Origin of the sequence: Arsenicicoccus cauae (assembly GCF_009707125.1) — a bacterium.
Lineage (GTDB): Bacteria > Actinomycetota > Actinomycetes > Actinomycetales > Dermatophilaceae > Arsenicicoccus > Arsenicicoccus cauae.
The window spans coordinates 1-113,612 of record NZ_WLVL01000016.1 but is presented as its reverse complement, the minus strand read 5'-3'; the positions used below and the strand labels follow the sequence as shown (position 1 = coordinate 113,612).

102 protein-coding genes, 3 tRNA genes, 4 pseudogenes and 3 riboswitches (1 of these 112 running past the window's edge) are annotated in these 113,612 nt (G+C 71.6%); of the genes and pseudogenes, 60 read left to right on the top strand and 49 right to left on the bottom strand.

Annotated features, from left to right (window positions below; genetic code table 11):
- A protein-coding gene (locus GGG17_RS03275) for a phosphoglyceromutase (protein WP_154592347.1) crosses the window boundary here: on the top strand, positions 1–705 show its 3' portion. Its footprint begins 39 nt before the window's first position; only the last 705 of its 744 coding nucleotides appear in the window; the start codon falls outside the window, past its left edge; it ends in the stop codon at positions 703–705.
- An 89-nt stretch (positions 706–794) separates the two neighbouring features.
- Here GGG17_RS03275 and phoU read toward each other — a convergent pair whose 3' ends face one another.
- On the bottom strand, positions 795–1,481 hold the full coding sequence (gene phoU / locus GGG17_RS03270; RefSeq protein ID WP_154592346.1) for a phosphate signaling complex protein PhoU: 687 nt from the start codon (positions 1,479–1,481) through the stop codon (positions 795–797).
- A gap of 141 nt (positions 1,482–1,622) precedes the next feature.
- Between phoU and GGG17_RS03265 the strand changes: the two genes are divergently transcribed.
- The 3 genes from GGG17_RS03265 to GGG17_RS03255 are packed head-to-tail and all read left to right on the top strand — an operon-like array spanning position 1,623 to position 3,643.
- Positions 1,623–1,760, top strand: a complete 138-nt coding sequence (locus GGG17_RS03265; RefSeq protein WP_154592345.1) for a hypothetical protein — start codon at positions 1,623–1,625, stop codon at positions 1,758–1,760.
- Positions 1,745–2,917: a sensor histidine kinase gene (locus GGG17_RS03260; RefSeq protein ID WP_288798562.1), complete on the top strand. Its 1,173-nt coding sequence runs from the start codon at positions 1,745–1,747 to the stop codon at positions 2,915–2,917. Before GGG17_RS03265 ends, GGG17_RS03260 begins: the two co-directional genes overlap by 16 nt.
- A gap of 45 nt (positions 2,918–2,962) precedes the next feature.
- Complete coding sequence (locus GGG17_RS03255) at positions 2,963–3,643, top strand: response regulator (protein WP_154592344.1); 681 nt, start codon at positions 2,963–2,965, stop codon at positions 3,641–3,643.
- A 61-nt stretch (positions 3,644–3,704) separates the two neighbouring features.
- Here the strand turns inward: GGG17_RS03255 and GGG17_RS03250 are convergent, their stop codons facing one another.
- The gene (locus GGG17_RS03250; protein WP_154592343.1) at positions 3,705–4,334 is read right to left on the bottom strand and encodes a hypothetical protein; all 630 of its coding nucleotides are present in this window, start codon (positions 4,332–4,334) and stop codon (positions 3,705–3,707) included.
- A 241-nt stretch (positions 4,335–4,575) separates the two neighbouring features.
- On the opposite strand from GGG17_RS03250, the gene GGG17_RS03245 reads away from it, so the two are divergent.
- From GGG17_RS03245 to ispF, 3 genes are all read left to right on the top strand, one after another.
- On the top strand, positions 4,576–5,058 hold the full coding sequence (locus GGG17_RS03245; RefSeq protein ID WP_019286970.1) for a CarD family transcriptional regulator: 483 nt from the start codon (positions 4,576–4,578) through the stop codon (positions 5,056–5,058).
- Between the two features lie 77 nt (positions 5,059–5,135).
- Positions 5,136–5,939 carry an IspD/TarI family cytidylyltransferase gene (locus tag GGG17_RS03240; RefSeq protein WP_311966385.1) on the top strand — a complete coding sequence of 268 codons (804 nt, stop codon included), beginning with the start codon at positions 5,136–5,138 and terminating at the stop codon, positions 5,937–5,939.
- Positions 5,936–6,424, top strand: coding sequence for a 2-C-methyl-D-erythritol 2,4-cyclodiphosphate synthase (ispF, locus tag GGG17_RS03235; protein WP_154592342.1), 489 nt, complete (start codon positions 5,936–5,938; stop codon positions 6,422–6,424). The genes GGG17_RS03240 and ispF overlap by 4 nt, the downstream gene beginning before the upstream one ends.
- A 249-nt stretch (positions 6,425–6,673) precedes the next feature.
- Here the strand turns inward: ispF and GGG17_RS03230 are convergent, their stop codons facing one another.
- Both GGG17_RS03230 and GGG17_RS03225 read right to left on the bottom strand, forming a co-directional pair.
- Positions 6,674–7,159: a hypothetical protein gene (locus GGG17_RS03230; protein ID WP_195849098.1), complete on the bottom strand. Its 486-nt coding sequence runs from the start codon at positions 7,157–7,159 to the stop codon at positions 6,674–6,676.
- Positions 7,160–7,164: 5 nt separating this feature from the next.
- Positions 7,165–7,272, bottom strand: a pseudogene (locus tag GGG17_RS03225) (TRIC cation channel family protein); the annotation flags it as partial.
- 149 nt (positions 7,273–7,421) lie between these two features.
- Here GGG17_RS03225 and cysS point away from each other — a divergent pair.
- Entirely contained in the window at positions 7,422–8,894 is a 1,473-nt protein-coding gene (gene cysS / locus GGG17_RS03220; protein WP_311966384.1) for a cysteine--tRNA ligase, read from the top strand.
- Positions 8,895–8,898: 4 nt separating this feature from the next.
- Positions 8,899–9,912, top strand: coding sequence for a 23S rRNA (guanosine(2251)-2'-O)-methyltransferase RlmB (gene rlmB / locus GGG17_RS03215; protein WP_154592340.1), 1,014 nt, complete (start codon positions 8,899–8,901; stop codon positions 9,910–9,912).
- Between the two features lie 104 nt (positions 9,913–10,016).
- On the opposite strand, the gene GGG17_RS03210 is transcribed toward rlmB, so the two are convergent.
- From GGG17_RS03210 to GGG17_RS03200, 3 genes are all read right to left on the bottom strand, one after another.
- Positions 10,017–10,673: an RDD family protein gene (locus GGG17_RS03210; protein WP_195849094.1), complete on the bottom strand. Its 657-nt coding sequence runs from the start codon at positions 10,671–10,673 to the stop codon at positions 10,017–10,019.
- Between the two features lie 94 nt (positions 10,674–10,767).
- Entirely contained in the window at positions 10,768–12,015 is a 1,248-nt protein-coding gene (locus GGG17_RS03205) for a DUF4032 domain-containing protein (RefSeq protein ID WP_154592338.1), read from the bottom strand.
- 191 nt (positions 12,016–12,206) lie between these two features.
- A complete protein-coding gene (locus tag GGG17_RS03200; RefSeq protein ID WP_154592337.1) occupies positions 12,207–13,280 on the bottom strand; it encodes an ABC transporter ATP-binding protein in 1,074 nt (357 codons plus the stop codon).
- A 302-nt stretch (positions 13,281–13,582) separates the two neighbouring features.
- Here GGG17_RS03200 and GGG17_RS03195 point away from each other — a divergent pair, with 302 nt between their 5' ends.
- From GGG17_RS03195 to GGG17_RS03175, 5 genes are all read left to right on the top strand, one after another.
- Positions 13,583–14,923 carry a sugar ABC transporter substrate-binding protein gene (locus GGG17_RS03195; RefSeq protein WP_154592336.1) on the top strand — a complete coding sequence of 447 codons (1,341 nt, stop codon included), beginning with the start codon at positions 13,583–13,585 and terminating at the stop codon, positions 14,921–14,923.
- A 95-nt stretch (positions 14,924–15,018) separates the two neighbouring features.
- Positions 15,019–16,563, top strand: a complete 1,545-nt coding sequence (locus GGG17_RS03190) for an ABC transporter permease subunit (protein ID WP_154592335.1) — start codon at positions 15,019–15,021, stop codon at positions 16,561–16,563.
- On the top strand, positions 16,563–17,525 hold the full coding sequence (locus GGG17_RS03185) for a sugar ABC transporter permease (RefSeq protein WP_154592334.1): 963 nt from the start codon (positions 16,563–16,565) through the stop codon (positions 17,523–17,525). Before GGG17_RS03190 ends, GGG17_RS03185 begins: the two co-directional genes overlap by 1 nt.
- Positions 17,522–19,411, top strand: a complete 1,890-nt coding sequence (locus GGG17_RS03180) for a glycoside hydrolase family 13 protein (RefSeq protein WP_288798600.1) — start codon at positions 17,522–17,524, stop codon at positions 19,409–19,411. The genes GGG17_RS03185 and GGG17_RS03180 overlap by 4 nt, the downstream gene beginning before the upstream one ends.
- Before the next feature lie 52 nt (positions 19,412–19,463).
- The gene (locus tag GGG17_RS03175; RefSeq protein WP_154592333.1) at positions 19,464–20,531 is read left to right on the top strand and encodes a LacI family DNA-binding transcriptional regulator; all 1,068 of its coding nucleotides are present in this window, start codon (positions 19,464–19,466) and stop codon (positions 20,529–20,531) included.
- Positions 20,532–20,595: 64 nt separating this feature from the next.
- Here GGG17_RS03175 and otsB read toward each other — a convergent pair whose 3' ends face one another.
- A complete protein-coding gene (gene otsB, locus GGG17_RS03170; protein ID WP_154592332.1) occupies positions 20,596–21,378 on the bottom strand; it encodes a trehalose-phosphatase in 783 nt (260 codons plus the stop codon).
- Positions 21,378–22,853 carry an alpha,alpha-trehalose-phosphate synthase (UDP-forming) gene (locus GGG17_RS03165; protein WP_154592331.1) on the bottom strand — a complete coding sequence of 492 codons (1,476 nt, stop codon included), beginning with the start codon at positions 22,851–22,853 and terminating at the stop codon, positions 21,378–21,380. Before GGG17_RS03165 ends, otsB begins: the two co-directional genes overlap by 1 nt.
- A 180-nt stretch (positions 22,854–23,033) precedes the next feature.
- Here GGG17_RS03165 and GGG17_RS03160 point away from each other — a divergent pair, with 180 nt between their 5' ends.
- The 5 genes from GGG17_RS03160 (at position 23,034) to GGG17_RS03140 (ending at position 28,043) form a co-directional block, all read left to right on the top strand.
- The gene (locus GGG17_RS03160) at positions 23,034–23,462 is read left to right on the top strand and encodes a CBS domain-containing protein (RefSeq protein WP_154592330.1); all 429 of its coding nucleotides are present in this window, start codon (positions 23,034–23,036) and stop codon (positions 23,460–23,462) included.
- Positions 23,463–23,560: 98 nt separating this feature from the next.
- Positions 23,561–25,327, top strand: coding sequence for a serine/threonine-protein kinase (locus GGG17_RS03155; protein ID WP_154592329.1), 1,767 nt, complete (start codon positions 23,561–23,563; stop codon positions 25,325–25,327).
- A gap of 259 nt (positions 25,328–25,586) precedes the next feature.
- Positions 25,587–25,774, top strand: a riboswitch (cyclic di-AMP (ydaO/yuaA leader).
- Positions 25,775–25,778: 4 nt separating this feature from the next.
- Complete coding sequence (locus tag GGG17_RS16820; RefSeq protein ID WP_195849093.1) at positions 25,779–26,570, top strand: transglycosylase family protein; 792 nt, start codon at positions 25,779–25,781, stop codon at positions 26,568–26,570.
- Positions 26,571–27,003: 433 nt separating this feature from the next.
- A riboswitch (cyclic di-AMP (ydaO/yuaA leader) is annotated at positions 27,004–27,140 on the top strand.
- An 11-nt stretch (positions 27,141–27,151) separates the two neighbouring features.
- On the top strand, positions 27,152–27,706 hold the full coding sequence (locus GGG17_RS03145) for a transglycosylase family protein (RefSeq protein ID WP_154592328.1): 555 nt from the start codon (positions 27,152–27,154) through the stop codon (positions 27,704–27,706).
- 264 nt (positions 27,707–27,970) lie between these two features.
- Positions 27,971–28,043 (top strand) — tRNA-Thr (locus tag GGG17_RS03140).
- Positions 28,044–28,328: 285 nt separating this feature from the next.
- On the opposite strand, the gene GGG17_RS03135 is transcribed toward GGG17_RS03140, so the two are convergent.
- From GGG17_RS03135 to GGG17_RS03110, 6 genes are all read right to left on the bottom strand, one after another.
- The gene (locus tag GGG17_RS03135; RefSeq protein ID WP_154592327.1) at positions 28,329–28,799 is read right to left on the bottom strand and encodes an Hsp20/alpha crystallin family protein; all 471 of its coding nucleotides are present in this window, start codon (positions 28,797–28,799) and stop codon (positions 28,329–28,331) included.
- A gap of 91 nt (positions 28,800–28,890) precedes the next feature.
- Positions 28,891–30,675, bottom strand: coding sequence for an ABC transporter ATP-binding protein (locus tag GGG17_RS03130; RefSeq protein WP_311966392.1), 1,785 nt, complete (start codon positions 30,673–30,675; stop codon positions 28,891–28,893).
- Between the two features lie 173 nt (positions 30,676–30,848).
- A complete protein-coding gene (locus GGG17_RS03125) occupies positions 30,849–31,259 on the bottom strand; it encodes a hypothetical protein (RefSeq protein ID WP_154592325.1) in 411 nt (136 codons plus the stop codon).
- A gap of 121 nt (positions 31,260–31,380) precedes the next feature.
- Positions 31,381–31,887, bottom strand: a complete 507-nt coding sequence (locus tag GGG17_RS03120; protein WP_154592324.1) for a YbaK/EbsC family protein — start codon at positions 31,885–31,887, stop codon at positions 31,381–31,383.
- Positions 31,888–31,966: 79 nt separating this feature from the next.
- Positions 31,967–32,431, bottom strand: a complete 465-nt coding sequence (locus tag GGG17_RS03115; RefSeq protein WP_154592323.1) for a DoxX family protein — start codon at positions 32,429–32,431, stop codon at positions 31,967–31,969.
- Between the two features lie 30 nt (positions 32,432–32,461).
- On the bottom strand, positions 32,462–33,436 hold the full coding sequence (locus tag GGG17_RS03110) for a PLP-dependent cysteine synthase family protein (protein ID WP_154592322.1): 975 nt from the start codon (positions 33,434–33,436) through the stop codon (positions 32,462–32,464).
- 91 nt (positions 33,437–33,527) lie between these two features.
- Here GGG17_RS03110 and fgd point away from each other — a divergent pair, with 91 nt between their 5' ends.
- On the top strand, positions 33,528–34,589 hold the full coding sequence (gene fgd / locus GGG17_RS03105; protein ID WP_154592321.1) for a glucose-6-phosphate dehydrogenase (coenzyme-F420): 1,062 nt from the start codon (positions 33,528–33,530) through the stop codon (positions 34,587–34,589).
- A gap of 179 nt (positions 34,590–34,768) precedes the next feature.
- Here the strand turns inward: fgd and GGG17_RS03100 are convergent, their stop codons facing one another.
- The 9 genes from GGG17_RS03100 to GGG17_RS03060 form a co-directional block, all read right to left on the bottom strand.
- Entirely contained in the window at positions 34,769–35,386 is a 618-nt protein-coding gene (locus tag GGG17_RS03100) for a thiamine phosphate synthase (RefSeq protein WP_154592320.1), read from the bottom strand.
- A complete protein-coding gene (locus GGG17_RS03095; protein WP_154592319.1) occupies positions 35,386–36,195 on the bottom strand; it encodes a thiazole synthase in 810 nt (269 codons plus the stop codon). The genes GGG17_RS03100 and GGG17_RS03095 overlap by 1 nt, the downstream gene beginning before the upstream one ends.
- A 6-nt stretch (positions 36,196–36,201) precedes the next feature.
- Positions 36,202–36,402, bottom strand: coding sequence for a sulfur carrier protein ThiS (gene thiS / locus GGG17_RS03090; RefSeq protein ID WP_154592318.1), 201 nt, complete (start codon positions 36,400–36,402; stop codon positions 36,202–36,204).
- Positions 36,403–36,411: 9 nt separating this feature from the next.
- Positions 36,412–37,581, bottom strand: a complete 1,170-nt coding sequence (gene thiO, locus GGG17_RS03085; protein WP_154592317.1) for a glycine oxidase ThiO — start codon at positions 37,579–37,581, stop codon at positions 36,412–36,414.
- Between the two features lie 211 nt (positions 37,582–37,792).
- Positions 37,793–38,557 (bottom strand): SDR family NAD(P)-dependent oxidoreductase, encoded by a 765-nt coding sequence (locus tag GGG17_RS03080; RefSeq protein WP_154592316.1) that lies wholly within the window; start codon positions 38,555–38,557, stop codon positions 37,793–37,795.
- A 75-nt stretch (positions 38,558–38,632) separates the two neighbouring features.
- Positions 38,633–39,784, bottom strand: a complete 1,152-nt coding sequence (locus tag GGG17_RS03075; protein WP_154592315.1) for an acyl-CoA dehydrogenase family protein — start codon at positions 39,782–39,784, stop codon at positions 38,633–38,635.
- Positions 39,785–39,858: 74 nt separating this feature from the next.
- A complete protein-coding gene (locus tag GGG17_RS03070) occupies positions 39,859–40,875 on the bottom strand; it encodes an LLM class F420-dependent oxidoreductase (protein ID WP_154592314.1) in 1,017 nt (338 codons plus the stop codon).
- A 174-nt stretch (positions 40,876–41,049) separates the two neighbouring features.
- Positions 41,050–41,886, bottom strand: a complete 837-nt coding sequence (locus GGG17_RS03065; protein ID WP_288798862.1) for an SGNH/GDSL hydrolase family protein — start codon at positions 41,884–41,886, stop codon at positions 41,050–41,052.
- Positions 41,883–42,563 carry a uracil-DNA glycosylase gene (locus GGG17_RS03060; protein WP_288798861.1) on the bottom strand — a complete coding sequence of 227 codons (681 nt, stop codon included), beginning with the start codon at positions 42,561–42,563 and terminating at the stop codon, positions 41,883–41,885. The genes GGG17_RS03065 and GGG17_RS03060 overlap by 4 nt, the downstream gene beginning before the upstream one ends.
- Positions 42,564–42,741: 178 nt before the next feature.
- Between GGG17_RS03060 and GGG17_RS03055 the strand changes: the two genes are divergently transcribed.
- The 8 genes from GGG17_RS03055 (at position 42,742) to GGG17_RS03020 (ending at position 51,639) form a co-directional block, all read left to right on the top strand.
- Positions 42,742–43,674 carry an ABC transporter ATP-binding protein gene (locus tag GGG17_RS03055; protein WP_154592313.1) on the top strand — a complete coding sequence of 311 codons (933 nt, stop codon included), beginning with the start codon at positions 42,742–42,744 and terminating at the stop codon, positions 43,672–43,674.
- 3 nt (positions 43,675–43,677) lie between these two features.
- Entirely contained in the window at positions 43,678–46,227 is a 2,550-nt protein-coding gene (locus GGG17_RS03050; protein WP_154592312.1) for an ABC transporter permease, read from the top strand.
- A 73-nt stretch (positions 46,228–46,300) separates the two neighbouring features.
- Positions 46,301–46,594, top strand: a complete 294-nt coding sequence (locus tag GGG17_RS03045; RefSeq protein WP_154592311.1) for a DUF3263 domain-containing protein — start codon at positions 46,301–46,303, stop codon at positions 46,592–46,594.
- Between the two features lie 93 nt (positions 46,595–46,687).
- The gene (locus tag GGG17_RS03040) at positions 46,688–47,749 is read left to right on the top strand and encodes a P1 family peptidase (protein ID WP_154592310.1); all 1,062 of its coding nucleotides are present in this window, start codon (positions 46,688–46,690) and stop codon (positions 47,747–47,749) included.
- 51 nt (positions 47,750–47,800) lie between these two features.
- On the top strand, positions 47,801–48,238 hold the full coding sequence (locus GGG17_RS03035) for a hypothetical protein (RefSeq protein ID WP_154592309.1): 438 nt from the start codon (positions 47,801–47,803) through the stop codon (positions 48,236–48,238).
- Positions 48,239–48,347: 109 nt separating this feature from the next.
- On the top strand, positions 48,348–48,551 hold the full coding sequence (locus GGG17_RS03030; RefSeq protein ID WP_195849092.1) for a hypothetical protein: 204 nt from the start codon (positions 48,348–48,350) through the stop codon (positions 48,549–48,551).
- Positions 48,552–48,704: 153 nt separating this feature from the next.
- Entirely contained in the window at positions 48,705–50,330 is a 1,626-nt protein-coding gene (gene groL, locus GGG17_RS03025) for a chaperonin GroEL (protein WP_154592307.1), read from the top strand.
- Between the two features lie 385 nt (positions 50,331–50,715).
- The gene (locus tag GGG17_RS03020) at positions 50,716–51,639 is read left to right on the top strand and encodes an EamA family transporter (protein ID WP_230082626.1); all 924 of its coding nucleotides are present in this window, start codon (positions 50,716–50,718) and stop codon (positions 51,637–51,639) included.
- Positions 51,640–51,731: 92 nt separating this feature from the next.
- Here GGG17_RS03020 and GGG17_RS03015 read toward each other — a convergent pair whose 3' ends face one another.
- Positions 51,732–52,022: a WXG100 family type VII secretion target gene (locus GGG17_RS03015; RefSeq protein ID WP_019284352.1), complete on the bottom strand. Its 291-nt coding sequence runs from the start codon at positions 52,020–52,022 to the stop codon at positions 51,732–51,734.
- Positions 52,023–52,177: 155 nt separating this feature from the next.
- Between GGG17_RS03015 and GGG17_RS16225 the strand changes: the two genes are divergently transcribed.
- A complete protein-coding gene (locus tag GGG17_RS16225; RefSeq protein ID WP_154592306.1) occupies positions 52,178–52,951 on the top strand; it encodes a DUF4031 domain-containing protein in 774 nt (257 codons plus the stop codon).
- Between the two features lie 213 nt (positions 52,952–53,164).
- Here the strand turns inward: GGG17_RS16225 and GGG17_RS03005 are convergent, their stop codons facing one another.
- The 5 genes from GGG17_RS03005 to GGG17_RS02985 form a co-directional block, all read right to left on the bottom strand.
- On the bottom strand, positions 53,165–53,812 hold the full coding sequence (locus GGG17_RS03005; protein WP_230082625.1) for an HD domain-containing protein: 648 nt from the start codon (positions 53,810–53,812) through the stop codon (positions 53,165–53,167).
- A 4-nt stretch (positions 53,813–53,816) separates the two neighbouring features.
- Positions 53,817–55,889 (bottom strand): HelD family protein, encoded by a 2,073-nt coding sequence (locus tag GGG17_RS03000; protein ID WP_154592305.1) that lies wholly within the window; start codon positions 55,887–55,889, stop codon positions 53,817–53,819.
- A 68-nt stretch (positions 55,890–55,957) separates the two neighbouring features.
- Complete coding sequence (locus tag GGG17_RS02995; protein ID WP_154592304.1) at positions 55,958–57,397, bottom strand: S1C family serine protease; 1,440 nt, start codon at positions 57,395–57,397, stop codon at positions 55,958–55,960.
- Between the two features lie 45 nt (positions 57,398–57,442).
- Complete coding sequence (locus tag GGG17_RS02990) at positions 57,443–58,966, bottom strand: sensor histidine kinase (RefSeq protein ID WP_311966383.1); 1,524 nt, start codon at positions 58,964–58,966, stop codon at positions 57,443–57,445.
- A complete protein-coding gene (locus tag GGG17_RS02985) occupies positions 58,963–59,667 on the bottom strand; it encodes a response regulator transcription factor (protein ID WP_288799287.1) in 705 nt (234 codons plus the stop codon). Before GGG17_RS02985 ends, GGG17_RS02990 begins: the two co-directional genes overlap by 4 nt.
- Positions 59,668–60,048: 381 nt before the next feature.
- Between GGG17_RS02985 and GGG17_RS02980 the strand changes: the two genes are divergently transcribed.
- On the top strand, positions 60,049–60,975 hold the full coding sequence (locus GGG17_RS02980) for a hypothetical protein (protein ID WP_154592303.1): 927 nt from the start codon (positions 60,049–60,051) through the stop codon (positions 60,973–60,975).
- A gap of 206 nt (positions 60,976–61,181) precedes the next feature.
- Here the strand turns inward: GGG17_RS02980 and GGG17_RS02975 are convergent, their stop codons facing one another.
- Both GGG17_RS02975 and GGG17_RS02970 read right to left on the bottom strand, forming a co-directional pair.
- Complete coding sequence (locus tag GGG17_RS02975) at positions 61,182–62,819, bottom strand: DNA repair helicase XPB (RefSeq protein ID WP_154592302.1); 1,638 nt, start codon at positions 62,817–62,819, stop codon at positions 61,182–61,184.
- A complete protein-coding gene (locus GGG17_RS02970; protein WP_154592301.1) occupies positions 62,819–63,307 on the bottom strand; it encodes a hypothetical protein in 489 nt (162 codons plus the stop codon). The genes GGG17_RS02975 and GGG17_RS02970 overlap by 1 nt, the downstream gene beginning before the upstream one ends.
- A gap of 132 nt (positions 63,308–63,439) precedes the next feature.
- Here GGG17_RS02970 and GGG17_RS02965 point away from each other — a divergent pair, with 132 nt between their 5' ends.
- The gene (locus GGG17_RS02965; protein WP_154592300.1) at positions 63,440–64,372 is read left to right on the top strand and encodes a hydroxymethylglutaryl-CoA lyase; all 933 of its coding nucleotides are present in this window, start codon (positions 63,440–63,442) and stop codon (positions 64,370–64,372) included.
- An 89-nt stretch (positions 64,373–64,461) separates the two neighbouring features.
- Here GGG17_RS02965 and GGG17_RS02960 read toward each other — a convergent pair whose 3' ends face one another.
- Positions 64,462–65,907 (bottom strand): carboxyl transferase domain-containing protein, encoded by a 1,446-nt coding sequence (locus tag GGG17_RS02960; protein ID WP_154592299.1) that lies wholly within the window; start codon positions 65,905–65,907, stop codon positions 64,462–64,464.
- A gap of 49 nt (positions 65,908–65,956) precedes the next feature.
- A complete protein-coding gene (locus GGG17_RS02955; RefSeq protein WP_311966382.1) occupies positions 65,957–68,011 on the bottom strand; it encodes a helicase-associated domain-containing protein in 2,055 nt (684 codons plus the stop codon).
- Positions 68,012–68,186: 175 nt separating this feature from the next.
- On the opposite strand from GGG17_RS02955, the gene GGG17_RS02950 reads away from it, so the two are divergent.
- From GGG17_RS02950 to GGG17_RS02935, 4 genes are all read left to right on the top strand, one after another.
- A complete protein-coding gene (locus GGG17_RS02950) occupies positions 68,187–69,815 on the top strand; it encodes an AMP-binding protein (RefSeq protein ID WP_154592298.1) in 1,629 nt (542 codons plus the stop codon).
- A gap of 39 nt (positions 69,816–69,854) precedes the next feature.
- The gene (locus GGG17_RS02945) at positions 69,855–70,793 is read left to right on the top strand and encodes an aldose 1-epimerase family protein (protein ID WP_154592297.1); all 939 of its coding nucleotides are present in this window, start codon (positions 69,855–69,857) and stop codon (positions 70,791–70,793) included.
- A gap of 105 nt (positions 70,794–70,898) precedes the next feature.
- Positions 70,899–71,297 carry a cold-shock protein gene (locus GGG17_RS02940; protein ID WP_311966381.1) on the top strand — a complete coding sequence of 133 codons (399 nt, stop codon included), beginning with the start codon at positions 70,899–70,901 and terminating at the stop codon, positions 71,295–71,297.
- Between the two features lie 3 nt (positions 71,298–71,300).
- Positions 71,301–72,341: a DUF3027 domain-containing protein gene (locus GGG17_RS02935; protein WP_154592295.1), complete on the top strand. Its 1,041-nt coding sequence runs from the start codon at positions 71,301–71,303 to the stop codon at positions 72,339–72,341.
- Positions 72,342–72,498: 157 nt separating this feature from the next.
- On the opposite strand, the gene GGG17_RS02930 is transcribed toward GGG17_RS02935, so the two are convergent.
- A complete protein-coding gene (locus tag GGG17_RS02930; protein WP_288800186.1) occupies positions 72,499–72,741 on the bottom strand; it encodes a DUF2530 domain-containing protein in 243 nt (80 codons plus the stop codon).
- A 224-nt stretch (positions 72,742–72,965) separates the two neighbouring features.
- Between GGG17_RS02930 and GGG17_RS02925 the strand changes: the two genes are divergently transcribed.
- From GGG17_RS02925 to GGG17_RS02910, 4 genes are all read left to right on the top strand, one after another.
- Positions 72,966–74,462 (top strand): NCS2 family permease, encoded by a 1,497-nt coding sequence (locus GGG17_RS02925; protein ID WP_154592294.1) that lies wholly within the window; start codon positions 72,966–72,968, stop codon positions 74,460–74,462.
- Positions 74,463–74,542: 80 nt separating this feature from the next.
- Positions 74,543–75,196, top strand: a complete 654-nt coding sequence (deoC, locus tag GGG17_RS02920) for a deoxyribose-phosphate aldolase (RefSeq protein WP_154592293.1) — start codon at positions 74,543–74,545, stop codon at positions 75,194–75,196.
- Positions 75,197–75,295: 99 nt separating this feature from the next.
- The gene (locus GGG17_RS02915) at positions 75,296–75,754 is read left to right on the top strand and encodes a MarR family winged helix-turn-helix transcriptional regulator (RefSeq protein WP_154592292.1); all 459 of its coding nucleotides are present in this window, start codon (positions 75,296–75,298) and stop codon (positions 75,752–75,754) included.
- A complete protein-coding gene (locus tag GGG17_RS02910) occupies positions 75,751–77,049 on the top strand; it encodes an MFS transporter (protein WP_154592291.1) in 1,299 nt (432 codons plus the stop codon). The genes GGG17_RS02915 and GGG17_RS02910 overlap by 4 nt, the downstream gene beginning before the upstream one ends.
- A 102-nt stretch (positions 77,050–77,151) precedes the next feature.
- On the opposite strand, the gene serC is transcribed toward GGG17_RS02910, so the two are convergent.
- From serC to GGG17_RS02895, 3 genes are all read right to left on the bottom strand, one after another.
- The gene (gene serC, locus GGG17_RS02905; RefSeq protein WP_311966380.1) at positions 77,152–78,273 is read right to left on the bottom strand and encodes a phosphoserine transaminase; all 1,122 of its coding nucleotides are present in this window, start codon (positions 78,271–78,273) and stop codon (positions 77,152–77,154) included.
- Positions 78,274–78,420: 147 nt separating this feature from the next.
- The gene (locus tag GGG17_RS02900; protein ID WP_311966379.1) at positions 78,421–79,494 is read right to left on the bottom strand and encodes a citrate synthase 2; all 1,074 of its coding nucleotides are present in this window, start codon (positions 79,492–79,494) and stop codon (positions 78,421–78,423) included.
- Positions 79,495–79,501: 7 nt separating this feature from the next.
- The gene (locus GGG17_RS02895) at positions 79,502–79,876 is read right to left on the bottom strand and encodes a hypothetical protein (protein WP_154592290.1); all 375 of its coding nucleotides are present in this window, start codon (positions 79,874–79,876) and stop codon (positions 79,502–79,504) included.
- A 48-nt stretch (positions 79,877–79,924) separates the two neighbouring features.
- Between GGG17_RS02895 and GGG17_RS02890 the strand changes: the two genes are divergently transcribed.
- The 3 genes from GGG17_RS02890 (at position 79,925) to GGG17_RS02880 (ending at position 82,626) form a co-directional block, all read left to right on the top strand.
- Positions 79,925–80,644 carry a pyridoxine/pyridoxamine 5'-phosphate oxidase gene (locus GGG17_RS02890; RefSeq protein ID WP_154592289.1) on the top strand — a complete coding sequence of 240 codons (720 nt, stop codon included), beginning with the start codon at positions 79,925–79,927 and terminating at the stop codon, positions 80,642–80,644.
- Positions 80,645–80,742: 98 nt separating this feature from the next.
- Positions 80,743–81,465: an iron-dependent transcriptional repressor DtxR gene (locus GGG17_RS02885; protein ID WP_289032712.1), complete on the top strand. Its 723-nt coding sequence runs from the start codon at positions 80,743–80,745 to the stop codon at positions 81,463–81,465.
- A gap of 179 nt (positions 81,466–81,644) precedes the next feature.
- Positions 81,645–81,792, top strand: a riboswitch (cyclic di-AMP (ydaO/yuaA leader).
- Positions 81,793–82,626 carry a C40 family peptidase gene (locus GGG17_RS02880; RefSeq protein WP_311966378.1) on the top strand — a complete coding sequence of 278 codons (834 nt, stop codon included), beginning with the start codon at positions 81,793–81,795 and terminating at the stop codon, positions 82,624–82,626.
- Between the two features lie 314 nt (positions 82,627–82,940).
- On the opposite strand, the pseudogene GGG17_RS16220 reads toward GGG17_RS02880, so the two are convergent.
- Positions 82,941–83,052 (bottom strand): annotated as a pseudogene (locus tag GGG17_RS16220) (IS5/IS1182 family transposase); the annotation flags it as partial.
- Position 83,053: 1 nt separating this feature from the next.
- Between GGG17_RS16220 and GGG17_RS02875 the strand changes: the two are divergent.
- Positions 83,054–83,395 (top strand): annotated as a pseudogene (locus tag GGG17_RS02875) (tyrosine-type recombinase/integrase); the annotation flags it as partial.
- A gap of 953 nt (positions 83,396–84,348) precedes the next feature.
- On the top strand, positions 84,349–85,287 hold the full coding sequence (locus tag GGG17_RS02870; RefSeq protein WP_154592288.1) for a 5'-nucleotidase: 939 nt from the start codon (positions 84,349–84,351) through the stop codon (positions 85,285–85,287).
- Here GGG17_RS02870 and GGG17_RS02865 read toward each other — a convergent pair whose 3' ends face one another.
- On the bottom strand, positions 85,288–86,589 hold the full coding sequence (locus tag GGG17_RS02865; protein WP_154592287.1) for a hypothetical protein: 1,302 nt from the start codon (positions 86,587–86,589) through the stop codon (positions 85,288–85,290).
- A 105-nt stretch (positions 86,590–86,694) separates the two neighbouring features.
- Between GGG17_RS02865 and GGG17_RS02860 the strand changes: the two genes are divergently transcribed.
- Entirely contained in the window at positions 86,695–87,237 is a 543-nt protein-coding gene (locus tag GGG17_RS02860) for a tyrosine-type recombinase/integrase (protein WP_311966377.1), read from the top strand.
- A gap of 747 nt (positions 87,238–87,984) precedes the next feature.
- On the opposite strand, the gene GGG17_RS02855 is transcribed toward GGG17_RS02860, so the two are convergent.
- On the bottom strand, positions 87,985–88,194 hold the full coding sequence (locus tag GGG17_RS02855; protein WP_154592285.1) for a hypothetical protein: 210 nt from the start codon (positions 88,192–88,194) through the stop codon (positions 87,985–87,987).
- A gap of 1,117 nt (positions 88,195–89,311) precedes the next feature.
- Here GGG17_RS02855 and GGG17_RS02850 point away from each other — a divergent pair.
- From GGG17_RS02850 to GGG17_RS02835, 4 genes are all read left to right on the top strand, one after another.
- Positions 89,312–89,914, top strand: a complete 603-nt coding sequence (locus GGG17_RS02850) for a hypothetical protein (protein ID WP_154592284.1) — start codon at positions 89,312–89,314, stop codon at positions 89,912–89,914.
- A 160-nt stretch (positions 89,915–90,074) separates the two neighbouring features.
- Positions 90,075–90,935 carry a hypothetical protein gene (locus GGG17_RS02845; protein ID WP_154592283.1) on the top strand — a complete coding sequence of 287 codons (861 nt, stop codon included), beginning with the start codon at positions 90,075–90,077 and terminating at the stop codon, positions 90,933–90,935.
- Between the two features lie 793 nt (positions 90,936–91,728).
- Positions 91,729–92,541, top strand: a complete 813-nt coding sequence (locus tag GGG17_RS02840) for a hypothetical protein (RefSeq protein WP_154592282.1) — start codon at positions 91,729–91,731, stop codon at positions 92,539–92,541.
- A 587-nt stretch (positions 92,542–93,128) separates the two neighbouring features.
- On the top strand, positions 93,129–93,659 hold the full coding sequence (locus GGG17_RS02835) for a tyrosine-type recombinase/integrase (protein WP_154592281.1): 531 nt from the start codon (positions 93,129–93,131) through the stop codon (positions 93,657–93,659).
- 29 nt (positions 93,660–93,688) lie between these two features.
- Here the strand turns inward: GGG17_RS02835 and GGG17_RS02830 are convergent.
- A tRNA-Arg gene (locus GGG17_RS02830) sits at positions 93,689–93,761 on the bottom strand.
- Between the two features lie 331 nt (positions 93,762–94,092).
- Here GGG17_RS02830 and GGG17_RS02825 point away from each other — a divergent pair.
- Complete coding sequence (locus GGG17_RS02825; protein WP_154592280.1) at positions 94,093–97,716, top strand: PDDEXK-like endonuclease domain-containing protein; 3,624 nt, start codon at positions 94,093–94,095, stop codon at positions 97,714–97,716.
- Between the two features lie 301 nt (positions 97,717–98,017).
- On the opposite strand, the gene mscL is transcribed toward GGG17_RS02825, so the two are convergent.
- The 4 genes from mscL to GGG17_RS02805 form a co-directional block, all read right to left on the bottom strand.
- Positions 98,018–98,380, bottom strand: coding sequence for a large conductance mechanosensitive channel protein MscL (mscL, locus tag GGG17_RS02820; protein ID WP_154592279.1), 363 nt, complete (start codon positions 98,378–98,380; stop codon positions 98,018–98,020).
- 151 nt (positions 98,381–98,531) lie between these two features.
- A complete protein-coding gene (locus GGG17_RS02815; RefSeq protein WP_154592278.1) occupies positions 98,532–99,239 on the bottom strand; it encodes an SAF domain-containing protein in 708 nt (235 codons plus the stop codon).
- Between the two features lie 167 nt (positions 99,240–99,406).
- Positions 99,407–99,745: an FmdB family zinc ribbon protein gene (locus GGG17_RS02810; protein WP_286960311.1), complete on the bottom strand. Its 339-nt coding sequence runs from the start codon at positions 99,743–99,745 to the stop codon at positions 99,407–99,409.
- A gap of 68 nt (positions 99,746–99,813) precedes the next feature.
- Positions 99,814–101,391: a potassium/proton antiporter gene (locus tag GGG17_RS02805; RefSeq protein WP_311966376.1), complete on the bottom strand. Its 1,578-nt coding sequence runs from the start codon at positions 101,389–101,391 to the stop codon at positions 99,814–99,816.
- 85 nt (positions 101,392–101,476) lie between these two features.
- On the opposite strand from GGG17_RS02805, the gene GGG17_RS02800 reads away from it, so the two are divergent.
- Entirely contained in the window at positions 101,477–104,074 is a 2,598-nt protein-coding gene (locus GGG17_RS02800; RefSeq protein ID WP_311966375.1) for a penicillin acylase family protein, read from the top strand.
- Between the two features lie 14 nt (positions 104,075–104,088).
- On the opposite strand, the gene GGG17_RS02795 is transcribed toward GGG17_RS02800, so the two are convergent.
- A complete protein-coding gene (locus GGG17_RS02795) occupies positions 104,089–104,670 on the bottom strand; it encodes a 5-formyltetrahydrofolate cyclo-ligase (RefSeq protein WP_154592275.1) in 582 nt (193 codons plus the stop codon).
- 92 nt (positions 104,671–104,762) lie between these two features.
- Between GGG17_RS02795 and GGG17_RS02790 the strand changes: the two genes are divergently transcribed.
- The 8 genes from GGG17_RS02790 to GGG17_RS02755 all read left to right on the top strand — a co-directional run bounded on the left by GGG17_RS02790 (position 104,763) and on the right by GGG17_RS02755 (position 111,462).
- Positions 104,763–106,661: a GGDEF domain-containing protein gene (locus GGG17_RS02790; protein ID WP_154592274.1), complete on the top strand. Its 1,899-nt coding sequence runs from the start codon at positions 104,763–104,765 to the stop codon at positions 106,659–106,661.
- Positions 106,662–106,671: 10 nt separating this feature from the next.
- Positions 106,672–107,937, top strand: coding sequence for a molybdopterin molybdotransferase MoeA (locus GGG17_RS02785; protein WP_230082623.1), 1,266 nt, complete (start codon positions 106,672–106,674; stop codon positions 107,935–107,937).
- Positions 107,934–108,425: a cyclic pyranopterin monophosphate synthase MoaC gene (gene moaC, locus GGG17_RS02780; RefSeq protein WP_154592273.1), complete on the top strand. Its 492-nt coding sequence runs from the start codon at positions 107,934–107,936 to the stop codon at positions 108,423–108,425. The genes GGG17_RS02785 and moaC overlap by 4 nt, the downstream gene beginning before the upstream one ends.
- Positions 108,422–108,910 carry a MogA/MoaB family molybdenum cofactor biosynthesis protein gene (locus tag GGG17_RS02775; RefSeq protein ID WP_311966374.1) on the top strand — a complete coding sequence of 163 codons (489 nt, stop codon included), beginning with the start codon at positions 108,422–108,424 and terminating at the stop codon, positions 108,908–108,910. Before moaC ends, GGG17_RS02775 begins: the two co-directional genes overlap by 4 nt.
- Positions 108,910–109,512, top strand: coding sequence for a GNAT family N-acetyltransferase (locus tag GGG17_RS02770; RefSeq protein WP_154592272.1), 603 nt, complete (start codon positions 108,910–108,912; stop codon positions 109,510–109,512). The genes GGG17_RS02775 and GGG17_RS02770 overlap by 1 nt, the downstream gene beginning before the upstream one ends.
- 71 nt (positions 109,513–109,583) lie before the next feature.
- Positions 109,584–110,465, top strand: coding sequence for a SepX/GlpR family protein (locus GGG17_RS02765; RefSeq protein ID WP_154592271.1), 882 nt, complete (start codon positions 109,584–109,586; stop codon positions 110,463–110,465).
- A 46-nt stretch (positions 110,466–110,511) separates the two neighbouring features.
- A tRNA-Ala gene (locus GGG17_RS02760) sits at positions 110,512–110,584 on the top strand.
- Positions 110,585–110,688: 104 nt separating this feature from the next.
- Positions 110,689–111,462 (top strand): DinB family protein, encoded by a 774-nt coding sequence (locus GGG17_RS02755; protein ID WP_154592270.1) that lies wholly within the window; start codon positions 110,689–110,691, stop codon positions 111,460–111,462.
- 9 nt (positions 111,463–111,471) lie between these two features.
- Here the strand turns inward: GGG17_RS02755 and GGG17_RS16215 are convergent, their stop codons facing one another.
- Together GGG17_RS16215 and GGG17_RS16210 are read right to left on the bottom strand one after the other, a co-directional pair.
- The gene (locus GGG17_RS16215) at positions 111,472–111,831 is read right to left on the bottom strand and encodes a PIN domain-containing protein (protein WP_311966373.1); all 360 of its coding nucleotides are present in this window, start codon (positions 111,829–111,831) and stop codon (positions 111,472–111,474) included.
- An 8-nt stretch (positions 111,832–111,839) separates the two neighbouring features.
- Positions 111,840–112,118, bottom strand: coding sequence for a hypothetical protein (locus GGG17_RS16210; RefSeq protein ID WP_230082622.1), 279 nt, complete (start codon positions 112,116–112,118; stop codon positions 111,840–111,842).
- A gap of 498 nt (positions 112,119–112,616) precedes the next feature.
- Here GGG17_RS16210 and GGG17_RS02745 point away from each other — a divergent pair.
- Positions 112,617–113,486 (top strand): annotated as a pseudogene (locus GGG17_RS02745) (excinuclease ABC subunit A); the annotation flags it as partial.
- Positions 113,487–113,612: the final 126 nt, after the last annotated feature.

Sequence of the window (113,612 nt, the reverse complement as noted above, 5' to 3'; positions counted from 1 at the left end):
GAGTGGAACGCCAAGAACCTCTTCACCGGCTGGGTCGACGTGCAGCTGTCCGACAAGGGCCGGGCCGAGGCCGCGGCTGGCGGGCGCCAGCTCAAGGACGCGGACCTGCTGCCGGAGATCGTGCACACGTCGCTGCTGCGACGGGCGATCAGCACGGCCAACGCCGCCCTCGACGAGTGCGACCGGCACTGGATCCCGGTCAAGCGGTCCTGGCGCCTCAACGAGCGTCACTACGGCGACCTGCAGGGCAAGGACAAGAAGCAGACCAAGGAGCAGTACGGCGAGGAGCAGTTCATGCTGTGGCGCCGCTCCTACGACACCCCGCCGCCGGAGATCGCCGACGACAACGAGTTCAGCCAGGCCGGGGACCCGCGCTACGCCGACCTCGGCGACGCGATGCCCAAGACCGAGTGCCTCAAGGACGTCGTCGCCCGGATGATCCCCTACTGGGAGTCCGACATCGTCCCGGACCTCAAGGACGGCAAGACCGTGCTGGTCGCGGCCCACGGCAACTCGCTGCGCGCCCTGGTCAAGCACCTCGACGGGATCAGCGACGACGACATCGCCGGCCTCAACATCCCGACCGGCATGCCGCTCGTCTACCGCCTGGACGACTCGCTCGCGCCGACCGTGGCCGGTGGTGAGTACCTCGACCCGGAGGCCGCCAAGGCGGCCGCGGAGGCCGTGGCCAACCAGGGCAAGTGACCTGCTGACCGCTCAGGCCGTATGCCGCGAGAGGCCCGCCCCCGTCCGGGGTGCGGGCCTCTCGCCGTGCCGGCGGGTGCTCGGTCGGCTCAGTCGTCGTCGCCCGGGTCGATGCCGGGGATCTCGGCGCCGTCCTGCGCCCACTCGCCGGTGACGAGGTAGATGACGCGACGCGACACCGACACCGCGTGGTCGGCGAACCGCTCGTAGTAGCGCCCGACGAGGGTCACGTCCACGGCGGCCTGGATCCCGGCGTCCCAGTGGCCACCGAGCAGGTGCTCGAACACCTGGCGGTGCAGGGCGTCCATCTCGTCGTCCTGCGTCTCCAGCGCAACGGCGGCCGAGACGTCCTTGCCGGCGATGATCGAGCCGGCCTGGGCGACGATCTTCTCCGCGGCGTGGCCCATCTCCGTGATGGTGGCGCGCAGGGTGGGCGGGATGGTGGAGTCGGGGTAGCGCAGCCGGGCGACCTTGGCGATGTGTCGGGCGAGGTCGCCCATCCGCTCGAGGTCGGCGCTCATGCGCATGGCGGTGACGACCATGCGCAGGTCGGTGGCGACGGGCTGCTGACGGGCGAGCAGGTCGATCGCGGTGTCGTCGAGCTCGCGGCGCATCTGGTCGATGGCCTCGTCCGCCTCGATGACGGACTCGGCGAGGGTGAGGTCGGCGTCGAGGAGGGCGGTGGTGGCCCGGCTCACCGCCGAGCCGGTGAGGCGGGACATCTCGACGAGCTTGTCTGAGATCTGGTCGAGCTCCTCATGGAACGCGTCGCGCATGGATTCCTCTCACAGCGGTGCAGGACGTCGGCAGTCGAGGTCGGCTGCCCAACGAGATCGTAGGTGCAGGCGCGCAGGTGTGTCCCAGGTTCACGCCTCGGCGAGCGTCCCAGGGCTGCGTTAACGAGCCAAGGACCACGGATGAACACTTGGCGATCACGCGGCGTGATCATCGCGCCGGTGTGCGTGCCGGCCCGGGCGGCGGCCATGCTGACCTGCGAGGCGCGCATCCGGCCCCCGTGGAGGCTGCGTATCCTCGTCGCGTGGATCTCCCGGTGACCTTCGGCGCTGTCGCGGTGGTCGCTGCCCTCGCCGGGTCCACCATGACCGCCGGGTGGTCCGCCCGACTCCGCCGCCGCGACCGCAAGGGACAGGATCTCGTGACCATGAGCCTGGACGCGCCTGAGCTGCAGCCGGGTGTCGAGGACGTCCTCGCCGTCCTCCGCTCCATCGGCATCGTCCTCGACGACTCCGACGCGGTGGTCCGCTCGACGCAAGCCGCCGTGCAGCACGGGCTGGTCCGCGAGGGCGAGCTGGTGCACCGCGACCTCGTCGAACTGGCTCGCGAGGTGCGGCGCTCGGGCGAGATCCGCGAGACCGAGCTGGACCTGCCCAGGGGACCGCTGGGCCGCGGGCGGATGGTCGCCCACGTCCGGGCCGCACGGCTGTCCACGGGGCATGTCCTGCTGCTCGTCGACGACCGCACGCACGCCAACCGAGTGGACGAGGTCCGGCGGGACTTCGTCGCCAACGTCTCGCACGAGCTCAAGACACCGGTCGGGGGCCTGGTGCTGCTGGCGGAGGCGGTGCAGGATGCCGCCGACGACCCCGAGGCGGTGCACCGCTTCGCCGGCCGGATGAAGGTCGAGTCCGAGCGCCTCACCCGCCTCGTCAAGGAGATCGTCGACCTGTCCCGCCTGCAGGTCGCCGACACCCTGACCGAGCCGGTGCCCGTGGACGTGGCCGGGGCGGCGGCCGACGCGGCGGACCGGTGCCGGCTCGTGGCGGAGGGCAAGGGGGTCGAGATCACCGTCACGACGGGGGATCGGGCCGTCGTCTACGGCGACCGGGAGCTCTTGACCACGGCGATCCGCAACCTGGTCGACAACGCCGTGGCCTACTCCGACGACGGCGCGCCCGTGCGCGTCACCGTGGAGCGCGTGGACGACCTGGTCCAGGTGGTCGTCAGCGATCTCGGCGCGGGCATCCCGCAGGACGAGCAGGACCGGGTCTTCGAGCGCTTCTACCGCGTGGACCCGGCGCGGTCGCGGTCCACCGGTGGCACCGGCCTCGGCCTGTCCATCGTCAAGCACGTCGTGGCCAACCACGGCGGCGAGGTGCGGCTGTGGAGCCAGACGGGGCAGGGGTCGACGTTCACCCTGTCCTTCCCCGCCGCCGCGCTGACCGACCTGGGCGAGCATCAGCCGCGCCCCTAGCATCGAGCACGACCGGAGGTCTCCGGACGAGGAAAGGTAGTGAGCATGACGCGCATCCTGGTGGTCGAGGACGAGGAGTCCATCTCGGACCCGTTGTCCTACCTGCTGCGCAAGGAGGGCTATGACGTGGCGCTGGCCGCGACCGGTCCGGACGCGCTGGCGGAGTTCGACCGGTCGAGCACCGACCTCGTGCTGCTGGACCTCATGCTCCCCGGCCTGTCCGGGGTCGACGTGTGCCGCTCGATCCGGCAACGGTCGTCGGTGCCGATCATCATGCTCACCGCCAAGGACAGCGAGATCGACAAGGTGGTGGGCCTCGAGATCGGCGCGGACGACTACGTCACCAAGCCCTACTCCAGCCGAGAGCTGCTCGCCCGCATCAAGGCGGTGCTGCGGCGCATGAGCGAGCCGGACGACCTGGTGCCGGCGAGCCTCGAGGTCGGTCCGGTCCGCATGGACGTGGAGCGGCACACGGTCTCGGTCAACGGCGAGCCGACGGCCCTGCCCCTCAAGGAGTTCGAGCTGCTCGAGCTGCTGCTGCGCAACGCCGGGCGGGTGCTGACCCGCATGCAGCTCATCGACCGCGTCTGGGGCAGCGACTACGTGGGGGACACCAAGACGCTCGACGTCCACGTCAAGCGTCTGCGCGCCAAGATCGAGCCCGACCCCGGGGCGCCCGTGCACATCGTCACGGTCCGGGGGCTGGGCTACAAGTTCGAGGTCTGAGGGTCGTCCACGGGCTGGGTCGTCACCACGCGGCCCGTGGACGACTCGGTATGCCGGACCGTCAGCCCTGCGTCGTGGTGGCCGTCGGCGACGCGGTGGCGGCAGGCGTGCTCGGTGCGGGCGCCGTGGCGCTCTCGCTGCTCGTCGCGGTGGGCGTCGTGGTGGCGCTGCTCGCCGAGGCTGGCGCCGTGGGCGTCACGGTCGCGTAGTAGCCCGTCGGGGGCAGCACGGGGACGAGGGGGTTCTGCATGCCGGTGGTGGACGTGCCGACCTGCAGGTTGACCATGGCGCCGGGCTTGGCCGGGACGCTGGGGAGGGTGACCTGCTGCGACGCGAGGTTGAGCGCCTGGCCGGGGTCGACGGTCGCGGTGACCGGGGCACCGGACTCCCCGAGGGCGAAGGACACCTGGGCGGGCTGGGTGCCCTGGTTGACGAGCAGGCCGTTGACGGCTCCGGCCTTGCCCTCGCCGGAGCTGACGACCAGCAGGTCGCGGACCTTGACCTGGCCGAGGTCCACCTCGATGCCGTCGGCGGGCGCGTAGCCGACGTCCGTCTGCTGGGGGGACGTCTTGTTGCACGCGGTCAGGCTCGCAGCGACCAGGGCCACGGTGCCGAGGGTGAGGGTGGCGCGGCGGACCCGGGCGGCACGGGCCGTCGGGGTCGCGGGGCGGTGGGCGTCGTCACGGGTCACGGCGACACCATATCGCCTCATCAGACCCCCCGCCCGGCCCACGCGCGTCGGGTCCGTGATCGGTCCGCTCGTCCGCGCCCGCGTCGTCGGCGCATAGCGCGGCGCCGGCCATTCGTCAAGACCCTGTTGAACGATCCCGACTTGTGGCGCGTGGGCCCTGACCTGCACAAATGCCCGGCCCTGGGCTTTATCCGAGCGCTTTTGCGTGATATGGTGGCTGTCGCGAAAGGGGCTTGACTACATGGCGTTCAAGGTCGGAGAAACCGTCGTCTACCCGCATCACGGGGCGGCGCTCATCGAGGAGATCAACACCCGGACGATCAAGGGTGTCGACAAGATCTACCTGAAGCTCAAGGTGTCCCAGGGTGACCTGACGATCGAGGTCCCCGCCGAGAACTGCGACCTCGTCGGCGTGCGTGACGTCGTCGGGCAGGAGGGCCTGGACCACGTGTTCGAGGTCCTGCGGGCCACGTGCGCGGAGGAGCCGACCAACTGGTCCCGCCGCTACAAGGCCAACCTGGAGAAGCTCGCGTCGGGTGACGTCAACAAGGTCGCCGAGGTCGTGCGCGACCTGTGGCGTCGCGACAAGGACCGCGGCCTGTCCGCCGGTGAGAAGCGTATGCTGGCCAAGGCGCGTCAGATCCTGGTGTCCGAGCTCGCGCTCGCTGAAAAGACCGACGAGGAGAAGGCCGAGTCGATCCTCGACGAGGTCCTCGCCTCCTGAGGCGCTCCACCCCAACCATGTCCGGAGGCCCCCACCGCTGCCCGCGGTGGGGGCCTCGCCGCGTCTAGAGTGACCTCGTGAGCGTCGCCGTCATCATCGTCGCCGCCGGCTCGGGCAGCCGGCTGGGCGCCGGCCTGCCCAAGGCCCTGGTCGAGGTGGGCGGGGGCACCCTGCTGGAGCACAGCCTCCGCACCGCCCTCCAGGTGACGGGCCTCGAGCAGGTCGCCGTCGTGGCTCCCACGAGCCACCTCGAGACGGTCACCGAGCTCGTCCACGGGGTCCGCGCGGGCTGCGTCGTGCACGTGGTCGCGGGCGGCGCCGACCGCACCGCCTCGGTCGCGGCGGGCCTTGCTGCCCTCGTCGACGGGCTGGGCGACGACACCACCGAACCCAGAGACGACAGCGACACCAGCGACCCCAGCGAGTCGACCGACGCCGACCCCCAGGCAGACCTGGTCGAGCCGCAGGTGGTGCTGGTCCACGACGCGGCGCGCTGCTTCACCCCGCTCGAGGTGTACGAACGGGTGGCCGACGCGGTGCGTGAGGGCTGGGTGGCCGTGGTGCCAGGCCTGCCGGTCGTCGACACGGTCAAGGTGGTCGACGAGCGCGGGGTCGTGCACTCCACCCCGCCGCGGGCGCGGCTTCGTGCCGTGCAGACCCCTCAGGGCTTCGTGCGGTCCGAGCTCGAGGCGGCCCACGCCAGCGGCATCTCCGCCACCGACGACGCCGCCCTGCTCGAGCAGCTCGGTCACCAGGTGCTCGTCGTCGAGGGAGACCCCTCGGCGTTCAAGGTGACCACGCCTGCGGACCTCGTCCGCGCGCAGCGGCATACGGCCTCGCTGTCCACCACCCCCGACCTCGACCCGGAGGCCATCGCATGAACCCCGTCGTCCCTCGCGTGGGCATCGGCACCGACGTCCACGCCTTCGCGGCGCCGGGGTCGGGGCGCGAGCTGTGGCTGGCGGGACTGCTGTGGGAGGGCGAGGTCGGGCTCGAGGGGCACTCGGACGCCGACGTCGTGGCGCACGCGGCGTGCAACGCGGTGCTCTCTGCGGCGGGGCTCGGGGATCTCGGGCAGCACTTCGGGACCGGTCGGCCGCAGTGGGCAGGGGCGAGCGGGGTCACGCTGCTCACCGAGTCCTGCCGGATCGTGCGCGAGGCGGGGTTCGAGATCGGCAACGTCGCCGTGCAGGTTGTCGGCACCCGCCCCAAGGTCGGTTGGCGACGGTCCGAGGCCGAGGCGCTGCTGAGCGAGGTGGTGGGTGCACCGGTCTCGCTCGGCGGCGCCACGACCGACGGGCTCGGCTTCCCGGGGCGCGAGGAGGGCATCATCGGAATCGCCACCGCCCTCGTCTACCCGAGGTAGGCAGGCGCAGGTGGGTCAGTGGCGGCCGCGGCCTGGCCGGCCCTTGCCCTCCTCGATCGCGTTGCCCAGGTTGTTGACCATGCCGTCCCGGGTGCCGATTACCGGGAGGCCGAAGCTGTCCTCGATCGTCGCCATGATCGAGGTGGTGTCGTAGACGGTGGGCGCTCGCGGACAACCTGCGACGCACGCGGACGCCAAGACGACCGATCGACCGACGGTGGTCGACCGGTCGCCCGAGCGCCAGAACATTCAGCTCTTGGTAAACGCTTGGTAGGCAGCGGTTTCGAAGTCGATGTACCCGGTGAACGAGGGACCGTCGCCAAACGGGAGGATCTGTGTCGCCCAGAAGCCTCCGAACCCGTTGTCGCGGTCGATCCAGTAGAAGAGGTTGGCCAAGCCGGCCCAGCCGATGGCGCCGGCGGGTCGTCCCGTCGGGAACGGCTCCTCGGTGTACTGGAAGCTGTACGACCACGTCTTCTTCAGGCCGGGGAAGAACTCGCCGTCGTTCGAGAGCCACTTGATGACGCCCGGCAGCATCTTGACCTGGAGGTTGTCGGGAAGCTGGTTGGTGAAGCCGAGGTCGACAGACGCCGGCGACAGCACCTGCTCGCCGGAGGCGCTGCGTCCCTCGTTGAGCCACGACTCGCCGGGAAGCGTCCAGCCTCTCGCCTTGGCGATGAGCACCGTCGGCGCACCCACGGCGGTAGCGGCGAGCACGCCCACCTCGGCGGTCACCACGTATCGGTGAGCGCGACCGGCGGGCCGCCCTGCAACAGCGTGTCTCGGATCATTCCGCCGCCGAGCCCGGAAAGGATTGCCAGCACAGCGAATCCGACCGGGTCGAGACGTTCATGGAAAGAACTGCGGCACCGGCGTCCCCTCAGCGGCTCGCCACGGGCGTCGGGTAACGGTGGGCGACTCCATGGTGAACGTCTGTTCACGTCCCTGTGGCCCGGAAGTCGGGGGGCCCTCCCGCCCCGCCGGTAGCATGGTGCGGGTGAGTCTCCACATCTACGACACCGCCACCCGCGAGCTGCGCGAGTTCCACCCCCTGCACCAGGGCAAGGTCGGCATCTACATCTGTGGGCTCACGACCCAGGGCGCCCCGCACATCGGGCACGTGCGGTTCGCGGTGGCCTTCGACGTCTTGCGGCGGTGGCTGACCGCAGGTCACGGCTACGACGTCACCCTGGTGCGCAACGTCACCGACATCGACGACAAGATCCTGCGCAAGTCTGCCGAGAACGACGCCGAGTGGTGGGCCTGGTCCTATGACCACGAGCGCCAGACCTCGGCGGCGCTGGACCTGCTCGGCGTGCTGCCCGCGACCTACGAACCGCGCGCGACCGGTCACATCCCCGAGATGGTCACGCTCATGGACACGCTCGTCGACAGGGGGCACGCCTACGCCGCGCCCGACGGCAGCGGTGACGTCTACTTCGACGTGCGGTCCTTCCCGGCCTACGGCGCCCTCACCCGCCAGTCCATCGACGACATGGAGGCCGCCGAGGACGCCGACCCGCGGGGCAAGCGCGACCCGCGCGACTTCGCCCTGTGGAAGGGGTGGAAGGCCGGCGAGCCCGCCACCGCGAGCTGGCCGACCCCCTACGGCGTCGGCCGTCCCGGCTGGCACCTCGAGTGCTCCGCCATGGCGCGCAAGTACCTCGGCGACGAGTTCGACATCCATGGCGGGGGCGTCGACCTGCGCTTCCCGCACCATGAGAACGAGCAGGCCCAGTCGCACGCGGCCGGGCTCGGGTTCGCGCGCTACTGGATGCACAACGCCTGGGTGACCGTCCAGGGCGAAAAGATGAGCAAGTCGCTCGGCAACTCCCTGATCGTCACCGAGATCGCCCGCCGGACGAGGCCGATCGCGCTGCGCTACTACCTCGGAGCGGCGCACTACCGCTCCACCATCGAGTTCCACGAGGGCTCGCTGGCGGAGGCCGAGGCGGCGGTCGAGCGCATCGAGGGCTTCCTGCGTCGTGCGGTCGAGCACGGTATGCCGGACGCGCCGGCCGAGCCGTTCCCGGCCGAGTTCCGGGCGGCGATGGACGACGACCTCGGGGTGTCCGGGGCCCTGGCCGTTGTCCACGACACCGTCAGGGCGGGCAACACGGCGCTCGACGACGGGGACCGCGAGCAGGCCCGGGCGCTCGCGGCACAGGTCATCGCGATGACCGACGTGCTCGGCGTCAACCCCCTCGACCCGCGCTGGGACGCCGGCGGCGGCGAGGGGGACGTGGCGCGCTCCGCCCTGGACGTGCTCGTCCAGGCGCAGCTCGACCGTCGCGCCACGGCCCGCAAGGAGCGGGACTTCGCCACGGCGGACGCCATCCGCGACGACCTGGCGGCCGCCGGGATCCTCGTAGAGGACTCGCCCTCCGGGGCGCGCTGGAGCCTCGCCCGCCCCACCTCCGAGCGCACGCCCGATGCGGGCGACGCGCGCACCACCGACACCGAGGACTGATCCCATGCCCGGCAACTCCCAGCGTCGCGGCGCGATGCGCAAGGGCGCCTCCCGCAAAGGCGCCACCGTGGGCAGCGGCGGCCAGCGTCGGCGCTCGCTCGAGGGCAAGGGCCCGACGCCCAAGGCCGAGGAGCGCCCCAACCACAAGGCCTACAGGCAGGCCCAGCGCGCCGCCAAGGCAGGCACGTCTGGGGCGCGCCCCGGCGGGGCCGACGGGGCCGGCCGTGGCGCCGGCGGCCGAGGCTCAGGCGGCCACGGCGGGCGCCGCACCCGTACCAGCACCGAGATCGTCGCGGGCCGCAACTCGGTCCTCGAGGCACTGCGGGCCGAGATCCCGGCCAGCACGATCTACGTCGCCAGCCGGATCGACTCCGACGACCGGGTGCGCGAGGCGCTCAAGATCGCGGCCGAGCGCAGCATCCCCATGCTCGAGACGCCGCGTGGGGAGCTGGACCGCCTCACCGACGGCGCCGTGCACCAGGGGCTGGCCTTGCAGATCCCTCCCTATGACTACCGCCACCCCGGCGAGCTCGTCGACCCGCAGTCGCCCGGCATCCCGCTCGTGGTGGCGCTGGACGGCATCACCGACCCCCGCAACCTCGGGGCCATCATCCGCTCGGTCGGAGCCTTCGGCGGCCACGGCGTCGTCGTCCCCGAGCGGCGCAGCGTCGGCATGACCGCCTCCGCGTGGAAGACCTCGGCGGGGGCTGCCTCCCGCGTCCCCGTCGCCCAGGCGACCAACCTCACCCGCACCCTGCAGGACTATCGCAAGCAGGGTTACTTCGTCATCGGGCTGGACATGGACGGGGACGTCGAGCTGCCCCAGCTGGACCTCGCGGACCAGCCGCTCGTCGTGGTCGTCGGGTCCGAGGGCAAAGGGTTGTCCCGCCTCGTCGGGGAGACCTGCGACCAGATCGTGTCGATCCCCATGGCGTCCGGCAACGAGTCGCTCAACGCCGGGATCGCCTGCGGCGTCACGCTCTATGAGATCGCTCGCCAGCGCGCCGCCACTAGCTGACCTGCCCCCGGCCGTCACATCAGCCGGCCTTCGTCCCCCAGGCGGATGTGACGGAGGCCGGCTGATCCGCGTGTGCTCCGCTCCTGGCTGCGGCCGTGGACCGGCTACTGCTGCTGTCGCGGCTCGACCGTGGTGACGACGGTCCCGCACAGCTTGTCGGCGAAGGTCTGGCGGCGATCGTCCCACAGGGGCCACAGGTAGCCGAGGTGGAGCGGCAGGCTGTCGAGGTAGTGCGCCAGGTCGCGCACGAAGGCCATGCCCGTGCCGATCGGTCGGCCGGTGCGCTCGGACACGAGCCACAGACCCATGACCTTCTTGCCCCAGGACTGACCGCGCCCGCCCCGCACCCAGCGGTTCCAGATCTGGATCGCCAGGGCCACCACCCAGCCCGCGCCCATGAGCAGCAGGCCCGTCGTGAGCCTGCCCTGGTCGCCGCCGGTCGTGACGACCACCCCCGTCGTGGGGTCCACGGTCGAGGTGCCCGTCCCGCTGCCCACCACCCCGAGCCCGATCATCACCAGGGCGAGGCCGGGCAGCGAGAGCAGGTTGTCGAGCAGGGAGGCGAGCACGCGCGAGCCCCAGGTCGCCGGCTCGAGCCTCTCGACGGTCCCAACGCCCCGCCCGTATGCCGGGACCTGCCCGTAGGCCGGGACCTGCCCGTAGGGCGATGCCTGCGGCGTCGTGGCGCCGTAGGGCGTCGAGCCCGACGGCGTCGATCCGGCGGGCGGTCCGGCGTACGGGTTGGTGCTGTTGTCGGTCATGGTGACTCCTCGTGATGGCCTGACGCGAAGCATAGGACCGTCCGTGCGCAGCCTCGGGGTGATGGGCGAAGTCGTGACCACGTCGTGTGACGCATCACTCCTCGCGGCTGGCCACCACCGGCATCTCGACCGTGTCGACGCCGACGACGGTCTCCTCGACGGGCTTGGTCGGCAGGATGGTGAGGATGTAGTCCGCCATCGCCTGCCCGATCGGCACGTCGTGCCCGTGGCGCTCGGAGAGGTACCACCGGTGCTCGAGCAGCTCGTGGAAGAGCTCGGCGGGCTCGAGCTTGCCGCGCAGGTCGGCGGGGATGGCGCGGGTGATGGGCAGAAAGATCTCGTTGAGCCAGCGCGTGGCGGTGATGGCCTCGTCCTCGCCCTGCACGTCGAGCGCGGCGCGATAGGTGTCCAGGTCGTTGAGCAGGCGACGGGCCTGGTTCTCCTCGACGTCCAGGCCGGTCAGGCGCAGGAGCCGGCGGCTGTGGTGGCCGGCGTCGACGACCTTGGGCTGGATGCGCAGGGTGGTCCCGTCGACGTCGGTGGACATGGCCAGCTCGTCCACGTCGAAGCCGAGCTGGTTGAGGCGGCGGATGCGCTCGTCGACCCGCCACCGCTCGCCGACGTTGTAGCTCTCGACCCCGGTCAACTCGTGCCACAGCTGGGTGTAGCGGGCCATGATCTGGTTGGAGATCTCGACCGGGTCGTTGCCCTCGGGGAGCAGGCCACCGGCCTCGAGGTCCATCAGCTCACCGGCGATGTTGACGCGGGCGATGTCCAGGTCGTGCTCGCGCTGGCCGTCGGAGAGCCGGTCGCGCAGCTCACCGGTCTCGGCGTCCACGACGTAGGCCGCGAACGCCCCCGCGTCGCGCCGGAACAGCGTGTTGGACAGCGACACGTCACCCCACCAGAAGCCCTGCAGGTGGAGCCGCACCAGCAGCACGGCCAGGGCGTCGATGAGGCGGGTCGCGGTGTCGGGCCGCAGCGTCTGGCTGAACAACGCGCGGAACGGCAGGGAGTACTGCAGGTGGTGCGTGAGCAGGCAGGAGTCCAGCGGCTCGCCGTCGGCCCCCACCCGCCCGCTCACCACGCCGTAGGGCCGCACGCACGGGATCGCGAGCCGGTTGAGCGCGCGCAGCATGTGGTACTCGCGGAAGGCGATCTCGTCCTTGATCTCCTTGATCGCGATGACGCCCTCGGGCACGCGCACGAACCGCACGATGTGCCGGGAGATGCCGCGGGGGAGCGCGGCCAGCCGCTCCTCCGGCCAGTCCTCCAGGGGGGTGGCCCACGGCAGGTCCAGCAGGGCGGGGTCCGGGCGGACCGCGGTGATCTCGAGCGCCATCTCCCCATCGTCTCAGAACCCCTGCGCCGAGCGGTGGATGCCCGTCTTGGCGGGCGAGACGCGCCTCGCCGCGGAGCCGTGCCGTGGTGGTGGGGTAGGGACGAAGCGGCGGTCACCCCACGTGGGGGTGACCGCCGCTGTCGTCGGTGATCCGCCGAGACCGGCCGATCGGCCGACCGGCCTGAGGCAGGTCAGTCGTTGAGGCGGAGGCCGGAGTCGCTGTCGAACAGGTGGATGTGGTCCGCCTTGGGGGCGAAGAAGACCTGCTCGCCCTTCATCGGGGGACGGCGGCCGTCGACGCGCGCGATGATCTGGCCGGAGCCGTGGGCGTCGTCGGTGGAGCCGTAGACGTAGGCGTCGGCGCCGAGCTCCTCGACGACGTCGACCGTGACGGGCAGGCCCTCGCTCGACAGCTCGAGGTCCTCGGGACGGACGCCCATGATCACCTTGCGGCCGGCGTCGTTGAGGGCGTCGCGCGGGACCGGCGTCGTGTGGTGGCCGAGCCGGACGCCGCCGTCGGTGACCGGCACCTCCATGATGTTCATGGCGGGCGAGCCGATGAAGCCGGCGACGAAGACGTTGTCCGGGTGGTCGTACATGCGGCGCGGGGAGTCGCACTGCTGCAGGATGCCGTCCTTGAGGACCGCGACGCGGTCACCCATCGTCATGGCCTCGACCTGGTCGTGGGTGACGTAGACGGTGGTGACGCCGAGGCGACGCTGCAGCGACGCGATCTGCGTGCGGGTCTGGACGCGGAGCTTGGCGTCGAGGTTGGACAGCGGCTCGTCCATGAGGAAGACCTGGGGGTTGCGGACGATCGCGCGGCCCATGGCGACGCGCTGACGCTGACCACCCGAGAGAGCCTTGGGCTTGCGCTCGAGGTACTGCTCGAGGTCGAGGATCTTGGCGGCCTCCTCGACGCGCTTGCGGATCTCGCCCTTGTCGACGCCGGCGATCTTGAGCGCGAAGCCCATGTTGTCGGCGACGCTCATGTGGGGGTAGAGCGCGTAGTTCTGGAAGACCATGGCCACGTCGCGGTCCTTGGGGGACAGGTTGGTGACGTCGCGGTCACCGATCCAGATCTTGCCGCCGTTGACCTCCTCGAGGCCGGCGAGCATGCGCAGCGAGGTGGACTTGCCGCAGCCGGACGGGCCGACGAGGACGAGGAACTCGCCGTCCTCGATGTCGATGTTGAGCCGGTCCACGCTGGGCTTGTCGTTGCCCGGGTAGAGGCGGGTTGCGTTGTCGTACTTGACCGTTGCCATGGTCTGCCTTTCCTTCACCGGCAGGAACGTGCCGGACGATCCGTCGTAAAGGTGGTCCTGGTGCCGATAGGCTCCAGGAGGCGATCCGGCGTTGCCGATGAGCTGGCGGACGTCCTTGTCGCTTCGGCCAGTATGCAACATGTTGCAGCGCTGTCGACCGATGCCTCGCCGAGGCCGGGGCGCCGCAACGGTTGAGGAACGTGCAAGCGCCCAGAGTTTGCAACTTCTTGCAAAGTTGGAGGGCATGCTGCAAAATCTTGCCAACGCGCAGTCCGCGTGAGACCAACATCAAGGGAGATGACATGCACAAGCGTGCATTCGGGCCCGTCGCCGTCGTCGGTGCCTCTGCTCTGCTCATGACCGCCTGCGGCGGTGGTGGCGCGACCACCACGTCGTCCAGCACCACGTCAGCTGGTTCCGCCTCTGCCTCTGCCTCGTCCAGCGCCGGTGCCACCGCTGCCGCGCCGACCACGATGAGCACCAAGGACGCGGCGCGCGACGCCAACGCCGACCTGGTGATCTGGTCTGACGCCGACCGTGCGCCCGCCGTCACCAAGTACGCCCAGGCCTTCGGCGAGGAGAACGGCATCAAGGTCGCCGTCCAGATCGCCACCGAGACCCGCACGCAGTTCAAGGACGCCACCAAGGTCGGCAAGGGCCCGGACGTCGTCGTCGGCGCCCACGACTGGGCTGGCGAGCTCGTCCAGAACGGCACCGTGAGCCCGATCCAGCTCGACCAGGCCACGCAGGAGAAGTTCCTGCCCGAGGCCATGGCGGGCACCAAGTTCAACAACCAGATCTACGGCGTCCCCTACGCCATCGAGAACATCGGTCTGCTGCGCAACACCGCCCTCGCGCCCGACGCGCCCAAGACGATGGACGAGCTCGTCGCCAAGGGTCAGGAGCTGGTCAAGGCCGGCAAGGCGACGCAGCCCCTCATCCAGTTCGTCGGCAAGAAGGGCAACGCCTACTACTCCTACCCCTACCTGTCGGCCTTCGAGGGCGGCGGCATCTTTGGCAAGGGCGCCAACGGCGACTACGACCCCAAGCAGGTCCTGGTCAACAGTGCCGGCTCCGTCAAGGGTGGCGAGGTCCTCGCCAAGCTGGGCCAGCAGAAGGTCCTGTCGACCAACGTCGACGACACCAACATGGACCAGCTGTTCGACACCGGCAAGGTGCCCTTCATGATCACCGGCCCCTGGTCGGTCGCCCCCGCCAAGAAGGCCGGCATCAAGTACGCGATCTCCAACCTGCCGTCGCTCGAGGGCGGCAGCGAGATGAAGCCCTTCACCGGCGTCCAGATGTTCTACGTCTCCTCCAAGGCCAAGAACGCCCAGATGGCGCAGGAGTTCGTGACGAACTACGTGCCGCGCAAGGACGTGCAGCTGGCGCTGTTCGAGGCGGGGCAGCGTCCGCCGGCCCTCAAGGAGGCCTACGACGAGGTCTCCGCGGCCAACCCGGACATCAAGGCGTGGTTCGAGGCCGGCAAGAACGGCTCTCCGATGCCCAACATTCCCGCCATGAACGCCGTGTGGGAGCCCTTCGGACTCGCCACGGCCGACATCATCTCCGGCAAGGCTCAGCCGAAGGCTCGCCTGGACGCCGCTGCCAAGGAGATCGCCACCAACATCGCCAAGGGCTGACCGAGTCCCGCATGACAGGTATGCCGGCTCGCGCCCCGCGGGCCGGCATACCTGCACCACCCCCGCTACGACGACGTACTGGTTAGGACCCTCCTATGTCTCGGACCTCGGCCCCCGCGCTGGTCCTGAAGTGGGGTGGCATCGCCCTGGCGATGGCGCTCGTCTTCTGGATCGCGACGCGCATGTCGGCCCAGGGCATGTGGCTCGGCGTGAGCACGGTGGCCTTCGTCGGCCTGTGCATCCTCGCGGTCTACGCGACCCGCCGCGCGGTGCCCATGAAGTACCTGCTGCCCGGATTCCTGTGCCTGCTCGCGCTGCAGATCTGGCCCATCATCTTCACGATCATGGTGTCCTTCACCAACTACGGGGACGGACACCTCGGCACCAAGGACGAGGCGGTCAAGCAGATCGTCGCCAACTCGGTCCAGGTGGTGCCCGGCTCGACCCGATACAAGGCCAGCGTGGCGGTGAAGGAGGGCACGGACCCGGCGACGGGCGCCCTGTCCCTCCTGCTGACCGACCCCCAGGGCAAGAGCTTCGTCGGCGACGCGAACGGACTGACGGACCTGACCGGCGCCGACGTCGAGAAGTCGGCCCTGGGCAAGATCACCAAGGCCGAGGGCTACACCGTGCTCACGGGCAAGCAGGCCAACGCGCGCTCCAAGGACCTCGGCCAGCTCGCCGTGCCCAGCAAGGACGGCAGCGGGATCAAGATGCAGGGTCTCTCGGCGGCCTACGAGGGCCGGGCGACGATCACCTACGACGCCGCCTCCGACACGCTGACGGACACCAAGAGCAAGCTCACCTACAAGCCCCAGGACAGCAAGTACGTCGCGACCGACGGCTCCGGCCAGTCGTTCTCGCAGGGCTGGCAGGAGAACGTCGGCACCAAGAACTACGCCACGATCTTCAGCGACTCCACGATGCGGTCCGGGTTCCTCAAGATGTTCGTCTGGAACGTCGTCTTCGCGGCGGGCACGGTCATCTCGACGTTCATCCTCGGGATGCTGATCGCCCTGCTGTTCAACTCGCCCAACCTCAAGGGCAAGGCGGTCTACCGCACCCTGCTGATCCTGCCGTACGCGATCCCGGTGTTCGTGACCGCGCTGCTGTGGCGGGGCATGTTCAACCAGGACTACGGGCTCATCAACACCCTGACCGGCCTCGACGTCGACTGGCTGGGTAACGGGTTCTGGGCCAAGGTCGCCATCCTGATCACCAACCTGTGGTTGGGCTTCCCCTACATGTTCCTGCTGTGCACCGGTGCGCTGCAGTCCATCCCGAGCGATGTCAAGGAGGCGGCCAAGATCGACGGAGCCGGGTCCTTCCAGACGCTCACGCGGATCACCATGCCGCTGCTGATGGTCGCCGTGGGACCATTGCTCATCGCGTCGTACGGCTTCAACTTCAACAACTTCACCCTCATCTACCTGCTCACCGAGGGCGGGCCGTTCGAGGGCGGCAGCGCAGGCATGGGCAGCACCGATCTGCTCGTGACCTACGCCTACCGCCTGGCCTTCTCGGGTGCGGCCCCCAACTTCGGGCTCGCGTCCGCCGTGGCCGTGGTCATCTTCGCGCTCGTGGCGATCCAGGCCCTGCCTGGGTTCCGCGCCACCAAGTCCCTGGAAGAGGTGCAGTGATGAGCCAGCTGAACCCCGGAACCAACAGCGCGGCCGGCGTCGGAGACGTCCGTGGGCCGGTCGCGACCACTCTCCCTGCGGAGGAGCAGCAGCAGCTGACCAAGCCGCGGTCCGGCGGTGCCGAGGGCGGGTCCCAGTGGTGGCGGCACGTGCTCGGCGTCCTCGCTCTGGCCTGGGCGTTGTTCCCGATCCTGTTCCTCGTCTCCGCGGCCCTCAACCCCTCGGGCCAGCTGGCCTCCTCCGACCTGATCCCGCGTCACTTCTCGTTGGAGAACTTCGCGGCCCTCGGCCAGGACCCGAGCCGCCCCTACTGGAGCTGGTTCAAGAACTCGGTCGTGATCTGCGTCGTGGGTGCGTTCCTGTGCACCTTCATCTCGGCGTGCGCGTCCTACGCCTTCTCGCGGATGCGCTTCCGCGGGCGTCGGGAGGGCATGCTCGCGCTGCTGCTCCTGCAGCTGTTCCCGGCCACCCTCGGTCTGGTCGCGATGTACATCACCTTCGCCAAGATCTCCGACGTGATGCCGGAGTTCGGGCTCAACACCTCGTGGGGCCTGATCCTGGCCTACCTCGGCGGGGCGATGGGCAACGTGTGGCTCCTCAAGGGGTACTTCGACACGGTCCCCAAGGAGATGGACGAGGCGGCGATCGTGGACGGCGCGAGCCACGCTCGCGTGTTCTTCACGATGATCCTCCGGCTGGCGATGCCGATCCTCGTGACGGTGTTCATGATCACCTTCGTCGGGCTCTTCGGCGAGTTCATGCTCGCCAGCGTCTTTCTCACGGACGTGGACAACCAGACCCTCGCGGTCGGGCTCCGCGCCCTGTCCAAGGGCAGGGACGCCAACGAGAAGTTCGGGTTCTTCGCCGCCGGCTCCCTGCTGTGCTCGCTCCCGGTGATGGCGTTGTACGCGCTCTTCCAGAAGCAGCTCGTCGGTGGTCTCACCCAGGGCTCGGTGAAGTGACCGGCACCCTCCCGGACAACCCGGTCGTGGTGGGGCTGCTCAACCAGCCCCACCACGACGGCTCCCCGTCGTACGTGTCGACCCAGGCTCCGACGCTGGGGCAGACCGTCCAGGTCCGCCTCCGCCTGCCGAGGGGGCCCGGCGCGCCCAGCTCCGTCACGGCGGTGCACGTGCGAACCACCCCGGACGCCGAGGTCCACTACGCCGAGGCCGCTCTCGTGCGGGAGGACGAGCACGAGGACTGGTGGCAGGCCGACGTGGTCGTGCACAACCCCGTCACGGGGTATCGCTTCCTGCTCTCCGGTGGTCCCGCAGACTATCGGTGGCTCAACGGGACCGGGCTGCACGACCGGGACGTCCCGGATGCCGCCGACTTCCGCCTGGTCGCCTCCGACGCCCCACCGCCGCCGTGGGCGCTGGACGCCGTCGTCTACCAGGTCTTTCCGGACCGTTTCGCGCGGTCGGCCGCGGCCGACGAGCGACCGGCGCCGCCGTGGGCGATCCCGGCCGCCTGGGACGAGCCGGTGACGCGGGACCGCCGCGTCATCGGTGACCAGCTCTACGGCGGGGACCTCGACGGCATACGTGAGCACCTGGACCACCTCGAGCGGCTCGGGGCGGACGTCCTCTACCTGACCCCGTTCTTCCCGGGGCGGTCCAACCACCGGTACGACGCCGACACCTTCGACAGGGTGGACCCCTTGCTCGGTGGCGACGAGGCCTTGGCGCGGCTGACCGACGAGGCCCATCGGCGAGGTCTCAAGGTGGTCGGCGACTTCACGACCAACCACACCGGCGCCCGGCACGAGTGGTTCGAGACGGCCGTGGCGAGGCCCGACTCGCCGGAGCGCGGCTTCTACCTGTGGGACGAGGACGGCGGCTACGTCTCCTGGCTCGGTGTCCCCTCGTTGCCCAAGCTCAACTACGACTGCGCCGAGCTGTGGGACCGCGTGCTCACCTCCGAGACGGGCGTCGTGCGGCGCTGGCTGGCCGAGCCCCACGCCCTGGACGGGTGGCGGGTCGACGTCGCCAACATGACCGGTCGGCACGGCGCCCAGGACCACAACCGCGCGGTGGCCCGCGAGATGCGCCGCGTCATGGACGAGGTGGCACCAGGATCACTGCTGGTCGGCGAGCACACCCACGACTTCAGCACCGACATCCGTGGGGACGGCTGGCACGGTGCGATGAACTACGCAGGGTTCACGAGGCCTGCGTGGACCTGGTTGCGGGACAAGGGATTCGCTCCCAAGTTCCTCGGATCCCCGCTCAGGGTGCCCCGACGCGGGGGCGAGGCCTTCCTCGAGACGGTGGAGGACTTCATGGCCCAGTCCCCGTGGAGCGTCCGCGCCCACTCCTTCACCCTGCTGGGCAGCCACGACACCACGCGCGTCCGTACCCTGGTCGGGGACGACCCGCGGCTCGTGGTTGCGGGGGCGGGCCTGCTCCTGACGATGCCCGGCATCCCGATGATCACTTACGGCGACGAGGTCGGGATGCAGGGGGACTCCGGCGAGGATGGTCGACGTCCGATGCCGTGGGACGAGTCCCGCTGGGACACGACGATCTTCGAGGCCTACCGCGCGCTGGTGCGCGCACGCCGTGACAACGTCGCGCTGCGACGCGGTGGCCTGCGGTGGGTGCACGCCGACGACGACTCCTTGACCTACCTACGTGAGCACCCTGACCAGACGGCACTCGTGCACGTCGCCAGGAGCGCGCACGCGCCGATCCGGATCTCGACGCGGTACCTTCGAGGCGTCGAGTCGGCGGTGTCGGCATACGGACCAGGCCTGGACCGGCAGGAGGACTCGATCAGACTCTCGGCGGACGGGGCCGGCGCGTCGGTGTGGGTGTGGCCAGGGGCGCCCCGGGCCCCCTGGTGAGCCCGCCCGGCAGCATCAGCACCCATCCCGGACCGTCGTCGAAGGAGATCACATGCGACCACCACGCCTGGTGGACATCGCGGCTCACGCCAAGGTGAGCGAGGCGACGGTCAGCCGTGTCCTCAACAACAAGCCGAACGTCGCGGAGGCCACGCGGCAGTCGGTCCTTACGGCGCTGGACGTGCTCGGCTACGAGCGGCCGCTGCAGCTGCGGCGCAAGACCGCGGGGCTGGTCGGGCTGATCGTCCCCGAGCTCGACAACCCGATCTTTCCCGTGCTCGCGCAGATCATCGAGACCGCGCTCGCGGTGCACGGCTACACCCCCGTGCTGTGCACGCAGACACCGGGCGGGATGCACGAGGACGACTACACCGACATGCTGCTCGAGCGCGGCGTCGCCGGGATGATCGTGGTGAGCGGTCAGCACGCCGACACGACGACGAGCCCCGACCGCTACCAACGGCTGCGCGACGCGGGGCTGCCCCTCGTCCTGGTCAACGGCTACTACCCGGGGATCGACGCGCCGTTCCTGTCCAACGACGACGCGGCGTCCATGGAGCTGTCGCTGACGCACCTGATCCAGCTGGGGCACACCGAGATCGGCCTCGCCGTGGGCCCGGAGCGGTACGTCCCCGTGATCCGCAAGATCGAGGGCTACCGGGCGGTGATGGCGCGTCAGCTGGGGCGCACCGACGTCGACTCCCTCATCGAGACCACGTTGTTCAGCGTCGAGGGCGGCGCGTCCGCGGCGACCCGGCTGATCGGCAAGGGCTGCACGGCGATCGTGTGCGGCTCGGACCTGATGGCGCTGGGGGCGATCCGTGCGGCGCGGGCCCGGGGGCTGCGCGTGCCCGAGGACGTGTCGGTGATCGGCTACGACGACTCCGCGCTCATGGCGTTCACCAACCCGCCGCTCACCACCGTGCACCAGGCCGTGGTCGCGATGGGGGAGGCGGCCGTGCGGTCCCTGCTCGACGAGATCGCCGGCAACCCCGTGCCGCGCACGGAGTACCTCTTTCAGCCCGAGCTCGTGGTCCGCGCCTCCACCGCTCCGGCGCCCGCGGCGGCCGGGGGCGCGTCCGGGGGCCGTCGAGCCGCCCACCCGTCACCAGGATCGTGAGGGTCTGCTCCAAGGATGGTGGAGGACACCCGCACGACCTTGGGGGAGGGGGTGTGGGGACTGCTCAGGCCGTATGCCGGGCCCGCGCCTCGACCAACGCCTCCAAGACCTCGGCGGCCTCCTCGGGCGAGGCCACGCGGTGCCGGGCCACGGTGTCGCCCTCGCCGACCTTGACCGTCAGGTCGTCGTCGCCGAGCCGGGCGAAGGCCCGCTCGTCCGTGACGTCGTCCCCGGCGTAGTAGACCGCGTCAGCGCCGCACCACGCCGCGAGATCGACCAGCGCAGAACCCTTGTCGCTGTCCACGACCGACAGCTCCACCACGCACTTGCCCGGCATGACGTGGGCCTTGGAGTGCTGGGCCGCCATGGCCACCGTGGCGGCGGTGGCCGCGTCGGCGACGGCCTGGTCGACGCCGCGCGTGTGCAGGACCACGGCCGCCGGCTTGCGCTCGATGCGCGTGCCGGGGTGGGCCTCGACGATGGCGGACAGAGACTCGTCGAGGGAGCGCAGGTCGAGGCGCTGCGCCTCGCTCAGGCCCTCGGCGCCGGCCTCGGGTCGTGAGGTCTGCGCGCCGTGGCTCCCGACCAGGACCACGTGCTCGTCGTCGCCGAGGTCGGCGAGGCCAGTCAGGGCCCCAAGCGTCTCGAGGTCCCGCCCGGACACGGCGGCCACGGTGGTTCCCGGCATACGGGACAGTGCGCGCAGCGCCTCGATCGTGCCGGGGAGGGGTCGCGCCGCCATGGGGTCCTCGACCAGCGGCGACAGGACGCCGTCGAAGTCCGTCGCCACGACGATCGTTGCGCGCGAGGCGATCTCGTCGATCGCGGAGCGCAGGGCGTCGTCCATCAGTCCTCCTGCGAGCGGCGCTCGGCGTCGCGCGTGGTCTGCTGCCCCTGGCGCGACGGCTTGTCGGGTGCGGCCTCCAGCGCGGCGAGGAAGGCCTGGGCCCAGTGCTGCACGTCGTGGCGACGGACCCGGCGGCGCAGGGCCCGCATGCGCCGCGAGCGCTCCTGGGGAGAGGCGTTGATGGCGTCCATGATCGTGCGCTTGAGGCCGATGATGTCGTGCGGGTTGACCATGAAGGCCTCCCGCAGCTCCTCGGCGGCGCCGGTGAACTCCGACAGCAGCAGCGCCCCGCCGTTGTCGTGGCGGCACGCGATGTACTCCTTGGCCACGAGGTTCATGCCGTCGCGCAGCGGCGTCACGACCATGACGTCGGCGGCGAGGAAGAGCGCGGCGAGCTCCTCCCGCCCGTAGCCCTGGTGGAGGTACTCCATGGCGGGGGAGCCGATGGCCGAGTAGTTGCCGTTGATCCGTCCCACCGCACCCTCGACGTGCTCGCGCAGGTCGATGTAGGCGTCGATGCGCTCGCGGCTCGGCGTCGCGATCTGGATGAAGGTCGTGTCGGCGCCGTCGAGCGAGCCGTCCTTGAGCAGCTCCTCGTAGGCCTTCAGCCGGTGCCGGATCCCCTTGGTGTAGTCGAGCCGGTCGATGCCGAGCAGCAGCGCGCTGGGGTTGCCCAGGGACTCGCGAATCTCCTTGGCGCGCTTCTTGACCTCGGGTCGACGGGACAGCTCGTCCATGCTCGCGAAGTCCACCGAGATCGGCACGGCGGCGGCGCGGACGTCGTGCCCGCCGGTCGCCTTGCCGACGTGGATGACGTCGCCCTTGACCGTCATACCGAGGTATCTGCGGCAGGCCCGCAGGAAGTTCTCGGCGTCGCCGGGCCGCTGGAAGCCGAGGAAGTCCGCCCCGAGCAGCCCCTCGAGGATCCCCTGGCGCCACGGGAGCTGGCCGAAGAGCTCGACCGGGGGGAAGGGGATGTGGTCGAACCAGCCTATCCGCAGGTCGGGCCGCAGCTGCCGCAGGAAGGCCGGCACGAGCTGCAGCTGGTAGTCGTGCACCCACACGGTCGCGCCCTGCTCGGCGACCTCGGCGAGGGTCCTCGCGAAGCGCTCGTTGACCTCGCGGTACTGGTTCCACCACTTGCGGTGGAACTGGGCGGGCACGATCACGTCGTGGTAGATCGGCCACAGCGTGTCGTTGCAGAATCCCTCGTAGTAGCCCTCGATCTCGTCCTCGGACAGGGGAACGGGGTGCAGGCGCATGCCGGCCTCGTCGAACGGCTCCGGCGCCTCGCCGGGCTCTCCGGCCCAGCCCACCCAGACCCCGTCGCGGCCGCTCATCACGGACTCCATCGCCGTGACCAGACCTCCCGGGCTGCGGTGCCACTCGACCTGTCCGTCCTCGCCGACCACCCGGTCCACGGGGAGGCGGTTGGCGGCGATGACGAAGTCGTACCGTACGGCGGTGTCCGCCATGGTGCGATCAGCTCCTCTGGTGTCGCCCTGGTCGTCGCGGTGCGCCTGGGCATCCTGACGTCCGGGCCGGTGTCGTATGACGGGCCGACGGGCCCGCCGGTCCTGCACGTACCCGGCGCACTGCCACTCTAGGCGGGGGCACCTCTGGCGCGCGCGGGGGCGGGGGCCTAGGGTCTCGACATGAAGATCTCCGACGTGGTCAGGTCCAAGGGCTCCGACGTCGTCACCGTGCGACCGGAGGCCACCGTCGGTGAGCTCCTCAGCGTGCTCGCCGACCACAACATCGGCGCGGTCGTCGTGAGCAACGACGGCTCGAGCGTCGCCGGCATCGTCAGCGAGCGGGACGTGGTGCGGCACCTCGGCCGGTCCGGGGCCGCGGTCCTGGAGGAGCCGGTCTCCACGATCATGACCGTCGAGGTGCACACCTGCTCCTTCGGCGACGAGATCGAGGACCTCGCCGGGTCCATGACCGAGCGGCGCATCCGACACGTCCCGGTCCTCGAGGACGGTCGCCTCGCGGCCATCGTGACCATCGGCGACGTGGTCAAGCACCGCATCAGCCAGCTGCAGGACGAGCGCGACCACCTGGTCGGCTACATCAACCAGTAGCCGGCACGCGCCGGCCCGGCCGGCAGTGGCCGGATCGTCACCCTCCGGGCGGCGGTGGTCCCAGCGACGTCCCACGGCGAGCACGTACCGTGGAGGGCATGAGCACGTCGTCGACCACGCCGCCCGCCGGGCTGCCCGCGGCCTACGACACCCTCGGCCCCTATCGCCTGGCCGGTCTGCTGGGGGAGGGCGGGATGGGTGTCGTCTATCTCGGCCTGGACCGTGCGGGCCGAGCCGTGGCGATCAAGGCGCTGCGCCCGCACATCGCCGGTGACCCGGACGCCCGGGCCCGGCTGGCGCGCGAGGTCGCGACCCTGGAGCGTGTCCAGCACCCCCGCGTCGCGGCGGTGCTCGACGCCGACCCCGAGGGGGAGCGGCCCTACATCGTGACGCGCTACGCGCCGGGCCCGCCGCTGGACGACTACGTCACGACCCACGGTCCGTTCCGCGGCGAGGCGCTGCTGCGCCTGGCGCGCGGGCTGCACGATGCCCTGGGCGCCATCCACGCCGCGGGCGTGGTGCACCGCGACCTCAAGCCCGGCAACGTCCTGGTCGTCGACGACGACCCGGTCGTCATCGACTTCGGCATCGCGCACGTCGCCGACGACGTGCGCCTCACCAGCACCGGGCTCGTCATGGGGACGCCGGGCTACCTGTCCCCGGAGGTCCTCTCGGGAGCGCCGGTCACCGAGGCCACGGACTGGTGGGGCTGGGCGTCCACCCTCGCGTATGCCGCCACCGGCGCCCCACCGTTCGGTCGCGGGCGCGTCGACGTCATCCTCGACCGCGTGCGATCCGGGCAGCACGACCTCACCGGGGTGGACGCTCGCATGCGCCCGCTGCTGGCCGCCGCGCTCACGCCCGACCCCGCCCAGCGGCCCTCGGCGGGCACGGTGCTCGCGGCGCTCGAGCAGCTCGCCCACGGCGAGGCCCCGCACCTGGCGACCGGTCCGAGCGGGCGCACCGAGGTGCTCCCCGCCGTCACGCAGTCGATCGCTCCACCCACCGAGTCCCTCGCCGCCCGGACGGAGCTCGCCCGGCAGCAGCGTCCCCGCCAGGGATCGACACGGGTCATGCCCGCGATCCCGTCGGGTGGCGGCGCGAGTGCTGCCGGGGCCTCGCCCTACGCGCGGATCCGTCCCTACGCCTCCTCCGTCCCTCCCGCTGCCGCGGCGACACCGCCTGGCGCCGGGGGACCGGCATACGGCGTGGAGTCCCGCAGGGACGAGCAGCCGGTGGGGCCGGTCGGAGACCCCCGCGTCGGCAAGCCGGCCCGCACGGCCCAGCTGATCGGCCTCACCGGGGCCGTCGCCGCGCTCGCCGCGACGTGGCCGATGATCGCCGTCGGCGTGGCCCTCGGCTGGTCGGTCCTCGCCCGCACGGTCGACCGCTCGGTCACGGCCACCGTGCTGCGACGCCACGAGGCGGGCGGGGCGCGTGGCACCGACCTGGCGGTGGCGGTGGCGCGCAGCCCCTTCCAGCTGCTGGCCGCGACGGTGAGCACGATCGCCACGGGGCTGCTGGGCCTGCTGGTGACCGTGGCCGTGATGTTCGCGGTGTCCCTCGGCAGCTCCCTGCTCGGCGTCCGCCAGGCGCCCACCGGGGCCGTCCCCATCGCAGTCGGCGCGCTCGTCGGGTGCTGGACCTGCTGGTGGGGTGCGGGCGGCATCTCGCTGCGGCGTGGCTCGCGGATGCTGATGCGCGGCCTGACGCCGGGCCAGCTCACCCGAGAGGTCGTGACGGCCCTGCTCGTGGCCCTGGTCCTGGGGCTGGGGCTGTGGGCGCTGCTGCGGCACGGCGTGCCGGTGTGGTGGCCGCTGCAGCAGGACCCGGTGACGGGACGCTCCCTCGGCTGGCAGTTCTGAGGCCGTGGTCGCCGCGGGACGTCCAGGTGAGGTGGAGGAGCGCCCCCGTCGATCCACCAGGTGGGGGTTGAACACGCCGGGGCGGGGGGCTCGGTTTGGGATCGGGCCGAGGACCTGCCTATGGTCGTCGAGCGCCGTCGGCCCACGCCCCCTGGGGCTGGTCGAGGTGTGTCACGGGGGTCTCCCCCCGTCTCGGGGCACAACTGGATAGACCCGAATTCACATGCAGGACATGCCCGCTGCGCCGAGCAGCACCCGACGGGCATCGTCGCCGGACACCACCTCTCGTCCGGGTCCTGGGGTGCTGGTGGAGGACCCACTCACGACTCGCGAGAGCGGCTCGTGGCGGTCTGCGCGAGCAGGCCTTGGGGTGAAGCCGCATCTGCGGCCGGACACCTGACCGTCCGAACCCGACAGCTCACTTCACAGGCGTCGTCAGGAAAGGATCTCTGTGCGCTACGCACCTCGTCACGCCATCTCCTCGACCCGTCGCACCGCCCGCTGGGCCACGACGGGCCTCGCCACCGCGGCCCTCACCGTCGGCGGCGGCATCGCCGCCACCGGCACCGCCCACGCCGACGACAGCGTGTGGGACCGCGTCGCCGCCTGCGAGTCCGGCGGCAACTGGTCGATCAGCACCGGCAACGGCTACCACGGTGGCCTGCAGTTCACGCCGAGCACCTGGCGCGCCTACGGCGGCAGCGGCTCGGCGGCCGGCGCCTCCAAGTCCGAGCAGATCCGGGTCGCCAAGCGCGTCCTGGCCGGCCAGGGCCCCGGCGCCTGGCCCGTCTGCTCCCGCAAGGCGGGTCTGACCCGCGGCAGCGGCGGTGCCGACAGCAGCTCGGCCACCCAGGCTCGTGCCTCCCGCTCCACCGAGCGCAAGGCCGTGTCGTCCTCCGAGCCGCGCAGCACCAAGCGCTCCACCTCCTCCACCAAGGTTGCGGAGCAGGCCGCGCCGAAGCGTGCGACCAAGCGCGCCTCCTCGCAGACCTCCGTGTCGTCCTACCCCGGTGCCGGCGCGTTCGTGCTGGGCCACCAGGACTCCGCGGTCACCCTGCTCGGCAAGCGTCTGCAGGCGCACGGCTTCGGCAGCTTCTACAAGGTCGGTGCCGGCCCGACGTTCACCTCGGCCGACAAGGCCGCCGTCGCCGCCTTCCAGAAGTCCCTCGGCTGGACCGGCTCCGACGTGAGCGGCTACCCCGGCCCGGTCACCTGGGCCAAGCTCATGGCGCCCGCCAGCTGAACCACGCCTCTCTGAGCACCAGCTCACGTGTGGGGGTCGACCCGAAACGGGTCGGCCCCCACACGGCTGTCCGCGTCCGAACGTGTGGGTTCTGACGCGAAACGACACGCTGTCGGGCGCGACGTGAGGTATCCCACAAACCCATACGGTACGTAGCGGAAACATCGGGACAACTCCCTCCTGGGTGGGCCGTCCCGGCGGCCCTTCGTCACTGAGAGCAACCTTGTTGCCAGCCTGAGCCGAACCTGTGGTTTGTCTCAAACCGATAACGGGCCCTAGAGTCTCCTCTGACATCGCCGCTGCCCCCCGGGGGCCGGCGGCTTGTCGCGGAGAGACCGTCTCCGCCTCGGGCACAACTCCATACCCCCGAAATTTCAGCAGCGCATGCCCCCTACGCCGAGCGTCATCCAGAGGGCACCCCCGCCGGACACACCTGGTCCGGGCGCAGGATGACAGTGGAGGACCCACTTCGACCCGCCCCGCGGGTCTTGGGGTGAAGCCGCAGCAGCGGCCGGGCACCTGACCGCCCGAACCCGACAGCTCACTTCACAGGCGTCGTCAGGAGAGGATCTCCCCCCACCATGCGTTACACCCCCCGTCATTCGGCCGCGCCCAAGCGCACCTCCAAGCGTATCGCCACCGTCGGTCTGACGACCGCCGCCCTGGCGCTCGGTGGCGGCTTCGCCACCGCCGGCACCGCCAACGCGGCTTCTGTCGGCACCTGGGACCGCGTCGCGGCCTGCGAGTCCGGCGGCAACTGGTCCATCGCCACCGGCAACGGCTTCTACGGCGGTCTGCAGTTCACCCGCTCCACGTGGCTCGCCTACGGTGGCGGCGCCTACGCCCCCACCGCCAACCGCGCCTCCAAGGCCCAGCAGATCGCCATCGCCGAGCGCGTCCTCGCCGGCCAGGGCCCGGGTGCGTGGCCCGTCTGCTCCCGCCGCGCCGGCCTGACCCGCGGTGGCGCCGCCGCTCCAGCCTCCCGCTCCACGGTCCGCAAGGCCGTGAAGAAGAAGGTCGTCAAGAAGCGCGTCGTCAAGAAGAAGCGCTACGTCTCCAAGAAGCGTTACGTCCTCAAGAAGCGCTACACCCGCTCGGGCAAGCGCTACTACGTGCGCGTCTACGTCCGCCGCTGATCGCGGGGCGTCGCGCACGCCCTGCCCCAGCTCGTGACATCGAGGGCCGGCATCATCTCTGAGGGGGATGCCGGCCCTCAGTCATGCCCGCGCACGCTCGCGTGCACCGCTGCCTCGCCCGTCTCACGTTGCAGGGCGAGACATCCTCGCCGCGGTGTGCAGCCGCCCCGGCCCGACCCCGTTTAGGGCCCGCCACGCGTCGCCGACTAGGATCGGACGGCATGTATGACGGAGCCCGCCGCACGGCCGCGCCCCCGTCATCCCGCTGGAGTGGCGCAATCGGTAGCGCACCTGTCTTGTAAACAGGTGGTTGAGGGTTCGAGTCCCTTCTCCAGCTCCGTCGCGCCGCGGTGGCAGCATCCGCGTCATGGGCTTCGTCGAGCTCGTCGTCACGGGACCGCGACCAGATGCGCAGCGTCGCCGATTCCGTGGTCCAGGAACGGCTCGTTGCCTGCGCACGCACGCACTTGCACGGATTGCGGGGCGATCGGGTGGGGGTCACGCAGGAGACGCCCCCGGCCTCGCCCGATTGGGAAGCCCCAGCGTTACGCCCGGAAGGGGTGCTCCCACCGATGGTGGGAGCACCCCTTCCGGGCGTAAGGTCGCGGGCGTGGCCGGCGACTCAGCCCTGGTCCTTCTCCGTCGTGGACTCCACGACGTCGGGCGCGGCGCCGGGCGTGATGGCCTGCTCTTTGCCGGCGTGGCTGACCTGGATCTTGCGCGGCTTGGCCTCCTCGGCGACCGGGATCGTCAGCGTCAGGACGCCGTCGGAGTAGTCGGCCTCGATCCGCTCGGTGGAGACGCCGTAGCCCAGGGTCAGCTGGCGGGCGAACGTGCCGACCGGCCGCTCGTGGGTGAGCCACTGTGCGTCCTCGGACACGCTGCTGCGACGCTCGGCGCGGATGGTGAGGGTGCGCTCCTCGACGTCGATGTCGATCGAGGAGGGGTCGACGCCGGGCAGGTCCACGGCCACGACGAACCGGTCACCGTCGCGGTAGAGGTCCATCGGCAGGACGGGCGAGGAGGGGCCCCGGTTGACGGTGCCGAGGATGCGGTCCATCTCGCGGAACGGGTCGAACGTACGAGCCTCCATGGTGAACACCTCCATCTCTTGGGTTGAGTCCCTGCGACTCAACCTCGTGGCACTGGGGTGAACGCGGATCGGCGGCGCGCTGTTCCCGCGATTACTTCGCCTCTTGGTACGCGTTGAGGTAGGAGTCCTCACCGCGGCGTTGCATGGCGAGCAGCTCGGCATACACCCCACCAGAGGTGGCCAGCTGGGCAGGCGAGCCGATCTCGTCGACCCGACCGTCCTTGATCGTCACGATCCGGTCGACGCCCGCGATGGTGGACAGCCGGTGGGCGATGATCAGCGAGGTGCGTCCCGCCATGAGCTGCACGAGGCCCTCCTGCACGGCGCGCTCCGAGCGGGTGTCGAGCGCGCTGGTGGCCTCGTCGAGGACCAGCACGGAGGCGTCCTTGAGCATGGCGCGAGCGACGGAGATGCGCTGCTTCTGGCCACCGGAGAGCTTGAGGCCGCGCTCGCCGATCATGGCGTCGAACTCGCCGTCCAGCTTGCCGATGAAGACGCTTGCGTTGGCGCGCTCGGCCGCCAGCGCGACCTCGTGCTGGGACGCGGTGGGGTGGCCGTAGCGGATGTTCTCGCCGACGGTGTCGGAGAAGAGCGACGGGTCCTGGAAGACCAGGGAGATCCGACGGCGCAGCTCGTCGTGGGGGAGCGTGGCGATGTCGACGCCGTCGAGGCGGATCTGCCCGCCGCGCAGCGGATAGAGGCCTAGCAGCAGGTTGACCAGGGTGGTCTTGCCGCCGCCGGACTCGCTGACCAGGGCGACCCGCTCACCGGGCCGTATGTCGAAGGTGACGTCACGCAGCACGTCGGGACCGTCGCCGTAGCCGAAACGCACGTCCTCGAACTCCAGCACCGGGGCGCCCTCGGGACGGGAGGGCAGCGCCGGCATCTCCTGCACGTGCTCGACCTCGGTCGCCGCCATGACGCGGAAGTAGTCGCGCGACCCCGCCACTGCGCGCTGCGAGGCGTCGAGGACCCAGCTCATCATCTCGACGGGCATGCGGGCCATCGCGATCAGCTGGATCAGCAGCACCATCTGGCCGACGGAGAAGCCGCCGTCCAGGGTCCGCCGGAAGATGAGGAGGTACATCGCCGCGAAGGCCAGGTTGAGGACGCCGCGACGGATCACGTCCATCGTGTGCCAGTGCCGCGACTGCTCCTTGGTGGTGCTGTCGGTGCGCATGAAGTGGTCGGTGAAGGTGTCGAGCTCGTGCCGCTCGCGGGTGAAGGACCGCACCACCCGGATCTGCCCCACGACCTCGGCGAACCGGCCGCCCGCCGTGTCGACGTGATGGTTCTTGTCGGCCTCGAGCCGCTGCCACGTGCGGGACGTGAGCCCCGTGAGCCAGACATAGGTCGGGAAGACGACGGCCAGCAGCACCGCCAGCGGCCAGTAGTAGATCGCGCTGATCACGAGCACCGCCGCCGTCTGGATCAGCATGGTGAAGAAGGTGTTGGCGAGCGACTTCGCGAAGTTGGAGACCTCGGTGATCGAGCGGTTGAGCCGCGACACGATCGTGCCGGTCATCTCGTCGTCGAACCAGCTCTGCGGCAGCCGCAGCAGCTTGTCGAGGTAGCGCGTCGACAAGATCGCACGGATCCGGTTGCTGAGGACGTCGCCGGTGTAGCCGCCGAGGTTGGAGACCACCGTGCTGACCAGCTCCGCCGCGAGGATCGCCAGCGTGAGCAGCCCCAGCGTCGGGAAGGCGGCGGTGCCCCGCCCGCTGCGGACCGCGTCGACGATGGTGTCGGTGGCCCGCCCGACGAGGAACGGCGTCGCCAGCCCGGCGCTCGCGGTGACGATCGCGCAGGCCGCCACCCCCAGGTAGTAGGGACGCAGCTCGGCGGTGAACCGGATGATCCGGGCCAGGGAGGCCACGATGCCCTCCTCGCGCGCCTGATCGGCCGGGGCGTCGCCGGCGGTGGTGGTGCGCGCGGCGGCGCTGACGCTGGTGCTCAACGGGCTCCCTCGGTGACGGTGCTCATGCGTCCACGAGACGTCAAGCGGACGTGAGGTCAACACCTGCGATGGCGGGACTCTTCCCGTCGCGGTCAGCAGAGGTCCAGCAGGGCCTCGGCATAGGCGCACTCGAGGTCGCCGTTGGTCGTATGCCGTTCCCGCTGCCCGTCGTTGGTGAGGACACGCCATACGGGCCCTTGCTCGGCGAGTCCCGGCTCCCGGTGCACCGACCGCAGCCGGTCACCCAGCAGCACGCGCAGCTGGTCCTCGCGCGGCAGCCACACCGTCTGGTCGAGCCCGACCGAGTCCAGCGCCCACTCCGTCGTCCCGTTGAAGCCGAGCACGGACTGGTCCGCGTAGTGGTGCAGCTCGATCGTCAGGTCGCTGATCCAGTAGGTCTGGTCGGCGAGCGTGTCGACGTCGATCGCGAACCGGTCGCCCGGCTGCGGCTCCCACAGCACGCCCGCGGCCGCGAGGCGGCGGGCGAGGTCCAGCGTCAGCATCTGCCCATCCTGCCTCACCGCGCGCGCGGGCGTCGGACGAGTGCGAGGCTCGGGCACGGAGCCTCAGGAGCCGGTGGACGACTGGAGGAGCCTGCGCCCAGGCCGGGCGGTGCACGCCGCGTCAGTCTTTGGCGACCTGCACGACCTCGCCGCCCGTGATGCGGACGAGCTCGTCGAAGGTGAGGGGGAACAACGTGTCCGGCGTCCCGCCGGCAGCCCACAGCTGCTCGTGCTGCCGCAGCGCCTCGTCCACGACCGTCTGCAGAGGAGCGGGGTGCCCCACCGGCGCCACGCCACCGATGACCTGCCCGGTGGCGTAACGCACCTCGTCGGCGGAGGCCATGTGCACCTCGACCACGCCGAGCGCGCGCTCCAGCACCTCGAAGTCCACCCGGTGCGCGCCGCTCGTCATCGCCAGGATCGGCGCGCCGTCGGCCATGACCACCAGCGAGTTGGCGATGGCGCCGACCTCGCAGCCGACCAGCTCGGCGGCGTCCTTCGCCGTCCGCGCGGGCGTGGCCACCACCCGCACCCGGCCGTCGACGCCGGCCTCGTCGAGGGCGGCCTGCACGTCCTGCGCGCGGCGCGGGAGGTCGGAGGAGGAGGTGGCGTCGGGCGCAGTCGTCATACGCCCCAGCCCATCACGCCAGGCGGTATGCCGCCAACCCCCGCCGCCACCCGCGATCCGGCGCCGGGGCCGGCTGCGCTCAGGAGCGGCGACCGCGGCGGCGGGGTCGGCCGTGGGGTGCCGAGAGAGCCTGGTCGAGCGACAGGTCCCCGGGGCTGGTGAGCGCCAGCAGCAGCGCCGCGACCCCGATGGCTGCCACGAGCTCCCACCCGCCGTTGTCGACGAGCACGCCGTTGCCGCGGTGCACGAAGGCGTAGGCGCCCGCCATCAGCAGGGCCACGAGCGAGCCCGCCACCCAGGTGAACAGGCCCAGCAGGATGCAGATCCCGCCCACGAACTCGATGGTCGCGGCGACGATCGCGGCGAGCGTCGGCACGGGCACCCCGGACCGGGCCATCTGCGCCGCTACCCCGTCGATCCCGATGATCGTGAGCTTCTGCCACCCGTGGGCGATCAGCACGAGCCCGAGGAGGATCCGGCACCCCAGCAGCAGGACCGCGCGCACGGGATTGTCGGAGAAGGGGGTCTGGTGGAGCGAGGCCATGCGGGCCAGCCTACGGCGCCTGCGGCGCGCTCAAGGCTCGACCCAGACACCCTCGTCCCACGCCCGCTCGAACGTCGGGACCCACCGGTCGACGTCGAGTCCCTTGCGCGACAACCAGTCTCGCGAGTAGTAGCTGTCGGCGTAGCGACCGCCGCCGTCGCACAGCAGCGTCACGACGGACCCGTGCTCGCCGCGAGCCCGCATCTCGCACACCAGCTTCAGCGCGCCAAAGAGGTTGGTGCCGGTCGATCCGCCGGCGAACAACCCTGTGCGAGAACGCAGCACGTGGATCCCGGCGATCGAGAAGGCGGAGTTCTCGGGGTCCGTGACGCACAGGCGGGTCAGGTGGCCGCCATACCGCAGGTGTCGGCCGATGGTCGCGGAGGTGCCGCCGGTCCCGGCTGCGGTGACGATCCAGGCGGGGGCGGGGTGGGGCTCGAGCCGCAGCTGGTCGAAGATGGACTCCGCGATGTTGTTGTTGCCCCGCCAGTCGGTCGCGCGCTCGGCATACGTGAACTGGTCCATGTAGTGGCCGCCGAGCCGCCGGGCGAGCTCGACCGCCGTCGGATACAGCGTCGCGGGGTCGTCGATGAACTCGCACCGCCCGCCGTTGCGCTCGATGAGGTCGATCTTGGTCTGGCTGGTGCTGCGCGGCATGACCGCGATGAACTCCAGCCCCAGCAGCCGCGCGAACCACGCCTCGCTGACGGCCGTGGAGCCGCTCGACGCCTCGATGATCGGGGTGTCCGGGCCCACCCACCCGTTGCACAGGGCGTAGAGGAACAGCGACCGTGCGAGTCGGTGCTTGAGCGAGCCGGAGGGATGGGTGGACTCGTCCTTGAGGTAGAGCTCGATGCCCCAGGCCTGCGGCAGCTGCACGGGCAGCAGGTGCGTGTCGGCGGAGCGGTTGGCGTCGGCCTGGACCGCGCGGATCGCCCGGGCGACCCAGGCCCGCCGCCCGGGGTCGCTGCGATCGACGTCACGGGCCGTGGCCGACAGGGTCATGGCCCGAGCCTAGCCCGCGGCCCTAGGGTGGACCGTCCCGGGTCGACGGCGTCGCCGGACGACTCCGAGCCCCCGACCAAGGAGACGAACCATGACGTTGCGCATCGGGTACAAGGCGTCCTCGGAGCAGTTCGCGCCGCGCGAGCTCGCGGACTATGCCGTGCTGGCCGAGGAGCTCGGTCTCGACAGCGCGTTCATCGCGGACCACTTCCAGCCCTGGCGGCACCTCGGCGGGCATGCCCCGTCGAGCATCCCGTGGCTCGCGCACGTCGCGGCCCGCACCGAGCGGATCATGCTCGGCACCTCGGTGATGACCCCGACCTTCCGCTACAACCCGGCGATGGTGGCGCAGTCGTTCGCGACGCTGGCGTGCCTGCACCCCGGCCGGCTGGTGCTCGGCGTCGGCACGGGCGAGGCGCTCAACGAGATCGCCGTCGGCTCGGTCCACGGGGACTGGCCGGAGTTCAAGGAGCGCTTCGCCCGCCTCCGGGAGGCCGTCGAGCTCATGCGCCGCCTGTGGACCGAGGAGCGCGTGACCCACGAGGGTGACTACTACCGGACGACGGACGCGACGGTCTACGACCGGCCGGAGTCTCCCGTGCCCGTCTACGTCGCTGCCGGGGGGCCGATGGTCGCGCGGTATGCCGGCCGCAAGGGCGACGGCTTCATCTGCACCTCCGGCAAGGGGCGCGAGCTGTATGCCGACCAGCTCGTCCCCGCCGTCGTCGAAGGTGCGGGCAAGGCGGGGCGCGACCCCTCGAGCATCGACCGGATGATCGAGATCAAGCTGTCCTACGACCCGGATCCCGCTGCGGCGCTGGAGAACTGCCGGTTCTGGGCGCCGCTGTCCCTCACCGCCGAGCAGAAGCACTCGTTGCACGACCCGGCCGAGATGGAGGCCGCCGCCGACGCGCTGCCCATCGAGCAGGTGGCCCGGCGCTGGATCGTGGCGTCGACGCCGGAGGAGGTCGTGGACCAGGTCAGGTCCTACACCGACCTCGGCTTCGACCACCTGGTCCTGCACGGGCCGGGTCACGACCAGGAGCGCTACCTGCGGTCGCTGGCGGAGCAGGTGCTGCCGGCGTTGCGCGAGCTGGAGCCCGCTCCGCTGCCCGAGCCGCCGTCGCAGGCCCCCGCCGGCGACGCCAGGTGAGCTGGGAGCTCAGCGTGGGTCGTCAGGCTGCCCGCGATCAGCCCTGCGTCGGCGCTGCTGCCCGGGGTGCTCGGCTCGCCTCCGCCGCATCCCGCGAGGACGATCGTGAGGGCCGTCAGGGGCGCCGCCTGGACCGGCTTCATCGCCCCAGGGCAGCCGGGTCCCGGGGCCGGGCGGGCTCAGTCGAGCGCCGCGAGCAGCTCTCGTATGACGCGGCCGGGGTCGCCCGCGCGCATCACGTCGCCCATGAGGGCTACCCCGTGCGCGCCGGCGGCGACGGCCTCGGCGGCGTTGCTCGGCGAGATGCCTGCCAGCGCAAGGACCTTCGTGTCGCCGAGGGCCACGGCGTCGAGCGCGCGCCGTAGTCCTGCGGGTCCGAGCGCGGGGCCGTACCCCGGCTTGGAGGTGGTGTCGGCAAACGGCGAGAGCGTGACGTAGTCGCAGCCCTGCTCCGCCGCGGCGCGCAGCTCGGCCGCGTCGTGCGTCGAGCGCCCCACCAGCGGGGCGTGCGGCGGGACGGGATCGCTGCGGCGCAGGTGCACGCCGTCGGCCACGGCACGCCACGGCGCGGCGACCGGAAGGGGAGCCGCCACGACGAGCCGGCCACCCACGGGCCGCAGCACCCCCGCGAGCGAGGTGGCGAGGGCGAGCCGGCGGTCGTCGGGCAGGTCCCGCTCGCGCAGGCACACCCACCGCGCCCCGGCGTCGACGCACCGCCCGACCTGCTCGACCAAGGAGCGACCGGGCGGCAGCTGCGAGCGGTCCGTGAGGACCAGCAGGGGCAGCGGCGAGGGCATCAGTCGATGCGGCCTTGCGTGGGAGAGGACGCGAGGGCGTGCCGGCGGACGGGGATGCGGCCGGCACCGTGGGCGAGCCGCCCCGCGATGGTCGCGTGCCGGATCGCGGCGGCCATCGCGGCCGGGCGCTCCGAGCGGGTGACCGCCGAGGCGACGAGCACGGCGTCGCAGCCGAGCTCCATGGCGAGGGCGGCGTCCGAGGCGGTGCCGAGGCCGGCGTCCAGGACGACGGGCACGGAGACGGCCTCGCGGATCAGCTCGATGTTGTGGGGGTTGCGGATGCCGAGGCCCGAGCCGATGGGGGACCCGAGCGGCATGACGGCCGCGCAGCCGAGGTCGGCGAGCCGGCGCGCCACCACGGGGTCGTCCGTGGTGTAGGGCAGCACGGTGAAGCCGTCGTCCACCAGCTGCTCGCACGCGTCGAGGAGCTCGACGGCGTCGGGCAGCAGGGTGCGGTCGTCGGCGATGACCTCGACCTTGATCAGGTCGGTGCCGAGGGCCTCCCGGGCCAGCTGGGCGGTGAGCACGGCCTCGCGCGCCGTGTAGCACCCGGCCGTGTTGGGCAGCAGCCGACACCCGAGGCGACGCAGCAGGCCGAGCGTGTCGTCCTGCCCCGAGGTCGAGATGCGGCGCATCGCCACGGTCACGAGGCTGGGCCGGGCGGCGACGATCGCGGCCTCGAGGTCGGCGATGCGCCGCGAGCCACCCGTGCCGAGGAACAGCCGCGAGGACAGCTCGTGACCTCCGAGGACGAGCGGGTCATCCTGCCGTATGTCGCTCGCAACGGCGTGAGGAGTGGTGGTGGTCATGGCGATTCAACCTCCCTGCATGGCGGTGACGATCTCGACCTGGGCGCCGTCGTCGAGCGTGCGGCCCTGCCACCGGCCGCGGGCCACGACGGCGTGGTCGACGGCGACGGCGATGCCGTCGGGCGTCAGCCCGAGCTCCGCGACGAGTCCGGCGACGTCGAGACCCTCTGCGAGAGAACGGGTCTCACCGTTGATGGTGATCTGCATGGGGTGTCCTCACTGTGGTGTCGGTGGGCTGAGTGGGAGCGGGGTGGGGGTGTAGCGGGTGGCTGCGAAGGGGGCCGCCTCGGCGACGTCGGTGGTGCCGTCGAGGACCAGCTCGGTCACCAGGTCGGCGGTGACGGGGGCGAGCAGCATGCCGTGGCGGAAGTGTCCGGTCGCCACGACGAGGCCGGGCGTGCCCACCCGCCCGAGCAGCGGCCCGTTGTCCGGGGTGCCGGGCCGCAGCCGGGCGACGGCGTCGACGAGCGTCAGCTCGCCCACCTCCGGCAGCAGCGTCGTGGCGGCGCGGAGCAGCTCGAGCAGACCGCGCCCGGTGACCTGGGTGTCGCCGAGCTCCTCGGACGTCGCGCCGATCACGAGCTCCCCGGTCGCCCGGGGGATGAGATAGACGTGGTCGCCGTGCACCGTCCCCCGGACCGTGTGCCCGAGCAGGCCGCGCGCCCCCGACATGCGCAGGATCTGGCCCTTGACCGGGCGCAGGGGCAGGTGCACCAGCTCGGCCACGCCGGGCACGCCCCCGCTGTCGACGCCTGACGCGAGCACCACGGTGTCGCACCGGGACTCGAGGGGCGGGCCGTGGTCGCAGGAGGTCACCCCGACGACCCGACCGTCCTCGAGGACCAGCCCACCGCGCCGCGGGACCAGCTCGACCCCCGCGCGGGCGGACGCGGCCAGCAGCCCCTGGACCACGAACCGGTTGTCGACCCACAGGTCGCTCTCGACCAGCAGCGCGGTGCGCGCCCCGGGGGCCAGGGCCGGCGCCACCCAGCGGAGCTCGCGCGACGAGAGTCGTTGGTAGGGCAGGGAGTAGCGCTCCAGCAGGTCGGCTGTCCGCCATACCTCCCGGGCATCGTCCAGGTCCATCCCCACGTGCAGGGCACCCTCGGTGTGCAGGTCGGGCGAGATGTCGGAGCCGGCCTCGAGGCGCGCGGCAAAGTCCGGCCAGCGGGCGTGCGACGCCAGAGCCAGGGCGAGCAGGTCCTCCTCCTCGTAGGTCGCCTCGCTCACCGGCGCCAGCATGCCGCCGGCGGCATGCGACGCGCCCTGGCCGGGGGCGGGGTCCCACAGCTCGACGTCGGCGCCGCGACGAGCCAGGGACCAGGCGCAGGCGAGACCGACGACACCGCCGCCGAGGACGACGACCCTGGGGCCCGGTGGGGACATCTGCGCTCCGATCTCCCTGACCCGCATGACCGGGCCGGTGCGGCGGTCGAGACCAGACGTCAGGTCTCCTCTCAGCCCGGTGCTCCGGGCTCCCGCGAGGACCTCACCATCCTAGGCCGTGGTCGCACCCGCGCGGGAGACGGCGCCACCGGGTCGCGCCACCGGGTCGCACCACCTGTCGTGGCCGGTCGGGCGCCCCAAGGAGGTGGAGTCAGCGCGGCGGCATGCGCAGCGCCCCGTCCAGGCGGATCACCTCTCCGTTGAGCATGGGGTTGGCGACGATGTGCTCGGCCAGGGCCGCGAACTCCTCCGGGCGACCGAGGCGCGAAGGGTGCGGGACCATGGCGCCCAGGCTGGCTCGGGTCTCCTCCGGCATGCCGGCCATCATGGGCGTCTCCATGATGCCGGGGGCGATGGTCATGACCCGGATGCCCTTGTCCGCGAGGTCGCGGGCGGCCGACAGGGTGAGGCCGACGATGCCGGCCTTGGAGGAGGCGTAGGCCGCCTGACCGACCTGCCCGTCGTAGGCCGCGATCGACGCGGTGCTGATGATGACGCCGCGGTCCCCGTCGACCGGCTCGTTGGAGGCCATCGCCGCCGCCGCGAGGCGCATGACGTTGAAGGTGCCGACGAGGTTGATGTCGATGACCGCCTTGAACGTCTCGAGGGGGAGTGGGCCCTTGCGGCCCACCACGCGGCCCGGTGTGGCGACGCCGGCGCACGACACGGCGACCCGCAGCTCCCCGAGCCCGGCCGCGGCCTCCACCGCCGCCTGCACCTGGGTCTCGTCGCGGACGTCGGCGACGCAGAAGCGCGCCCGGTCGCCCAGCTGGGCCGCCACCTCGGCGCCGCGCGAGGACTCGAGGTCGACGATGACGACGGCCGCCCCGGCGGCGTGCAGGGCGCGGGTGGTGGCCTCCCCGAGGCCGGAGCCGCCGCCGGTGACGAGGGCGACGGTCTGGTCGGTGATCTTCAAGAGTTGTCCTGTCCTTGTGGGAGATTGGCGAAGGGATGGGCGAGCGTGGGCGTGCCGCGGCGGCGGGGTGAGGGGTCAGCCGCGCAGCAGCGCCCGGGAGATGACCAGGCGCTGGATCTGGTTGGTCCCCTCGAAGATCTGGGTGACCTTGGCCTCGCGCAGGTATCGCTCGACCGGGAAGTCCATGGTGTAGCCGGCGCCGCCGAGCACCTGCACCGCGTCGGTCGTGACCTGCATGGCCGCGTCCGTGGCGGTCAGCTTGGCCACCGACGCCTGCTTGCCGACCTCACGCCCGGCGTCCTTCATCCGGGCAGCCAGCAGATAGGTCGCGCGCGCCTGCTGCACGCGGGCCTCCATGTCGGCGAGCAGGAAGGCCAGGCCCTGGAACTCGCCGATCGTGCGGCCGAACTGCACCCGCTCCCTGGCGTAGCGCACGGCCACGTCCAGGGCTGCCTGGGCCAGGCCCGTGGCGCACGCCGCGATGCCCAGACGCCCCGCGTCGAGGGCGGCCAGCGCGATCGGCATACCCTGTCCCTCCGCGCCGATGCGGCGGCCCTCGTCGACCTCGACCCCCTCGTAGTAGACCTGACGGACCGTGTCGCAGTGCAGGCCCATCTTGCGCTCGGGCTCGGCGAAGCCCAGGCCCGGCGCGTCACCCGGCACGACGAAGCAGGAGATGCCCCTGGAGCCCTCGTCGCTCGTGCGGGCGAAGGTCGTGTAGAAGTCGGCGTGGCCGGCGTGCGAGATCCACGCCTTGGTGCCGCGGAGGGTGTAGGGACCCGAGTCCCCTTGTCGGGTGGCCCTGGTCGTCATCGATGCGACGTCGGAACCCGCCTGCGGCTCGGAGAGGCAGTAGGCCCCGAGCTGCTCACCCGAGAGCATCCCGGTCAGCAGGTCACGCTGCTGCTCCTCGGTGCCATAGGTCGCGACCGGGAAGCAGGTGAGCGAGTGCACCGACACGCCCACGGCCACCGACATCCAGGCGTACGCGATCTCCTCGACGACCTGCAGGTAGACCTCGTAGGGCTGGCCGCCACCGCCCAGCTCCTCGGGGTAGGCGAGGGTGAGCAGTCCCGACCTCCCCAGCAGCCTGAAGACCTCGCGGGGGAACTCGTGGGCGGCCTCCATGGCGTCGACCTGGGGGGCGAGCTTGTCGCGGCAGATCTCGCGGGTGAGGTCGATGAGGTCCTGGGACTCGTCGTTGGGCATCAGGCGCTCGGCTGGCATGCCCCGAGGATAGGACTTGACGTCGCGGAAGGCGCAGGGCCGGGAGAGCCGCCGCGACGAGGCGGCGACGTGACCTACAGCACGATCTCGGCGATCTGCTGCACGGTGCGGGCGCTGCCGTGGACGACCATCGTCGTCACCAGCGACTCCTCCCAGGCGGCCAGCTCGTCCTTGATCTTGGCGACCGGGCCGACGAGGGCGACGCGCGACACCATCTCGGTCGACACGGCGGCCACGGCCTCTTCCTTGCGGCCGGCGAGGTAGAGCTCCTGGATGCGCTCGCACTCCGCCTCGAAGCCCAGCCGCGCCACGGCCTCGTAGTGGAAGTTGGCCCCCTTGGCACCCATCCCGCCGACGTACAGCGCGATGTGCGGACGCAGCCGGTCGGCCGCCCGCTCGACGTCCTCGTCGACCACCACCTGCACGGGCAGCGCGACCTCGAAGTCGGCGGGGCGCTCACCACGCGCCGCGAAGCCCTCGTCGAGGCACCGGCGGTAGAACGAGTCCTCGTAGGGGGAGTAGAACAGCGGCAGCCAGCCGTCGGCGATCTCGGCGGTGAGCGCGACGTTCTTGGGGCCCTCGGCCGCGATCAGGATCGGGATGGTCTCGCGGACGGGGTGCAGCGTGGACTTGAGGGGCTTGCCGAGACCGGTGCCGCCCTCGATCGGCACCTGGTAGTGGCGGCCGGTGTGCTGCACCACGTCCCGACGCATGGCGGCGCGCAGGATCTCGACATACTCCCTGGTCCGGGCGAGGGGCTGCCGGTAGGGCTGGCCGTACCACCCCTCGACGACCTGCGGGCCGCTGGCGCCGATCCCGAGGGCGAACCGGCCGCCGGAGAGGTGGTCCATGGTCATCGCGGCCATGGCGGTGGCGGCGGGGGTGCGCGCCGACATCTGCATGACGGCGGTGCCCAGGGTGAGGCGCGTGGTGCGGGCGCCGAGCCAGGCGAGGGGGGTGAGGGCGTCGGACCCGTAGGCCTCGGACGTCCAGACGGAGTCGAACCCGCACTCCTCGGCGGCCGTGACCGCCTCCTCGACCCCCTCGGGCTTGCCCGCGCCCCAGTAGCCCAGTCCCAGTCCCAGCTTCATCGCCTGCTCCTCACCGTTGGATTACCGGCCAGTATGCCGGTGGGGTGCCGGCAGGACCAGGACGAGGCCGTATGACGAACCCCACCGCCGTCACGGCGCCCGCCCTCCCCCTCGCCGAGCGGTCGGTTGTGGGCGGGGTGGGGTGTCGGGAGGTGACCAGCCGGCGGGGTGGGGTCAGTGCCGGGCGGGGGCGAACGCGCGGTGCGGGTCGACCACCTGGAGCGTGGGGTACTTGGGGGAGCGGCCGTCACCCGACGAGCGGCCCGTGAGGCGGCGCTGGACCCAGGGCCCGACGTAGGTGCGGGCCCACTCGACGTTGCCTCGCAGCGCCTCCGAGCGAGCGGGGGCCGTCATGGGCGGCAGCGGCGTGCGCCAGTCGGCGAGCTCGGGCGGGAAGCCGAGGGACTGGAAGGCCTCGGCGGCCACCCGCTCGTGACCGTCCGGCGTCATGTGGATGCGGTCCTCGGACCACATGCGCCAGTCCTTGAGCGGTGTCAGGGCCCACTGGTTGAGCAGGTAGCACTGGTGGCGCTGCGCGATGGCGACGATGTGCGCGATGTACGTCGCGACCCGGCCGCGGGTGAGGCCCACGAGCGGCGCCTCCTTGGGGTCGGTCGGCGTGGCCATGAGCACGTCTGCCCCGGTCTCGCGGATGCGCGCCACGGCGGCCTCGAGCCGGGACGCCAGCGCGTCGATGTCGGCGCGGGGACGCAGGATGTCGTTGCCCCCGCCCACGATCGACACCAGGTCGGGCTGCAGCGCGAGCGCGTCGTCGACCTGGCGGGTCACGATGTCGTCGAGCAGCCGCCCCCGGATCGCGAGGTTGGCGTAGCGCATCTCGCGGCCGTCCTTGGCGGCCACGACGGCCAGCATCGACGCGAGGCGGTCGGCCCAACCGGCATACGCGTCACCCCCGGGAGAGGCCAGGTCCGGGTCGTTCATCCCCTCGGTGAAGGAGTCGCCGACGGCGACGTAGCGGCTCCAGGACCTCGGGTCACGAGCGATGCTCACGGGAGCCTCCAGTCGATGGGCTCGCCGCCCTGCTCCTGCAGGGCGGCGTTGGCGCGGCTGAACGGTCGCGAGCCGAAGAACCCGGCGTGCGCGGACAGCGGTGAGGGGTGGGCGGACTCGATGCATGGTATGCCGGGAAGGTGGGGCGCCAGGTTGCGGGCGTCGCGACCCCACAGGATGGCGACCAGCGGTCCGCCTCGATCGACGAGCGCCGTGATCGCCTGCGCGGTGACGGCCTCCCAGCCCTTGCCGCGGTGGCTCGCGGGCTTGCCGGGCTGCACGGTCAGCACGCGGTTGAGCAGCAGCACGCCGTGCTCGGACCAGGGCGTGAGGTCGCCCGAGCTGGGCTGCGGCACACCGAGATCGGTCGTCAGCTCAGAATAGATGTTGACGAGCGAGCGCGGGATCGGGCGCACGTCCGGCGCCACCGAGAAGGACAGGCCGACGGCGTGCCCCGGCGTGGGATAGGGGTCCTGCCCGACGATCAGGACCCGCACGTCCGGCAGCGGCTGCTCGAACGCCCGCAGCACGTGGGCACCGGCAGGCAGGTAGGGGCGCCCCGCCGCGACCTCCGCCCGCAGGAAGTCCCCCATGGCCCGGACCTGGTCCGCCACCGGCTCCAGGGCAGCGGCCCACGTGGGGTGGACGATCGCGGACAGCGGCTGGGGCGGGCTCACGGCGACCACCCTAGACGCCGGCCCGCCCCCTCAGGCGTCGCTCAGGGTGCGGCCAGGGGTTTCCCCTGGGCCTGACGCGGCGTGAGGCCGCTAGCGTCGGGAGCAGCAGCGCTCGGCCTCCCGGTCGGGCGCCACCGGACCCGCGCGAGCGGGCACTCAGCGGAGGGGGACACCACAGATGGGACTGTTCAGCAGGCAGCGGCCACGTCACGCGCGCCGTCAGGCGGAGCCGGCGGCCGAGAGGGCGGAGCCGGCGGCCGAGACGGTGGAGACCGTGGGGCCGGCGGCCGAGACGGCGGGACGGCAGGAGGCCGGCGCGTCGGCATACGAGCCGGAGGTGGTCCAGGGCGAGGTCGCGGCCTCGACGCGTGGGCTCGCCAAGGTCTACGGCCACGGTGACGCCCGGGTCGTCGCGCTAGGCGGGGTCGACATCGCCTTCGAGAAGGGGCGGTTCACGGCCGTCATGGGGCCCTCGGGATCCGGCAAGTCCACGCTCATGCACTGCGCGGCCGGGCTCGACGCCCCCACGGCCGGGCAGGTGTTCGTCGGCGACACCGAGATCGGCGCGCTCAAGGACCGCCAGCTCACCGAGCTGCGGCGCGACCGCATCGGGTTCGTCTTCCAGGCCTTCAACCTCATCCCGACCCTGACCGCGGAGGAGAACATCCTGCTGCCGCTGTCGATCGCCGGACGCAAGCCCGACCCCGCGTGGTACGACACCGTCATCGACACCGTCGGCCTGCGAGACCGGCTGCGGCACAAGCCGTCCGAGCTGTCCGGAGGCCAGCAGCAGCGCGTCGCGTGCGCCCGCGCCCTGGTCAGCAAGCCGCAGATCATCTTTGCCGACGAGCCGACCGGCAACCTCGACTCCCGCTCCGGGGCCGAGATCCTGGGCTTCTTGCGGCGCAGCGTCGACGAGTTCGGCCAGACCATCGTGATGGTCACCCACGACCCCGTCGCCGCCGCCTACTGCGACCGGGTGGTCTTCCTCGCCGACGGACAGATCGTCAGCGAGCTGCTCAGCCCCGGCCGAGAGGCGGTGCTGGAGACCATGTCCCACCTCGACGAGATGGCCCGCGCCCGCCGCGAGTCCCTGCCGAGCGGGGTCTGAGCCATGCTGCGCGCATCGTGGAAGTCCTTGCTGGGGCGCAAGCTCCGGCTCCTCATGAGCGCCCTGGCGATCGTGCTCGGGGTGTCCTTCGTCGCCGGCTCGCTCGTCTTCACCGACATGCTGCAGCAGACCTTCAACGGCATCATGAACGGCACCGTCGCAGACGTGAACGTCCAGCAGCGGGCCGGCGACCAGGAGGTCATGAGCGGCCAGAGCCGCGGCACGATCACCCAGGAGCAGGTCGAGGCCATCGGCCGGGTCGACGGGGTGCAGTCGGCCATCGGGGTCGTGACCGTGCCCGACGCCTTCCTGATCGGCAGGAACGGCAAGGTGATCGGTGGCCAGGGCGCCCCCGCGATCGGTGGCAACGTCGTCGACGCGCCGGCCTACGGCGGGCAGCCGGGCATGGTCATCAAGTCCGGCCGTATGCCGTCCGGGGCCGGGGAGGTCGCCATCGATCCCACGTCGCTGTCGCGCTCCGGCTACCAGCTCGGCGACACCATCACGATCGCCAGCTCGGGCGCCAAGCCGTCCATGCCGGTCCGGATCGTCGGCACGGTGCTGTGGGGTGCCAAGGAGTCCACCGGTGGGGCGACCTACGCGATGGTCGACGCCAGGACCGCCCAGACCCAGTGGATGGGCGGCAAGGACGCCTGGCAGATGGCCTGGGTGACGGCCAGGCCCGGCCAGGACGTCGACGCGCTGGCCGAGCGGGTGGCCGCGGTGGCGCCGGCGGGCTTCGAGACCGTGACGGGGTCGACCCTCGCCAAGCGCAACGAGGACTCCGCCGCGTCGTCGCTCGGCTTCATCTCGACCTTCCTGCTCGTCTTCGCGTTCATCGCCCTCGTGGTCGGGTCCTTCCTCATCGTCAACACCTTCTCGATCCTGGTGGCGCAGCGCTCGCGCGAGCTCGCGCTGCTGCGGGCCATGGGCGCCAGCCGGCCGCAGGTGCGGCGGTCGGTGCTCTTCGAGGCCTTCGTGGTCGGCCTGGTCGGGTCCACCCTCGGCCTGGTCCTCGGGCTGGGCGTGGCGATGGCGATCGCGGCGATGTTCGCCGCCGTGGGGCTGGACATGGGCTCGGTGCGGCCACGGCTGACGCCGGCGCCGGTCCTCTCGGCGTATGGCGTCGGGCTGCTCGTCACGATGCTCGCCGCCTACGCCCCGGCGCGGAAGGCCTCGAGCGTGCCTCCTGTCGCTGCGATGACCGGCGACGCGATGACCGGCAAGTCCGACCTCGGGCGCCGGATCGTCCTTGGCTCGGTCATGACCGGGGTCGGGGTCGGCGCCCTGCTCGCCGGGCTCTTCTGGGACGGTGCGCCGCAACGCCTCTGGTGGATCGGCGCCGGGGCGCTGCTCACCCTGCTCGGCGTCGCCTTCATCTCCCCGATCCTCGGCAAGCCGGTCCTGTGGGCGCTCGGACGCCTCTACCGGGCGGTCTACGGCCAGGTCGGCGCGCTCGCAGAGCAGAACGCCGTGCGCAACCCCCGCCGCACCGCCGCCACCGCGTCCGCGTTGATGATCGGGCTGACCCTGGTGACGACGATGGCCGTGCTCGGCCAGTCCGCCAAGACGAGCACCCGCGACGGCATCGAGGAGGCGCTGCGCGGGGACTACCTCTACTCCAACCCGACCTTCCAGCCGTTCTCGCCCACGATCGCGGACCAGGCTGCCAAGGTCGAGGGGGTCGCCGGGGTGCACCGTTACCGCATGGTGCGGGCTCAGCTCGCCGGCGCCCCCGAGACCGTGGGGGCCATCGGGGAGAAGGACTTCGACAGGATCCTCGCCGGGACCGTCGTGGCCGGGTCCCTCGCCGACTTCGGCGACGGCACGATGATCGTGGACCGCAAGACCGCGACCGACAAGGGCTGGCGGGTCGGCCAACGCGTGGACTACACCCTCGGCGACACGCCGCTGCCCCTCACCGTCGTCGCGCTGTCCTCGCACCCCGACGGCGCCGGCGGGGGCGTGGTGACCACGCTCGGGACGCTGACCAGGGCGGGCGTGCCACCCGTCGACAGCCAGGTGACCGTCGACCTCGCCCCGGGCACCGACAAGGCCGCGGCGCGCGCCAGGCTGGAGGCGGTCGTCAAGGACTTGCCGATGGTGACCCTGCAGGACCAGCAGGAGTTCGCGGACGCCCAGGCCAAGAGCATCGACCAGCTGCTGCTGATGATCTACGGCCTGCTCCTGCTGGCGATCATCATCGCCGTGCTCGGCATCATCAACACGCTCGCGCTGTCGGTGATCGAGCGGACCCGTGAGATCGGGCTGCTGCGCGCCATCGGTCTGGGGCGCGGCCAGCTGCGCCGGATGATGCGCCTGGAGTCCGTGGCGATCGCCCTGCTCGGCTCCGTGCTCGGGCTCGGCATGGGCCTCGTCTTCGGCTACGCCCTCATCCGGGCGCTCGAGGGCGACGGCCTGCACCTGCACGTGCCGTGGCTGCAGCTCGTCGCCTTCCTCGTGGTGGCGGGCGTCGTGGGTGTGCTCGCCGCGCTGTGGCCCGCCCACCGCGCCGCCCGCATGGACGTGCTGCGGGCGATCCAGACCGAGTGACCGGGGACCATGTGGGTGACCGGGGTGGCGGCACGAATGACACGCGTGTGATTCGGCCGCTACCCTGGTGGTCATGAGCGCCGCCCTGCACCCCACGTCGGCCGAGCGTCCCGTCGCCTCCCTGAGCGACCGGGAGCGCGAGATCCTCGCCTTCGAGCGGCAGTGGTGGAAGTACGACGGCGCCAAGGAGCAGTGCGTCAAGGAGCTGTTCGACATGAGCGCGACGCGCTACTACCAGGTGCTCAACGCGCTGATCGACACGCAGGCGGCATTGGAGCACGACCCCATGCTCGTCAAGCGGTTGCGGCGCCTGCGCGCCCAGCGACAGCGCGCGAGGTCAGCACGCCGGCTCGGCGTCCAGCTCTGACCCCCACGGACCCGTAGGCCCCCGTCCTCCCACAGGACGGGGGCCATCGGCATCCCTGGGCCGTGCCGCGGGCGCGGGGGTAGATTCGCCGCCATGCGCACCCGACCCACCAACACCCTCGTCGACGTCGCCGGGTTCCGGGTCGGTCACGCGACCCGGGACGAGCCGGGCTGGCTGACCGGGACCACCGTCGTGCTCCCGCCGGACGGCGGCTGCGTCGCCGGAGTGGACGTGCGCGGCGCGGCCCCCGGCACCCGTGAGACCGACCTGCTCGACCCCCGCAACCTCGTGGACCGCGTCAACGCCGTGGTGCTCTCCGGCGGTTCCGCCCTGGGTCTGGCCTCGGTCGACGGCGTCGTGCAGGGCCTGCTCGAGGACGGCATCGGGTGGCCCATGGGTGCGCCCGGGCAGGTCGTCCCGATCGTGCCCGCGGCCGTGGTCTTCGACCTGGGGCGGGGCGGCGACTGGCGTCACCACCCCGGGTTCCGGGACGGCCAGGCGGCGTATGCCGACGCGCGCGACTCGGGCGCCCGGCCGGTGCCGCTGGGCGCCGTCGGCGGCGGGACGGGGGCCAAGGTCGGCGGCTTCAAGGGCGGCGTGGGCTCGGCGTCCTGCGTGCTCGACGACGGTGTCACGGTGGCCGCCCTGTGCGTGGTCAACGCCATCGGGTCCGCGGTGGACGAGACCACCGGCGAGCTGTGGGGCGCCCGTCACGAGCTCGACGACGAGCTCGCCGGCCTGATGCCGCCGTCGGCGCAGGAGGTCGCCGCCGCGCGCACCGTCGCCGCCGGCCTGCCCGAGCGGTTCGCGGGGATGCCGGGCATGGCGACGACCATCGGCGTGGTCGCCACGGACGCGCGGCTCAGCAAGGCGCAGTGCCACAAGATGGCGGGCGTGGCCCACGACGGGCTGGCGCGGGCGCTCAAGCCGGTGCACACCTACTTCGACGGGGACACCCTCTTCGCTCTCGCCTCGGGCGGGCACGAGCGCGAGCTCTCCCTGCCGGAGCTGGCCCTCGTCCAGGAGGCGGGAGCGGACTGTGTGACGCGTGCCGTGATGCATGCCGTGCTCGCGCCCGACTCGGTCGACCGCAGGGCAGACGGCGGCGCGGCCTGGCGCTCCTACCGCGCGGCCTTCCCCTCGGCATACGGCTGACCGACCGAGGGACTGACCGGCCCGGCCGCCCGAGTCTGGGAGAGTGGTCGTATGACGGAGCAGTGGGACACGCCGGACAAGCTAGCCGCCATGCGCGACGCCATCGAGGCCACCGTGCCCGGGTGGCGTCGGCCGGCCCTGTGGGCGGTGGGGATCAGCGCGGCCTCGTCGGAGCCGGAGTGGGAGTTCCCGTGCGTCAACCGCGGCGCGGGCTACCTGCCCGCGGTGGTGCTCGGCCGGCTGGTGCGGCACAGCCGGACGACCGAGACGCTGCCGGTGTCGGCGGAGGTGCTGCGCCGGGCCGTCGACGACCTGTCGCCGGCCGAGGCCTGCACCTCGGTCGACCACCCCAACCTCGTGGCGTGGCGGTGGCTGCTGGGCGAGATCGAGTCCAACCCCGCGCGGGACCTGGTCGTGGTCTACGTCGACGACCTGGACGACCCCGTGAGCAGCGAGGCCGACGGCGAGCTGAGGGCCGCGGCCTCCTGACGACCGGCCTGACGGGACCCGAGCGGCCCGGCGACGCAGTCTCGCTGGGCCCGGTCGGCGTCATGGAAGCGATTTCTTCAGACGCGGAGAGTAACGCTCGTCATACTTGATGCAGCGGACGCGCCGGGCGCGCGAGCCCTGGGACGAACGCCTCGGGGTGCCCCTCGCTCAGGGCTTCTGGTACGCCCGGCCGGCAGGCGCCGAGCGGCTCGAGGGCCTGCGCGAGCTCGCGTCGTGGGGATCCTTCATGGGCGCCGCAGGCGTCCGGCATACGGCACCGTCGCCATTTGCACTCGGGTGTGCCGAGTGCTAATCATGTACTTAGCACTCTCGTATCGAGAGTGATAAGTACTGGCCGTGTGCCGAGGCCTGCGCCGCGAGGTGACCTGAACCTCGCCGGGGTGGGTCGTCCGTCGCGGGCGTCATGCGGCCGACACATCCGTTTCGCGTGGGAGGAACCCCCCGAATGGCCAAGCTGATTGCCTTCGACGAAGAGGCCCGCCGCGGTCTCGAGCGCGGCATGAACACCCTTGCCGACGCCGTCCGCGTCACCCTGGGCCCCAAGGGCCGCAACGTCGTGCTGGAGAAGAAGTGGGGAGCCCCCACCATCACCAACGACGGCGTGTCCATCGCCAAGGAGATCGAGCTCGAGGACCCGTACGAGAAGATCGGGGCCGAGCTCGTCAAGGAGGTCGCCAAGAAGACCGACGACGTCGCCGGTGACGGCACCACCACCGCCACCGTCCTCGCGCAGGCCATGGTCAAGGAGGGCCTGCGCAACGTCGCGGCCGGCTCCAACCCCATGGCGCTCAAGCGCGGCATCGAGGCCGCCGTCAAGGCCGTCTCCGCCGAGCTGCTCGACATGGCCAAGGACATCGAGACCAAGGAGCAGATCGCCTCCACCGCCTCGATCTCCGCCGCTGACCCCCAGATCGGCGAGCTCATCGCCGAGGCCATGGACAAGGTCGGCAAGGAAGGCGTCATCACCGTCGAGGAGTCCAACACCTTCGGCCTCGAGCTCGAGCTCACCGAGGGCATGCGCTTCGACAAGGGCTACATCGCGCCCTACTTCGTCACCGACACCGAGCGCATGGAGGTCGTCCTCGAGGACCCCTACATCCTCATCGTCAACTCCAAGATCTCGGCGATCAAGGACGTCCTGCCGCTGCTGGAGAAGGTCATGCAGTCCGGCAAGCCGCTCGCGATCATCGCCGAGGACGTCGAGGGCGAGGCCCTGTCCACGCTGATCGTCAACAAGATCCGCGGCACCTTCAAGTCCGTCGCCGTCAAGGCCCCGGGCTTCGGTGACCGTCGCAAGGCCATGCTCGGCGACATCGCCATCCTCACCGGCGGCCAGGTCATCTCCGAGGAGGTCGGCCTCAAGCTCGACACCACCGAGCTCGACATGCTCGGCCGTGCGCGCAAGGTCGTGGTCACCAAGGACGAGACGACCATCGTCGAGGGCGCGGGCGATGCCGACCAGATCGCCGGTCGCGTGGGCCAGATCCGTTCCGAGATCGAGCGCAGCGACTCCGACTACGACCGCGAGAAGCTGCAGGAGCGCCTCGCCAAGCTCGCCGGCGGCGTCGCCGTCATCAAGGCGGGCGCGGCCACCGAGGTCGAGCTCAAGGAGCGCAAGCACCGCATCGAGGACGCCGTGCGCAACGCCAAGGCGGCCGTCGAGGAGGGCATCGTCGCCGGTGGTGGCGTGGCCCTGCTGCAGGCCACCGACGCTGCCTTCGGCACGCTCTCGCTGGAAGGCGAGGAGGCCGTGGGTGCCAACATCGTCCGCGTGGCCGCCGAGGCTCCGCTCAAGCAGATCGCCGTCAACGCCGGCCTCGAGGGGGGCGTCGTGGCGGAGAAGGTCCGCAACCTCACCCCGGGCGAGGGCCTCAACGCTGCCTCGGGCGAGTACGTCGACATGATCAAGGCCGGCATCATCGACCCGGCCAAGGTCACCCGCTCCGCCCTGGAGAACGCCGCCTCGATCGCGGCGCTGTTCCTCACCACCGAGGCCGTCATCGCCGACAAGCCGGAGAAGGCTGCGCCGGCTGCGCCGGGCGGCGACGACATGGGTGGCATGGGCTTCTGACGAAGGACGTATGCGAAGGCTGGGTCCGAGCTTGCGAGGACCCGGCCGTAGCGGGATTCGAGGAAGAAGCCCAAAGGGCTCAGCTCTGACGCAGAGGACGAGGGGCGGCTCACCGATCGCGGTGGGCCGCCCCTCGCGTGCGCAACGGCTGCCCGTAGGGGTGGGTGGGCACCAGTGGGTGTCTTGCCGCACCGGATCACGCCGGGGAGGAGGTCGGGTGTGCAGCAGCTGTGCACGCTCTGGGGCGCGACCGGGCCGTATGCCGCGGCCGGTGGGTACGTGAGCGAGGTCATGCCGTCCGATCCGTGGGTGGACGTGCGCGCCGGTGGCCGGTCGGGGGAGAGTCGTGGTCGGACCACACCCACGACGCTGCAGGAGCCACGGCATGATGCCCCGCAAGGACACCTTCCTCGCCTGCGTGGTGATCCTCATCTGGGGCGTCAACTTCGTGGCGGCGAAGTATGGGATGGAGGCGATCCCGCCGCTGCTGTTCGCGGCGCTGAGGTTCATGCTGGTCGCCTTCCCCGCGGTGCTGTTCGTGCGTCCTCCGGGCAACGGGTGGCGGACGGTGCTGGCGTGCGGGGCGACGATGTCGGCGGGGCAGTTCGCGTTGCTCTACACCGCGATGAACCTCGGCATGCCGGCGGGCCTGGCGTCGTTGGTGCTGCAGATCCAGACGGTGTTCACGGTGGGCATCGCGGCCCTGGTGCTGCGGGAGCTGCCGACGCGCTGGCAGGTGGCGGGCATCGCCATCGGCGTCGCCGGCATGGTGGTGGTGGGCTGGGAGTTCATGGCGGCAGCGCCGGTGCTGCCGTTCCTGATGACGATCGCGGCCGCGGCGTCGTGGGGGATGGGCAACGTTCTCACCCGGCGCCGGCCGCCGCGGGACGGCTTCTCCCTGGTGGTCTGGTCGGCGCTCGTGGCGCCGGTGCCGCTGCTCGGCCTGTCCCTCTGGCTGGAGGGCTGGGAGCGTGACCTGCACGCGCTGACGCACCTGACCACGACGTCAGTGCTGGGGCTGGCGTTCGTCACCTATGGCGCCTCGATGGCGGGCTACGGCCTGTGGAATCTGCTGCTGTCCCGTCACGCGGCATCGACGGTGTCGCCGTGGTCGATGTTCGTGCCGGTCATCGGCACCGTCGCCGCGTACTTCTACAACGGCGAGACCCCCACGGTCGTCGGCCTCGTGGGGGCGGTGGTCATCATCCTCGGAGTGCTGATGGCCCTGGGCGTCCTCGGCCCGCGCCGCCGGCCCCGCCCGGACGTGCCGGACCGCGAGCACCCGCCTGCGGAGCCGGCAGGCCTGTGACGGGAGAAGGCCGCGGCAGGGCTGGGGGACCCCCTGCCGCGACCCTCCCGACCCGGGCGGGCGAGCCCATGGCCCGCCCGGGAGCTCGTGGGTCAGCGGAACATCGCGGTGTTGGCCTGCTCGGTGTCGGCATACTGCACCCCGGCCTGCTGGAGCAGCCGGTTGATCGACTCCAGCGACTCGCGGACCTGCGACTGGGTGCCGCGCCACTGCGCGATGACGCCCTGGAAGCCGGCGGACGCGCTGCCCTGCCAGGCGTCCTGCAGGGCGGTGAGGCGGCCCATCATGGCCCCGACCTGCGTCTCGATCTCCGCGGAGATCTGGCCGATGTCGGCCGAGGCCGCGGAGATGCGCTCGGTGTCGACGGTGAAGGTTGCGCTCATGGTCCTGGTCCTTTGCTCGAGTCCGACCCTGGTGGCCCGGTCCGTCAAGTGCTCCCCGATCGGCTAGGACCAACTCTGCACGGCTCGCCGCGTGACCCCGTCCGCTCGTCCACAGGCGGGGTCGGTTAGCCTGACCGCATGGGGACGGTGACCGCGTGACGCTCTATGTCGACGCTCCGCAGTGGCCCGCGCACGGTCGACACTTCGCGCACCTCATCTCCGACCACTCCTACGCCGAGCTGCACGCGTTCGCCGCGGAGGTCGGGCTGCCCCCGCGGTCCTACGACGGGGACCACTACGACGTGCCGCAGGAACGGCACGCCGAGGTCGTCGCGGCGGGTGCCCGACTGGTCGACGGGCGCGAGCTGGTCCGGCTGCTCCACACCACCGGCCTGCGCTTCCGCAAGCGCAAGGGGGAGCGCCCGATGGGTCGCTACGTGGACGTCGTCCCGACCGTCGCCGGGCCGCACCATCTGGATGTCGTCGTCTCCCACCAGGAGCCCCCCGAGCCGACGACCACCGCGGCGGCGACCTTCGTCTTCGACCGGGCCGACCGCCTGTTGATGGTGCACAGCCGCGCCCGAGGGGGGTGGGAGGCCCCCGCCGGCGCCCGCGAGCCCGGCGAGAGCCCGCGCGCGGGCGCCGTCCGCGAGGTCCGCGAGGAGACCGGTCTGGTGCTCGACGAGGCGCTGCTGCGGCCGATCGGCTACGAGCGGATCACCCAGAGCCGGCCGTCGCCCCGGTGGCCCCACCTCCCGCACTGCCACGTCGCGATCTACGCCGCGGACCTCGACGTGGACGGGCCCTCGCTGACGCCCTACCGCACCGAGGTCCACGACGCGGTCTGGGTGCCGCTCGACGAGGTCCGCGAGCGCTGCTCGCCGCAGTTCTGGTGGCCGGTGCTCGACTGGTTCCTGCAGCACCGCTGACGCGCTCTGGAGGAACCAGCCGGGCAGCGTCCGACCGGACGGCAGCTCAGACGAGCGCCCAGGCCACCGCGACAGTCCCGAGCCCACCAGGCTGCCGATGGTCGACAGGACGGTCCACGCCCTGAGCCCGTCCGCCACGCTGAGCCCGACCAACGGGCTGCGGGGCATACGGTCCTCTCTCCCCGGTGCGACCAGGTCAGGATGGGTCGTCGCTCATGCCAGCCGGGCCAGCTCGTGCTCGACGTTGGCGCGGGCGGCGGCCTCCCAGGCCGTGCGGGCGCGCGTCGTGGCATAGATCTGCGGGCGGTCCAGCAGGGCCGCGAGGATCCGGGAGCGACCGGCCCGGTAGGCCTCGTCCGGGACCGAGGAGTACTCGGCTCGCACCTGGCGGCAGTACTCGTCGAAGCGGTCCGCCGGCGCCCCGAGGATCCACAGGTCGGCGTCGAGGAAGGCGCCGTGCACGGGGTCGCCCGCCACCTCGTGGTCGGTGGTCGCCTGGACCAGCGACGCGACCAGCTCGATCAGGTCCACGTCGGCGTCCAGCTCGTCGAGCAGCTCGACGGCGAGCGCCGCGCTGGCCTGCTCGTTGGCACCCGGCTCGGCGGGGACGTCGTAGACCGCGTCGTGCAGCCACGCCGCCACGCGGCAGGCCAGCAGCTGGGGTGGCGTGAGGGCGTCGTCGGCAGCGAGGCGCCCGAGGACCGCGAGCATCTCGGCCAGATGGTGGATGCCGTGGTAGACGCGGTGCGGCTCGCGCCAGAGGTCGACGAGCCGGGTGGCCGCCCGCTCGAGGAGGACCGCGTCGGCGCGGGGGGCGAGAGCCTGCAGGTCCGCCTGGCAGGCGGCAACGAGGTCGTCCATGCGGTCAGCCTCTCACCCGGTGATCGGCTGGGGGGACCTGCACGGCCAGCGGATCCGGGAGCGGTCGGGCGTGAATCACGCTGAGCCCGGAGACGGCTCGCGTCAGCACGACGTAGAGCCGCCGCAGACCGGTCCGCTCGTCGGGCTCCGCCTCCGCGATGGCGGCCGGCTCGACGACCACCACGCGGTCGAACTCCAGGCCCTTGGCGACGGTCGCGGGCACCACGTCGACCTGGTGCTCGACGTCGCCGTGGTCCACGCCCAGTACGCCGTGCTCGACCCCGACCCCGAGCAGCGCCTGCGAGACCGCGGCCACGCTCCCGTCAGCGACGATCACGCCGATCGAGCCGGGCTGCCGGGCGAGGTGGACGACCCGGGCCGCCGCGGTCGACCAGAGCGAGTCCGCCTGCACCGCAACGATGTCCAGGTCACCGGTGTTGTCGCGCACGGACTGCGGAGCCGCGAGGCCTGGCGCCATGACGGGGAGCAGGCGGGCGGCATACTCGATCACGGCCGCGGGCACCCGGAAGCCGCGGCGCAGCTCGGTCACCTGGCCCTCGGGCTTGCCGAGGTGGCGCAGCGACTCCTCCCACGAGCCCGTGGCCCACGGCGTCGTGCCCTGCGCGATGTCCCCGAGGACCGTCGCGGCGCCGGTCGAGCACCGCCGGCCCACGGCGCGCAGCTGCATCGGTGACAGGTCCTGCGCCTCGTCGAGCATGACGTGCCCGAGGCTGGGCGTGCGGGACAGCAGGTCGGCGAGCTCGTCGAGGAGGACGGCGTCGGCCAGGGTCCAGCGGGCGGCCCCCAGCGTGCGAGGAGCCTTGTCCCACAGCAGTTCTGCCTGCTCCGCAGGGGAGAGTATGCCGTCCGCCGCCGTCTCCAGCGCCGCCGGGTCGGACCACAGCCGGTGCAGGACGGTTGCGGGGTCGAGACGGGGCCACAGGGCGTCGGCATACCGCCGGACGGGGGTGGACCGGGCGACGGCGTCCTGCACCCGGTCGTCGGGAGAATCGCCCGCGGCCTCCATCTGCACCAGCACCGCGTGGGCGAGGCGCTGCGGCAGCATCTGCCGGGCGGCGTCGTAGCGGACGTCGCGGGCCAGGAGCTCCTCGACGATCTCGCGCACCTCGTAGCCCGGGACGCGCCAGCGGCGAGCGCCCCGGGGGACGACCAGCGCGTCCTCGGGGGCCTGGACGGCCGAGCGGACGGCGCGGCGCAGGACCTCCGCGAGGCGGGCGTCGCCCTTGAGGGTCCCGCGACCGGCGGGGTCGGTCGCGCGGACCCGGACGCCCTCGCCGACCAGGCCCTCGATGGTGGTGTGCCGGACCTGCACCTCGCCCAGGGCCGGCAGGACCGCGCCGATGTGCTCGAGGAAGGACGCGTTGGGCCCGATGACCAGGACGCCCTGGCGGGTGAGGCGGTCGCGGTAGGCATAGAGCAGCCACGCCGCGCGATGCAGCCCCACGGCCGTCTTGCCGGTCCCCGGCGCCCCTTGGATGCAGACGGTCGTGCTGTCGTCGACCCGCACCAGCAGGTCCTGCTCGGGCTGGATCGTGGCCACGATGTCGCGCATCGGACCGACCCGAGGACGCTCGATCTCACGGGCCAGGATCTGCGAGCTCGCCTGCTGCTCGGCGCGATCCGTGAGGTGCTCGTCCTCGAGGGCGGTGATGCGGCCACGGTCCAGGCCGAACCTGCGGCGCAGCACCACGCCCATGGGGTCGGTCCGCGAGGCGCGGTAGAACGCCGTCGACGCCGGGGCCCTCCAGTCGATGACCAGAGGGTCCCCGGCGTCGTCGGTGACGTGCCGGCGGCCGACATACCACTGCTCGTCGTGGTGGTCCCCGTCCAGGTCGAGCCGACCGAAGAACAGCGCGGTCGTGGGGTCGTCCTCGAGGGAGCGGGCACGGCGCCAGAGCGTGCGCGCGAGGTGCTCGGCCGCGATCGGGTCGCTGCCCTGCACGTCGACGGCGAGGGTGCGCTCCCGCATCGCGGCGAGCGCGGTGCGGGAGCGGTCGAGGTAGGCCTGCTCGCGGGCCAGCTCGCCGGTGGGGTGCTCGTCGGTGGACGAGGGCATGACGGCAGCACCTTCCGGGTGGCGTGGGGGGGGACCCGCCACCCTAGCCCAGGGCTACGAGGGGTCGGTCACTGGGACGACTTCTGGGCGAAGGTGATCTGCACGTCGTGGCGCTCGCCGTCGCGCAGGTAGGTCACCTTGGCCGTGTCCCCGACCGTCCGCTCGCGCACCTGGGCGACCAGCGCGAGCGACCCCGTCACCGGCTCGTCGTCGATGGCGATGATCGCGTCCTGGGCGCGCAGACCGGCCTTGTCGGCGGGGGAGCCCGAGACGACGTTGGCGATGACGGCGGCCACGCGCTGCCCGTCCCCGTCCTTGACCATGGCGGGCTTGGACGAGACCCCCATGAAGGGGTGCTGCGCCCGTCCTGTCTTGATCAGCTGGTCGGTGATCGAGTTGACCTCGTTGACCGGGATCGCGAAGCCGATGCCGATCGAGCCCGCCTGCCCGCCCGACGACGACCCCATCGAGGCGATCGAGGAGTTGATGCCGATCAGCTGGCCGTCCGCGTTGACCAGCGCGCCACCCGAGTTGCCCGGGTTGATGGGCGCGGAGGTCTGGATCGCGTTGGTGACCACCGGGTCCGCGGCCTGCTGCCCGAACAACCCGCCGTCCTGCTGATCCTGCGAGGAGCGGTCGGTCGACACGGGGCGGTTGAGGGCGCTGACGATGCCGGTGGTGACGGTGCCGGACAGGCCGAGGGGGTTGCCGACGGCCATGACCGGATCGCCCACGGTGAGCTGGTCGGAGTTGCCGATCGCGATGGGCTTGAGGTCCTTGACGTCGCCCTGCAGCTTGATGACGGCCAGGTCGGTCGACGGGTCGAGACCCACGATCTTGGCCTGGAACGCGCGCTGGTCGTCGAGCGTCACGACGATCTGGGCGCCCGACCCGCTGTCGCCCACGACGTGGTTGTTGGTGACGATGTGGCCCTGCTCGTCGAGGATCACCCCCGAGCCCTCGCCGCCGCTGCTGCCGCTCTGCACGGAGATCGACACGACGCTGGGGGAGACGGCCTGGGCCGTGGCCTTCCAGTCGGGGGCGTTGCTGGCGCCCTGGTCGAGCGGCGCCTGGGTGTTGCGGGCCGGGTTGGCGCTGGGCGTGGTCCGGGAGACGCTCGACGTCTGCTGGCCCCGGTCGCCCGCGAACAACGCGTAGGTCCCGCCGCTCGCCAGCGCGGCCGCGGCCACGGCCGCCGTCGGCACCTGCCACCAGCCGGCGCGGCGACGCCGCGGGCTCACCGGCGCGGATCCACCCACCGGGCCGTATGCCGGTCCGCTGCCTCCCGGGCCGCCGCCACCCGGGCCGTCACCCTGCTGGCTGGGCTGGCTGGGCGCGGCGTAGGGGTTGGACGTGCCTGGCTGGACGACGCGGGGGATCTCCTGGGTGGAGCTGTGGCGGGGGATCTCCTGCGTGTGCTGCGGGTCGACGCGTGGGTCGACGACTGGGTCCCTGCGGGGGTTGTCCTGCAGGGGGGGCTGCGAACCGGGTTGGTGCTGGTCGTTCATCGTGACTCCTCGGGGGCCTGAGGTCTCGAAGGGTGGTCCATCGACCTAGGCCGATGCTGGTGGGTCGCTGTGGGGCTGCTGTGGGTCGGTGGGCAGGCGGACCCGGAAGGTCGCTCCGCCACCGGGGGTGGGGACGATCGTGACATCCCCGTGGTGCGCGCCGGTAATGGCGGCCACGATGGCGAGTCCGAGCCCGGTGCCGCCGGGGTGGCTCGTGCGGCCACGGGAGGGGTCGTTGCGGAAGAACCGCTCGAACACCTTGGCCGACAGCTCGGGGTCGATGCCGGGACCGTGGTCGCGGATCTCGATGGTGGTCCAGGCGTCGCCGTCGTCCCCCCGACCCTGGCCCACGGCCAGCTCGATCGGGGTGCCGGCGGGCGTGTGATTGATGGCGTTGCCGACGAGGTTGGTGACCAGCTGGCGCAGCTTGGACTCGTCGCCGCGCACGGGGTTGGCGTCGATGGGCCCGTGCAGGCCGAGCATCGTGATGTCGCGGTCCGGGGCGAGGGCGCGGGCGTCCTGGGCGGCGTCGGCGAGGACCACCGTCAGGTCGACCGAGGTGAACTCCATGGGTCGTTGCTCGTCGAGGCGGGCGAGCGACAGGAGGTCCTCCACCAGGGCTCCCATGCGCGTCGACTCGTCCTCGATCCGTTGGAACACCTGTCGCACGTGCTCCGGCTGGGTCACCGCCCCCTGGCGGTAGAGCTCGGCATACCCCCGGACGGCGGCCAGCGGTGTCCGCAGCTCGTGCGAGGCGTCGGCCACGAACTGCCGCATCCGGGTCTCGCTGGCCTCGACGTGCTGGAAGGACCGCTCGATGTGGCTGAGCATGACGTTGAGGGAGTCCGAGAGGCTGCCGACCTCGTCGTCCGCGGAGCGGGCCGGCACGCGCCTCGTCAGGTCTCCGCCGGCGATGGCCTTGGCGGTGTCCTCGATCTGACGCAGCGGGCGGAAGGCGCGGCGGATCGCGAACCAGCCGGCGACCATCAACGCCGTCACCGCCGCCAGCCCGATGAGCAGCGAGAAGAGCGTGACCTGGCTGGTGGTCTTCTCCACGCCGCGCATCGACACGGCGACGGCGTAGGTGCCCGAGTCGCCGTCGAGCTTGTCCGCGACCACCCGCCAGCGCTGGAGCCCGTCCCTGGACCGCACCTCGAAGATCTGGTGGGTCCGGACCTCGGGGGCGTCCATCTCGAGGCGGGGGATGTCCGGGTGCTCGTCCTCCGTCTGCGGCTGGAACACGATCTGCCTGCTGGATCCTCTGGGAAAGAAGACGACCGCGTAGCTGGTCGGGAAGTAGTCGAGCTCCTGCTCGGTGGCGATCGCGTCGAGCGCGCTCGCGCTGAGGGGCCCGGCGCTGAGTCGCAGCTCCTGGTCGGTGCGCTGGACCAGCTGGCGCTCGAGGAGCCACGTGGTGGCGCTCGTCGTCAACGTCAGGGCACCGGCCATCAGCACGACGAGGATCAGCACCAGCCGGTGGGTCAGCGGCATGCGCTGCAGCCAGCGGTGGACCGAGACGCCCACCGCCGACCCGCGCACCCGCGACATCCGACCGGCCAGGCGACTCACGAGATCTCGGGAGGCAGCCGCAGGACGTAGCCCACGCCGCGCTTGGTGTGGATCAGCGGCGGCTCGATGGAGTCGACCTTGCGACGCAGGTAGGAGATGTAGGACTCGACGATGCCGGCCTCGCCGCGGAAGTCGTAGTCCCAGACGTGGTCGAGGATCTGCGCCTTGGACAGCACCCGGTTGGGGTTGAGGATCAGGTAGCGCAGCAGCTTGAACTCGGTCGGGGAGCAGTCGATGACCTTGCCCGCGCGACGGACCTCGTGCGAGTCCTCGTTGAGCTCGAGGTCGTGGAAGCGGATCGTCCCGTCCTCGGGCTCGTCCTGGCGCGTGCGGCGCAGGACGGCGCGGATGCGGGCCACGACCTCCTCCAGGCTGAACGGCTTGGTGATGTAGTCGTCGCCGCCGATCGTGAGGCCCTTGACGCGGTCATCGACCGCGTCGCGCGCCGTGAGGAAGACGATGGGGACGTGGCGGCCGGCCTCGCGCAGCTTGGTCGTGACGGTGAAGCCGCTCATGTCAGGCAGCATCACGTCCAGGACGACCAGGTCGGGCTCGTGCTCCTCGGCGAGGACCAGGGCGGCCCCGCCGTCACCGGCGGTGAACACCTCGAACCCCGCGAATCGCAGGCTGGTCGCGAGGAGCTCGCGGATGTTGGGCTGGTCCTCGACGACCAGGAGTCTGGCTTCGGGCGTAGTGGTCACGGGGTGGAGTCTGACCCCTGCCGCTGGAGGTTTCCTGGGAGACTGCTGGATCAGCAGGCCGTATGTCGCCCGCCCCGGCGTCTGGCGGCGTGGCGCCGACGGCGAGGGGTCGCAAAGATGGGCGACACGCCGTGGGCTGCGACATTCGCGCCCCCTCGCCGCGGCTGGCAGTGCCGCGCGGGCGGCGAGGGGTCGCAAAGGTGGGCGACACGCCGTGGGCTGCGACATTCGCGCCCCCTCGCGCGGCCGGGTCAGGCGTCCAGCCGCCTGGCAGCGTCATACGGCGTGGTTGTCCACAGGCCGACGCGTCCCCGCCGGCGCCGTCCACAGGCGCGCACCAACGGCTGTCCGCGATGTGACGACGAGCGCATGCTGCCCGTCATGGATGAGCTGCCACGGCACCTGACGTCCGGCGAGGCCCGCCGCCGAGGCATCACGCGCGCGACGCTCACGGCGTCGGGGCTCGTGCGGACCCATCACGGCCTGTGGGCGGCCGACGTTCCTCACTCGCTGACGGAGGCGATCACCCACGTAGCCAGGGTGATTCGCGGGCGCTGGGCATTGTGTGGCTGGTCGGCCGTGGAGCTGCTGGGGCTCCCCGAGCGCTCCTCTTGGCAGCCCGGCGACCCGGTGCATGTCTGCGTGCCCACCGCTCGGCGCGTCCGGCGTGACGGAGTCGTGTCGCACAAAGGTCTCGAGCGCCGCAGGGTGGTGGACGTCGGCGGGATCCCGGTGGTCGCGGGCATCTGGGCCGTCGCGGACGTGCTCACGGACCCGCTCGTCACGCATGACGACCTGGTGCGGCTGTGCGACGGCTACCTGCACCTCGGCGGCCCGGCCGACTCCTTGCTGGCGCTGGCCTCCCTCGACCGCCGAGGGGTGAGGCAGCTGCGGGCGGCCCTGCACGACGTCAGGCGCGGCGCCGAGTCGCCGCGCGAGACCGACCTGCGCGTCCTGCTGACCAGGGCAGGGCTGCCGGAGCCCGAGCAGCAGGTCCGGCTGGTGGGCGCGGATGGTGCGACGGTGTGCCGGTTCGACCTCTACTGGGAGGAGTTCGCCCTGGGAGGCGAGTTCGACGGAGACGGGCACCGCACGGAGCGTCGACGCTGGCGCGGCGACCGGCGGACCGACAGGCAGGCCCTGCTGCTCGGGCACCGGCGGCTGCGCGTGACGTCGGACGACCTGGAGCCGGGCCGGCTGCACGAGACGGTGGAGGACTTCCGGACGTCGATGGTGCCGGTGAGCATGCCGCCACGGGGTCGGCTGGTGCGGACGGTCGACTCGTCGCCGCTGGACCTGCCGTGGTGACGGCTGGAGGCGCCGCGCGGGCGGCGAGGGGTCGCAAAGGCGCGCGACATGCCGTGGGTTGTGACATTCGCGCCCCCTCGGCGCGCCTGGCGGCGTGGCGCGGGCGGCGAGGGGTCGCAAAGGCGCGCGACACGCCGTGGGTTGTGACATTCGCGCCCCCTCGGCGCGCCTGGCGGCGCCGGGAGCAGGGCGACGGGCAAGGCGAGTCAGCCGAGGTCGGCGGCGTCGACGATCGTGTAGGCGTAGCCCTGCTCCGCGAGGAAGCGCTGGCGGTGGGCCGCGAAGTCGGCGTCGACCGTGTCGCGCGTGACGACGGTGTAGAAGTGCGCCGTGCGTCCGTCGGCCTTGGGACGCAGCAGCCGACCGAGCCGCTGGGCCTCCTCCTGGCGCGACCCGAAGGTCCCCGACACCTGGATCGCCACGCTCGCCTCGGGCAGGTCGATCGAGAAGTTCGCGACCTTGGACACGACCAGCAGCGAGAGCTCCCCGGCGCGGTAGGCGTCGAACAGCCGCTGACGCTCCCTGACGGTCGTCGAGCCCGTGATGACGGGGGCATCCAGCCGTGCGGCGAGCGCCTCGAGCTGGTCGAGGTACTGCCCGATGACCAGTGTCGGCTCGCCGGCGTGCCGCGCCACCAGCCGCGACACCACCTCGTCCTTGGCCTGCGCGCACGAGGAGAGGCGATAGCGCTCCTCGGGCTCGGCGATGGCATACGCCATGCGGTCGGCGTCGGGCATGGACACCCGCACCTCCACGCAGTCGGCCGGGGCGATCCAGCCCTGCGCCTCGATGTCCTTCCACGGGGCGTCGTAGCGCTTGGGCCCGATGAGCGAGAAGACGTCGGACTCGCGGCCGTCCTCGCGCACCAGGGTCGCGGTCAGCCCCAGCCGTCGGCGCGCCTGCAGGTCCGCCGTCATGCGAAAGATGGGGGCCGGCAGGAGGTGCACCTCGTCATACAGGATCAGCCCCCAGTCGCGGGCGTCAAGCAGCTCGAGGTGGGGGAAGGTGCCCTTGCGCCGGGTCGTGAGGACCTGGTAGGTCGCGATGGTCACCGGGCGGATCTCCTTGCGGGCGCCGGAGTACTCGCCGATCTCGTCCTCGGTCAGGGAGGTGCGGCGGACGAGCTCGTCGCGCCACTGCCGCGCCGAGACCGTGTTGGTGACCAGGATCAGCGTCGTGGCTCGGGCGCGCGCCATGGCGCCGGCCCCGACGAGCGTCTTGCCCGCCCCGCACGGCAGCACGACGACGCCGGACCCCCCGTCCCAGAAGCCGTCGATCGCCTGCTGCTGGTAGGGGCGCAAGGCCCAGTCGCGCTCGTCGAGGTCGATCGGGTGCGCCTCGCCGTCGACATAGCCCGCGAGGTCCTCGGCGGGCCAGCCGACCTTGAGCAGCTCCTGCTTGAGGTGGCCCCGCTCCGAGGGGTGGACCACCACGGCGTCATCGCTGAGCGCCTCCCCGAGGAGCGGACGGATCCGCTTGTGCCGCAAAACTTCCGCGAGGACGGCGAGGTCGGTCGTCCGCATCACCAGGCCGTGCCCGGGGTCCTTGACCAGCGTCAGCCTGCCGTAGCGGTCCATGGTGTCGGCGACGTCGACGAGCAGAGCCTGGGGGACGGCATACCGGCTGTGGGTGAGCAGGGCGTCGACCACCTGCTCGGCGTCATGACCGGCCGCGCGGGCGTTCCACAGACCGAGGGGCGTGACGCGATAGGTGTGCACGTGCTCGGGGGCGCGCTCCAGCTCGGCGAACGGCGCGATCGCCCGCCGGGCCGCTTCGGCGCCGGGGTGGTCGACCTCGAGCAGCAGGGTCTTGTCGCTCTGGACGATGAGGGGGCCGTCAGGCATCAGACGGCGACCGGGGTGGACGTCAGGGTCGGGACCGGCGAGGGCGTCATGGTCGGCAGGTCCGCCTGCTCCATGAACCACAGGAAGCCGGCCACCCCGGCGATCAGCAGGACGACGCCCAGGACCACGTTGAGCACGAGGACGATCCACGCGACGGCGGCGAGGCGGCCGGCGCGCCGCGGATCGCTGCGGTGCTGGACGATCCCGACGATGCCGAGGACCGCGCTGGGCAGGCCGACGATGAACGCCGTCGACAGGGCCGCCAGCACGCTGACCACCGTCACGACGATGGCGTTGACCGGGGCGCCGGGGGAGGGAGCGCCGTAGGCCGGCTGCCCGTAGGCCGACTGTCCATATGGCGGCTGGCCGTAGGACGGCTGGCCCTGGCTCTGGGAGTACCCCGGACGGCCGTAGCCGGGCTGAGCGGGGTGACCACCCTCGGCATACGGGCGAGGTGTGGGGTCGTCGGCGGGCGGCTGGCTGCTCATCGGTGCTCCTCGGGTCGGTCGTGACGTCAACCCCACCTGGTGCTGGTTGCTTCCCAGCAGGCTAGCGGGGTGGGGCAGGATGGTCCTCGACGCCGTCGACGAGGACCGTCGCCGCCGACACCGAGGAGCGAGATGCGCCAGCCCCAGCACGAGCCGATGACCGGTGCGCCGGATCGGGTGACGATCTACGAGGTGGGGGCGCGCGACGGCTTGCAGAACGAGAAGTCGATCGTGCCCGTGGAGGTCAAGGCGCAGTTCGTGAGGCGGATGCTCGCCGCGGGCCTCGAGACGGTGGAGATCACGAGCTTCGTGTCGCCGCGGTGGGTGCCGCAGCTGGCCGACGCCGCCGACCTCGTGACCGCGCTCGGCGCTGACGCGCTCGGCACGCAGCGTCCGGTGCTGGTGCCCAACGAGCGGGGGCTCGACCGGGCGCTCGACCTGGGGGTGTCCTCGGTGGCGATCTTCGGGTCGGCGACCGAGACCTTCGCCTCGAGGAACCTCAACTCCACGGTGCTTGACCAGTTCACGATGTTCGAGCCCGTGGCCAAGCGCGCCAAGGACGAGGGGCTGTGGCTGCGGGCCTACGTGTCGATGTGCTTCGGCGACCCCTGGGAGGGCGACGTGCCCATCGACCAGGTCGTCGACGTGTGCGCGCGGATGATGGACCTCGGCGCGGACCAGCTCTCGCTGGGCGACACCATCGGCGTGGCGACGCCCGGCCACGTGGGTCGGCTGCTGGCGGCGCTGGCCGAGCGGGGGATCGGCGCGGACCGGGTGGCCGTGCACTTCCACGACACCTACGGCCAGGCGCTCGCGAACTCGCTCGAGGCGATCCGGCTCGGGGTGCGCACCATCGACGCCTCGGCGGGTGGGCTGGGCGGCTGCCCCTATGCCAAGTCCGCGACCGGCAACCTCGCCACCGAGGACCTGGTGTGGGCGCTGCACGGGATGGGCGTGTCGACCGGTGTTGACCTCGAGGCGTTGGTCGCCACGTCCGTGTGGATGGCCGAACAGCTCGGCAGGCCGTCGCCGTCGCGCGTGGTCAAGGCGCTGTCGGGGGGCTGACCTCAGCCCTGCTGTGCCCGCCGTGGCGCCTCTCGACGAGGGGAATGGGGTGGGCGGGGTGGTCGGCGGGGACGGAGCGTCGGGTCGGGCTAGGCCTGGGCGCGGAGCTCGGCGGTGAGGGCCGCCGCCATGTCGCGGCAGAAGGCCGCGGGGTCCTCGTCGGGCGAGATCGTCTCGGGGATCACACGGTGGGCAGTGCCCGCCTCGACGAGCTCCGGCGCCGAGATCCGCTGACGCCGGGTCATCTCGGGCGCGTGGTCCGGGGTGCCGTGCACGATCACCGAGGCGCCCTCGGGCGGCAGGGGCGACAGCCAACCGTGCTCCGCCACCACCACGCGCCGCGCGGGCAGCAGCGCCAGGGCCCCGCCCCCGCATCCCTGACCGAGCAGCAGCGCGACGCTCGGCACGGTCAGCTGGGTCATCTCCGCGATGCACCGGGCGATCTCACCCGCGAGCGCACCCTCCTCGGCGGTGACCGACAGGTCGGCGCCGGGGGTGTCGATGACCGAGACGAGGGGCAGCCCCAGCTCCTCGGCGAGGCGCATGCCGCGGCGGGCCGAGCGCAGGGCCGCCGGGCCCATGGACTGGCGGGCCTGGTTGCGTCGGTCCTGGCCGACGAGCACGCACGGGTGGCCGCCGAACGAGGTCAGCGCGAGCATCAGCCCCGCGTCGGCCTGCCCCTCGCCCGTGCCGGACAGGGGCATGACCTCATCGGCGGCATACCGCAGGAGCTCGCGCACCCCGGGGCGGCGCGGGGAGCGGGTGATCTCGACGGAGGTCCAGGCGTGGCCCGGGTCGGCGGGCGGCTCCCAGCGCGGGGCCGGTGGGGCGGGCAGGGTGCCCTGCCCGTCACGGCGGTGGGGGTGCAGCAGGCGCAGCACCCGTGCCGCGACGGTCGCGAGGTCCTCCGACGGGACGACCGCGTCGATGACGCCCTTGTCGACGAGGTTCTCGGCGAGCTGCACACCCGTGGGGAAGGGCTGGCCGTTGAGCGCCTCGTAGACCTTGGGACCGAGGAAGCCCACCAGCGCGCCGGGTTCGGCGACGGTCACGTGGCCCAGGGACCCCCATGAGGCAAACACGCCACCGGTCGTGGGGTGCCGCAGGTAGACGAGGTAGGGCAGGGCGGCCGCCTTGTGGTCCACGATGGCGCGGGAGATCGTCACCATCTCGACGAAGGCGGGCGTGCCCTCCTGCATGCGGGTGCCCCCCGAGGCGGGCGCGGCGATCAGGGGCAGCCCCTCGGCGGTGGCCCGCCGCACCGCCGCCGTGATCCGCGCCGCGGTGGCCGCGCCGATCGAGCCGCCGAGGAAGCGGAACTCGCCGACGACGACGGCGACGGGCAACCCGTCGATCAGGCCCCGGCCGGTGAGCACGGCCTCGTCCACCCCGCTGCGCTCGGCGGCCGCGTCGAGCTCGGCGGCGTACTCGGGGGAGACGCCGTCCCGGTCGGGCGGCGTGTCCCAAGAGACGAAGCTGCCGGGCTCGAGGACGAGGCCGATCAGCTCACGGGCGCCGGGTCGCTGCGGCGTCATGGGAACTCCTTGGTCGGCGGGTGGCCACGCGATCGTGACGATAGTCAGGTCAGGCCTGCGAGACGCCGGTGATGCGGTGCAGCGTGAGGATCCTCTCGACGTTGCTCGTCCCCGCGGTGCCGTAGACCCGTCCGCCCTCCACGCGGCGGGGGTGGAACAGCAGCGTCGTCGCCACCCCGTCCGGGCCGGCGTGGCTGAGCCGCACGGGGTGGCGGTCGGCGACGGCCTCGCGCAGGACGCCGAGGACCACCGCCGGGTCCGTGCCGCCCGCCGCGTCCTCGTCGACCCGCCCGTCGGCCCTCCCGTCGACCCCCGCCTGCCCTGCGCGCAGCAGGGCGACCAGGTTCTCGGCATACGGCCGGTCGACGACGCTGGTGAGCGTGGGTGGGGAGGTGTGCCGCCGAGCAGGCGCGCGATGCGTGGAGCCGCGCGGCACGGCCACCACCCCGTCGGCGGTCTCCGCGACGGGCGCGAGGCCACGCTCGCGCAGGGTGGTGAGCAGCACGTCGCCGCCGACCGGGCTGACGAGCACCGTCGGGGCGATGCGCCGCAGACCGAGCAGGCCGAGGGCAGGGTCGGCGAGGATCGCGTCCAGGGTGACCGGGTCCTCGCTGCGGACGTATGACGACGCCGCCGCCACCCGGAGCCGGCCGTGGCGCCGGGTGGCGTCGTTGACGAGGTAGGTCAGGGGCTGCGGCACGGGCGTCGCGCTGGCTTCGGCGAGGGCGTCGAGGAGCTGCTCGGCGGTCCACCCGGCGTCGAGGGCGCGCAGGATCGAGCTCTCGGTGAAGCGGTGCACGGTGGCGCCGCCGCGGGACTCGACGTCCGCCGCGAGGCGCAGGAGCCGCGCCAGCTCGCCCTCGACCCGGCCGGGCGCGACCGCGGTGAGGTCGGCCTGCAGCAGGATCTCCTCGACGGGGGCGGGCAGGTGCGGGTGCATCGCCTCGGTCGCGGAGGTGAGGTCCGGCGGGGTGGAGGCGACCAGGCTGCGCCCGGCGCTGCCGAGGGCCCCCCGGCCGGTCAGGCCCAGCCACTCCGCCTCGCGGACGACGGCGGCGACGACCCGGTCCAGGTCGGCCACCCGGCGCAGCGGCCGGCGCCAGCGGAGACGCGCGACGAGCCCGTCGACGGTCGGGGCGGACCAGGGCGGCAGCTCGGCGAGATCGGCGAGGACGTCAGCCCGGAGCGCTCGCACGGGGGGCCAGTGCGCGTCCGGGGAGAGGGCGTTGATCGACGAACCTCCGCGCTCCGCGGGCGAACCCACGAGGTGCGGCGCCCGGCTCGACCGCAGCCACGCGTCCGCGAGGGCGGCCCAGCGCGCGGGCGGCTCCTGCTGCAGCCAGTCGTCGTAGCCCTCTGTCGGCGCCCACACCGGGTCGAGCCCGCCGTCGTCGGCGAGCAGCCCGGCGGCGTGCGCCACCTCCACGAGGAACGCCGCGTGATCCACCGGCACGTCCAGGGACGACGCCAGGGCGCGCAGGTCACGCACGGCCAGGCCTCGCGTCCGCAGGACCCGCGGCGGGCGCTCGGCCCACTGCGTCGCCGTCTCGTCGACGAGACCCAGGAGCTCGCCGGCCGCGCCGCCGGCGGCCTGGTCCACCAGGGCGGCCGGGCGGGGCGTGAGGGCGACCTGCGGGGGGTGCAGGGCCACGTCCTCGAGCAGCCGCCCGCCGCCCAGCATCGAGTCCGACGGCCCGGGGCCTGCGGGGCGGGGTCCGAGCAGCTCCGCCACGGTGCGGGCGACGCTGATGCGGTCGGTGGATCGCCATACGAGAGCGAGGGACTCGAGACGACACAGGATGTCGAGCAGGTCCTGGGAGCCACGGTCGGTCCCCAGCCGGGAGGCCGCCCGGTCGACGTCGGCCGGTGTCCCGGTCGCGAGCAGCGCCTCGAGGACCTGCAGGTGTGCGGTGTCCAGGCGCTCGAGCGCGCGCTGGATCGAGGCGCGGGTCCCGGAGCGGGCGGCGAGGGCGGTGATGTCCGTCGGCGCCGGGCGGGCGAGGTCGGGCCGGGCCACGAGCAGGGCGACGAGCTCGTCGTCCGAACGGCCGCGCAGGGCATCGGCGAGGCTGCGGGCGCGTGGCGCGTCGGGGCGGGGGGTCACCGTCCAACGTTAAGACCTGCCGGGGGCGGGGCCATCGACCTGGGGGACGAGGGCCGGTCGATGCCCTCGCCGGGGGCGGGGCGGCCACGTGAGGGAGGACCGCTGGTGGCGCGGACCGCACCGTTTGGCGCGCCATCCCTTGCCGCCGTCCGCGGGGGACACGAGACTGCGAGCCATGACGGCAACGACGCTCTCGTACACCTCCGGCACCTCCGACACCCCGCTGCTCGGGGAGACCATCGGCGACAACCTCGAGCGCACGGTGGCGCGCTTCGGGGACCGGCTGGCGCTCGTGGACGTGCAGAGCGGACGGCGCTGGACGTATGCCGAGCTCGACGCCGCCGTGGACGAGGTCGCCAAGGGCCTGGTCGCCGCGGGGCTCGAGCGCGGGGACCGGGTGGGCATCTGGTCGCCGAGCTGCCCGGAGTGGACGATCGTGCAGTACGCCACCGCCAAGGCGGGCGTCGTGCTGGTCAACATCAACCCCGCCTACCGCGCCCACGAGCTCGAGTACGTCGTCAAGCAGTCCGGCATGCGCATGGTCGTGAGCGCGGTGTCCTACAAGACCTCGATGTACCAGCAGATGCTCGAGTCGATCCGCCACGACTGCCCGGACCTCGAGCAGGTCGCCTACCTCGGCGAGGAGTCCTGGGAGCGGCTGCCCGCGTCGGGCGCCGCGGTGAGCGACGAGGACCTCGACGCGCGGATGGCGCAGCTGTCCGCCGACGACCCGATCAACATCCAGTACACCTCGGGGACCACCGGCTTCCCCAAGGGCGCGACGCTCTCGCACCACAACATCCTCAACAACGGCTACTTCGTCGGCGAGATGATCCGCTACACCGAGCAGGACGTCGTCTGCATCCCGGTGCCCTTCTACCACTGCTTCGGCATGGTGATGGGCAACCTCGCGTGCACCTCGCACGGCGCCGCCATGGTCATCCCCGCCCCGACCTTCGACCCGGTGGCGACGCTGGAGGCGGTGTCCCAGGAGGGCTGCACCAGCCTCTACGGCGTGCCGACGATGTTCATCGCCGAGCTCGGGCTGGCGGACTTCGACCGCTACGACCTGTCGACGCTGCGCACGGGGATCATGGCCGGCTCGCCGTGCCCGGTCGAGGTGATGAAGAAGGTCATCGACCGGATGAACATGGCCGAGGTGGCCATCAACTACGGCATGACCGAGACCTCGCCGGTGTCGACGTCGACGCGCACCGAGGACGACCTGCGCCGCCGCACCGAGACCGTCGGGAGGGTCATGCCGCACCTGGAGGTCAAGATCGTGGACCCGGCCACCGGCCTCACCGTCCCCCGAGGGCAGACCGGCGAGCTGTGCACCCGTGGCTACTCGGTGATGCTGGGCTACTGGGGCCAGCCGGACAAGACCGCCGAGGCCATCGACGCGGGCCGGTGGATGCACACGGGTGACCTGGCGACGATGGACGAGGACGGCTACTGCGCGATCGTCGGACGGATCAAGGACATGGTGATCCGCGGCGGGGAGAACGTCTATCCGCGCGAGATCGAGGAGTTCCTCTACACCCACCCCGACATCGCGGACGTCCAGGTGATCGGGGTCCCCGACAAGAAGTTCGGCGAGGAGCTCATGGCGTGGATCATCATGCGCGAGGGGGCGACGGCGCTGACCGTGGACGGTGTCCGGGAGTTCTGCACCGGACAGCTCGCGCACTACAAGATCCCCCGCTACGTGCACATCACCGACAGCTTCCCGATGACGGTGACGGGCAAGATCCGCAAGGTCGAGATGCGCGACCGGGCCGGCGAGCTCATCGACCAGGGGTGACCGGCGACGTCCGGGGCGTCCTCGCCTAGGGTGGCGGGCATGAGCGAGCAGGTGCTGCCGAGCGGCGCGCAGTGGACCATCCGGCACGGCGACCTCGAGGCGGTGGTCACCGAGGTCGGAGCGACCCTGCGGTCGTGCACGTATGCCGGACGCCCGCTGGTCGCGGGGTCGCCGCAGGACGCGCCGGCCCTGCATGCGCGGGGCACCGTGCTGATCCCGTGGGTCAACCGGATCCGCGACGGGCGATACACGGTCGACGGCGTGGAGCGGCAGCTGGCCCTCACCGAGCCCGCCCGCCACAACGCCCTGCACGGCCTGGTGCAGTGGCTGCCGTGGGCGCCGGTGCACGTGGCGGACGACCGGGTGACCCTGGGTGCCCGCCTGCACCCGCAGCAGGGCTGGGACTGGACCCTGGACCTGCTGATGGGCTACCGCGTGGGCGACGACGGCCTCACGGTCACCCCCACCGTCACCAACCTCGCCAGCACGGCGGCGCCGCTCGGCGTCGGGGCCCACCCCTACCTGACGGTGGGGGAGGACCGGGTGGACGACCTCGAGATCCGGTGCCCCGCTGCGTCATACGTCGCCGTCGACCCCGAGCGTCTCCTGCTCGTCGGTGACACCGTCGCCGACAGCCTGCGGCCCGTCGACGGCACGCCCCAGGACCTGCGCGAGGCGACCGTGGGCGACCGGGAGCTCGACACCGCCATGACGGGCCTGGCCGCGGACGACGACGGGCGCTGGCGCATCACCCTCTCCCACGGGGGCCGCAGCACCACGCTGTGGGCCGACGCGCAGGCCTATCCCTGGACGCAGGTCTACACCGGTCACGACCTCCCCGAGGGCTACGCCCGCACGAGCGGCCTGGCGGTCGAGCCGCTGACCTCTGCGCCCGAGGCCTTCAGGACCGGTGAGGACGTCCTGCGCCTGGACCCGGGTCGCTCCTGGTCGGCCTCGTGGGGCCTCACCCCCTGGTGAACCGTTAGCCTGGTGGGCAGGGCACGTGCTCACCAGGATGCACGCGCCCCGACGCCGACCCCGCACACGGGCCGGCCAACGACGAGATCGACACGAGGTGGACCAGTGCCAACGGGCAAGGTCAAGTGGTACGACACGGACAAGGGCTTCGGCTTCCTGGCCGACGACGAGGGGGGCGACGTCTTCGTCCACGCCAACGCCCTGCTCGAGGGGACGACCGCGCTCAAGCCTGGCACCCGCGTGGAGTTCGGGGTCATGGACGGGCGGCGGGGGGCGCAGGCCCTGTCGGTCACGGTCCTGGACCAGGCACCCTCGGTGGCGCGCAAGCTCCACGACAAGAAGCGCAAGCCGGCCGACGAGATGGTCGGCATCGTCGAGGACACCATCAGGCTGCTCGACGGGGCGTCCATGCAGCTGCGCAAGGGGCGCTACCCCGACGCGGCCGGGTCCGCCAGGCTCGCGGCCGCCCTGCGGGCCATCGCCGACACCTTCGACGGGAGCTGACCGATGGCCACCATCAAGCCCGACCCGACGCTGACCGCGGCGGTCGACCTCGCGCGTTCCGCCGCCGAGAGCATCGCCGAGGCCGGGGCCGTGGGCGACCACCTGGCCGTCGTGATGGAGGGCGAGCGGGTGGCGACGCACCAGTTCGCGTGCCTGTCGGCGGGATACCCCGACTGGCGGTGGTCGGTGACGGTCACCCGGGTCGCCCGCTCCAAGCACGTCACCGTCTCCGAGACCCACCTGCTCCCGAGCGAGACGAGCATCGTCTCTCCGCCCTGGGTGCCGTATGCCGAGCGCATCGCCCCCGGCGACCTCGGTCCCGGGGACATCAACCCCTATGTCGAGCAGGACCCCAACCTCGAGGCCGGCTTCGAGGCGACGGGGGACGAGGACGTCGACCAGATGGCGCAGTGGGAGCTGGGCCTCGGACGCAAGCGCGTGCTGTCGGCGGAGGGGCGCGAGGACGCAGCCCAGCGCTGGTACGACGGCGACAACGGCCCCACCGCCGAGGTCGCCGTCAAGGCTCCGGAGCGCTGCTCGTCGTGCGGGTACTTCCTGCCGATGGCCGGTGCCCTGCGCCGGTCCTTCGGGGTGTGCGCCAACGCCTGGTCCCCCTCGGACGGCCGCGTCGTCACCCTCGACCACGGCTGCGGCGCGCACAGCGAGGTCGACCTGCCTGCCCACGACCCCCGCCCGCTCGACCCGCCCGTGGTGGACGACCTGGCGGTTGACCTCGAGGTGGCGCACACCTCCGAGGTGACGGTGGCCGAGGCCCCGGACGACGCGCCCACCGCCGAGGTGACGGTGGCTGAGATGACGGTGGCCGAGGCCCCGGAGGAGGCGCCGACCGCCGAGGTGACGGACGAGGCGTCCACCGCCCAGCCCGAGCCCGAGCCCGTGACCGAGGCCACGCCACCTGCCCCTCGTCGCGGCCGGCGCGGCTCGCGTCGTGCCGGCGCCCCCGCGGGCCCGGCGACGCCACGCACCGACCCGGCGACCGACGCGGCCGCCCAGCGGGTGGCCGAGCTCGTCGGCGACGCCTGAGCCGACCGCGCCCTGCGGTCCGCGCGCAACCAGCTGCTGCACTCATGAGCGCGTCCGCACGACGGGGTGTTGCGCCACAACGGAACTCGCGAGCCCCCAGCAGGGCGCGCTGCAGATGTGCAGCAGTTGTGCACGCTCCCGGACGACCCTCGGGCCGTCAGGCGCCCTTGTCGGCGCCACGCCCGCTGCGGACGTACGCCAGCCCCAGCACGCCGAGCGCGATCCCCGTCACGCATGCCCACGGCCACCAGGCGCGGGAGTCGAGGTGCAGGTCCGGGACGATCAGGACGACCAGCAGGGCGGCGACCCACAGCCAGGTGCCGAGCGCCACGACCCGGTCGGTGCGCACCCGCATCAGCGGCACGGTCGTCGGGTCGATGGGGCGGCGCTGCTCGGTCACGCCTCCAGGCTAGTGCCCGGGCCAGTAGCTCCCGCCCGGCGCGCGCAGGACGACCTCGGGCTCCACGGCGGCTCCTTCCCCGTGAGTGACTCGGGGGCACTGTGGGGTCGCGGCCCTGCCGGCGCAAGGCCTGGCCGGCGTGCGTCACCCGGGTACCGCCGCCGGGCGGTCACCTGGTGGCGCCGGCGCGGGCGGCATACGGCACGCCGGTAGGATCCGGGGACATGACGCAGGCCCCCTCCCGCACCCCTCGCAACGCGCCGCCCTCAGGCGGGCTCGACCGCTACTTCCGCATCACCGAGCGTGGTTCGTCGATCGGCCAGGAGGTGCGGGGCGGGATCGTCACGTTCTTCACGATGGCCTACATCGTCGTGCTCAACCCGCTCATCATCGGCACCGTCCCGGACTCGACCGGCGGCTTCCTCGGCGGGGGAGACCCGGACCGCGCGCGCATGCTCGTGGCCGCCGGCACCGCGCTGGTCGCCGGGCTCATGACGATCCTCATGGGTGTCGTCGCCAACTTCCCGCTGGCCCTCGCGACGGGGCTGGGGCTCAACGCCTTCCTGGCGTACGGCGTGGCCCAGATGCCGCAGATGACCTGGGCCGACGCGATGGGTCTGATCGTCCTCGAGGGCATCATCATCCTCGTGCTCGTGCTGACGGGCTTCCGCAAGGCGGTGTTCCACGCGATCCCCGCGCAGCTCAAGACCGCCATCTCGGTCGGCATCGGCCTGTTCATCACCCTGATCGGTCTGATCGACGCGGGCTTCGTGCGCAAGCCGAGCGGCCCCACCCCGGTCGAGCTGGGCATCGGCGGCTTCCTCAACGGGTGGCCGCTGCTGACCTTCGTCGTCGGGCTGTTCCTGATCATCGCGCTCATGGTCAACCACGTGAAGGGCGCCATCCTCTACGGCATCGCCGGCGCGACGGTGCTCGCGATCGTCCTGGAGGCGGTGCTGCACATCGGCTCCCAGACCGGGCCCGGCGGCAAGGTCGTCAACCCCACCGGCTGGGGCCTCAACGTCCCGACCCTGCCCAAGAACCCCTTCGCCGTCCCCGACTTCGCGCTGCTCGGCCACTTCAACCTGCTCGGGTCGTTCAGCAAGATCGGGTTCGTCTCGGCGGCGCTGCTGGTCTTCACCCTGCTGCTCGCAGACTTCTTCGACACGATGGGGACGATGGTCGCCATCGGCGGCGAGGCCGGCCTGCTCGACGAGGAGGGCAACCCGCCCGGGTCGCAGCGCATCCTGGTCGTGGACTCCGTCGCCGCCATCGCGGGCGGGATGGGGTCGGTCAGCTCCAACACCTCCTACATCGAGTCCGCGGCCGGGGTGGGGGAGGGCGCCCGCACCGGGCTGGCCTCGGTGGCCACGGGTGTGATGTTCCTGCTGGCGACCTTCCTGTCCCCGCTGGTCGCGGTCGTCCCCTACGAGGCCGCGACGCCGGCGCTGATCGTCGTCGGCTTCCTGATGATGCAGCAGGTCACCGGGATCGACTGGGACGACATGGAGATCGCCATCCCGGCCTTCCTGACCATCGTCCTGATGCCCTTCTCCTACTCCATCTCGGTCGGCATCGGCGCGGGCTTCGTCGCCTACGTCGTCGTCAAGATCGCCCGCCGCAAGGCTCGCGAGGTCCACCCGCTGCTGTGGATCGTCGCCGCGCTGTTCGTCCTCTACTTCTGCATCACCCCCGTCAAGTCGGCCCTCGGCGTGCAGTAGCCGCGGGGCGGCGCACGGCCCCCCCCGCTCGGCCACTGGTGGCCCCCGGCGGGGGGAGGCTCTCCACTAGGCTGAGTCGTATGACGCAGCTGACTCGCTCCCAGGTCGCGCAGATGGTGGACCACACCCTGCTCAAGCCCGAGGCCACGCACGAGGACGTCCGCGAGCTCGTGGCGGACGGCGAGCGGCTGGGGGTGTTCTCTGTGTGCGTCTCGCCGTCGATGCTGCCGCTGTCGACCACCGTCGCGGTGGCCGTGGTGTGCGGCTTCCCGAGCGGCAAGCACACCTCGGCCGTCAAGGCCGCGGAGGCCGCCGAGTCCGTGCGCCTCGGCGCCGCCGAGGTCGACATGGTCATCGACGTGGGCGCAGCCGTGGCAGGGGACTTCGAGGCGGTCGAGCGCGACATCGCCGCCGTCCGCGAGGCGACCCGCGGCGCCCTGCTCAAGGTCATCATCGAGTCCGCAGCCCTGACCGACGAGCAGATCGTCGGCACGTGCCAGGCGGCCGAGGCGGCGGGGGGCGACTTCGTCAAGACCTCGTCCGGCTTCCACCCGAGCGGCGGGGCGTCGGCGCACGCGGTCCGGCTCATGCGCGAGACCGTCGGTGACCGGCTGGGCGTCAAGGCGTCCGGCGGCATCCGCACGGCCGAGGCGGCCCGCGAGATGATCGAGGCGGGGGCCTCGCGCCTCGGCCTGTCCGGCACCGAGGCCGTGCTCGACGGCTTCCCCGCCTAGCCGACTCAGCCGGCTCAGCCGGCTCAGCCGTCATCCGGGCCGGGAATCAACGGCGATGGATCATCGTTAGCCAAGGTAATGAACTAGGCTAAGGAAACGATGACCCAGGACACGCTCACCGATCACTCGCCCGACCCCACCGAGGCCGACGACCTCGCCCACCTCGCCACCGACCTGCGCCTCGCCTGCCAGCGCATCAGCCGGCGCATCCGCTACGAGGGCACCCATGACATCGCGCCCCACCAGGCCAGCGTGCTCTTTCGGCTCGAGACCCCGCGCACCCCAGGGGAGCTCGCCGAGATCGAGCGCGTCAGCGCCCCCAGCATGACCCGCACCCTCGGGTGCCTCGTCGACGCCGGACTGGTGCGTCGTGAGCCCCACCCGACGGACGGGCGCCAGGTGCTCGTGTCGCTCACGCCCGAGGGCGAGGGGCTGGCCAGGGCGATCCGGAGGCGCCGCGACTCGTGGATGGCCGGCCGCCTCGAGGGGATGACCCCCGAGCAGCGCGCAGTCCTCGCCGAGGCCGCCCCGCTGCTGCTGGAGGTGGCCGCCCGATGAGCACCACCTTCGCCTCGCTGCGCGTCCCCAACTACCGCACCTACTTCCTCGGCGGCCTCGTCTCCAACGTCGGCACCTGGATGGGCCGGGTCGCGCAGGACTGGCTGGTCCTGACCCAGCTGACCGACCACTCGGCGTCGGCGCTCGGCGTCGTGACCGGCCTGCAGTTCGCGCCGGTCGTGCTCCTCGCCCCCTGGGCCGGAGCCGCCGCCGATCGCTTCCCCAAGCGCACCATCCTGCTGTGGACCCAGGCCGCCCTAGGCCTCACTGCGGCCCTCACCTGGCTCCTCGTCGTGACCGGCACCGCGCAGCTATGGATGATCTACCTCCTCGCGCTCGCCCAGGGCGCCGCCGCGGCGCTCGACAACCCCACCCGGCAGGCCTTCGCGTCCGAGCTGGTCGGCCCCGACCTGATCGGCAACGCCGTCGGGCTCAACAGCGCGTCGTTCAACGCCGCCCGCCTGCTCGGACCGGCCGTGGCCGGCGTCGTCATCGGCGCCTGGGGCACCGGACCGGCCTTCGGCGTCAACGCCCTGTCCTTCGCGGCGGTCATCCTCAGCCTGACCCGGCTGCGCGTCTCCGACCTCCACCCGGCGCCCTTGCGACGCGGCGGAGGCGCCATACGGGAGGGGCTCGGCTATGTCCGGCGACGGCCGGACATCATGCTGCTCATGTTCATCGTGTTCATGCTCGGCACCTTCGGCATGAACTTCCAGCTCACGATGGCGCTCATGGCCACCACCGTGTTCGGCCGCGGCGCCGAGGAGTACGGCCTGCTGGGCTCGATCATGGCCATCGGGTCGCTGTCGGCGGCCCTGCTGTCGGCCCGCCGGGCCCAGCCGCGGCTGCGGGTGCTGCTGCTCGCGCTCGGCGGCTTCACCCTCGCCAGCGCCGCGGCGGCCGCTGCGCCGTCGTATGCCGCCTTCGCCCTCCTGCTGATCCCCTGCGGGCTGACCGCGCTCACCGTCATGACGACCGCCAACGCCTCGGTGCAGCTGTCCGTCGACCCTGAGATGAGGGGGCGCGTGATGGCCCTGTACATGGCGATCTTCATGGGCGGGACGCCGCTCGGTGCGCCCTTCATCGGCTGGGTCGGCGACACCTTCGGTGCCCGCTGGACGATCGGCGTCGGCGCCGTGGCCACCGGGATCGCGTGCCTCGCGGCTGTGGCCTACATCATGGTGTCGGACGGCGTGCGGTTGCGGCGCCGCCCCGGCAGCCGCAGGCTCGAGGTCGTGCACCCCGATCAGCTCGAGCCCCACGACCACGACCTGGCAGAGGTGGTGACCCGATGACCCCGCGCGTGCGTCGCGCGGCGACGCTGATCGTGATCGCCGTGTGCCTGGCCCTCGCGGCCTACGGCTCGCTGGTCCGCTGAGCCGCTCCGCCGACCCCGGTCAGAGGCGCTCGACGACGTGCTCGATCGCCCGCGTGAGGATCTCGACGTCGTCCGGCTCGACCGCCGGGAACATCGCGATCCGCAGCTGGTTGCGCCCGAGCTTGCGGTAGGGGTCGGTGTCGACGATCCCGTTGGCGCGCAGCACCGCTGACACGCGGGCGGCGTCGACGGTCTCGTCCAGGTCGATGGTGCCGACGACCTGCGAACGGGCGGCCGGGTCCGCCACGAACGGCGTCGCCCACGGCGTGCGCTCGGCCCACGCGTAGAGCCGCGAGGAGCTGTCGGCAGTGCGTCCCGCGGCCCACGGCAGGCCGCCCTGCGCGAGGAACCACCGGACCTGCTCCTCCATCATGGCGATGGTCGCGAGGGCGGGGGTGTTGTAGGTCTGGTCCTTGCGCGAGCTCTCGATCGCGGTCGTCAGCGACAGCGAGGCGGGGACCCACCGGTCGGTGGTGGCCAGCTCGTGCGCCCGCTCGACCGCGCGGGGGGACAGCACCGCCACCCACAGCCCACCGTCCGAGCCGAAGGACTTCTGCGGGGCGAAGTAGTAGACGTCGGACTGGGACAGGTCCACCGGGAGGCCGCCCGCGCCGGAGGTGGCGTCGACCAGCACGAGGGCGTCCTCGTCGGCGCCCGCCACCCTCTCGACGGGCAGCATCACGCCGGTGGAGGTCTCGTTGTGGGGCCAGGCATAGGCGTCGACGCCCGCCTCGGCCACCGCCGCGGTCCGGGTCCCGGGCGCGGACTCGCGCACCGACGGCTCGGCCAGGTGCGGCGCCTCCCGCGTGACCTGCGCGAACTTGCTGGAGAACTCGCCGACCACGACGTGCTGCGCCCGCTCGCGCACCAAGCCGCCCGCGGCGACGTCCCAGAACGCCGTCGACCCGCCGTTGCCCAGCACCACCTCGTAGCCCTCGGGCAGCGCGAACAGATCCGCCAGCCCCCGGCGCAGCGAGCCCACGACGTCACGGACGGGCGCCTGGCGGTGCGAGGTGCCGAGCCACGTGGTGGCGCCGGTGACGAGGCGCTGCACCTGGGCCTGGCGCACCTTGCTGGGGCCGGAGCCGAAGCGCCCGTCGGAGGGGAGCAGGTCGGGGGGCAGCAGGATCTCGGTGGTCACCCGGGCATCCTCCCAGCCGTATGCCGCAGCCGCGGGCGGGCCGCCGAGATCCGGACGGCGCCGTCAGGCCGGTCCGCCCTGGATGGGGACGTTCGTGCCCGCCCACCGAGCACGAACGTCCCCACTGTCGCGGTGGCGTGGCACGGGTCAGGCGGGGTCACCGGCGTCGACCTCGGCGAGGCGTCGTGGGGGCGGTCCGACATACCGCGCCGTGGGCCGGATCATGCGGCGGGCCCGCTGCTGCTCCAGGATGTGGGCGGACCAGCCGGCCGTGCGGCCGCACACGAACATCGGGGTGACGATGGTCGCGGGGACCTCGGCGAAGTCGAGTAGGACCGCGGCCCAGAACTCGACGTTGGTCGCGATGACCCGGTCGGGGTTGCGCGCGGCGAGCGCGGCGAGAGCGGTGGTCTCGAGCTCGCACGCGGCCGCGTAGTGCGGGGCGCCGAGGCGCCGGCAGGCCGCCTTGAGCACGTCGGCGCGCGGGTCGATGCCGCGATAGACGCTGTGGCCGAAGCCCATCATGCGTCCGCCCTCGGCCAGCACGGACCGGACCACGCGCTCGGCGGGCTCGCCGGACTCGACGTCCTCGAGCATCCACAGGACGCGGCGGGGGGCGCCACCGTGCAGGGGACCGCTCATCGCGCCGACGGCTCCGGACAGGCAGGCGGCGGCGTCGGCGCCCGTGGAGGCGATGACGCGCGCGGTGAGCGCCGAGGGGTTGAGGCCGTGCTCGGCCACGGTGACCCAGTAGCTGTCGATCGCCGCGACGTGCCGCGGGTCGGGGTCGCCGCGCCACCGGATGAGGAAGCGCTCGGCGATGGATCGGCCGCGGTCGACCTCGCGCTGGGGCACGGCGGGCAGGTCCTCGCCGCGCGCGGACTGCGCGATGAAGGACATCGCCATCACCGAGGCCCGCGCGAGGTCCTCGCGGGCCTGGGCCGCGTCGATGTCGAGCAGCGGGCGGAAGCCCCACACGGGCGCGAGCTGGGCCAGGGCGCTCTGGACGTCCACGCGCACGTCGCCCGTGCGCACCGGCAGGGGGAACGGCTCGGCGGGCGGCAGCCCGGGGTGCAGCGCCTCGTCGACGAGCAGCCCCCACACCTGCTCGAACGGCACGTGGCCGACGAGCTCGCGCAGGTCGATGCCGCGGTAGCGCAGGATGCCGCCCTCCCGGTCGGCCTCCGCGATCTCGGTCACGACGTCAGCTGTGCCGGACACCTCGCGATCACCCGCCCGTGCGCCGGACCCTCGGCGTGAGGCGACGCCGGGGCGCGGGCCGGACGCGCTTGTCGAGGTCGTAGCCCTCGATCAGCGCCTGCAGCGTCTTCTTCCTGCTCGCCGGGTGCGATGCCACCGGGGTGTCGCCGTTGAACACGACGAACAGTCGCTGGTCCCCGTCGAAGACCGTGAGCACCGAGCCGTCGACGAGATGGTGGGCGTGCTCGAGGGCGCGCCGGCGGGCGTTGCTGCGGGCCACCTGCCGCTCGGCCAGCTCGCGCGCGGGCTCCTTGCCGTGCTTGACCGCCTCGTAGACGATCGGGCCGTACTTGACGCCGAGCTTGACCAGGTTGTTGACGGCGCCGACCTTGCCTCGTGCCATGGCGGACCTCCTCAGGACGCGGTGACCGGGTCAGCCTAGTCTCGGGGTATGACGGACAAGGACGTGCCCGACGCGCGCGGCGCCGGGGTGCAGGGCATCACCCGCGTCGACTACGTGGGGGAGGGGCTCGATGAGGCGACCCTCGGGGACAGCCCCTGGTCGCTGGCGTCGACCTGGCTGGCGGAGGCGGTGGCGCACGACGCGTCGAGCGGGGGCCGCACCGAGCCCGACTGCCTCGACCTCGCCACGGTCGACGCGGACGGCGTCCCCGACGTGCGGCCGGTCCTGATGAAGTTCTTCACGCCGGCAGGCCCCGGCTTCATCACCGACAGCGGCTCCACCAAGGCGCGTCAGATCGCGGTCCGCCCGCACGTGGCGGCGACGCTGCGCTGGTCTGCGCTCTACCGGGTGATCCGGTTCCGGGGGCTCGCGGTGCCGCTCGGCGACGAGGAGCTGGAGGGCTACTGGCGCACCCGGCCGTGGGGCTCGCAGGTCAGCGCCTGGGCCTCCGAGCAGTCCGCCCCGGTCGGCGGCCGGGAGGAGCTGAGACGCCGGTATGCCGAGCAGGCCGCCCGGTTCACCCGTGACGGGCAGGAGGCGCAGATCCCCATGCCGCCGTCCTTCTGCGGGTGGCGGATCGCCTGCGACCACGTCGAGTTCTGGGCGGGGCAGCCCTCGCGCCTGCACGACCGCATCGCCTACGGCAGGGTGGGGGAGGGCGACCTCGACGACGCCGCGTCCTGGCGGCGTCACCGCAAGATGCCCTGATCTGGCCGGACGCACCCGTCTGGCCCGCGATCGGCGGGCCGAGCCGTGGCGTGCGCGGCGCAAAGGACTTCCACAGGCGCCCGTGGCAGGCTTGTCCCGTGACTGACCTGATCGACACGACCGAGATGTACCTCCGCACGATCTACGAGCTGGAGGAGGAGGGCGTCAAGCCGTTGCGCGCCCGCATCGCCGAGCGCCTCGGTCACGCCGGGCCCACGGTCTCGCAGACGGTCGCCCGCATGGAGCGGGACGGTCTCCTGCACGTCGCGGGCAGCCGCGAGATCGAGCTGTCCCCCGACGGGCGCCTGCGGGCGATGCGCGTGATGCGCAAGCACCGCCTCGCCGAGCGCCTGCTCCTCGACGTCATCGGCCTGGAGTGGGAGCACGTCCACGACGAGGCGTGCCGCTGGGAGCACGTCATGAGCGAGCGGGTGGAGCGCAAGATCCTGGCCCTCATCGGGGACGACCACGTCTCGCCGTACGGCAACCCCATCCCCGGGCTGGACGAGCTGGGGTCGGTCGGGACCGACGGCAAGGACCCCGGGCTCCTCCCGCTGCACTCCGTCGTGGGTGGTTCCGCGGATGGTTCCGTGACCTCGGTCACAGTCACCGTCCGTCGCATCGGTGAGCCGGTCCAGGTCGACCACGAGGCGCTGGGGCTCCTGACGGCGGCCGGTGCGCTGCCGGGCGGCCGCGTCCGGGTCACCTCCGAGGGCGACCGGGTGATCGTCGTTGGCGTGAGCTCCACGGACTCGCAAGGCGTTTCGCTCCCACTTGATGTCGCGAGCCATGTCTTCGTGGACACCGTGACGTCCGACTGAGAGTGGTTGTCGCACGCATGCGTGTCTGCTGCGGGCGCTAGCAGCCCTACCCCGTCGCAGCGTCCGTGTTTCATCTGGCTGTGATCTGAACGTGACAATCCCGGGGGTGTCCGTTACCTTCTTTCACGGCCCCTCTCCCCCTGGAGGGGCTGCAGCAGGAGACGCCGAGTCCTGTCACTTCTGCTGTTCTGCTTACTTCCGCTGACAGGAGCGGGGGACCCACCTTGGCGCGCAAGCGTCCCGGGGTGAAGCCACTCACGTGGCCGGGCGTCACACCTTTCCGCCCGAACCCGACAGCTAACTTCGTAGGCGTTCGAGAGGTCAACTGTGTCCATTCGCACCCCCGGTCGGCACCGCGCTGCCGACGTCACGTCCGCCAGTCTCCTGATCAAGGCCGCCAAGCACGCCGCCGCCCCGGCCACCAAGGTCGCGGGTGTGGTTGCCGCCTCCGGTGGCATGGTCATCGCCGCGTCGATGCCTGCCACGGCTGCCCCGACCGCTGCCGCTGCTCCGGTCAGCGTCGCTGCCCCCTCCGTCGCCGCCGTCGGCCAGCTCGGCCGCGTCTCGCTCGCCGGGGTCAAGAAGTCCAAGCTCAAGAAGGTCCGCGGCACCGTCACCAAGCGCACCGCCGTCAAGCGCAAGAAGGCCACGGTCAAGCGCAAGCGCTACACCACCAAGCGCAAGTACACCCGCACCTCGCGCACCTACCGTCGCACCGCGGTGCGACGCGTCAACCGCACCTACACCCGCGCCTCCCGCACCGCCGTGCGCCGCACCGTCGCGCGCAAGGTCGTCAAGAAGGCCGCGAACCCGGCTCCCCGCGCCGTCGCCGGCGGTGGCGTGCTCCGCACCGCCGCGAGCCTGTCCGGCATCTACTACCGCTACGGCGGCACCACCAGGGCCGGCTTCGACTGCTCGGGCTTCACGAGCTATGTCTTCCGCGCCAACGGCAAGTCCATCCCGCGCACCGCTGCCGCTCAGCAGCGCGCGACCCGTCGCGTGTCCTCCCCGCAGCCCGGCGACCTCGTGTTCTTCGGCTCCCCGGCCTTCCACGTGGGCATCTACGCCGGCGGCGGCATGATGTACGACTCGCCGCGCACCGGCCGCACCACGGGCCTGCACAAGATCTGGAGCAAGAACGTGAGCTACGGCCGCGCCTGATCGGTCGTGCTGCTCGCCGATCCCCCCTGTCGGCGCCGGAGGCGCCGGGCACGCTGCGTCCCCCCGGCGCAGCGTGCCCGGCCCCTGCCGTGTAGTCGCCAGTCTGCCGGGCCAGGCGCGGGCGCGCATCAACCTTTGGTCGGGACTCGCCTACGACCCAGGTCGTAGGCTCCGGCGACCTCTCAGGACGAGCGCTGCTCCGGCCGGTCGGGCTCGAGGCCTTGTCGGCCATGACCGCGGCCGGGGTGGTCCGGGGCCGTCCGGGCCCGACGCGTGGGACCCTGTCTTTGCCCCGGGACCGAGGAGCGCCATGATTGGCAGACCGTTCCCGTCGCAGAGCTGGTGGACCTTGGTCGACAGGCCCCCGCGGGAACGACGGACCGCGTGATCGTCAGGCTCGACGAGCAGATTCTTGTGATTCGCGCCCATGGGTGGTCCGCTGCGCCTCGACAACTGGCGCCGCCGCGTCTTCGACCCTGCGGTCAAGCGGGCCGGCCTCGTGGACGTCACTCCGCACGACATGCGGCATACGGCTGCGTCGCCTGCCATCGCGTCGGGGGCCAACGTCAAGGCCGTCCAGCAGATGCTTGGCCACACCTCCGCGGCTATGACTCTCGACGTCTACGCGGGGCTCTTCCCGGACGACCTGGACGCCGTCGGACGCTCCCTCGATGCCCTGGTGCTGCGTCCTGGTGTGCCACAAACGTGTCACAACGGTCCCGCGGAGGCCCTCGACGTGCTAGCGATCGACCCTAGAAAGGGGCTCTGACCTGCGGTGACGTGTTGTGCCCCCGAATGGATTCGAACCATCGACACCCGCTTTAGGAGTGCCATCGGAGCCCCTGGTCGCCGACCTGGGATCGCCCTGACCTGCGTGTTCGTCTTCCGTTGCCTGACGTGGGGGAGTGGTGTCTCAGTACCTCGTGTGCCACAGATGTGCCACAACCTCGGAGCCGTCCTCGTGCCGTACGCGCGTGCTCGTTCCGGCGTGATCCGCCATCGGCAGGGAGGGGTGCGGCTCGGTGAGAACTTTGGCGGATCGCGTCGGGCCGCGGGTCCGGGCTGCGAAGCCCGGTGGTTTGTACGGGGCCGCAGGTGGGAGGACAGTCCCCTAGACGTTGCCGTTCGGTCCGCGGACGCGGAGACTGGCCTGATGGCTGACGACACGCCCCCGCGGCAGACATCACGGCTTCGGCGCCTCGGGCAGGCTCTGGGCTTCGTGTTCAACGACGACGGAACGAGGGGCCCCTTGCGGCTCCAGTCTGCTCGGGGTAGGGAGGCTGTAGCGAAGGCGCAAGCGGTCGAGCAGGAGACGGAAGCGCCGCAGGTTCGGCCCGGGGAGTAGGACTGGTGGAACGGGGCGTCTCGGAGCAAGTTCCGGGGCGCCCCTTTCGTCATGCTTGGGACCGGTGAGCTGACGCGGCCGAGCGCGAGAACGGTCGGAGGCCGCAGCGCAGCGCCGGCCGCGTCAGCGGCCGGTCCCCGCGCGCCGAAGGCGCGCCTTGAACCAGTACAGAAACTCCTCACCGCTCAAGGCGTGCCTCACGCGGCTGAGTCCAAGCGTTCGCCGCATGAGGGGCAAGGAGCGGAAGGGGCCGATATTTGCCCGGTGGGTGGAGGCAGGATCCCTGGGTGCCCCTGACCCTTTCGCCTGGGCTCTGGCTGTCTGTAGGTCTAGAGTGGCCGCCGCGGTGTTTCGCGCCCATAGGAAGGTGGCAATTCATGCCGTACGCCTTGGAGGACGTGCTGGTCGTCGGAGTAGCCTCAAGTGCACTCTTCGACCTGACAGATTCGGATGCTGTATTTCGAAGTATGGGCGAGTCGGAATATCGGCGTTATCAAGAAGAGCATATCGACAATCTCCTTGAACCAGGCGTCGCGTTTCCATTCATTAAGCGACTCCTGTCTCTCAATGACCTTGGTAGCCCAGACGCCCCTCTGGTGGAAGTGATAGTCCTCTCCCGTAATGATCCTGAGACTGGACTTCGGGTCATGCGGTCTATAGCCCGCCACGGGCTGCCGATTACCCGAGCCGTCTTTATGCAGGGGAAGGCGCCTTATAGGTTCATTGAAGCGCTAAACATGTCGCTATTTCTGTCTCAGAACGAAACCGACGTCCGTCAAGCCATTCAACAAGGGTTTGCTGCCGGTCGAGTGCTCGGCCAGCCTGCGGCCGACCTGACTGGGACGGAGTTGCGGGTTGCTTTCGACTTTGATGGGGTGCTGGCGGACGACTCGTCCGAAGCCGTAATGCAAGCAGAAGGGCTGCCCGCGTTCCATGCCCACGAGACGGAGCACACGCTGGACCCGCTTCCAGAGGGCCGACTCTCCGAGTTCCTGCGAGGGTTGAATCGGATACAGGATCGTGAGCAGGAGCGACTCAGCACTGACGACACGTACGTGCGCCGGGTACACGTTTCGATTGTGACGGCAAGGAATGCTCCATCGCATGAGAGGGTGGTCCGGACTTTGAAGTCCTGGGGGGTCCGGGTGAACGATGCGTTCTTCCTCGGGGGAATTGAGAAAAGTCGGGTATTGCGAGTCCTCAAACCTCACTTGTTCTTCGATGATCAACTAAGCCACCTTGAGGGCGCGGCGAACGACGTTCCTAGCGTTCATGTTCCCTTTGGGGTCGCCAATCAATTTAGTGCATCGGAGTAACTAGGGTTGTGCAGGTTGCTTTTGCCAGTGCCGCCGCGGATTCTGGGTTAACACGCCGAGGACTCCGGGATTGCTGTCGTGGGACAGCATTTGATGGATGAGAAGAATTGGTCCGGAGACGAGTCCGGCGCCGGCTTGTCCCGTGAAGTGCCAAAACGCAAACTCAGTTCCAAATGCTATCGCCGCGTCTGCGGTGAGTCTGCCCAGTAGTCCGGTATCCGCACGTCGTCTTATCGATCGAGCCTTTTCGGAGAAGGCGTCCTGGACGGCTTCGCGGACCTCAGATTCGCTGGCTGTAGCTGCGCACAAGCGTTTTACGTTCCGAATTTCTGCTCGCCAAGCCTCGAATTCATCGTAGTTCCGACGGATATCGAGGGCTGTTTCGGGCGTGAGCGGGAGTCTAGGCAGGTCGAGTGAAGTGATCGAGCGCAGCAGGCTGCGGTCAAGCGGCGCATGCGTCTTGGAAACAGTGGCCGAGAGAGTGAAGAAGTCCCAGTCCGTGGGGTTGTCGGGAACATACTTTGCGCCCGCGTGAAGGGTGAGGGTAACTACCTTGTGAAGGTAGTAGAAATGGGGCTGGAACATTAGTAGGGTGGAAGCATCCGAAAGCCTCACTCCCGGCGCCGTAATCTCCATCCCGCGAAGATTGTTTCTAACGGTCAGCTGCCGATTCGCATCGGACGAGTAGTCCTGTAGCCATTCAAGGAGATCGGGTCTTTTCAGGTCGTGGCGAATTGCGGTGAAGATGCGGTTCTGCGCTCCGGCAAGTGTGTGGTACTCGGAAATCAGTCGCACAACGCCAGTGCGTACGAGCTCTTCAATGTCGGCGAGGCTTTCGAGGCGCCACGCAACGTTTTGCCTGTAGGTTTCCAGGTCATTGCGATGAGATCCGAAGTTTTGGGATGCAACGATCGTGTTCTCTTCGATAGGGGAAATCGCGCCTATCCCCCCGGATTTCGGTTGGGGTATTGAAATGTCAGAAAATGTCAGGAACTTATGGTGCTCATCGAAGAAATACTCGGCCAGGGGGTCGTGAAAAACAACCGTGGGATAGTAGATCAGGGGGTCCAGCCAATGTTGATAATCGCCGTGACGCCACTGCCAGTAGGATGCAGTCCAGCCTCCGGAGTAGTAGGCGTCCGGGTCGAAAGATAGGTTTTGGGAGGTCCTATAGTATCCTCGGACAGCGGCCCCCAGATCGTCGAGGGTCGTGCGTGATGAGAGCGCCGCAGCGGAGGCGGCCTCTCGTATCGAGGCGGCCTGAAAGAGGCTGCAGATGACGTCGAGAGAGGTCTGAGGCACCTGAATTTCCCTGTCTATTTCGCCGCTGGCTAAATGCGGGTTTCCAGCGTGATGGAGATCGCAGTCTTGTCATCGTAAAGTTTGCTGCGAGGAGCCCGGCCTCCTGTGGGGTCGCTGTCCTCGAATTGTTGCAGTTCCACTAATTGTTTGCTCAGGCGGAGCGTTAGCGTCGTCGGGTCGCGGCTGGTGTGGACGACGCCCAAGACCCATCAGGTCCGGTCTGTTCCGGTGCCGCCGGCGCTCATGCGTCACGTCGAGGAGCAGTGCAGGGGGAAGGGCCCCGAGGAGCTCGTCTTCACCTCCCCGCGCGGTGGCCCGCTGCGGCTCAACAACTGGCGCCGCCGGGTCTTCGACCCCGCCGTGGAGCGGGCGGGTCTGGTCGACCTCACGCCCCACGACCTGCGGCACACCGCGGCGTCCCTGGCCATCGCGTCGGGGGCCAACGTCAAGGCCGTCCAGCAGATGCGTGGCCACACCTCCGCGGCTATGACCCTCGACGTCTACGCCGGGGTCTTCCCCGACGACCTGGACGCCGTCGGACGCTCGCTGGATGCGCTCGTCCCCGCTCAGGGTGTGCCACAAATGTGTCACAACGGTTCCTCGGAGGCCCTCGGCCTGCTGGCGATCGACCCCGGAAAGGGGCTCTGACCTGCGGTGATGTGTTGTGCCCCCGAATGGATTCGAACCATCGACACCCGCTTTAGGAGCGCATTCGGACGAACCGGGGTGCGATGGCTTGGGCATGATCGCCCGGTTTGTCCTGGGATTTGGCACGTGGCTCGGGTTGCTCTTTGCGGTTGTTCGCGTTGTTGCGGGGGCCAGCGGGGGGCCAGTGCCCGGGGCGCTTGAGCTGTGTGGGGCGCGCCCCATAAGGGGGTCTGAGTGGGCACCTCGTCGGGTCGGCGCGTCAGCCGTGATCGTGCCCGCCGCGGGGTGGCAAGCCCTGGTCGTGTGGGGCCGTGGGTCGCATGTGCGGGAGCACATTCCTTGCGTTCTGGGTGTGGTGGTGGGCTTGCTGCACCGTGGTGGGTGCGGTAGCCCGAAGGGGCCGAGTCGATGTGATGCCCTGGTGACCACCCCCTCTCAGTTGAGGTGGTGCGTTTGGGGGCTATCTCAGAGGGGAGGCCGGGGGTGCGGGGGCGGAGCCCCTGTTTCGTCGTCGGAGCTGGTGTCTTCGGCTGGGGTCTTGTCGCGGATCGCCTCGACCATGTCGAAGAGGTACCGACCCCCAAGGGCGGCGCACACGAGTGCGGCGATCTCCGCGAGGTCGCGCCAGGGTTCCGTGTGGAGGTGGTCCCTCAGGTCGAGGAGGAGCCATCATCCGATGAAGCTGGTGATCACGAGGGCGGCGTACCGGACGGCGAGGGCGGTGCGGCTGGGGGTCGAGCGCATGGGTCACTTGTCTCCGACGGTGAGCATGTACCGCGCGAGAACGATGCCGATGGTGACGGCGCAGGCGGTAGCCGGGAGTTGGGCGAGGAGTCGCCGTGGTTGTTCGGCGACCTGGTTGGCGAGGAAGCCGGGGATGGTGCGTGCGACGAGCAGGGCCATGATGGCGCCTGCGGCCTGGCGTCCGGTGATCTTGAGGCGCGGGTTGGTCGTCACGGGTTGAGCCTAGGACGTGTCGGCGGGGCGTCTGTGTTTTCGTGCACAGGCGCCCTTCTTCGTTTGGGGCCGGGGAGCCGGAGGCGGCCGAGCGCGAGAACGGCCGCCAGGCCGCAGCGCAGCGCCGGCCGCCGCAGGCGGACGGCTCCGCGCGCCGAAGGCGCGCCTTGAGTCAGTACAGAAACTCTCAACCTGGCGGGTGCCCCGACCTGGGCCTAGGCCGGATGACGCAGTGTGGGGCCACGGGAGCTCGACATCAGACCGACGACGCGCCGGAGGGAGAATGTCGTGAACTCGTCGTGCGACGTGGGCAGCCGCGGCCGCCAAGGGCGCGTGAAGGTCCGCTTTCGTCAGCGACACGAGGCTCGCACACGCGTTCTGCATCTGGTCGAAGCACGTGCTTGGTGGCCGGTGAGGAACGTTGGCGGGGCGAGGCCCCCACTCCTTGGCCTAGCATCGTCATGTGAATTGGCCGCAGTTGTGGGCGACGCTGATCAGCGTCGCTGTGGGCTCCTTGTTGTCTGCATGTCTCGCGATCTACCTGGCCCGGCGGGCACGAATGGAGGGCCAATCGCGCTTCCTTGTGGAACGGCGTCAGAGCGCTTACGCCGATTTCGCCGGCAAGGTCCAGATGGCCGAGGCGCTGCTCAGCAGGTGGCTAAGCGGAGGCACGGACGACCAGTGGCGCGAGGCACAAGCGAGCGTAGCTGCGACTGAAACCAGCCTAGCCGCACTTAAGCTCATCGCATCTCAGGAGACAGCACGGAAGGCGCATGCTCTCTCTGAGGCGGCGTACCTCAGTTGCGCAGGCGGAGCCAGCGAGGAGCGAGCCGCAAACGCGGCCTACTACAGCACAGCCTGGGCAGAGTTTGTTAACTCCGCCAGGCTCGATATCGGGGCTCCCGAATTGCTTGGGGCGGCCCCATCCCACCCCTTTGCCGCCGTGTTGGCCGCCAGGTCGAGAGCGTCCTCCTCTCATGCAAACAACGAGGGGTGTGCTGAGAATGAACCGGAGGCGCCCGGCGAACACGGCAGACCGGATCATCCGCGCCCCGTGGTGCCCTCGCGGGGCTGACGGCTGGTGCCGGGCTCTATGGACGACATGTTGGGACCCTGCATGTACATCCAGGACTTCAAGGCGCTGTCGGTGCGATGCATCGAGAACTTCACCGGGTTGCGGGAATTCCTTGCCGACCCCACCGTGAAAGCGCTCGGGTGGCCCGACGACGTCGTCGAGCAGCTTCTCTATGACCATGCCCGGAATGGAGCCCTTCAGATGGACTACGGGCACATCGACCTGAACGACCTCACCTGGTCCCGAGAGCTGGTCCCGACGGGCGAGTTCCTAAGCATGCCGACGGGGCCGAGTGACCATGACGCGATCGAGCAGTGGGCCGCGTTGCATGAGTACTCGGTGTCGAACAGGGAGAGGCTCAGCCACATGACTGGCAACAGTCGGCATGCCGGGATCCGCGCGAAGTGGGAGGAGGAAGGAACCTGGTTGCGCGCCCCGATCGTCCTAGACGCGCGAGTAATCGGCACCGCGCGGACGGGCCTGCAACTCGTCGAGGGCCGCACGCGAGTGGGTGTGCTGCGCGGGCGACACCGGGACGGGCTGCCCGTCGCCGTTGAGCATTGGACGTGGATCGGTCGGCGCCGCTCCGCTGCGGAGACGCGCCCGTTCCGACCGCACCAGGGAGCGGGCCTGCTGCGTTCTTGACGAACTCTCCGAACGGACCGCCACACGTGCAGTATGTGCGTTGCGACTCTAGGGGGGCGGCTGACCGGTTTCGCTCGACGGTTGTCGTTTCAAATGCGGCGGGCTGGCGGGGGTGCTTTCATGAGAGTGGTGGAGGTGGCTAGCCGCACGAGGAGGATCGATGAGCGGGGCCGACGACGGGCCTGTCCGCCCGTCCGACGGACAGTGGATGCCTCCGGACCTGCTGGCGGGGTTCAAGACTCAGTGGATGCCTCCGGACCTGCTGGCGGGGTTCAAGACTCAGTGGATGCCTCCGGACCTGCTGGCGGGGTTCAAGACTCAGTGGATGCCTCCGGACCTGCTGGCGGGGTTCCAAGCCCATGTTGAGAGACTGCGGGAGACGCTGCGGCGTCGCGCTCTCCCTAGTAACCTGCACTCCCTCTCCGGCGTGACGTCCGACGATGTGTTGAACTTCACCCAAGTACACGGGGTATCGCTGTACCTGGTCCCGCGTCCGGCCGTCGCGGCGCGTCTTTTGAGTGCTTCAGATAGCCCGAGAGTGCGGCGCATCCTCGGCGACGAGCGGGGCGCGATCATTGCGGACTGCCGGGAAGTTTTCGCGCGCTGCGACTCGGTGGAAACGATGCATCTTCGTCAATTCGCCGAGCAGGCCGCGGATGCTCTGGAGGCCGACTTGTTTGGAGCCTCCCAAGCCCTGAGCGCGTCGCTGCTGGACGTTCTCAACCAGAGACACCTCCCGCGGATTTGGGGTGGGCCCGTTAAGCGGGGAAAGGCTGCGCCAACTGTTGAGGATGCGCTGGCCTCACTGGCCATTTCGGACCCGTGGGGCACGTACATCGTGCACGTGGTGTGGCAGGCGTGGGCTTCCTACCGCCTCAGCAACGGAGACCCGGTCCCCCACACGTTCTCCCGTCATGCCAGTGTTCACTCACCGGGCCCGCGCCAGTACAGCCGCCGCAACGCGGTTCAGGCCCTGATGATTGTGACAAGCACGATGGCCTACCTCAATGGATTGCACTGATAACTGCTGGCGGTTGCGGCTAGCGGACGCCCACGCGCACACTCGTTGGCGTTCGGACGTTCGGTCCGGCCCATAACGCTGGGCTACCCGTCGGCGTGGAGGTTGGACGCGGTGCTCCTGCGCATGACGACCCAAGCGAGCTGGCGGCTTCCCCGTGGCCGAGGTAACTCGCTGTTGCATGGGGACAGTCAGACCTCCCCAGGGCGCTTGGCGACTCGCAGCGGCCGAGGAGTATGACGAGGTGTTTCTGCGGTCGAGCCGGTGAAGGCACCGCCGCCGGGAACAGCTCACATCCCTGGCGGCGGTGCGGTAAGTTGAGGGTGAGCCAGGTGCTCTTGCGGGGCTCTTGCTGGCTCACCCACCCCTAGTAGGGCTCGAGCGAGATACTCAGTGACCGCGCGCTCCAGCGCACGGTGATCCTGAATCCGCACACGGGGGCCACCCCCTCTCCCCGAGCAGGCGATGCCTCGGTGGCGTCGCCTGCTCGGTATCGCTCCGACAGTCGCTCGGTCGAGCGGCCATAACCCACAGTGAGTTAGATGCTCCTGGATCACAACCCCTTTGCGGGCCGAGAGGAGCGACGTCTTGGACGGCGGAGTGTGAAGTCTGAGACAGGTAAGAAGGAACCTGGTGAGGGTAACCCGGCTATGATAGACGGGTAAGTGCGACGGTCGTGACGGATTCCCATAGGAGAGCAGCCCTTGAGGCAGCCCACAGGCGAACCGTAGGCGGCCCGAGTATCACTTGTGTCCTTGCTGAGTTGGTAGGGGCCCTCGTCGCCAGGAGGAGACCCATGACCGGGAATCTGGGGGGCGTGCCCGCGGTACGCATGCAGGAGACCTTGGAGGCCCTTCGCAAGGGGGTCGCCCGATCGAAGAGGACGGGGAGCGTTCGGTTCCCCTTGAGTTTTGCCCGTGCTTTTACTGAGTTGGAGGAGAAGCCGCCTCTTGCGCAGTTGGTGAGCGGCGGAGGGGGGCGCCTCTCGACTTACCTCACCATCGTGATGTTGGCGACGAAAGAGCCGCACCAACTGAAGATGTCGTCTAAGGACCTTGCCGACATGCTCGACCGGCACGGACGCCAAGGCCCCGGCCCTCGGCGTATCGCCAACGAGATCAAGACTCTAGAAGAGTTGAAGCTGCTGAAGGTGGAGCGTGCCCCCGGGCTGACGCCAACGATGACCGTGCTGACGCCTGATGGGTCGGGGGAGTCCTGGAACGCCAGGGAACTACGCAGCCCCTACCTCGCCCTGCCCATTGGTCTTTGGCAGAACGGGTGGATCCTCTCCCTCGCCCCTCGCGACCTGGCAGTTTGGATCGCGTTGCATGAGTTCATGTCTGGCCGCAAGCAACACACTGCTATGTGGATGCCAACCTCACGCAAGCAAAGCTACGGACTCTCGGAGGCGACCTGGACTCGAGGCGGCAAGGGCCTGGTGGAGGCTGGTCTGCTTGAGATTGATCGGGTGACGACCAGCTACGCAGGTGAAGTCCGGAGGCGAAACCTCTACGCCCTCAAGATGGAGCCTGTCACAAGCAAGGAATCCGAGAGGGGCGGCCAATTGCCCGAGGAAGAGGGCGCGGACCGTTCGGCGACGTCCAGTTGAAACTGGCCAGCGCGCTGCGGTGCTAGCTTGTGCAGCTTTCCGCGCGGCCGGCCAAGCCGCCTCGGGGTTCGCGTAGCCTCGGCTCGACGGCCCCACTCGCCCGGCACAGAGGCATGGTCGGACGCTACGGCATGAGCGTGCCAGGATCACGCCGTAGCGGAGAGCAGTTGTGCCCGGTGGCGAATCATTCCGCACACCGTCGCCTGCTGGGCCGCGAGGGCGCGGCGGCGTTTCATCGTCGTCGACGTCGGTGGCCGGTGTTGCAGCGCGCGCAGCTCGTCCTCAAGGTGTCCAAGCGTCATCAGCAGCTCGCGGATAGTGGGCGCTTCCCGACAGACGTGGGCGTTGGGCCCGGCTGCGCCCGCACCGGATGAACCGGCGCGGGGCGCCCGGGTCTTCTCTGTCGCTACTGTCATGGCCTCTAGGTTGTGGTGACTGTCTGACAACTGGGGGCAAACCCGGTGTGACGCACCTATGAAGTGCTGACGGAGACCTCTGGGGTGGTGCGTGAGACCCCGCGGATGTGACCTTGGTGCTGGGTATGACGGGGTTGCGGATGGGTGAGCTGCGCGGGCTGAGGGTCTGCGATGTGGTGTCGGTGCCGTATCCGGCTTTGCTCGTGCAGCGTTCGCACCCTCAGTCTGCTCGGACGGGTCCGGGTGATCGAGCGCAAGCGGACGAAGGGTGGTCGGTCCCGGCTGGTGCCGATGTTGTCGGAGGTGCAGCAGGTCGTGGGGGAGTGGGTGGCTGGCAGGCGCCCTGACGACCTGTTGTTTCCCTCGCCTGAGGGATCGTTCCTGCGGTCGGGCAACTGGCGCCGGACGGTGCATTGGGACGAGACGTGCCGGGGGCGCCGCCCGCACGACCTCAGGCATACTGCGGCCACGGTGTGGCTGGGGGCGGGTGTGGACGTCAAGACGGTGGCGGCCTGGCTGGGGCACGCCAGTACCAAGCTGACGCTGGACACCTATGGGCATTGGATGGGCACGGATGCGGACCGGGCTGCGATCTCTCGTCTTGAGGCCGCGCTTGGCGCTCCTGCTGGTGACGGTTGCGGGGGCCAGGCGGGGGCCAATGGCTCTGCAAGTCGCGCGGGGGCGGTGGGGTCGGATGCGTGATACCGGTTCTGACCTGCGGGTTTGGGGGGTGCCCCCGGGCAGATTCGAACTGCCGACACCCGCTTTAGGAGAGCGGTGCTCTATCCCCTGAGCTACGAGGGCGGGGGTGGCGGCAGCGCCGGCCACGGGCACCTATCTTGTCATGGCCGCGGGCGGGGCGCGGACAGCGTCCGGGGTGGTTCGTCATACGACGCCGCCCGAGGGGTATTGATCGAGCCAGCGGAGGTGGCCCCGGGGCGGACACGGAGGGTGAGATCGAGAAGGGTGTGATGTGTCAAGAGGGCGAACTTCGGCCCTGGTTACTCGCCAGTCTTGACCTTTGGCGGCTGATTGCTGATCATTCAACTAGCGGGGCGCATGATTCTCTCCCCCTGCATCATGCGCACCGCCACCATCTCCGGAGCACACGCCACCGCCTCGTTATCCTTGGCCGGTGACCTCAGCACCGCCCGCCGCCACCCCGCCCACCGACGTGCCGGACCCGGTGGCCGCGGCCGTCGCCCGCTGGCGTCGCGAGCTCGTCGAGGCCGGCGGACCCAACTCCCTGCTGTGGCGCCCCGCGGACCAGCGCGGCCGGCTCGAGCTGACCCACGCTCACCCGGCCGGGCTGGCGATCTTTCTCTCGGGGCGCGACGCCAAGCTGTCCGACCTGCACCGCGAGCCACGGGCGCTGGCCGAAGCCGTCGTGGCGGCGCGTCGCCTGCGCGCGACCGCCGAGGACCTGTGGGAGCAGCGGGGACTCGCCACCTGCTTCCTGGCTGCCGGTATGGCGACCTGGCAGACCTCCGGCGGGGCCGGGCGAGTGCCCAGCGCCCCCGTCTTCCTGCGTCCGTGCGAGCTGCGCCCCCGCGACCTGGCCCAGACCGACTTCGACCTGGTGGTCAGCCGCACCGTCGAGCTCAACCCGGCGCTGGTCGAGCTGGTCCGGGCCGAGCTGGGGGTGGAGCTCGACGGGCGTGGGCTGGCCGAGTCCTCCTGGGGGCGCAACGGGTTCGACCCCGAACCGGCCTATCGCGAGCTGCTCCGTCGGTGCTCGGGACTACCCGGCTTCACCATCGAGCGGCGTCTCGGGGTCGCGCTCCTTCCCTACGCCAAGCTCGGGATGGTCGCCGACCTCGCCGGGACGACGGTGGCCGAGCACGCGGTGGTGCGGGCCCTCGCCGGTGACCCCGCCGCGCTGCGTCCACCGACCGGCGAGCCCGCGGCCGGAGTGTCCCTGCCGCTGGTCCTGCCGGTCGACGAGCACCAGCGGGCGGCCCTGGAGGCCATCGGCGCGGGCGACGACGTCGTGGTGCAGGGTGCACCCGGCACCGGGATGACCCAGGTCGTCGCCGCTGCCGTCGCCGGGCTGGCCGGTCAGGGCCGAAGCGTCCTGCTCGTGTCGCACGCCCGGTCCGCGATCACGGCCGTGCAGGAACGTCTCGCGCAGGCGGGGCTCGACCTCGTCGTCGAGGCGCACGACGGACCCGACCTGCGGCACGAGCACGAGCCGCTCACGGCCGCGACGCCGGCCGAGCCCGTGCAGGCGACGGCCGCGACGACCCGCGACCACCACGCCGTCACCGAGCGGCTGCAGGGACACCTCGTCGCCCTCCACCAGGCCCGACACCCGTGGGGCGTCAGCGCGTTCCAGGCGCAGGGGGCCATGGTCGAGCTGAGCCAGGTCGATCCGCCGCCGCGATCTCGCGTCCGGCTCGCCGGCGACGACCTCGCCCACCTCACCCCGCAGCGGCTCGACGTCGCCACCCGTGAGCTGGTGCAGGTCGCCGAGGACGGCGCGTGGCTCACGCATCAGGGCGCCGACCCGTGGCGCGCGGCTCGCATCACCACTCCCGCCGAGGCGGACGCCGCCCTCGCCGCGTGCGAACGGCTCGACGGCGACCGCGGCCTCACCCGCCTGACCAGCCTGGTCGACGCCCTGTGCCGCGAAGTCGGTCTGCCGCGCGCGAGCTCGGTGCGGGGCCTGGGCCAGGACCTGGACCTCGTGTCGGGCGTGCGCGCGACCCTCGACGCGTTCGTCCCGGAGGTCTTCGACGCGCCGCTGCCGGAGATGCTGGCGGCCACGTCCACGGCATACCGCACGGAGCACGACACCGGCGTCGGCCCGTGGCGTCGTCAGGGCCTGCGGCGCGACGCCCGGCGGCTGGTGCGCCCCGGTCCCGGGCCGACCGACCTGCACGACGCGCTCGCGACGGCCCACGACCAGGTCACCCGGTGGCGCGAGCGGGCGGGCGCCGCGAGCCGTCCCACCGTCCCGCACGGGATCGACGAGGCCCGCGCCGCGCACCGCGCCGTGGTCGCCGACCTGGAGGCGCTCGAGCCGGTCCTCGCGACAACCGTCGACGGCGCCGGGTTGCTGGACCTGCCCGTCGAGACGGCTCTCGCCCGCGTGCGCGAGCTCCTGCGCGGACGGCGACGCCTCGCCGTGCTGCCGCTGGTGACCACGACGCTGGACGGGCTGCGGGCCCAGGGGCTGGGGCCGCTCGTCGAGGACCTGGCGGCCCGCCGCGTCCCCGCCGCGCAGGTGGCCTCTGAGGTGCGTCACGTGTGGTGGAGCTCCGTCCTCGACGAGGTGCGCCGCACGGACCCGCACTACGGAGCGCACGACGGCACCGCCCTCGACGCCGACGCCGCGGGGCTGCGCCGGCTCGACGCCCTGGCCCTGCGCGAACGCGCCGCCGCCGTCGCCACCGCGGTCGGGGACGCCCGCCCCTGCTGGGCGACCAGCCCGCACGAGGTCGCGTCCCTCCTGCCCGTCGGCGTCGCCGTGGACACCGTGATCGTGCTCGAGGCGTCCCAGCTGTCCGTGGCGCAGGCCGTGTCGGCCCTCAGTCGTGGTCGGCAGGTCGTTGTCTGCGGGGATCAGCACCAGCTGCCCCCCGGCGACGTGAGCGTGACCGTGCCCGATCCGGCCCGCCGCGACGACGACGTGCAGGCCGACCAGCGGGCGACCTCTGTGCTCTCGTCCCTCGCCGAGATCCTGCCGGTGCACACCCTCGCGACCGCCCACCGCGGCGTCGACGACCGCGTCGCGCTGGCCGTCGACCGCCGGCTGCACGGCCAGGACCCCGTGGTCGTGCCGCTCGCGTCCACCGCGCCCCGGGTGCAGCTCGAGCTGGTGGACCAGGACCGTATGCCGCAGCCGCCGCGTGGCGAGGCCCCCGTCACGACCGCGGCCGAGGTGGACCGCGTCGTGCGGCTCGTGGTGGCGCACGCCCGCAGCACCCCCGAGCGCTCGCTCGGTGTCGTCACCTTCGATCCCGCGCACGCGGACGCCATCACGGCGGGGCTGCGCCAGCAGTTGGCGAGCCTCGACCTGACCGACGCGTCGCGCAGGTTCTTTGCCGGGTCGGCGCGAGAGCCCTTGTGGATCAAGCCTGTCGACCAGGTGCAGGGCCGGACCCGGGACGACGTGATCGTCGCGGTCGGCTACGCGCTCGACGAGGCCGGACAGGCGGGGCACCGGTTCGGCGCCCTGGCGCTGGGGGCGGGGGAGCGGCGGGCCGCCCTCGCGGTGACGCGGGCCCGGCAGCGGCTCGTCCTCGTGTCCTCCGTGACGGCCGAGCAGCTGCGGCAGGTGGGGGCGGGAAGCGCCGGCGTGGAGCTGCTCGCCGAGGTGCTGCAGCTGGCCGGGATGCCGGCGGGGCCCGTCCCCTCGCTGGGCGGCCTGAGCGATCCCGTCACCCGTGAGCTCGCCGGCCGGCTGCGGCAGGCCGGACTTGCGGTGACCGAGCGCGCGGGCCGCGGCGCGGGTGCCGTCGAGCTGGCCGTGCGCGACCCCCGCGCCGTGCGTGGTGTCGCCCTGGCGGTGGAGTCGGACGGTGTGGACTACGCCCGCGGTGGCGGGCCGGTCGACCGCGACGTCCTGCGGCCGGAGCTCCTGCGCCGGGCCGGGTGGGAGCCGCTGCGCGTGTGGACCGCCGACGTGTTCACCGCCCCGGAGCGCGTCGTCGCCCGGATCGTCGACGCGGCCCACGGACGCTGGGACGACGGCTCGGAGGCTCGTGATGCCCGGGCGAAGGCTCGTGACGCGGGCTCGGACGAGGCCCGACGGTGACGCGCCGGCACCGTCGGGTGGACGCCCCCGGCACGGGGTCTGCGGCGAGGGCGCCCCTGGGCGAGGCCGAGCCCCGCCTCCCGCCGGCCACGCAGGAGAACCCGCCCCCCTCCACCGCAGCGCGGCGCCGCTCCGACGCGCCTCGCGAGGACGCCCATGACCGGTGGCTGCGGGAGCAGCGTCCCCCGCACTGGGAGTAGGACCCCGGGGTCCGGTCCGCGTCAACCTGCTCCTGCTCGTCTGCGCGGACGACGAAGGGCCCCGCCAGCACGGCGGGGCCCTTCGTGACGTGCGGGGAGGGTCAGCGACGACGCAGCTCGTCGCGGATCTCCATGAGGATGGAGGCCTCCTCGGAGGGAGCCTCGGTCTCCTCCACGCCGGCCTTGCGACGGGCGGCGATGGCGTTCATCGGGGCGACGACCATGAAGTAGATGGCCGCGGCGATGATCAGGAAGCTGATGAGGGCCGTGAGGAACGCGCCGACCGGGACGTCGCCCGGGTTGAAGGAGTTGAAGTTGGGCTGGCCGCCCAGCTTGCCGATGAGGTTCATCAGGATCGCGACGAAGCTGTCGATGACCTTGCCGAAGGCGGCACCGATGACGACGGCGACCGCGAGGTCGACGACGTTGCCGCGCATGAGGAAGTCCTTGAAGCCCTTGAGCATGACTGTTCTCTCTCTGTCCTGGGGAGATGTGGAGCGAGCCCGCTCAGGGGCTCGGGCGGCGACTTCGCCGCATGCCCCACCGTATGACGCTGAGTTACACGAGGACGATACTTAATCGTTCATAGGTCCCCAAAAAGTTGACGCGAAGTGCTTACTGGGAGCCCGCCGTGAGCATCAGGTGAAGGGGCTCGTCCTCGGGCCCGGCTCCGTGGCCTGCGTGCAGAGCCCTGGACTGAGATGCGTTGAGGGACACCAGGACCGTGCGTCCGGAGGCGCCGGCGGCGCCTCCCGGCAGCCCCACCCCGGCGGACTCACCGACCGGGGTCTGCAGCACCACGGCGGCGGGGGCGACGAGGCGGGCACCGGCCCACACCTGGACCCGGTCGCCCGCGCGCACGAGGTCCGCCACCACGGGCTCGACGGAGGGCACGGCGAGCGCCACGGACCCCTCGGGCAGGCCCGCGAGCCGGGCGGCTCCGGTCACCGCACGGGGCGTCAGCGGGTCGCCGGTGGCCACTGGCCCAGCCAGGCGGCGCCCCACGAGGGCCTCGGCGTCCGGCCAGGTGGTGGGGGCGTCCGACCCGGGCCACCGACGGATGACGAGGTCCCTCGCGTCGAGCACGTGCCCCGCGGGCAGGTCGCGGGCGGCGCTCACCACGCGCGTGCCTGCTGGAGGAGGGGCCGGGAACGCCAGGCGCAGCGCCCCGGCCACGGCGAGCCCCAGACAGAGGGCGGCCAGGACGCGGCGGGCGAGTCGCACGTGCCAGGACACACGGCGGCTGCGCAGGCGTGCGCGCCACGACCGGCGTAGCGGTGCGGGGCGCCCGGCTCGGTCGCCACGGCGGGGGAGGGCAGTCATGCCGCGAGGCTAAGGAGCGGACCTGCGACGCGGGAGGGCTCGGCGGCCGCCTGTGGACGGAGCGAACCACGACGCGACGAGCTGTGGACGACACGCCGAGACCGGCGCGTCCTCGGGTGCGCGAGGGGTGGGCCGGCGACATACGAGCCGGTCGGCGCCCTCGACGGTCAGCTGGCGGCGGTCGAGCTGGTCGAGGTGCTGGAGCTGCTGGACGAGGTCCCGGACCCGCTCGCGGACCCGTCGGAGCCGGACGAGGCGCTGGTGCCGGAGGTGCTCGAGGAGGACTCGCTCGGGGAGGCCGAGGTGCTCTTGGTCGCCTTGGCGTCCTTGCCGCGCGAGTCCGTGCGGTAGAAGCCGGAGCCCTTGAAGACGACGCCGACGCTGTTGTAGACCTTGCGCAGCAGCCCCTCGCAGCGCGGGCACACGGTGAGCGCGTCGTCGCTGAACGACTGCACGATGTCGAAGGCCTCGCCGCAGTCGGCGCAGCGGTAGGAGTAGGTGGGCACGGTGCCTCCGGAGGGAACGAGCGGGTGAGGGACGCCGGCGGCCGAGGCCGACCTGGGCGTTCGACCGCTCAGTCTAGCGAGCCGTCGCGACGTCGCTGACCGCGTTCGCGGGCCGTGCGGGACACGGGCGGGCGCTTCCCCGGCTCGAGCCACCCGGCCAGGCGGCCCTGCTGGGACACCGCGCGCAGCCGCTCCTCGGCCGCGTCCCGCAGCGCCGAGGGCACCACGACCATCAGCGAGTCACCTCGCCGCAGCACGGTCGAGCGCTCGGGCACGAACGACTGCTCGCCGCGCAGCACGAGGGCGACGTTGGCGCCCTTGGGCAGGCGCAGCTCGTAGACCTCGACCCCGGCCATGCGGGACTCGTCGCCGATCTGCACCTCGACCACCTCGGTGTTGAGTCGTTCGAGCGGGGTGGACTCCAGCTGCAGGTCCAACGTGGCGCCCGCGTCGATGACGCCGAGCCGCCGGGCGACATACGGCATGGTCGGCCCCTGCACGATGGTGAAGATCACGACGAGCATGAACACGAGGTCGAACAACCAGGCGAGCGACGACGCGCCGCTGGTCTCTGGGACCGTGGCGAGGACGACGGGGACGGCGCCGCGCAGCCCCGCCCACGACAAGAAGGCCTGCTCGCGCCACCCGATCCCGAACGGCGTGGCGGAGACCACCACCGACAGCGGCCGGGCGACCAGGAGCAGCACCAACCCCATCACGACCGCCGGGACGATCCACCGGCCGAGCTCGGAGGGGGAGGCCAGCAGGCCCAGCAGGACGAACAGGCCGATCTGGGCCAGCCAGCCCATCGCGGTGGCGAAACCCCTGGTGGCGGCCTTGTGCGGCAGGGAGCTGTTGCCGACGACGAGCGCGGCGACGTAGACGGCGAGGAAGCCGCTGCCGTGGGCGTAGGTCGCGACGCAGTAGGCCATCGTCGGCACCGCCATCACGCCGATCGAGAACAGCGCGGACGAGGTGTCGGCGTAGCGGCGCAACAGCTTGGTCCCGAGCCAGCCCACCGCGATGCCGAGCAGCGCGCCCACGACCAGCTCGTAGACCGCGAGCCCGGCGAGGAAGAGGGGACCGGCGTCGGAGTCCCCGGCGGCGACGGAGGCCAGGGCGGTGACCAGGATGACGACCGGGGCGTCGTTGAAGCCGGACTCCGCCTCGAGCAGGCTGGTCAGCCTGCGGGGGAGGGGCACGCTGCGCAGCACGGAGAAGACGGCGGCCGCGTCCGTGGAGCTGAGCACCGCGCCGACCAGCAGGGCCGACACCCAGTCGAGGTGGAGCACGAACCTGGCAGCGACGCCGACCACGCCGACGGACACGATCACGCCGACGGTCGAGAGCAGAGCGGCCGGGGCCACCGAGGGTCTGATGTGCCTCCACGAGGTCGACAGCCCGCCCTCGGCGAGGATCAGCACGAGCGCGATGTAGCCGAGGGCCTGCGTCAGCCGGCCACCGTCGAACTGGATGCCGAGCCCGGACTCCCCGAGCCCGACCCCGATGAGGAGGTACAGCAGCAGCGAGGGCAGGCCCGACCGGGTACTGATGCGGACCGCCACCACGGCGAGCAGGAGGACGGCGGACCCGAGCAGGAGGACGGAGCGTAGGTCCTCGATCCCGAAGTCCGCGCCGGTGTCCATGGGGCCCATTCTCTCGTATGCCGCACCCGCACCCGCCCCCGCGTCGTCCGCCGGCTTGTCGGTGCCGTGGCCTAGTCTCGCTCACGTGTCCCGCGCCGCTCTGATCGCCCGACGGACGACCGTCTCGGTCGTCGTCCTGCTCCTCGTGGCCGCCCTCATCGTCGCCGGCGTGGTCTACGGCGCCGTGCGCAGGACCGACCCGAGCGTCACGGGCACCGCGCGGCTGGCGGGGCTGTCGGGCGAGGTGGACGTGCGGCGGGACGCCCAAGGCGTGGCCCACGTCTACGCCGACACCCCCGAGGACCTGTTCCGGGCGCAGGGCTACGTCGCGGCCCAGGACCGGTTCTTCGAGATGGACCTGCGCCGCCACGCGACGGCGGGCAGGCTCGCCGAGCTCGTCGGCGAGGCCGGCGTGGCGTCCGACACGAGCGTCCGCACCATGGGCTGGCGCCGAGTCGCCGAGCAGGAGCTGCCGACCCTGTCGGCCGACACCCGGCGCTACCTCGCGGCGTATGCCGACGGGGTCAACGCCTACCTGGACGCGACCGGCGACGCCACCCGCGTCGCCCCGGAGTACCTCATGCTCGGCGTCCGCTTCCCCGGCTACCGCATCGAGCCGTGGGGGCCGGTCGACTCGCTGGCCTGGCTCAAGGCGATGGCCTGGGACCTGCACGGCAACTACGCCGACGAGCTCGCCCGCGCCCGGCTCATGGCGCAGGGTCGCTCGCTCGACGAGGTCCGCGAACTCTATCCCCACTATGACGCCAGGGCCCAGCCGCCGATCCTGTCCGCGTCCGCGTGGTCTCCCTCGGGCGTGCGGGGCGGCCGGTCCAAGGCGCCGGCCGCCGGCATACGACCCCAGCCCGACCAGGACGGCCAGGCGGCCCTCGCCCGGGCCGCGCGGGCCGTCTCTGCGGTCGCGCCCCTGGTCGGGCGCGGCGAGGGCGTCGGCTCCAACTCGTGGGTGGTCGGGCCGTCCCGGTCCTCGACCGGCAAGCCCCTGCTGGCCAACGACCCGCACCTCGCGCTCGGCCAGCCGGGCGTCTGGCACCAGACCGCGCTGCACTGCCGCACGGTGTCCCAGGCGTGCCCCTACGACGTGAGCGGCTTCGCGTTCGCGGGCTTCCCCGGCGTGGTGATCGGGCACAACCAGCGCATCGCGTGGGGCTTCACCAACCTCGACCCCGACGTGAGCGACTTCTACCTCGAGCGGGTCAAGGGCAGCACCGTGCTCAGGGACGGGACCTACCAGCCGCTGACCACCCGCACCGAGGTGATCCGCGTGGCCGGCGGCACCGACCGCACCATCACCGTCCGGTCGAGCACGCACGGCCCGCTGCTGTCGGACGTGGACGCCGCGGTCAGGGACGCCGCCACCGCTCCCACGTCGGGCACCTCAGGCGCGGCCACCGCGCCGGCCGAGGGGGAGTCCCTGGCGATCGCGCTGAGATGGACCGGGCTGGACGTCACCCAGACCGCGGACGCGATCTTCCGGATGAACCGCGCGACGTCCTTCGAGAGCTTCCGCGCCGCCCTGTCGTCCTTCGCGGCCCCCTCGCAGAACGCCGTGTACGCCGACGTCGACGGGCACATCGGCTACCAGGCACCGGGCCGCGTCCCGGTCCGGCGGTCCGGGTCGGCCGGGACCCCACCCGGCTACCTGCCAGCACCCGGCTGGGACTCGCGCTACGACTGGACCGGCTACGTCCCCTTCGAGCAGCTGCCGCACACCCTGGACCCCGCCGAGGGCTTCCTGGTGACCGCCAACCAGGCCGTCACGGCGGCGACGACCCCCTTCCTGACGACGGACTGGACGCACGGCTGGCGCTCGACCCGCATCCGTCAGCTCCTCACCGCCCATCCCACGGTGACGCCGGAGCGCATGCGCGAGATCCAGGGCGACGTCAGCGACGGCTTCCAGCCCGTCCTCACCGCGGCCCTGCGGGGCGTGGACCTGAGCGGCGACGCCTTCACCCGCGAGGGGCAGGCCACCCTGGAGGGCTGGGACGGGCGGTTCGTCACGGGGGACAACCCGTCGTCGCGCGCGGCGGCCTACTGGACGGCGGCGTGGTCCGCCCTGCTGCACCGGACCTTCGACGACGACCTGCCGGTGGGCCTGCGCCCCGACGGCGGGTCACGCTGGCCGGCGGTCGTCCAGCAGCTGCTCGCCGACCCGCGCTCCCCGTGGTGGGACAACCAAAAGACGCTGCGCATCGAGACCCGCGACGACATCCTGCGTCAGGCGCAGGTCGACGCCCGGCTCGAGCTCACCCGGCTGACCGGCAAGGACGTCAAGGCCTGGGACTACGGGCGGCTGCACACGCTGACCCTGCGCCACCCGCTCAGCGCCGCGGCGCCGGGGATGCTGCGCTCCCTGCTGGACCGCGGCCCGGAGCCGGCGCCCGGGAGCCCGCTCGCGCCCAACGCCCTCGGCTACGACCTCCAGGTGGGCTACGCCGCCGACTGGGGGCCGTCCATGCGCATGGTGGTCGACCTCGCCGATCTTGACGCGAGCACCTGGGTCCAGAGCACCGGCGTGTCCGGGCACCCGACCAGCGAGCACTACGACGACCAGACGGGACGCTGGCTGCGCAACGAGTCGTTCGCGTGGCCGTTCAGCCGGGGGGCGGTCGAGGATGCCACGCGCGAGCAGCTCACGCTCGCACCTCGCGACGACGGCTGAGCCCCGCCGCGCGCTCAGCGGTCGAGCCAGGTGATCCCGTCCGCGGTCACCACCGCGTCGACCCGCTGGTCGTGCTGCGCCGCCGGCAGGGCGTCGTCGAGGAGCTCCTGGGGGTGCAGGAGGGTCACCACGCAGATGCCCTCGCGACGCCGGGGCAGCGCTCGGTCGTAGCACCCGCCGCCCTGTCCGAGTCGCACCCCACGCCGGTCCACCGCCGTGCCCGGCGTGAGCACGAGGTCGGCCTGGTCGATGGCCTCCAGCCCCAGCCGCGCGGACTCGTCCCGCTCGTCGCTGCCGAGCGGCCGCCAGTCCAGGTCGAGCCCCGGCAGCGTGACCGGCACCAGCACCCGGTAGCCCGCCTCGGCCAGCGCCGCGTTGAGCGGACCGGTGCCCGGCTCGGTCGGCCAGGACTCGTACGACGTCACCGTCCCACCCGGCCCCACCCGGTCCGCAACGATCCGCAGGACGTGGTCCGCCAGGGCCTGCGCCTCGCGCTCGGCGCGCGAGGTGTCGGCATACCGCTGCTTGCGGTGGGCCCAGAGGCGAGCCCGTAGGGCGCGCTTGGCGTCGGCGGGGGTCGGGGCGGGGGTGTCCATGCAGCGATTCTGTCAGCCACGCCCCGGTCAGCGGGAGGACTCGATCGGTCTCGTGCCACCATGGGCCGACCGGCCCACCCCGAGGAGGACCCGTGTCCATCCGGACCCGTCTGGCGATCGTGCTCGCCGCCGTGGTCCTGCCGGTCCTGCTCGTGGCCGGGCTGGTGGCCGGAGTCCTGCTGCCCCGTGCGCTCGTGGACGGCCAGCGACGCGACGTCGACCGCGCCACGGTGGCCGTCGCCACCGCCATGGCGTCCGAGTGCTGGGCGCTGGGCGACCGGGCCGAGGTCATCGCGCTGTCGGTCGCCAACGGGCGCCCGCCGGCCGCCGTCCTCGCGGAGGAGACCCGGGGCGGCCTGGGGGCGGAGCGCGGCTACGCGGTCGTGCTGCGCGGTGGCGAGGTGCTGGCGGCCTCCGGGTCCGCGCCACGACCCACGCCGACCACCCTGCCGACCACCCGCTGCTCGACCGTGACCAGACCCGCCGGGCCGCACCTCGCCGAGCGGGTCGACCTGAGCACCACGCAGGGCACCCTCACCGTCCTCGTGGTCGAGCCCCTCACCGCCGGTCGGCTCGACGCGCTCGCCCGGCAGGCCGCCGCCTCGGACGTGCGCACGATCCTGCAGTGCGCGGGCGGGGTCGAGGTGCACCCGAGCTCGGACCGCGGCCAGGGGTCCGTCGCGCAGACCGCCGCGGCAGGGCCCGGTCGCCCCTGCGCCGTCCAGGGCTCGGCTCCCGATCCTGTGGGCGGCCCGCGCGCGTGGGTGCCCCTCCTGCTGATCCTGGTCGTGCTGGCGGCAGCGGTCGGGCTGCTCCGGTGGCTGGCCCGGGAGCTCACCGCCCCGCTGCTCGCCCTCACCGAGGGCACCCGTCGCATCGCCGACGGTGACCTGACGGTGCGCCTGCCTGAGGGCCGCGACGACGAGGTCGGCGAGCTGTCGCGGGAGTTCAACGCCATGGCGGTGGAGCTGGACCAGCGCATGGCCGAGCTGACGTCGAGCCGGGCGACCTTGCAGGACACCGTCGGGCGGATCGCCGCCACCCTGCAGCGCACCCACGACCTCGACGGTCTCCTCGCAGCGCTGTGCGCGCTGGCCGAGACGACGACCGGGTCCGCCTGCGCCGTCGTCTGGATGCGCGAGGGCAGCGGCCTGCGCGCCCGGGTCGTCCACCCCATCGGGACCCGCCGTCCCGGCACCGGGCGGATCCGCGCGGCCGAGAGCGTGGTCGGAGAGGTGGTCAGCGACCGCCGCGTCGTCCTGCTCGACGACGCGAGCGGCGAGCCCGGCGCCGTCCTGAGGGGGCGGCTGTGCGCCGCGCCCCTCGTCTCCGGAGACGACGTCATCGGGGCGCTGGTCGTCGAGCGGGCGGCCGACGCGACGGCATACGACGACACCACCGGGGAGCTGCTCGACCTCGTGGCCGGACCGGCCGGGGTCGCCATCGACAACGCGATCCTGCACCGTCGCGCCCAGCGCCAGTCCGTCACCGACCCGCTGACCGGCGTCGGCAACCTGCGCATGCTCACGACCACGCTGGGTCGCGAGGTGGAGCGGGCGCGCTCGTTCGGACGGCAGGTGTCCCTGCTGATCCTGGACATCGACCGGTTCCGCCGGATCAACGACGAGCACGGCCACTCCGTGGGCGACGGCGTGCTGGCCGCGCTCGCCGCTCGCCTCGTCGAGCTGGTCCCGCCGGTGGACGTCGTCGCGCGCTACGGCGGGGAGGAGATGGCCGTCGTCTGCCCCGAGCGCGGCGAGCAGGAGTGCCTGCGGCTCGCTCAGCGGATCGTGGCCGACCTGCGAGAACGTCCGCTGCAGGTCGGCGACCGCGAGGTCCCCATCACCTGCAGCATCGGGATCGCCACCTGGCCGCAGGACGCTGCGACGGCGCCCGAGCTCGTGTCGGCGGCCGACGCCGCCATGAACGCCGCCAAGCGCGCCGGGCGTGACGGGACGGTCGCGGCCGGGCATGTCGGACCCGTCGACTAGTCTCCGAAGCATGTCCGAACCCCGGCTGATGCCCGTCGACGAGCACCTGCGCATCCTCCTCGAGGCCTGCGCCACCGTGCCCCGCCGCACGTCCCCGGTGCCGGTGGCCGAGGCGCACGGCTGCGTGCTGGCCCAGGACGTGCGCAGCGCCGTCGACGTCCCGGCGTTCGCCAACTCGGCGATGGACGGGTATGCCGTCCGGGCCGCCGAGCTCGCGGGTGCGGGCGACCGCCCCGTGGTCCTGCCCGTCGCCGGCGACATCCCCGCGGGCCGCACCGACCGGGTCACCCTCGAGCCGGGCACCACGCTGCGCATCATGACCGGTGCCGCCCTGCCCGACGGGGCCGACGCGGTGGTGCCCGTCGAGCTGACGGACGGCGGCACGCAGCGGGTGACCCTGCGTCAGGAGCCGCTGGCCGGAGCCCACGTCCGACCTGCCGGCGACGACCTGTCCCGCGACGAGCTCGCCCTCACGGCAGGGACCTTCGTCGACGCGCGGGTGCTCGCGCTGCTCGTCTCCCTCGGGCACCCGCGGGTCGAGGTCGTCCTGCCGCCCCGCGTCGCCGTCCTGTCCACCGGCGACGAGCTGGTCGAGCCGGGCGGCGCCGCCGGGCACGGCACGGTCGTCGACAGCAACGGCCCGATGCTGGTCGCCGTCCTGCGCGAGCACGGCTTCACAGCCGAGCGGGTGCGGGCGGTCGCCGACGACGAGCAGGGCTTCCGCGCGCGGCTGGACGAGGTCCTGCTGACCCACGACGCGGTCATCACCACGGGCGGGGTGTCCGCGGGCGCCTACGACACGGTCAAGGCCGTGCTCGCCCGTGACGGCGAGGTCGAGTTCCGGGGCATCGCGATGCAGCCGGGCAAGCCGCAGGGCTTCGGCCTGGTGCGGGCGGGCGACGGGCGACGCGTGCCCGTCTTCACCCTCCCCGGCAACCCCGTCAGCGCGATGGTGTCCTACCAGGTCTTCGTGGCCCCGGCGCTGCGCCTGCTCGCGGCCCGCCCGGCCGAGGGGCTCGCAGGCGTGGAGGCGGTGGCGGACGACGGGTGGCGCACGTCGGCCGGTCGCACGCAGCTGGCCCGGGTCCGGCTGCGCCGCGAGGACGACGGGCTGCACGCCACCCTCGCCGGTGGTCAGGGCTCGCACGTGCTCGGCGCCCTCGCCCACGCCGACGCCCTGGCCGTCGTGCCCGCCGAGGTCGACGAGGTCCTCCCCGGCGCGCGCCTCACCTGCCTGCTGCTGCGCCCCCTCCCCGGCAAGGAGTCCCTCGCATGACCACCGACCCCACGCCCGAGGCGCCCCGCCTGACGCACGTGCGTGCCGACGGCAGCGCCCACATGGTCGACGTCTCCGCCAAGGCCGTCACGGCCCGCTCGGCCACCGCCCGCGGTCGGGTCCTGCTCGCGGCGCCGGCGGTCGCGGCGCTGCGGGACGGCACCGTGCCCAAGGGCGATGCGCTGGCCGTGGCCCGCATCGCCGGCATCCAGGCGGTCAAGCGCACCCCCGACCTGGTCCCGCTCGCGCACCCCATCGCCGTGCACGGGGTCGAGCTGGACCTCGCGGTCACCGACGACGGGGTCGAGCTCGCGGCGACCGTCCGCACCGCCGACCGCACCGGCATCGAGATGGAGGCGCTCACCGCGGTCACCGTCGGCGCCCTGGCCCTGATCGACATGGTCAAGGCGGTCGACAAGCACGCCCGCATCACCGACGTCCGCGTCACCGCCAAGTCGGGCGGCCGGTCCGGGGACTGGTCCGAGTGAGCGTGCCCGAGCCGCGGCGCGCCGTCGTCGTGACAGCGTCCACGCGCGCCGCTGCCGGCACTTACGCCGACCGCACCGGCCCCGTCATCGTCGAGGCCCTGCGCGCGTGGGGTCTGGACACCCCGGACCCGGTGGTCGTCCCTGACGGTGACCCCGTGGGGGACGCCATACGGACCGCCGTCGACGACGGGGTCGACCTCGTCGTCACGACCGGCGGAACCGGCCTGTCGCCCACCGACCGCACCCCTGAGGTGACCCGGGCGCTGGTCGACCGCGAGGTGCCCGGCCTCGCCGAGGCCATCCGCGGCGCCGGTCTGTCGCAGGGCGTCGCCACCGCCTCCCTGTCCCGCGGCATCGCCGGGCTCGCCGGCGCCACCCTGGTCGTCAACCTCCCGGGCTCGCGCGGTGGCGTCGCCGACGGGCTCGGAGTGCTGGAGCAGGTCGTGACGCACGCCCTCGACCAGGTCCGCGGGGGCGACCACTGATGGCCGCGTGGCCGGTGCGGCTCGAGGCGACCCTGCCGGACGGGGGAGCTCTCGTGCTGCGCGGCCTGCGCCGTCGCGACCGCACGCAGTGGCTCGAGCTGCGTCGCACCAGCTGGGACTGGCTCAAGGAGTGGGAGCCGACCTTCCCGCACGCGGGCCAGCAGCCCAAACCCTTCCCCGAGTACATCCGCCACCAGGCCCGCGAGGCGCGCGCCGGTCGGCAGCTGCCCTTCGCCGTCGAGGTCGACGGTCGGCTCTGCGGCGCGGTCAACCTGTCCCAGATCATGGAGGGCGCGCTGTGGGGCGCCACGGCGGGCTACTGGTGCGCGCCCACCCACGCCGGCCGGGGCATCGTTCCCTTGGCCTTGGCCACGGCGTGCGACTATGCCGTGGGCAAGCGGGGCCTGCACCGCATCGAGGTCAACATCCGCCCCGACAACACCAAGTCGCTCGCCGTCGTCCGCAAGCTCGGCTTCCGCGACGAGGGGCTGCGCGAGCGCTATCTCCACATCGACGGCGCCTGGCGCGACCACCGGACCTTCGCGCTGACGTCCGAGGACCTCGGCGGTGGCACCTTCGCGGACCGGCTCACGAGGGCATGATCCAGGGCAATCCGCCGACACACCCGTGCGGTTGAGCGTCCATCACCCGCGCCCCCTCTAACGTCGGGGACGTGCAGCCCTCCAGCCTCGTCTTCGTCGTCGTGATCGGTCTGTGGGCTGCCTACCTGACCCAGTCGTGGATGCGTCGTCGGGAGCACCTGCAGACCGCGCGATCCATCGAGCGGTACGCCGAGGCCCTGCGGGTGCTCGAGCGGCGCCCGGTCCTCGCCGAGCCCACCACCCCCCGGTCGTATGCCGTCAGCCCGCTGCGGGCCGGCGTCACCGCCACCGCGCCCGCCGGCGCGACGCGTGCCACGCCCGTGACCGAGGAGGCGGGGCCGGGTCGGCGCGCCCGCAGCCTGCGGGGCGCCTCCCTCGGGATCGCGGTGACCGCGCTGATCGCGCTCGTCATGGTGACCGTGCTGCGGCTGGTCCCCGTCTGGACCCCGGCCGTCGGCCTGGCGCTCGTCACAGCCGACCTGGCGTGGCTGCGCCACACTGCCCGGCCTCGTCGGCCGCGCCTCGAGCTGCACCGCACCACCTCGAGCGCCGGGAGGACCGACGTCGCCGCCCCCGTCGAGCCCGCAGCTCCGGGCGCGTCCACCGCCCCGACCACGTCCCCGGTCTCCACCGCTGACGCGCTGGTCGTGGTGGACACCGCCGAGCCCGCAGTGACCCGCGTGGGTGACACCCGCGTCGATGCCCCCTTCGACGTGCGCCAGTTCGACACCGTCGACGAGGCGCCCGCACCGGTCGAGGTCGTCCTCGAGCCGCTCGAGCCCGGGCAGTGGCGTCCGACCCCTGTGCCGCCTCCGACCTACACCATGAAGCCCGCCGCCCCCCGGGCTGCCCCGGCCCCGCTGCCGGTGGACGACGACGTCTTTGCCCCCATCGAGGTCGAGGACGAGTTCCTCGACGCCGCAGTGCCGTTGCGCAGCGCCGTGGGCGGGTGAGGATTGGGCCGACGTGCCGCCTCGGTGGTACAGTCGGTCCTCGCCAGGGGCTGTGGCGCAGTTGGTAGCGCGTCTCGTTCGCAATGAGAAGGCCAGGGGTTCGAATCCCCTCAGCTCCACGTAAGATGAGAAAATCAAAACTGCCCCGCCTGATGGCGGGGCAGTTTTGTCTTTGCGGTGACTCTGGCCAGTGCACGGAGTGACTGTCTGTCATCATCAAGTCATGGCAAGTGAAGCGTTCAGGGCTCGTGATCTGTCCGGCTCGACCTTCCGTGACGTCAGTCTCAGAGATGCAGTTATGCGGGGTGTTGACGTCGACGGCCTCGAGATCGACGCGCCGTGGCTGCTGGAGGAGCCGGGTCGGCTCATCGTGAACGGCGTGGATGTGGCGCCGCTGATCGACGGCGAACTTGACCGCAAGTTCCCCGGCCGCGCCCTCCGTCGTGTGTCGAGCGCTGACGGTTTGCGCGACGCTTGGGCCGCAGTTGAGCAGGCATGGCAGTCGGCGGTCCGTCGTGTAGAGGCCATGCCATCGGGCTCGATGGATGAACAGGTCGGTGAGGAGTGGTCATTCGCTCAGACGGTGCGGCACCTTGTTATGGCGACTGATACGTGGCTCCGCAAGGCGGTGCTGGGAGTTGAACAGCCCTACCACCCTGTTGGTCTGCCTGACACCAGCTTCGTTGAAGACGGTGGCGGCACCGCCGTCTTCCGCGTGACGCATCCTGACTGGGCAGAGGTACTGCAGGCTCGTGGCAGCCGGATGCGCATGGTCCGTGAGTTCCTGGAAACCGTCACCGACGATGACTTGTCGGCCACCCGACCCAATCCGCATGCCCCCGAGCACCAGGAAACTGTGCTGTCGTGCGTGCGAACAGTCCTCGAAGAAGAGTGGGAACACCTGCGGTATGCAACCCGTGACCTCGACGCCCTCGACGAGCGTGCGCTTGGAGGAAGGACCCGCCTGGGGTCGGCTTCGCGGCAGCGTTGTTCCTAGGTCAGACGATCAGACGATCTGCAGGTTGAGCACTCGAGCTGACTCCTTCAAGCCTTCGTCGAATGTGGCGATGCGGGCCGAGGTCTGCTCGGCTGTCAACAATACGCAACAGTCGGGCATCTTCGACCGAGTGGTCGCGCGAAGCCGCGCCAGTCGGGTGGCGGCGTCATCCGGCAGGGAAGTCGTGGCGACGTCGAGAGCCCGAAGGTCGGCCAGCATTTCCCGATCACGGTTCTCGCGCGCGGCCCTGACCAGCACTTCCGCCAAGTTGATCGGACCGATGGTCATCGGCTCTGAGGCGTGGATCGTGAACAGTGCCTCGGCTGCAGCGTGGTGCGCGTCATTGGCATCGAACAGCGCGATGAGCACGCCCGAGTCTAGGGCGAGCACTCGGGCCAGTCCGCGCGCAGATCGTCGAGGTAGCCCGGCTCGTAGAGGCCGGTGTAGGAGCCGCTGATCCGCTTCAGGGCGGCCAGTCGGTTGTCCTGACGCTCTGCGGCGCTCGGGTCGATGCTCTTGTGCCCTTCCTCGATCAGGCGACGCAGCAGCCGAGCAGGCTTGTCTCGGTCGGCAGGCCATCGCAATGCAGCAGCGCGCAGTGCTTCAGAGACTTCGGCCGTCTCGGTCACGGGGTGGCGACGCTTGGTGGTCGGCATACCGCGAGTGTAACACTGATGAGAAGTGTCACATCTTGAACTGGAAGTGGTCAGTGAGCCCTGAGTGCCCGCAACGCGGGGGAAGTCTCGACAGGCATCCCGCAAGGTCCACCGCACGCACAAGGCTCGAACCCTTGCCAACGGCAAACGTTGGTCGAGGTTCGGGCCCTGTGTGCGTCTGCGGCCCAGGTCAAGGCGTGACGTCGACCTGCGGATCGAGGAGCATTTCGAAGGGCCGACTGTGCTCGACTCGAGCTCTTCCCAACCCGCGATACTGAGACCATCGCCCTTGAAAAGAGCGGCCGGTAGGCGACGAGCATCACCTCAAAGCCCACCACTCGACGGGGCTCTATCCGAGAAGGTCGTTCGCCTCTTCGAAGAGGGCTGATCACTCGTGCGCTCAACTGGACAAGTGGTGCGTCGGCCCTCATCGGTGCGGAAACCCTCTCCTCCGGACGGAGATCGTCCGACCGTTCCGTACGTGGTTAACATGCGACCATGGTTGAATCTTCTGCGTTCGGGTCTCCGAAGCTCTCCGTGCAGCCCGACGTTCGCGTTCTCGGCGCCCGCGAACACAATCTGCAGGATGTCAACCTCACGGTCCCGCGCGATGCAACAGTCGTCTTCACCGGTGTGTCTGGCTCGGGAAAGTCCTCGCTGGCGTTCGGGACGCTGTACGCCGAGTCGCAGCGACGCTATCTGGAATCGGTCGCACCCTACGCCCGCCGCCTGATCGATCAGGCGGGAGTGCCCGATGTCGACTCGATCACGGGGATGCCCCCGGCGGTCGCCCTGCAGCAGCAGCGCGGTGCCGGTAACGCACGATCGACCGTGGGCAGCATCACCACGTTGTCGAGCTTGATACGAATGCTGTACTCGAGGGCCGGGGACTATCCGGATGGGCAGCCGATGTTGTATGCGGAGGACTTCTCCGCGAACACGGTCCAAGGAGCCTGCTCGGAATGCCACGGCATCGGCCGCGTCTACACGGTGAACGAGCAGCAGATGGTCCCGGACCCATCGCTCACCATCCGCGAACGCGCCATCGCTTCCTGGCCGACCGCGTGGCACGGCCATCAGCTGCGCGACGTACTGGTTGCTCTTGGTTACGACGTCGATGTGCCGTGGCGGGACCTGCCGAAAGAGGACCGGGACTGGATCCTCTACACCGATGAGACCCCCTTCGTTCCGGTCCACTCCCGGCTCACCCTCTCTGAGTCCAGAGCCGCGATCAAGGCAGGCGTGGAGCCGAGCTACTCGGGCACGTTCGTCGGGGCTCGTCGGTACATTCTGGACACGTTCGCGAACACGAAAAGCGCCTCGATGAAGCGGCGCGTCGCGCAGTTTCTCACCGCTGCCATCTGCCCGTAAGAGTCCCGTGGAGTGGTGGGGTTTGGGGAGTGGGTGTGGCTCCCTGACGTAGAGGGGTCATCGGCGAGATGCTCGGTGTGTACCGCCAAGTACTCACCAGAGGAGATCTCACCGATGACCCTT

Bases quoted from the DNA above. Each gene is read 5' to 3' on its own strand.
- GGG17_RS03020 (WP_230082626.1), top strand. From the start codon at position 50,716: ATGATGCCCCGCAAGGACACCTTCCTCGCCTGCGTGGTGATCCTCATC.
- GGG17_RS02815 (WP_154592278.1), bottom strand. From the start codon at position 99,239: ATGACTGCCCTCCCCCGCCGTGGCGACCGAGCCGGGCGCCCCGCACCG.
- GGG17_RS03190 (WP_154592335.1), top strand. From the start codon at position 15,019: ATGTCTCGGACCTCGGCCCCCGCGCTGGTCCTGAAGTGGGGTGGCATC.
- GGG17_RS02845 (WP_154592283.1), top strand. From the start codon at position 90,075: ATGAGCGGGGCCGACGACGGGCCTGTCCGCCCGTCCGACGGACAGTGG.
- GGG17_RS03135 (WP_154592327.1), bottom strand. From the start codon at position 28,799: ATGGAGGCTCGTACGTTCGACCCGTTCCGCGAGATGGACCGCATCCTC.
- GGG17_RS02770 (WP_154592272.1), top strand. From the start codon at position 108,910: ATGGCCGCGTGGCCGGTGCGGCTCGAGGCGACCCTGCCGGACGGGGGA.
- GGG17_RS02970 (WP_154592301.1), bottom strand. From the start codon at position 63,307: ATGAGCAGCCAGCCGCCCGCCGACGACCCCACACCTCGCCCGTATGCC.
- GGG17_RS03045 (WP_154592311.1), top strand. From the start codon at position 46,301: ATGAGCGCCGCCCTGCACCCCACGTCGGCCGAGCGTCCCGTCGCCTCC.
- GGG17_RS02890 (WP_154592289.1), top strand. From the start codon at position 79,925: ATGACGGACAAGGACGTGCCCGACGCGCGCGGCGCCGGGGTGCAGGGC.
- GGG17_RS02895 (WP_154592290.1), bottom strand. From the start codon at position 79,876: ATGGCACGAGGCAAGGTCGGCGCCGTCAACAACCTGGTCAAGCTCGGC.
- GGG17_RS03005 (WP_230082625.1), bottom strand. From the start codon at position 53,812: ATGGACGACCTCGTTGCCGCCTGCCAGGCGGACCTGCAGGCTCTCGCC.
- GGG17_RS02835 (WP_154592281.1), top strand. From the start codon at position 93,129: ATGTGGTGTCGGTGCCGTATCCGGCTTTGCTCGTGCAGCGTTCGCACC.
- GGG17_RS02785 (WP_230082623.1), top strand. From the start codon at position 106,672: ATGTCCGAACCCCGGCTGATGCCCGTCGACGAGCACCTGCGCATCCTC.
- mscL (WP_154592279.1), bottom strand. From the start codon at position 98,380: ATGCTCAAGGGCTTCAAGGACTTCCTCATGCGCGGCAACGTCGTCGAC.
- GGG17_RS03035 (WP_154592309.1), top strand. From the start codon at position 47,801: ATGACGGAGCAGTGGGACACGCCGGACAAGCTAGCCGCCATGCGCGAC.
- GGG17_RS03100 (WP_154592320.1), bottom strand. From the start codon at position 35,386: ATGCCCTCGCCGCTGCCCCTGCTGGTCCTCACGGACCGCTCGCAGCTG.
- thiO (WP_154592317.1), bottom strand. From the start codon at position 37,581: ATGTCCCCACCGGGCCCCAGGGTCGTCGTCCTCGGCGGCGGTGTCGTC.
- GGG17_RS03000 (WP_154592305.1), bottom strand. From the start codon at position 55,889: ATGCCCTCGTCCACCGACGAGCACCCCACCGGCGAGCTGGCCCGCGAG.
- GGG17_RS03265 (WP_154592345.1), top strand. From the start codon at position 1,623: ATGAACACTTGGCGATCACGCGGCGTGATCATCGCGCCGGTGTGCGTG.
- GGG17_RS03165 (WP_154592331.1), bottom strand. From the start codon at position 22,853: ATGGCGGACACCGCCGTACGGTACGACTTCGTCATCGCCGCCAACCGC.
- GGG17_RS02975 (WP_154592302.1), bottom strand. From the start codon at position 62,819: ATGCCTGACGGCCCCCTCATCGTCCAGAGCGACAAGACCCTGCTGCTC.
- GGG17_RS02840 (WP_154592282.1), top strand. From the start codon at position 91,729: ATGACCGGGAATCTGGGGGGCGTGCCCGCGGTACGCATGCAGGAGACC.
- GGG17_RS03145 (WP_154592328.1), top strand. From the start codon at position 27,152: ATGCGTTACACCCCCCGTCATTCGGCCGCGCCCAAGCGCACCTCCAAG.
- thiS (WP_154592318.1), bottom strand. From the start codon at position 36,402: ATGCAGATCACCATCAACGGTGAGACCCGTTCTCTCGCAGAGGGTCTC.
- rlmB (WP_154592340.1), top strand. From the start codon at position 8,899: ATGCCCGGCAACTCCCAGCGTCGCGGCGCGATGCGCAAGGGCGCCTCC.
- GGG17_RS03185 (WP_154592334.1), top strand. From the start codon at position 16,563: ATGAGCCAGCTGAACCCCGGAACCAACAGCGCGGCCGGCGTCGGAGAC.
- GGG17_RS02755 (WP_154592270.1), top strand. From the start codon at position 110,689: ATGGCAAGTGAAGCGTTCAGGGCTCGTGATCTGTCCGGCTCGACCTTC.
- GGG17_RS03195 (WP_154592336.1), top strand. From the start codon at position 13,583: ATGCACAAGCGTGCATTCGGGCCCGTCGCCGTCGTCGGTGCCTCTGCT.
- deoC (WP_154592293.1), top strand. From the start codon at position 74,543: ATGACGCAGCTGACTCGCTCCCAGGTCGCGCAGATGGTGGACCACACC.
- GGG17_RS02795 (WP_154592275.1), bottom strand. From the start codon at position 104,670: ATGGACACCCCCGCCCCGACCCCCGCCGACGCCAAGCGCGCCCTACGG.
- GGG17_RS03245 (WP_019286970.1), top strand. From the start codon at position 4,576: ATGGCGTTCAAGGTCGGAGAAACCGTCGTCTACCCGCATCACGGGGCG.
- GGG17_RS16210 (WP_230082622.1), bottom strand. From the start codon at position 112,118: ATGCCGACCACCAAGCGTCGCCACCCCGTGACCGAGACGGCCGAAGTC.
- GGG17_RS02965 (WP_154592300.1), top strand. From the start codon at position 63,440: ATGCGCCAGCCCCAGCACGAGCCGATGACCGGTGCGCCGGATCGGGTG.
- GGG17_RS02925 (WP_154592294.1), top strand. From the start codon at position 72,966: ATGACGCAGGCCCCCTCCCGCACCCCTCGCAACGCGCCGCCCTCAGGC.
- GGG17_RS02960 (WP_154592299.1), bottom strand. From the start codon at position 65,907: ATGACGCCGCAGCGACCCGGCGCCCGTGAGCTGATCGGCCTCGTCCTC.
- GGG17_RS03095 (WP_154592319.1), bottom strand. From the start codon at position 36,195: ATGACCACCACCACTCCTCACGCCGTTGCGAGCGACATACGGCAGGAT.
- GGG17_RS03205 (WP_154592338.1), bottom strand. From the start codon at position 12,015: ATGGCGCTCGAGATCACCGCGGTCCGCCCGGACCCCGCCCTGCTGGAC.
- GGG17_RS03075 (WP_154592315.1), bottom strand. From the start codon at position 39,784: ATGCCAGCCGAGCGCCTGATGCCCAACGACGAGTCCCAGGACCTCATC.
- GGG17_RS03115 (WP_154592323.1), bottom strand. From the start codon at position 32,431: ATGGCCTCGCTCCACCAGACCCCCTTCTCCGACAATCCCGTGCGCGCG.
- GGG17_RS02805 (WP_311966376.1), bottom strand. From the start codon at position 101,391: ATGGACACCGGCGCGGACTTCGGGATCGAGGACCTACGCTCCGTCCTC.
- GGG17_RS03255 (WP_154592344.1), top strand. From the start codon at position 2,963: ATGACGCGCATCCTGGTGGTCGAGGACGAGGAGTCCATCTCGGACCCG.
- otsB (WP_154592332.1), bottom strand. From the start codon at position 21,378: ATGGACGACGCCCTGCGCTCCGCGATCGACGAGATCGCCTCGCGCGCA.
- GGG17_RS03055 (WP_154592313.1), top strand. From the start codon at position 42,742: ATGGGACTGTTCAGCAGGCAGCGGCCACGTCACGCGCGCCGTCAGGCG.
- phoU (WP_154592346.1), bottom strand. From the start codon at position 1,481: ATGCGCGACGCGTTCCATGAGGAGCTCGACCAGATCTCAGACAAGCTC.
- GGG17_RS02950 (WP_154592298.1), top strand. From the start codon at position 68,187: ATGACGGCAACGACGCTCTCGTACACCTCCGGCACCTCCGACACCCCG.
- GGG17_RS02995 (WP_154592304.1), bottom strand. From the start codon at position 57,397: ATGAACGACCAGCACCAACCCGGTTCGCAGCCCCCCCTGCAGGACAAC.
- GGG17_RS03050 (WP_154592312.1), top strand. From the start codon at position 43,678: ATGCTGCGCGCATCGTGGAAGTCCTTGCTGGGGCGCAAGCTCCGGCTC.
- groL (WP_154592307.1), top strand. From the start codon at position 48,705: ATGGCCAAGCTGATTGCCTTCGACGAAGAGGCCCGCCGCGGTCTCGAG.
- GGG17_RS02915 (WP_154592292.1), top strand. From the start codon at position 75,296: ATGACCCAGGACACGCTCACCGATCACTCGCCCGACCCCACCGAGGCC.
- GGG17_RS02980 (WP_154592303.1), top strand. From the start codon at position 60,049: ATGGATGAGCTGCCACGGCACCTGACGTCCGGCGAGGCCCGCCGCCGA.
- GGG17_RS02945 (WP_154592297.1), top strand. From the start codon at position 69,855: ATGAGCGAGCAGGTGCTGCCGAGCGGCGCGCAGTGGACCATCCGGCAC.
- GGG17_RS02935 (WP_154592295.1), top strand. From the start codon at position 71,301: ATGGCCACCATCAAGCCCGACCCGACGCTGACCGCGGCGGTCGACCTC.
- GGG17_RS03125 (WP_154592325.1), bottom strand. From the start codon at position 31,259: ATGCTGACGCTGGACCTCGCCCGCCGCCTCGCGGCCGCGGGCGTGCTG.
- GGG17_RS03030 (WP_195849092.1), top strand. From the start codon at position 48,348: ATGCAGCGGACGCGCCGGGCGCGCGAGCCCTGGGACGAACGCCTCGGG.
- GGG17_RS03110 (WP_154592322.1), bottom strand. From the start codon at position 33,436: ATGACCCTGTCGGCCACGGCCCGTGACGTCGATCGCAGCGACCCCGGG.
- GGG17_RS02870 (WP_154592288.1), top strand. From the start codon at position 84,349: ATGCCGTACGCCTTGGAGGACGTGCTGGTCGTCGGAGTAGCCTCAAGT.
- GGG17_RS03160 (WP_154592330.1), top strand. From the start codon at position 23,034: ATGAAGATCTCCGACGTGGTCAGGTCCAAGGGCTCCGACGTCGTCACC.
- GGG17_RS03155 (WP_154592329.1), top strand. From the start codon at position 23,561: ATGAGCACGTCGTCGACCACGCCGCCCGCCGGGCTGCCCGCGGCCTAC.
- GGG17_RS03015 (WP_019284352.1), bottom strand. From the start codon at position 52,022: ATGAGCGCAACCTTCACCGTCGACACCGAGCGCATCTCCGCGGCCTCG.
- GGG17_RS02910 (WP_154592291.1), top strand. From the start codon at position 75,751: ATGAGCACCACCTTCGCCTCGCTGCGCGTCCCCAACTACCGCACCTAC.
- GGG17_RS03175 (WP_154592333.1), top strand. From the start codon at position 19,464: ATGCGACCACCACGCCTGGTGGACATCGCGGCTCACGCCAAGGTGAGC.
- GGG17_RS03070 (WP_154592314.1), bottom strand. From the start codon at position 40,875: ATGAAGCTGGGACTGGGACTGGGCTACTGGGGCGCGGGCAAGCCCGAG.
- fgd (WP_154592321.1), top strand. From the start codon at position 33,528: ATGACGTTGCGCATCGGGTACAAGGCGTCCTCGGAGCAGTTCGCGCCG.
- ispF (WP_154592342.1), top strand. From the start codon at position 5,936: ATGAACCCCGTCGTCCCTCGCGTGGGCATCGGCACCGACGTCCACGCC.
- moaC (WP_154592273.1), top strand. From the start codon at position 107,934: ATGACCACCGACCCCACGCCCGAGGCGCCCCGCCTGACGCACGTGCGT.
- GGG17_RS03210 (WP_195849094.1), bottom strand. From the start codon at position 10,673: ATGACCGACAACAGCACCAACCCGTACGCCGGACCGCCCGCCGGATCG.
- GGG17_RS02850 (WP_154592284.1), top strand. From the start codon at position 89,312: ATGTACATCCAGGACTTCAAGGCGCTGTCGGTGCGATGCATCGAGAAC.
- GGG17_RS03040 (WP_154592310.1), top strand. From the start codon at position 46,688: ATGCGCACCCGACCCACCAACACCCTCGTCGACGTCGCCGGGTTCCGG.
- GGG17_RS03200 (WP_154592337.1), bottom strand. From the start codon at position 13,280: ATGGCAACGGTCAAGTACGACAACGCAACCCGCCTCTACCCGGGCAAC.
- GGG17_RS03120 (WP_154592324.1), bottom strand. From the start codon at position 31,887: ATGACGACTGCGCCCGACGCCACCTCCTCCTCCGACCTCCCGCGCCGC.